The 112412-nt window shown below is 68.4% G+C and carries 105 protein-coding genes and 3 pseudogenes; 58 read left to right on the top strand and 50 right to left on the bottom strand.

Annotated features, from left to right (window positions below; genetic code table 11):
• Window positions 1–754: 754 nt before the first annotated feature.
• Window positions 755–2248 carry a mannitol dehydrogenase family protein gene (locus IFU30_RS12700; RefSeq protein ID WP_192005484.1) on the bottom strand — a complete coding sequence of 498 codons (1494 nt, stop codon included), beginning with the start codon at window positions 2246–2248 and terminating at the stop codon, window positions 755–757.
• Between the two features lie 85 nt (window positions 2249–2333).
• Window positions 2334–3026 (bottom strand): nucleoside/nucleotide kinase family protein, encoded by a 693-nt coding sequence (locus tag IFU30_RS12705; protein WP_079706978.1) that lies wholly within the window; start codon window positions 3024–3026, stop codon window positions 2334–2336.
• A gap of 221 nt (window positions 3027–3247) precedes the next feature.
• Between IFU30_RS12705 and IFU30_RS12710 the strand changes: the two genes are divergently transcribed.
• Both IFU30_RS12710 and IFU30_RS12715 read left to right on the top strand, forming a co-directional pair.
• Entirely contained in the window at window positions 3248–3976 is a 729-nt protein-coding gene (locus IFU30_RS12710; RefSeq protein ID WP_192005485.1) for an SDR family oxidoreductase, read from the top strand.
• A 36-nt stretch (window positions 3977–4012) separates the two neighbouring features.
• The gene (locus tag IFU30_RS12715; protein WP_192005487.1) at window positions 4013–4996 is read left to right on the top strand and encodes a LacI family DNA-binding transcriptional regulator; all 984 of its coding nucleotides are present in this window, start codon (window positions 4013–4015) and stop codon (window positions 4994–4996) included.
• Window positions 4997–5131: 135 nt separating this feature from the next.
• On the opposite strand, the gene IFU30_RS12720 is transcribed toward IFU30_RS12715, so the two are convergent.
• Complete coding sequence (locus IFU30_RS12720) at window positions 5132–6073, bottom strand: linear amide C-N hydrolase (protein ID WP_192005489.1); 942 nt, start codon at window positions 6071–6073, stop codon at window positions 5132–5134.
• 39 nt (window positions 6074–6112) lie between these two features.
• Entirely contained in the window at window positions 6113–6664 is a 552-nt protein-coding gene (locus tag IFU30_RS12725) for a GIY-YIG nuclease family protein (RefSeq protein WP_192005491.1), read from the bottom strand.
• A 343-nt stretch (window positions 6665–7007) separates the two neighbouring features.
• On the opposite strand from IFU30_RS12725, the gene IFU30_RS12730 reads away from it, so the two are divergent.
• The gene (locus IFU30_RS12730; RefSeq protein ID WP_124769757.1) at window positions 7008–7334 is read left to right on the top strand and encodes a GIY-YIG nuclease family protein; all 327 of its coding nucleotides are present in this window, start codon (window positions 7008–7010) and stop codon (window positions 7332–7334) included.
• A gap of 338 nt (window positions 7335–7672) precedes the next feature.
• On the opposite strand, the gene IFU30_RS12735 is transcribed toward IFU30_RS12730, so the two are convergent.
• Complete coding sequence (locus tag IFU30_RS12735; RefSeq protein WP_191941531.1) at window positions 7673–8851, bottom strand: Gfo/Idh/MocA family protein; 1179 nt, start codon at window positions 8849–8851, stop codon at window positions 7673–7675.
• On the bottom strand, window positions 8848–9690 hold the full coding sequence (locus tag IFU30_RS12740) for a class I fructose-bisphosphate aldolase (protein WP_138944854.1): 843 nt from the start codon (window positions 9688–9690) through the stop codon (window positions 8848–8850). Before IFU30_RS12740 ends, IFU30_RS12735 begins: the two co-directional genes overlap by 4 nt.
• A gap of 125 nt (window positions 9691–9815) precedes the next feature.
• On the opposite strand from IFU30_RS12740, the gene IFU30_RS12745 reads away from it, so the two are divergent.
• Both IFU30_RS12745 and IFU30_RS12750 read left to right on the top strand, forming a co-directional pair.
• Window positions 9816–10892, top strand: coding sequence for a carbohydrate kinase family protein (locus tag IFU30_RS12745; protein WP_192005493.1), 1077 nt, complete (start codon window positions 9816–9818; stop codon window positions 10890–10892).
• A 25-nt stretch (window positions 10893–10917) separates the two neighbouring features.
• Window positions 10918–11940 (top strand): LacI family DNA-binding transcriptional regulator, encoded by a 1023-nt coding sequence (locus IFU30_RS12750; protein WP_192005495.1) that lies wholly within the window; start codon window positions 10918–10920, stop codon window positions 11938–11940.
• A gap of 18 nt (window positions 11941–11958) precedes the next feature.
• Here the strand turns inward: IFU30_RS12750 and IFU30_RS12755 are convergent, their stop codons facing one another.
• From IFU30_RS12755 to IFU30_RS12765, 3 genes are all read right to left on the bottom strand, one after another.
• Window positions 11959–13728 (bottom strand): glycoside hydrolase family 3 protein, encoded by a 1770-nt coding sequence (locus IFU30_RS12755; RefSeq protein ID WP_192005496.1) that lies wholly within the window; start codon window positions 13726–13728, stop codon window positions 11959–11961.
• Between the two features lie 136 nt (window positions 13729–13864).
• Window positions 13865–14818, bottom strand: coding sequence for an alpha/beta hydrolase fold domain-containing protein (locus IFU30_RS12760; RefSeq protein ID WP_192005498.1), 954 nt, complete (start codon window positions 14816–14818; stop codon window positions 13865–13867).
• 40 nt (window positions 14819–14858) lie between these two features.
• Window positions 14859–15224 carry a MerR family transcriptional regulator gene (locus tag IFU30_RS12765; protein WP_124769763.1) on the bottom strand — a complete coding sequence of 122 codons (366 nt, stop codon included), beginning with the start codon at window positions 15222–15224 and terminating at the stop codon, window positions 14859–14861.
• Between the two features lie 121 nt (window positions 15225–15345).
• Between IFU30_RS12765 and IFU30_RS12770 the strand changes: the two genes are divergently transcribed.
• The 5 genes from IFU30_RS12770 to IFU30_RS12790 are packed head-to-tail and all read left to right on the top strand — an operon-like array spanning window position 15346 to window position 20516.
• Entirely contained in the window at window positions 15346–16542 is a 1197-nt protein-coding gene (locus IFU30_RS12770; RefSeq protein ID WP_192005499.1) for an MFS transporter, read from the top strand.
• A 50-nt stretch (window positions 16543–16592) separates the two neighbouring features.
• Window positions 16593–17447, top strand: coding sequence for a siderophore-interacting protein (locus IFU30_RS12775; RefSeq protein ID WP_192005500.1), 855 nt, complete (start codon window positions 16593–16595; stop codon window positions 17445–17447).
• Window positions 17448–17503: 56 nt separating this feature from the next.
• A complete protein-coding gene (locus IFU30_RS12780) occupies window positions 17504–18439 on the top strand; it encodes an ABC transporter substrate-binding protein (RefSeq protein WP_192005502.1) in 936 nt (311 codons plus the stop codon).
• A complete protein-coding gene (locus IFU30_RS12785; protein ID WP_342450867.1) occupies window positions 18436–19491 on the top strand; it encodes a FecCD family ABC transporter permease in 1056 nt (351 codons plus the stop codon). Before IFU30_RS12780 ends, IFU30_RS12785 begins: the two co-directional genes overlap by 4 nt.
• The gene (locus IFU30_RS12790) at window positions 19488–20516 is read left to right on the top strand and encodes an iron chelate uptake ABC transporter family permease subunit (RefSeq protein WP_192005503.1); all 1029 of its coding nucleotides are present in this window, start codon (window positions 19488–19490) and stop codon (window positions 20514–20516) included. Before IFU30_RS12785 ends, IFU30_RS12790 begins: the two co-directional genes overlap by 4 nt.
• 18 nt (window positions 20517–20534) lie before the next feature.
• On the opposite strand, the gene IFU30_RS12795 is transcribed toward IFU30_RS12790, so the two are convergent.
• From IFU30_RS12795 to IFU30_RS12810, 4 genes are all read right to left on the bottom strand, one after another.
• On the bottom strand, window positions 20535–20774 hold the full coding sequence (locus IFU30_RS12795; RefSeq protein WP_159879522.1) for a helix-turn-helix domain-containing protein: 240 nt from the start codon (window positions 20772–20774) through the stop codon (window positions 20535–20537).
• Window positions 20774–21424: a DUF2975 domain-containing protein gene (locus tag IFU30_RS12800; RefSeq protein ID WP_192005504.1), complete on the bottom strand. Its 651-nt coding sequence runs from the start codon at window positions 21422–21424 to the stop codon at window positions 20774–20776. Before IFU30_RS12800 ends, IFU30_RS12795 begins: the two co-directional genes overlap by 1 nt.
• A 100-nt stretch (window positions 21425–21524) precedes the next feature.
• Window positions 21525–21857: a biopolymer transporter Tol gene (locus tag IFU30_RS12805; RefSeq protein ID WP_192005505.1), complete on the bottom strand. Its 333-nt coding sequence runs from the start codon at window positions 21855–21857 to the stop codon at window positions 21525–21527.
• An 81-nt stretch (window positions 21858–21938) separates the two neighbouring features.
• Window positions 21939–22247: a hypothetical protein gene (locus tag IFU30_RS12810; RefSeq protein WP_079706962.1), complete on the bottom strand. Its 309-nt coding sequence runs from the start codon at window positions 22245–22247 to the stop codon at window positions 21939–21941.
• Window positions 22248–22516: 269 nt separating this feature from the next.
• Between IFU30_RS12810 and IFU30_RS12815 the strand changes: the two genes are divergently transcribed.
• Window positions 22517–23002, top strand: coding sequence for a pyridoxamine 5'-phosphate oxidase family protein (locus tag IFU30_RS12815; protein ID WP_085512309.1), 486 nt, complete (start codon window positions 22517–22519; stop codon window positions 23000–23002).
• A gap of 21 nt (window positions 23003–23023) precedes the next feature.
• Here the strand turns inward: IFU30_RS12815 and IFU30_RS12820 are convergent, their stop codons facing one another.
• On the bottom strand, window positions 23024–24436 hold the full coding sequence (locus IFU30_RS12820; protein ID WP_192005507.1) for an aminotransferase-like domain-containing protein: 1413 nt from the start codon (window positions 24434–24436) through the stop codon (window positions 23024–23026).
• On the opposite strand from IFU30_RS12820, the gene IFU30_RS12825 reads away from it, so the two are divergent.
• Together IFU30_RS12825 and IFU30_RS12830 are read left to right on the top strand one after the other, a co-directional pair.
• Window positions 24435–25349 carry a DMT family transporter gene (locus IFU30_RS12825; protein ID WP_192005508.1) on the top strand — a complete coding sequence of 305 codons (915 nt, stop codon included), beginning with the start codon at window positions 24435–24437 and terminating at the stop codon, window positions 25347–25349. The genes IFU30_RS12820 and IFU30_RS12825 overlap by 2 nt on opposite strands.
• Window positions 25350–25356: 7 nt before the next feature.
• Entirely contained in the window at window positions 25357–25974 is a 618-nt protein-coding gene (locus IFU30_RS12830; protein WP_192005509.1) for an FMN-binding negative transcriptional regulator, read from the top strand.
• Here IFU30_RS12830 and IFU30_RS12835 read toward each other — a convergent pair.
• Complete coding sequence (locus IFU30_RS12835) at window positions 25892–26917, bottom strand: DMT family transporter (protein ID WP_192005510.1); 1026 nt, start codon at window positions 26915–26917, stop codon at window positions 25892–25894. The genes IFU30_RS12830 and IFU30_RS12835 overlap by 83 nt on opposite strands.
• 32 nt (window positions 26918–26949) lie before the next feature.
• On the opposite strand from IFU30_RS12835, the gene IFU30_RS12840 reads away from it, so the two are divergent.
• On the top strand, window positions 26950–27537 hold the full coding sequence (locus tag IFU30_RS12840; RefSeq protein ID WP_192005512.1) for a TetR/AcrR family transcriptional regulator: 588 nt from the start codon (window positions 26950–26952) through the stop codon (window positions 27535–27537).
• 54 nt (window positions 27538–27591) lie between these two features.
• The gene (locus IFU30_RS12845) at window positions 27592–28401 is read left to right on the top strand and encodes an SDR family oxidoreductase (RefSeq protein WP_192005513.1); all 810 of its coding nucleotides are present in this window, start codon (window positions 27592–27594) and stop codon (window positions 28399–28401) included.
• On the opposite strand, the gene mmuM is transcribed toward IFU30_RS12845, so the two are convergent.
• Complete coding sequence (mmuM, locus tag IFU30_RS12850) at window positions 28398–29306, bottom strand: homocysteine S-methyltransferase (protein WP_192005515.1); 909 nt, start codon at window positions 29304–29306, stop codon at window positions 28398–28400. The genes IFU30_RS12845 and mmuM overlap by 4 nt on opposite strands.
• Before the next feature lie 228 nt (window positions 29307–29534).
• Here mmuM and IFU30_RS12855 point away from each other — a divergent pair, with 228 nt between their 5' ends.
• Window positions 29535–31121, top strand: a complete 1587-nt coding sequence (locus tag IFU30_RS12855; protein WP_192005516.1) for an MFS transporter — start codon at window positions 29535–29537, stop codon at window positions 31119–31121.
• On the opposite strand, the gene IFU30_RS12860 is transcribed toward IFU30_RS12855, so the two are convergent.
• The 5 genes from IFU30_RS12860 to IFU30_RS12880 all read right to left on the bottom strand — a co-directional run bounded on the left by IFU30_RS12860 (window position 31102) and on the right by IFU30_RS12880 (window position 34229).
• A complete protein-coding gene (locus IFU30_RS12860; RefSeq protein WP_192005518.1) occupies window positions 31102–31587 on the bottom strand; it encodes a Sec-independent protein translocase TatB in 486 nt (161 codons plus the stop codon). The genes IFU30_RS12855 and IFU30_RS12860 overlap by 20 nt on opposite strands.
• 15 nt (window positions 31588–31602) lie before the next feature.
• The gene (locus IFU30_RS12865) at window positions 31603–31782 is read right to left on the bottom strand and encodes a twin-arginine translocase TatA/TatE family subunit (RefSeq protein ID WP_192005519.1); all 180 of its coding nucleotides are present in this window, start codon (window positions 31780–31782) and stop codon (window positions 31603–31605) included.
• A gap of 56 nt (window positions 31783–31838) precedes the next feature.
• On the bottom strand, window positions 31839–32819 hold the full coding sequence (locus tag IFU30_RS12870) for an intradiol ring-cleavage dioxygenase (RefSeq protein WP_192005520.1): 981 nt from the start codon (window positions 32817–32819) through the stop codon (window positions 31839–31841).
• A 78-nt stretch (window positions 32820–32897) separates the two neighbouring features.
• Window positions 32898–33911, bottom strand: a complete 1014-nt coding sequence (locus tag IFU30_RS12875) for a squalene cyclase (RefSeq protein WP_192005521.1) — start codon at window positions 33909–33911, stop codon at window positions 32898–32900.
• A gap of 42 nt (window positions 33912–33953) precedes the next feature.
• A complete protein-coding gene (locus IFU30_RS12880; protein ID WP_079706952.1) occupies window positions 33954–34229 on the bottom strand; it encodes a hypothetical protein in 276 nt (91 codons plus the stop codon).
• A 139-nt stretch (window positions 34230–34368) separates the two neighbouring features.
• Between IFU30_RS12880 and IFU30_RS12885 the strand changes: the two genes are divergently transcribed.
• The 8 genes from IFU30_RS12885 (at window position 34369) to IFU30_RS12920 (ending at window position 43938) form a co-directional block, all read left to right on the top strand.
• Window positions 34369–35859: a glycoside hydrolase family 32 protein gene (locus tag IFU30_RS12885; RefSeq protein ID WP_192005523.1), complete on the top strand. Its 1491-nt coding sequence runs from the start codon at window positions 34369–34371 to the stop codon at window positions 35857–35859.
• 81 nt (window positions 35860–35940) lie between these two features.
• Window positions 35941–37302 (top strand): ABC transporter substrate-binding protein, encoded by a 1362-nt coding sequence (locus tag IFU30_RS12890; protein ID WP_249404828.1) that lies wholly within the window; start codon window positions 35941–35943, stop codon window positions 37300–37302.
• A gap of 70 nt (window positions 37303–37372) precedes the next feature.
• Window positions 37373–38254 (top strand): carbohydrate ABC transporter permease, encoded by an 882-nt coding sequence (locus IFU30_RS12895; RefSeq protein WP_056013507.1) that lies wholly within the window; start codon window positions 37373–37375, stop codon window positions 38252–38254.
• The gene (locus IFU30_RS12900; RefSeq protein WP_192005524.1) at window positions 38251–39165 is read left to right on the top strand and encodes a carbohydrate ABC transporter permease; all 915 of its coding nucleotides are present in this window, start codon (window positions 38251–38253) and stop codon (window positions 39163–39165) included. Before IFU30_RS12895 ends, IFU30_RS12900 begins: the two co-directional genes overlap by 4 nt.
• A complete protein-coding gene (locus IFU30_RS12905) occupies window positions 39162–40202 on the top strand; it encodes a LacI family DNA-binding transcriptional regulator (RefSeq protein ID WP_192005525.1) in 1041 nt (346 codons plus the stop codon). Before IFU30_RS12900 ends, IFU30_RS12905 begins: the two co-directional genes overlap by 4 nt.
• Before the next feature lie 10 nt (window positions 40203–40212).
• On the top strand, window positions 40213–41655 hold the full coding sequence (locus tag IFU30_RS12910; RefSeq protein WP_192005526.1) for a GH32 C-terminal domain-containing protein: 1443 nt from the start codon (window positions 40213–40215) through the stop codon (window positions 41653–41655).
• 82 nt (window positions 41656–41737) lie between these two features.
• Window positions 41738–43315: a glycoside hydrolase family 32 protein gene (locus IFU30_RS12915; RefSeq protein WP_192005527.1), complete on the top strand. Its 1578-nt coding sequence runs from the start codon at window positions 41738–41740 to the stop codon at window positions 43313–43315.
• Between the two features lie 35 nt (window positions 43316–43350).
• Window positions 43351–43938: a DUF1349 domain-containing protein gene (locus IFU30_RS12920; RefSeq protein WP_192005528.1), complete on the top strand. Its 588-nt coding sequence runs from the start codon at window positions 43351–43353 to the stop codon at window positions 43936–43938.
• On the opposite strand, the gene IFU30_RS12925 is transcribed toward IFU30_RS12920, so the two are convergent.
• Window positions 43892–44899 carry a helix-turn-helix transcriptional regulator gene (locus tag IFU30_RS12925; RefSeq protein WP_192005529.1) on the bottom strand — a complete coding sequence of 336 codons (1008 nt, stop codon included), beginning with the start codon at window positions 44897–44899 and terminating at the stop codon, window positions 43892–43894. The two genes, IFU30_RS12920 and IFU30_RS12925, sit on opposite strands and share 47 nt — an antisense overlap.
• A 98-nt stretch (window positions 44900–44997) precedes the next feature.
• Between IFU30_RS12925 and IFU30_RS12930 the strand changes: the two genes are divergently transcribed.
• Window positions 44998–45456, top strand: a complete 459-nt coding sequence (locus IFU30_RS12930; protein ID WP_192005530.1) for a VOC family protein — start codon at window positions 44998–45000, stop codon at window positions 45454–45456.
• 88 nt (window positions 45457–45544) lie between these two features.
• On the opposite strand, the gene IFU30_RS12935 is transcribed toward IFU30_RS12930, so the two are convergent.
• Window positions 45545–46135, bottom strand: coding sequence for a DUF805 domain-containing protein (locus tag IFU30_RS12935; RefSeq protein ID WP_192005531.1), 591 nt, complete (start codon window positions 46133–46135; stop codon window positions 45545–45547).
• 400 nt (window positions 46136–46535) lie between these two features.
• Between IFU30_RS12935 and IFU30_RS12940 the strand changes: the two genes are divergently transcribed.
• Both IFU30_RS12940 and IFU30_RS12945 read left to right on the top strand, forming a co-directional pair.
• Window positions 46536–47804 carry an HNH endonuclease signature motif containing protein gene (locus IFU30_RS12940; RefSeq protein WP_192005532.1) on the top strand — a complete coding sequence of 423 codons (1269 nt, stop codon included), beginning with the start codon at window positions 46536–46538 and terminating at the stop codon, window positions 47802–47804.
• A 500-nt stretch (window positions 47805–48304) separates the two neighbouring features.
• Window positions 48305–49648: a BNR-4 repeat-containing protein gene (locus IFU30_RS12945; protein WP_192005533.1), complete on the top strand. Its 1344-nt coding sequence runs from the start codon at window positions 48305–48307 to the stop codon at window positions 49646–49648.
• A 7-nt stretch (window positions 49649–49655) separates the two neighbouring features.
• Here IFU30_RS12945 and IFU30_RS12950 read toward each other — a convergent pair whose 3' ends face one another.
• Window positions 49656–49985, bottom strand: coding sequence for a GNAT family N-acetyltransferase (locus tag IFU30_RS12950; RefSeq protein WP_192005534.1), 330 nt, complete (start codon window positions 49983–49985; stop codon window positions 49656–49658).
• Window positions 49986–50162: 177 nt separating this feature from the next.
• Here IFU30_RS12950 and IFU30_RS12955 point away from each other — a divergent pair, with 177 nt between their 5' ends.
• Window positions 50163–51431, top strand: coding sequence for an ammonium transporter (locus IFU30_RS12955; protein WP_085512342.1), 1269 nt, complete (start codon window positions 50163–50165; stop codon window positions 51429–51431).
• Window positions 51432–51477: 46 nt separating this feature from the next.
• Entirely contained in the window at window positions 51478–52101 is a 624-nt protein-coding gene (locus IFU30_RS12960) for a hypothetical protein (protein ID WP_192005536.1), read from the top strand.
• A gap of 3 nt (window positions 52102–52104) precedes the next feature.
• On the opposite strand, the gene IFU30_RS12965 is transcribed toward IFU30_RS12960, so the two are convergent.
• Window positions 52105–52596 carry a DUF4188 domain-containing protein gene (locus tag IFU30_RS12965; protein ID WP_079706937.1) on the bottom strand — a complete coding sequence of 164 codons (492 nt, stop codon included), beginning with the start codon at window positions 52594–52596 and terminating at the stop codon, window positions 52105–52107.
• Window positions 52597–52665: 69 nt separating this feature from the next.
• Between IFU30_RS12965 and IFU30_RS12970 the strand changes: the two genes are divergently transcribed.
• The gene (locus tag IFU30_RS12970; RefSeq protein ID WP_159879573.1) at window positions 52666–53298 is read left to right on the top strand and encodes a MerR family transcriptional regulator; all 633 of its coding nucleotides are present in this window, start codon (window positions 52666–52668) and stop codon (window positions 53296–53298) included.
• 19 nt (window positions 53299–53317) lie between these two features.
• Here IFU30_RS12970 and IFU30_RS12975 read toward each other — a convergent pair whose 3' ends face one another.
• Together IFU30_RS12975 and IFU30_RS12980 are read right to left on the bottom strand one after the other, a co-directional pair.
• Complete coding sequence (locus IFU30_RS12975; RefSeq protein WP_192005537.1) at window positions 53318–54235, bottom strand: carbohydrate kinase family protein; 918 nt, start codon at window positions 54233–54235, stop codon at window positions 53318–53320.
• Between the two features lie 37 nt (window positions 54236–54272).
• The gene (locus IFU30_RS12980) at window positions 54273–55313 is read right to left on the bottom strand and encodes a LacI family DNA-binding transcriptional regulator (protein ID WP_064294696.1); all 1041 of its coding nucleotides are present in this window, start codon (window positions 55311–55313) and stop codon (window positions 54273–54275) included.
• 150 nt (window positions 55314–55463) lie between these two features.
• Here IFU30_RS12980 and IFU30_RS12985 point away from each other — a divergent pair, with 150 nt between their 5' ends.
• Genes IFU30_RS12985 through IFU30_RS13000 form a run of 4 tightly spaced genes read left to right on the top strand, consistent with a single transcriptional unit; the run spans window position 55464 to window position 60029 of the window.
• Window positions 55464–56846: an extracellular solute-binding protein gene (locus IFU30_RS12985; protein ID WP_079706933.1), complete on the top strand. Its 1383-nt coding sequence runs from the start codon at window positions 55464–55466 to the stop codon at window positions 56844–56846.
• Complete coding sequence (locus IFU30_RS12990) at window positions 56846–57796, top strand: carbohydrate ABC transporter permease (protein ID WP_082915952.1); 951 nt, start codon at window positions 56846–56848, stop codon at window positions 57794–57796. Before IFU30_RS12985 ends, IFU30_RS12990 begins: the two co-directional genes overlap by 1 nt.
• Before the next feature lie 8 nt (window positions 57797–57804).
• Window positions 57805–58638, top strand: a complete 834-nt coding sequence (locus IFU30_RS12995) for a carbohydrate ABC transporter permease (protein ID WP_192005539.1) — start codon at window positions 57805–57807, stop codon at window positions 58636–58638.
• Between the two features lie 53 nt (window positions 58639–58691).
• Window positions 58692–60029 carry a glycoside hydrolase family 32 protein gene (locus IFU30_RS13000; protein WP_192005540.1) on the top strand — a complete coding sequence of 446 codons (1338 nt, stop codon included), beginning with the start codon at window positions 58692–58694 and terminating at the stop codon, window positions 60027–60029.
• Between the two features lie 63 nt (window positions 60030–60092).
• Here the strand turns inward: IFU30_RS13000 and IFU30_RS13005 are convergent, their stop codons facing one another.
• Together IFU30_RS13005 and IFU30_RS20905 are read right to left on the bottom strand one after the other, a co-directional pair.
• Window positions 60093–60929 (bottom strand): alpha/beta fold hydrolase, encoded by an 837-nt coding sequence (locus IFU30_RS13005; RefSeq protein ID WP_192005541.1) that lies wholly within the window; start codon window positions 60927–60929, stop codon window positions 60093–60095.
• Between the two features lie 138 nt (window positions 60930–61067).
• Window positions 61068–62699, bottom strand: a complete 1632-nt coding sequence (locus tag IFU30_RS20905; protein WP_192005542.1) for a LuxR C-terminal-related transcriptional regulator — start codon at window positions 62697–62699, stop codon at window positions 61068–61070.
• A gap of 175 nt (window positions 62700–62874) precedes the next feature.
• Here IFU30_RS20905 and IFU30_RS13015 point away from each other — a divergent pair, with 175 nt between their 5' ends.
• Window positions 62875–65994: a DUF7507 domain-containing protein gene (locus IFU30_RS13015; RefSeq protein WP_192005543.1), complete on the top strand. Its 3120-nt coding sequence runs from the start codon at window positions 62875–62877 to the stop codon at window positions 65992–65994.
• A gap of 83 nt (window positions 65995–66077) precedes the next feature.
• On the top strand, window positions 66078–66638 hold the full coding sequence (locus tag IFU30_RS13020; protein ID WP_159879589.1) for a hypothetical protein: 561 nt from the start codon (window positions 66078–66080) through the stop codon (window positions 66636–66638).
• Window positions 66639–66644: 6 nt separating this feature from the next.
• Here IFU30_RS13020 and IFU30_RS13025 read toward each other — a convergent pair whose 3' ends face one another.
• Window positions 66645–67262 carry an amino acid deaminase gene (locus tag IFU30_RS13025; protein ID WP_206757118.1) on the bottom strand — a complete coding sequence of 206 codons (618 nt, stop codon included), beginning with the start codon at window positions 67260–67262 and terminating at the stop codon, window positions 66645–66647.
• A 150-nt stretch (window positions 67263–67412) separates the two neighbouring features.
• Here IFU30_RS13025 and IFU30_RS13030 point away from each other — a divergent pair, with 150 nt between their 5' ends.
• The 7 genes from IFU30_RS13030 to IFU30_RS13060 all read left to right on the top strand — a co-directional run bounded on the left by IFU30_RS13030 (window position 67413) and on the right by IFU30_RS13060 (window position 74159).
• Window positions 67413–68120 (top strand): HAD family hydrolase, encoded by a 708-nt coding sequence (locus tag IFU30_RS13030; protein ID WP_197977577.1) that lies wholly within the window; start codon window positions 67413–67415, stop codon window positions 68118–68120.
• 31 nt (window positions 68121–68151) lie between these two features.
• Entirely contained in the window at window positions 68152–69162 is a 1011-nt protein-coding gene (gene phnD / locus IFU30_RS13035; RefSeq protein WP_192005545.1) for a phosphate/phosphite/phosphonate ABC transporter substrate-binding protein, read from the top strand.
• Window positions 69163–69201: 39 nt separating this feature from the next.
• Window positions 69202–70026 carry a phosphonate ABC transporter ATP-binding protein gene (gene phnC / locus IFU30_RS13040; protein WP_192005547.1) on the top strand — a complete coding sequence of 275 codons (825 nt, stop codon included), beginning with the start codon at window positions 69202–69204 and terminating at the stop codon, window positions 70024–70026.
• Entirely contained in the window at window positions 70023–70856 is an 834-nt protein-coding gene (phnE, locus tag IFU30_RS13045; RefSeq protein ID WP_192005548.1) for a phosphonate ABC transporter, permease protein PhnE, read from the top strand. Before phnC ends, phnE (IFU30_RS13045) begins: the two co-directional genes overlap by 4 nt.
• The gene (gene phnE / locus IFU30_RS13050) at window positions 70853–71728 is read left to right on the top strand and encodes a phosphonate ABC transporter, permease protein PhnE (protein WP_192005550.1); all 876 of its coding nucleotides are present in this window, start codon (window positions 70853–70855) and stop codon (window positions 71726–71728) included. Before phnE (IFU30_RS13045) ends, phnE (IFU30_RS13050) begins: the two co-directional genes overlap by 4 nt.
• Entirely contained in the window at window positions 71709–72581 is an 873-nt protein-coding gene (locus tag IFU30_RS13055; protein WP_192005551.1) for a MurR/RpiR family transcriptional regulator, read from the top strand. Before phnE (IFU30_RS13050) ends, IFU30_RS13055 begins: the two co-directional genes overlap by 20 nt.
• Before the next feature lie 69 nt (window positions 72582–72650).
• A complete protein-coding gene (locus tag IFU30_RS13060) occupies window positions 72651–74159 on the top strand; it encodes an ABC transporter substrate-binding protein (protein ID WP_192005553.1) in 1509 nt (502 codons plus the stop codon).
• Between the two features lie 14 nt (window positions 74160–74173).
• Here IFU30_RS13060 and IFU30_RS13065 read toward each other — a convergent pair whose 3' ends face one another.
• Entirely contained in the window at window positions 74174–74803 is a 630-nt protein-coding gene (locus IFU30_RS13065; RefSeq protein ID WP_192005554.1) for an isochorismatase family protein, read from the bottom strand.
• A 94-nt stretch (window positions 74804–74897) separates the two neighbouring features.
• On the opposite strand from IFU30_RS13065, the gene IFU30_RS13070 reads away from it, so the two are divergent.
• Window positions 74898–76013, top strand: a complete 1116-nt coding sequence (locus tag IFU30_RS13070; RefSeq protein ID WP_192005556.1) for a hypothetical protein — start codon at window positions 74898–74900, stop codon at window positions 76011–76013.
• Window positions 76014–76066: 53 nt separating this feature from the next.
• Here IFU30_RS13070 and IFU30_RS13075 read toward each other — a convergent pair whose 3' ends face one another.
• Complete coding sequence (locus tag IFU30_RS13075; RefSeq protein WP_192005557.1) at window positions 76067–76585, bottom strand: hypothetical protein; 519 nt, start codon at window positions 76583–76585, stop codon at window positions 76067–76069.
• A gap of 115 nt (window positions 76586–76700) precedes the next feature.
• Between IFU30_RS13075 and IFU30_RS13080 the strand changes: the two genes are divergently transcribed.
• A complete protein-coding gene (locus tag IFU30_RS13080; protein ID WP_244175629.1) occupies window positions 76701–77255 on the top strand; it encodes a GNAT family N-acetyltransferase in 555 nt (184 codons plus the stop codon).
• A gap of 18 nt (window positions 77256–77273) precedes the next feature.
• On the opposite strand, the gene IFU30_RS13085 is transcribed toward IFU30_RS13080, so the two are convergent.
• A complete protein-coding gene (locus tag IFU30_RS13085; RefSeq protein ID WP_192005560.1) occupies window positions 77274–77948 on the bottom strand; it encodes a suppressor of fused domain protein in 675 nt (224 codons plus the stop codon).
• A gap of 158 nt (window positions 77949–78106) precedes the next feature.
• Here IFU30_RS13085 and IFU30_RS13090 point away from each other — a divergent pair, with 158 nt between their 5' ends.
• Together IFU30_RS13090 and IFU30_RS13095 are read left to right on the top strand one after the other, a co-directional pair.
• A complete protein-coding gene (locus tag IFU30_RS13090; RefSeq protein WP_192005561.1) occupies window positions 78107–79744 on the top strand; it encodes an ATP-binding protein in 1638 nt (545 codons plus the stop codon).
• Between the two features lie 185 nt (window positions 79745–79929).
• Entirely contained in the window at window positions 79930–80937 is a 1008-nt protein-coding gene (locus IFU30_RS13095) for a hypothetical protein (RefSeq protein ID WP_192005563.1), read from the top strand.
• Between the two features lie 69 nt (window positions 80938–81006).
• Here IFU30_RS13095 and IFU30_RS13100 read toward each other — a convergent pair whose 3' ends face one another.
• Both IFU30_RS13100 and IFU30_RS13105 read right to left on the bottom strand, forming a co-directional pair.
• Window positions 81007–81975 (bottom strand): aldo/keto reductase, encoded by a 969-nt coding sequence (locus IFU30_RS13100; protein WP_192005564.1) that lies wholly within the window; start codon window positions 81973–81975, stop codon window positions 81007–81009.
• A 17-nt stretch (window positions 81976–81992) separates the two neighbouring features.
• Window positions 81993–82862 (bottom strand): helix-turn-helix transcriptional regulator, encoded by an 870-nt coding sequence (locus IFU30_RS13105; protein WP_192005565.1) that lies wholly within the window; start codon window positions 82860–82862, stop codon window positions 81993–81995.
• Between the two features lie 173 nt (window positions 82863–83035).
• Between IFU30_RS13105 and IFU30_RS13110 the strand changes: the two genes are divergently transcribed.
• Window positions 83036–84460, top strand: coding sequence for an MFS transporter (locus IFU30_RS13110; protein ID WP_192005566.1), 1425 nt, complete (start codon window positions 83036–83038; stop codon window positions 84458–84460).
• A 22-nt stretch (window positions 84461–84482) separates the two neighbouring features.
• Here the strand turns inward: IFU30_RS13110 and IFU30_RS13115 are convergent, their stop codons facing one another.
• Both IFU30_RS13115 and IFU30_RS13120 read right to left on the bottom strand, forming a co-directional pair.
• Window positions 84483–84989 carry a DUF6301 family protein gene (locus IFU30_RS13115; RefSeq protein WP_192005567.1) on the bottom strand — a complete coding sequence of 169 codons (507 nt, stop codon included), beginning with the start codon at window positions 84987–84989 and terminating at the stop codon, window positions 84483–84485.
• A gap of 721 nt (window positions 84990–85710) precedes the next feature.
• Entirely contained in the window at window positions 85711–86301 is a 591-nt protein-coding gene (locus IFU30_RS13120; RefSeq protein ID WP_137243528.1) for a hypothetical protein, read from the bottom strand.
• 252 nt (window positions 86302–86553) lie between these two features.
• On the opposite strand from IFU30_RS13120, the gene IFU30_RS13125 reads away from it, so the two are divergent.
• Window positions 86554–86766: a hypothetical protein gene (locus IFU30_RS13125; protein ID WP_137243529.1), complete on the top strand. Its 213-nt coding sequence runs from the start codon at window positions 86554–86556 to the stop codon at window positions 86764–86766.
• A 290-nt stretch (window positions 86767–87056) separates the two neighbouring features.
• On the opposite strand, the gene IFU30_RS13130 is transcribed toward IFU30_RS13125, so the two are convergent.
• Window positions 87057–87716 (bottom strand): DUF6338 family protein, encoded by a 660-nt coding sequence (locus tag IFU30_RS13130; RefSeq protein WP_137243530.1) that lies wholly within the window; start codon window positions 87714–87716, stop codon window positions 87057–87059.
• Window positions 87717–87776: 60 nt separating this feature from the next.
• Here IFU30_RS13130 and IFU30_RS13135 point away from each other — a divergent pair, with 60 nt between their 5' ends.
• From IFU30_RS13135 to IFU30_RS13145, 3 genes are all read left to right on the top strand, one after another.
• Window positions 87777–88010: a hypothetical protein gene (locus IFU30_RS13135; protein WP_137243531.1), complete on the top strand. Its 234-nt coding sequence runs from the start codon at window positions 87777–87779 to the stop codon at window positions 88008–88010.
• 414 nt (window positions 88011–88424) lie between these two features.
• Entirely contained in the window at window positions 88425–89504 is a 1080-nt protein-coding gene (locus IFU30_RS13140; protein WP_137243532.1) for a ParA family protein, read from the top strand.
• A gap of 73 nt (window positions 89505–89577) precedes the next feature.
• Window positions 89578–90126 (top strand): hypothetical protein, encoded by a 549-nt coding sequence (locus IFU30_RS13145; RefSeq protein WP_192005568.1) that lies wholly within the window; start codon window positions 89578–89580, stop codon window positions 90124–90126.
• Window positions 90127–91444: 1318 nt separating this feature from the next.
• Here the strand turns inward: IFU30_RS13145 and IFU30_RS13155 are convergent.
• Entirely contained in the window at window positions 91445–98293 is a 6849-nt protein-coding gene (locus tag IFU30_RS13155; protein WP_161578619.1) for a PA14 domain-containing protein, read from the bottom strand.
• 271 nt (window positions 98294–98564) lie between these two features.
• Here IFU30_RS13155 and IFU30_RS13160 point away from each other — a divergent pair, with 271 nt between their 5' ends.
• Complete coding sequence (locus IFU30_RS13160) at window positions 98565–99152, top strand: recombinase family protein (protein ID WP_137243535.1); 588 nt, start codon at window positions 98565–98567, stop codon at window positions 99150–99152.
• Window positions 99153–99360: 208 nt separating this feature from the next.
• Window positions 99361–100131, top strand: a complete 771-nt coding sequence (locus IFU30_RS13165; RefSeq protein WP_137243536.1) for a COG4705 family protein — start codon at window positions 99361–99363, stop codon at window positions 100129–100131.
• Window positions 100132–100151: 20 nt separating this feature from the next.
• Here IFU30_RS13165 and IFU30_RS13170 read toward each other — a convergent pair whose 3' ends face one another.
• From IFU30_RS13170 to IFU30_RS13185, 4 genes are all read right to left on the bottom strand, one after another.
• Complete coding sequence (locus tag IFU30_RS13170) at window positions 100152–101564, bottom strand: sensor histidine kinase (protein WP_137243537.1); 1413 nt, start codon at window positions 101562–101564, stop codon at window positions 100152–100154.
• An 8-nt stretch (window positions 101565–101572) separates the two neighbouring features.
• On the bottom strand, window positions 101573–102253 hold the full coding sequence (locus IFU30_RS20910; RefSeq protein WP_137243538.1) for a response regulator transcription factor: 681 nt from the start codon (window positions 102251–102253) through the stop codon (window positions 101573–101575).
• A 57-nt stretch (window positions 102254–102310) separates the two neighbouring features.
• On the bottom strand, window positions 102311–103153 hold the full coding sequence (locus tag IFU30_RS13180; RefSeq protein WP_137243539.1) for a COG4705 family protein: 843 nt from the start codon (window positions 103151–103153) through the stop codon (window positions 102311–102313).
• 105 nt (window positions 103154–103258) lie between these two features.
• Window positions 103259–103900 carry a DedA family protein gene (locus IFU30_RS13185; protein ID WP_240044053.1) on the bottom strand — a complete coding sequence of 214 codons (642 nt, stop codon included), beginning with the start codon at window positions 103898–103900 and terminating at the stop codon, window positions 103259–103261.
• A gap of 195 nt (window positions 103901–104095) precedes the next feature.
• On the opposite strand from IFU30_RS13185, the gene IFU30_RS13190 reads away from it, so the two are divergent.
• Both IFU30_RS13190 and IFU30_RS13195 read left to right on the top strand, forming a co-directional pair.
• Window positions 104096–104485: a VOC family protein gene (locus IFU30_RS13190; protein ID WP_137243540.1), complete on the top strand. Its 390-nt coding sequence runs from the start codon at window positions 104096–104098 to the stop codon at window positions 104483–104485.
• A 60-nt stretch (window positions 104486–104545) separates the two neighbouring features.
• Window positions 104546–105010 (top strand): phage tail protein, encoded by a 465-nt coding sequence (locus tag IFU30_RS13195; protein WP_137243541.1) that lies wholly within the window; start codon window positions 104546–104548, stop codon window positions 105008–105010.
• Window positions 105011–105310: 300 nt separating this feature from the next.
• On the opposite strand, the pseudogene IFU30_RS21030 reads toward IFU30_RS13195, so the two are convergent.
• Window positions 105311–105394, bottom strand: a pseudogene (locus IFU30_RS21030) (hypothetical protein); the annotation flags it as partial.
• Between the two features lie 815 nt (window positions 105395–106209).
• On the opposite strand from IFU30_RS21030, the gene IFU30_RS13205 reads away from it, so the two are divergent.
• Window positions 106210–106983 (top strand): hypothetical protein, encoded by a 774-nt coding sequence (locus IFU30_RS13205; RefSeq protein ID WP_137243542.1) that lies wholly within the window; start codon window positions 106210–106212, stop codon window positions 106981–106983.
• A 409-nt stretch (window positions 106984–107392) separates the two neighbouring features.
• Here the strand turns inward: IFU30_RS13205 and IFU30_RS13210 are convergent.
• A pseudogene (locus tag IFU30_RS13210) lies at window positions 107393–108285 on the bottom strand (IS5 family transposase); the annotation flags it as partial.
• 764 nt (window positions 108286–109049) lie between these two features.
• On the opposite strand from IFU30_RS13210, the gene IFU30_RS13215 reads away from it, so the two are divergent.
• Entirely contained in the window at window positions 109050–109238 is a 189-nt protein-coding gene (locus IFU30_RS13215) for a hypothetical protein (RefSeq protein ID WP_137243543.1), read from the top strand.
• A 1038-nt stretch (window positions 109239–110276) separates the two neighbouring features.
• On the opposite strand, the pseudogene IFU30_RS13220 reads toward IFU30_RS13215, so the two are convergent.
• The 5 genes and pseudogenes from IFU30_RS13220 to IFU30_RS13240 form a co-directional block, all read right to left on the bottom strand.
• Window positions 110277–110480 (bottom strand): annotated as a pseudogene (locus IFU30_RS13220) (ATP-binding cassette domain-containing protein); the annotation flags it as partial.
• A 14-nt stretch (window positions 110481–110494) separates the two neighbouring features.
• Window positions 110495–110791: a type II toxin-antitoxin system RelE/ParE family toxin gene (locus IFU30_RS13225; RefSeq protein WP_137243544.1), complete on the bottom strand. Its 297-nt coding sequence runs from the start codon at window positions 110789–110791 to the stop codon at window positions 110495–110497.
• Window positions 110788–111021, bottom strand: a complete 234-nt coding sequence (locus IFU30_RS13230; RefSeq protein WP_137243545.1) for a type II toxin-antitoxin system ParD family antitoxin — start codon at window positions 111019–111021, stop codon at window positions 110788–110790. Before IFU30_RS13230 ends, IFU30_RS13225 begins: the two co-directional genes overlap by 4 nt.
• Window positions 111022–111108: 87 nt before the next feature.
• Window positions 111109–111288, bottom strand: coding sequence for a hypothetical protein (locus IFU30_RS13235; RefSeq protein ID WP_137243546.1), 180 nt, complete (start codon window positions 111286–111288; stop codon window positions 111109–111111).
• A 313-nt stretch (window positions 111289–111601) separates the two neighbouring features.
• Window positions 111602–112366, bottom strand: coding sequence for a CPBP family intramembrane glutamic endopeptidase (locus IFU30_RS13240; RefSeq protein ID WP_137243547.1), 765 nt, complete (start codon window positions 112364–112366; stop codon window positions 111602–111604).
• Window positions 112367–112412: the final 46 nt, after the last annotated feature.

A 112412-nucleotide genomic window follows, 5' to 3' on the forward strand; every position in this document is an offset into this window, starting at 1 on the left:
CGCCTCCACCTCGCCGCCTGAACACATGGCACCCGCGCGCCTCCGCACACGCCTGCCCTTCGACAAGCTCAAGGACCGCCACGGGAACCACCCTTCGACAAGCTCAGGGACCGAGACCGGAACACCATCGCGCCTAGCCAACCTCAGCAATCGACGCCGTACTCGACAACCCACCCACCCCGGTCCCTGAGCCTCTCGAAGGGCCCACGATCGGCCGTTGAACCTGCCCTTCGACAAGCTCAGGGACCGAGACGGGAACCACCCTGCCTCGTACACGCTCGCGACCGACGCCGTCCTCGACAACCCGGCCACCCCGGTCTCTGAGCCTGTCGAAGGGCACACGAACAGCCGTTGAACCTGCCCCTCGACAAGCTCAAGGACCGAGACGTGAACCACCATGCCTCGTACACGCTCAGCGACCGACGCCCTACTCGACAACCCGGCCACCCCGGTCCCTGAGTCTGTCGAAGGGCCCACGACGAACCGTCATACCTGCCCTTCGACAAGCTCAGGGACCGAGACGGGAACCACCATGCCTCGTACACGCTCAGCGACCGACGCCGTCCTCGACAACCCGGCCACCCCGGTCTCTGAGCCTGTCGAAGGGCACACGAACAGCCGTTGAACCTGCCCCTCGACAAGCTCAAGGACCGAGACGTGAACCACCAGCACTCGAGGACGGGAACGACGCAGCGACCGAGCGCCCCCTCAACCGGCCGAAGGGCCGTCAAGGCACCGTCCGACCGCCGCAGGGTCACCCCGCGGCGACGACCTCTTCCACCGCCACCCGCGCACCGACGGCCGCCAGCCGCGCGCGCGCCGCGATGAACGCCTCGCGCAGTCGCGCGTCAGATCCGAGGTCGCCGAACACGACCTCCAGGTCGAGGAACGCGCCGGGGCGCTCCGCCTCCTGCGCGACGGCTGCCTGCAACTCGGCCAACCGCCGGTCGACCGGGGCAAGCTCCCGCCCGTCGTCACCGACACCCTCGATGAACCGACTCCACGCTGCGAGGACGAGCGCCGAGCGCGCGATCCCGCCGCCGGTCCGCAACTGCTCACGGACCACCGGGAGCAGGAACTTCGGGATGCGCTCCGAGCCGTCGACGATCTGCCGCGCCAACGTGTCCTTGATCGCCTCACTGCCGAACCGGCGCATCAGCTCCGCACAGTACGCGTCGATGTCGATGCCCGGGACAGGCGCGAGCGTCGGCCTCGCCTCCTCGTGCATGTACCCGAGGAGGAACCGCGAGAACAGCTCGTCACGGCAGACGTCGTGCACGTACGTCTCCCCCGCCAGCAGCCCGAGGTAGCTCATCGCCTGGTGGGAAGCGTTCAACAACCGGAGCTTCATCAGCTCATACGGCTCGACGTCCTCCACGAGCTGCACGCCCACCTGCTCGTACGGCGGACGGCCGTCCGAGAAGTCGTCCTCGAGCACCCACTGCTCGAATGACTCCGAGAGCACCGGCCAGCGGTCGTCGATCCCGAACCGCTCGGAGACGAACGCGCGCTGCTCGTCCGTCGTCGCCGGCGTGATGCGGTCCACCATCGAGTTCGGGAACCGCACCTCGGCACCGATCCAGGCGGCGAGCGCCGGGTCGATGCGCTCGGCGAACGCGAGGATCGCCGTCCGGGCGACGTGCCCGTTGCCCTGGATGTTGTCGCACGACATGACCGTGAACGGAACGGCACCGGCGTCGCGTCGGGCACGGAGGGCCGCCGTGATGAACCCGAGCGGGCTCTGCGGCAGCGCCCCCGCCGGCAGCCCGTCGAGGTCCGCGAGCGTCGCACCGTCACTCGGCTCGAACGCGCCGGTCGCATCGTTCACCCCGTAGCCGCCCTCGGTGATCGTGAGGGACACGATCCGCGTCGATGGATCGCCCACCCGCGCGAGGACCGCTCCCGGGTCGTCGGGAGCGAACAGGTACTCGACGATCGACCCGACGACGCGCGCCTCGATCTCGCCGTCCGGACTCGTCGTCACGAGCGTGTAGAGCCGGTCCTGAGCGCCGAGCGCGTCCCGCATGGCGGCGTCACCGGGCAGTGTGCCGACGCCGACGAGCCCCCAGGACGCGTGCTCGTCGCCGGGGAGCCCGAGCACGCGGTCGACGAACATCGCCCCGTGCGCACGATGGAAGGCGCCGACCCCGAAGTGGACGATGCCGGGTCGGATGGCCGAGCGGTCATAGGCGGGGACGGCCACCTGCTCGTCGAGAGCGGTGAGGGTGGCGTCGGAGAGCTGGGTCATGTGGTGCCTTCTCGTCGGTGAGCGGGTTCCGGGCGGTGCAGGTCGAGGGTGGTGCGGGTCGAGCGTGCTGCGGCTGCAGGATGGATCAGGCGCCGTGGGTGGATTCGGTCTCCACCGGCGTCGACGCGTCGAGCGTGACGATGCGGGTGGCACGCTGCTTGGTGGCGTCGACCAGGCGGGCATTCGGCTCGTCGACGCCGAGCACCCAGGCTTCGGCCTCGTCGAGCGGGTGGCCGTGACCGAGGCGTCGGGCGATGAGTCGGTCGCGGCGCACCTCGTCGTCCACGTCGACGTACCAGGACTCGTCGAGATGCGCGGCGACACCCTGCCAGCCGTGATCGTCGAACAGGAGGTAGTTGCCCTCCGTGATCACGAGCGGCACCTCGGGGCGGACGAGGACGGCACTGCCGATCGACGCCTCGAGCGAGCGGTCGAACCGGGGTGCGTAGATCGGTGTGCCCGGAGACTCGGCGGTGCGTCCAGCACGCGCGAGGCGGGACAGCAGTGCGACGTAGCCGTCGACGTCGAAGGTGTCGGGCGCGCCCTTGCGGTCGCGTCGCCCGAGGCGGACGAGCTCGGCGTTGTCGAGGTGGAAGCCGTCCATCCCGACGATGACGGCCTGGTCGCCGAGCGCCGCGGCGATCGCGTCGCTCACGGTCGACTTACCCGCTCCGGGCGCACCGACGATCCCGAGGATCCGGCGGGACCCGGTGGCGGCGAGCGAACGGGCGTGATCGATGAGGCCGTCGAGGTCGGTCCCGATCGTGATGCCGCTCATCGTGATGCCTGACCTCTCCTGGGAGCCGACCGGTCGCGGACGCGCCGTCGCCCGACTCACGGTAGGTCCAGGGGATGCGTGTGTCAACACCGGATGTCACCGGTGTCATGATCTGTCGATGAAATCAATGTCACGGGTGACATGGCTGCGATTCCGCAGTTATGATGCTCCCGACCCGGTGCACCGACGCACGGGCCTCATCACATCGATCGGACCACCTCATGACTGACTTCAACGGCCGCACCATCCTCGTCACGGGAGCGAGCGGCGGCATCGGCGGCGCGACCGTCCGCCACCTCGTGGCAGCGGGCGCACAGGTGATCGCCTCCGGTCGCAACGTCGAGCACCTCGACGCCATCGCCGCCGAGACGGGCGCCGAACCACTGCCCTTCGACCTCACCTCGGAGGACAGCATCCGCGACGCGATCGAGGGACGCGACATCTGGGGCGTCGTCAACTCCGGCGGTTGGGGCGGCGAGATCGCCTCCCCGCAGGAGACCGACATCGACGTGTTCGACAAGGTCATCAGCATCAACGCACGCGGGTCGCTGCTCGTCACCAAGTACTCGTCCCGCGAGATGATCCGCCAGGAGCGCGGCGGGGCGATCGTCAATGTCTCGAGCCAGGCGAGCCTCGTCGCCCTCTCCGGCCACATCTCCTACGGCTCGTCGAAGGCCGCGCTCGACAACATCACGCGGGTCTCCGCCCTGGAACTCGGCAAGTACGGCATCCGGGTGAACGCCGTCAACCCGACGGTCGTGATGACGCCGATGTCCGCCTGGTACTGGGGCCGCCCCGACATCGAAGGTCCCTTCCTCGAGGCGATGCCGCTCGGCAAGTGGGCCACCGAGGACGACATCGCCGGCCCGATCACCTTCCTGCTGAGCGACGCCGCCGGCATGATCTCGGGCGTCTCGCTGCCGATCGACGGCGGCTACACCGCGCGCTGACCCGATCCGGCAGGACCGAACGGGAGGGACCCGAGCATGGCCACGATGCGCCAGATCGCCGCAGCCGCCGGCGTGAGCGCGAAGACGGTCTCACGGGTCTTCAACGACGACCCGCACGTCCTCCCGGCGACCCGAGAACGGGTCGAGTCGATCATGCGGGAGCTCGACTACGTGCCGAACTCCCTCGCGACGGCGTTCCGCTCAGGCCGCCCGTCGGTCATCGGGGTCGCCGTCCCCGACATCGTCGACCCGTTCTTCGCGGAGATCGCGCGTGCGGTGGAGCAGACGGCGCGCGATCACGACATGTCGACGCTCGTGACGAGCCTCGGCGACGACCCGGACCGCGAGCGCGCGGTCCTCGAGCCGATGCTCCGGCGTCAGCTGGCCGGAGTGGTGCTCGCGCCGATCGGCGACGACCAGAGCTCACTGGCCGCGTGGGCGTCGCGGACGCCGTTCGTGTTCGTCGACCGCGCGCCGGGTGGCCTCGCTGCCGACGCCTTCACGCAGGACGACTTCGGTGGGGCGTTCACGGCGACGACCCACCTCGTCGAGCACGGCCACCGCCGGATCGGTTTCGTCGGCGACGAGCTGGCACTGCCGACGACCGCCGAGCGGCTGCGCGGGTACCGGGCGGCACTCACCGAAGCCGGGCTGCCCGCCGACGAGGAGCTCATCGCCCTCGGTGCGGCGACCCGCGAAGGGGCGGCGCGTGCGCTGGCGGCGATCGACTCGCAGGCGACGGCTCTCTTCTCGTCGAACGCCGTCTGCACGATGGCGTTGCTGCCCGCACTCGCCGAGCAACCGCTCCCACTGGTCGCGTTCGGCGACTTCCCTCTGGCCGAGCTCCTGCGACCGTCGGTGTCCGTGATCACGCAGGACCCGGAGGCCCTCGGCCGACTCGCTGCGGAACGGATCATCGATCGCCTCGACCGCCCCGACGCGCGCTACCGCCGGAGCACGGTCCTCCCGGTGCACCTCGTCGAGCGCGACTCCTGTCGGGTATCGCCTGCGGTGCTCTGAGTCGCCGGCTCCGAGCCGCCCCGGCCTAGCCGTCGAATCCCCGGCCCCTGAACCATCTCGGTCCCTGAGCCTGTCGAAGGGCGCCACGCGAACGCCCCAAAGACTCGATCGGCTCGGGAACCGAAACCGGCCGGCCTAGTAGCTCAACGTCGCCGGCGCGAGCTCCGCGGTCTGGTCGCCGACGCGGCTCGGGTCGCGCGGGTCGAGGCGACGGACCTCACCGACGTCCGCGAGTTCGTCGAGCTCGATCCAGAAGATGTTCGGACTCCGTGTCGAGCCGAAGTAGTAGACCAGGTTCGTGAGGTCGGCACCGGCCCGCCACCAGGTCGGGTACACGTCGCCCGTCGAGTACGGCGCGCCGTACGGCACCGACACGTTCGCGATGAGCTGGAAGACGCCCGCGACCGCCTCGACGGTGTCCGCCGGCTCCGGCAGGTAGTGGAGGAAGTAGGAGGCGCGCACGAACCGGTCGACCGAGGTGATGTCCCCGGGAGGCGGCAGCTCGCCACCGAACGGGCGGTAGCGGTCGCGGTTGGTGATCTGCTCGTCGAGGCTCGGCGAGTTGGCCATCACGGTGAACTCGCGGCCGTGGTGGACGACGAGTCGGCCGTCGATCGGCTCGATGATCGCCGAGTCACCCGAGGCGTCCTCGAGCGCGATGTGGATGCCCATCTGCAGGCCGCGGAACATCGGGGACGTGATGCGGACGGTGTCGATGTCGGCGATCGCCTCGGCGACCGAGGCGTAGCTGTCGAGGAGGTACTGCACCCACAGCGCGTTCGAGACCGTCGGACGGCCGTCGGGCTCGGCGAACGTCACGTCCTCCGGGTCGAGGTAGAGCGCGTGTGCTCCGAGGCCCGCCGTGTTCAGGCCGTCGACGGTCCCCATCCCCCACATGCTCGTGACGACACTGCCGTACCGGGAGGTCCACCGGTGCGAGGTGGTGTCGTCCGTGCCACCTCGGTCGGTACCGCTCGGGACGAACCACAGCTCGGGTTCGTCGCTCTCCGACCAGTCCATGCAGCGGCTGACCGTCTTGGCGACCGCGTTGTCGTTCCAGAAGATTCGAGTGCACACGCGCTGAGCGTACCCCGCGCGTGATGCCCACCGGAGGGGCTATCGCCCACGCAGTGCCGCGGCCTCGCTGAGCCAGCGGCTGTAGCAGTCCCAGGGGTCGACGTCACGGGCGACCGAGGCGATGTGGGCGCGCAGTCGAGGCGACCCCGTGAACCATTCGGAGCGTTCGAGGCGCTCGCGGGCGAACTGTTCGTGACGCGCACGCTCGACGTGCCGGTCGCCGCGTTCGAGGGCGAGCAGTTCGTCATGCCAGATCGCGGCGAACCGCTGGCGAGGGTTCGTCGTGGTGCCGATCTTCACGCGGTCGCCGTGACGGAGGTAGTAGACGACGTCGATCCGCGGGCGGGCGAGGTCGTCGTCGGGCACGTCCCCCTGCCGCCACTCGCACGCGGCGCACAACCACGCGGACGGGTAGTGACGGCCGAGCCGCGAGCCGCACATGATGCACGGCGACGGCAGGGCGTCGACCACACCCCAGCGGCGCTCCGCCCAGTCGGCGGCGAGGGCCAGGTGATCCTCGCAGAGCGCGACGGGCGCGTCGACCGGTGCCGCGGCGTCGCACCCGGGTTGTACGCATCGTCTGTGGGGCATCTCCCGAGTGTCCCCCACCCCGCCGACACCGACCTCCAACCCCGGTCCCTGAGCCTGTCGAAGGGCACACGGCAAAACCCCACCCTTCGACAAGCTCAGGGACCGAACGATTGTGCCGGCAGGGACCGGCTGGGTGAGCGAACAAACGACCGACTCCAACCCCGGTCCCTGAGCCTGTCGAAGGGCACACGAACAGACCTCACCCTTCGACAAGCTCAGCGACCGAACGGGCGAAGCGGCAGGGTCGAGCGACGGTCCTCCACAACTCCCCCGTGATCCGAGAGCGTCCACCGTCGGACGTCAGCGCCGACCGACAGGATCGAGGTCCTGCGAGGCTTCCCGGATGCCCCACGTCTACATCCTCAAATGCGCCGACGGATCCTTCTACACTGGCAGCACCATCGACCTCGCTCGACGAGTCGCCGAGCACATGGACGGCCTCGGAGCGACCTACACCCGCGAGCGACTGCCCGTCACACTCGTCTGGTCAGCCGAGTACGACCGCGTGGACGACGCGTTCTTCATCGAGAAACGTCTTCAGGGGTGGAGCCGGGCGAAGAAGCAAGCAGTGATCGACGGGCGGTTCGACGACCTCCCGCGTCTCAGCTGCTCGCGGATCACCGCATGGCGCGATCCAGAACCCGGAACGGACCCGGTGGCCGGTCCCTGAGCCTGTCGAAGGGCACACGGACAGACCCCACCCTTCGACAAGCTCAGGGACCGAACGGTTGGGCTGGCAAAGGACCGGCTGAGTGAGCGGACAGGGACCGACCGTTCAGACACGACCGACTCCGACCCCGGTCCCTGAGCCTGTCGAAGGGCACACGGACAGAGCCCACCCTTCGACAAGCTCAGGGACCGAACGGTTGGGCTGGCAGGGACCGATTCGTTGCGCTGGCAGGGACAAGACAGGTGAGCGGACAGGGAGCGCCCTTCGACAAGCTCAGGGGCCGGCCCGCGCGCTCCCGGCTGGGAGACGATCGGGTGGCCTCCCAGCCGATGCGCACGTCACAGCGCGATCGCGCGACCCTCCTCATGGGAGCGGATCGCCGCTCGGTAGATGTCGTGGGTGAGCGCCGCTTCCTCGGGGCGCGCCGCCCCGAACCGGTCGCCGAGCGAGCCGTGCCGCTCGGCGAGGAACACGGCCCACATCTGGAGGATCGTGTCGGAGAACCCGGACTCGAAGTTCGGGCCGGTCACCGTCGGCCAGACCGACTGGCTGCCTGCGTCGAGCTGCTGCCACACCTGCTCCCGACCGCCACCCGGGATGTCCCGCACCGCGAACACCTCGACGAGCTTCGGGTTCTTCGTGCTGAACCGGACCCCGCCGTCGAGACCGATCGCCTCGAACTCCCACGTGTTCTTCTGCCCGGGATCGATGCGCTTCGTCTCGGTCGTGAGCGGGAAACGGACACCGTCGTGGGTCGCCCAGCTGTGCAGCACGGCGTTGTCCCAGGTGTCGCACGGCACGAGCGAACCGTCGGGGCCGGGACGCTCGGTGACGATGTTCTGCAGCACCCCGTACACGCTCTCGGGTGCCCAGCCGAGCCGCAGCGGCACGTGCCAGGTGTGCATCCCGAGGTCGTTCATCACGCCGGCCTCACCGCAGAACTGCGTCTGGCGCTTCCAGTTGATCTGCTTGCCCCGATCGATGTCGCTCGAGTGCAGGAAACTGTTGCGCGCCTCGACGATCGTGCCGAGCGCTCCGGACCGCACGTAGTCGATCGCCAGCTGCGCACCCGGGAAGAACGGCATCTCACTCGAACACCGGACGAAGCTCTCCGGGTGCTCGGCCATCGCCGCGAGGACGGACTGCGCGGCCGCCGCGTCGATCCCGAAGGGCTTCTCCGCCAGCAGGCTCTTCCCGGCCCGGATGACGTCGGTGTAGATCTGCTCGTGGAGGTCGTGACGCACGGCCACGTAGACGACGTCGACCGACGGGTCGACGAGCAGCTCGTGGTAGTCCGTGGTCTTCGTGACGACCGTGTCGATCTCGTCGAACCAGTCGAGCGCCGCCGGATTGATGTCGCAGACGGCCGTCAGTCGCGGTCGCACCGGGTGGTCGATGAGTGCCGGCCAGCGCTGGATGGCCGCGGCGATCTCGCGCCCCATGAGTCCACCGCCGATGATCGCGACGTTGACGCGCTCCGCCGTCGCCCGGTCGGCCGTCACCTGGTCGGCGCTCATGCGCGAGCCGCCTCGAGGATCGCGAGGCCGGCATCCGCATCGGCCCCGTCGTGCAGCACCGCCATGAGTGCCGCGGTGATGGCGGCCGGGTGCTCGTGCTGGATGATGTTGCGGCCGTAGACGATGCCGCTGACCCCCGCGTCGAGGACGGCGACCGTGCGCTCCAACAGGGTCCGGTCGTCGACGCGACCGCCGCCACGGACGAGGACGGGGATGTCTCCGGCGACCTGCACGACGCGTGCGTACTCGGTGATGTCGCTACTCGGATCGGCCTTGATGAGGTCGGCACCGAGTTCGACCGCCTGGCGCACGAGGGTGACGATCTTCTCGATGTCGCCGTCGACCTGGTACCCGCCGGCCGTCGTGTTGTCCTGCATGACGAGCGGTTCGATCATGAGCGGCATCCCGTACCGGGTCGCTTCGCGACGCAAGGCCATGATCGAGCGGATGTTCGCCTCGCGGACCTCGGGGTGCTCGGGGATCTGCATGAGGTTGACGCACACGGCGACGGCGTCGAGCCGGACGGCCTCCTCGATCGCGTGCGGCACGTGGTGGCTGTAGAGGATCGAGTCGAGGGGGTTGCCGTACACGTTCGCGACGTCCGTCCGCAGGACGAGCGCAGGCTTGTCCTTGCCGGGGACCTGCTGCAGGAGACGGGCCTGGCCGAGGGTCAGCTGGACGGCGTCCGGGCCCGCGGCGACGAGGGTGCGGACGACCTCGCCCATGTCCTCGATGCCGGTGATGAACGAACGCTCGCCGAAGAACCCGTGGTCGACGGCGACGTCGAGCGCGCGACCTGATCGGGCGTTGAAGAGACGATTGAGGCGGTACAGCGACATTGCGGCGGCTCCTGATCGTGACGGGGAGGGTTTCCGAATCGTCCCTCGGTGTGTCACAGTAGTGGCCTGAGACAACGTTGTCTAGCTTGCACCGGGTCACCCCCGGCGCGAAGAACGGAGGGTCCATGGGCGAGATCGTCATCGCCGGTCACATCTGCGTCGACCTGTCGCCAGGGCTGAGCGCGAACGCACGCATCGATCCGGGCGCCCTCATCGACACCGGCCCGCTCCGCATCTCCCTCGGCGGCTGCGTCGCGAACACCGGCCTGGCCCTCGCCGATCTCGGGAGCACGGTCCGCCTGCACGCGACGGTCGGCGACGACGAGCTCGGCGCGATCGTCGCCTCACGCATCGCCGCGCACGACCGACTGCACCCGGCGCTCGAGGTCACCGACCGGGCCGCGACCTCCTACAGCGTCGTCGTCGAGCCCGCCGGCCTCGACCGGACCTTCTGGCACCACACGGGCGCGAACGAGGTGTTCACCGGCGAGCACCTGGCCGTCGGCGACGCGGACCTCGTCCACCTCGGCTATCCCCCGCTGCTCCCCGGGATCGTCGCCGACGATGCGGCGCCCCTCGCGAAGCTGCTCGAACGGATCCACCGACACGGCGCGACCACCTCGATGGACCTCGCCGTCGTCGACCCCACGAGCGCCGTCGGCCATCTGGACTGGGAGGCGATCCTCCGGCGCACCCTGCCGCTGACCGACGTCGTGAGTCCGAGCGTCGACGACCTGCGTTCGGCGCTCGGCACGCTCCGCCTCCCGGCCGGAACCAGCGCATCGCCCCTGGCCCAAGCGGCGGCGTTCGCGGACCTCCTGCTCGCCTGGGGTGCCGGCGTCGTGGCGATCTCGGCCGGCGAGGACGGGCTACTCCTCCGGGCCGCCGGTGTCGACCGCCTGCGCCTGGGCGGACGGATGCTCGCACCGCTCGCCGAGGCCTGGGCCGACGTCGACCTCGTCGCGCCGCCCGTCCCCGCACCCGCGTTCGTGTCGACCAACGGCGCCGGGGACGCGTCGACCGCCGGCCTGCTGTTCGCGATGTCACGCGGTGCCGCACCGGCGGAAGCCGCCGAAGTCGCGGGCGCGAGCGCCGCTGCGACGATCGCGGGACGCCGTCCGACGGCGGCCGAGATCACCCGACTGCGACCCGGGCTCAGCAGGCTCTTCGCGGTCGCGGGGGCGGACGAGCCGATCGCGTGATCCCCCATACGCCAGGATGGTGAGCATGCGCAGCTCCCGACCCCCGACCATGAACGACGTCGCCGCGGCGGCCGGGGTGGGGCTGAAGACGGTGTCGCGGTACGTGAACGGCGCGACGAACATCAACCAGGAACTGTCGGAACGGATCGGCGCGGCGATCGAGGCCCTCGGCTACCGGCACAACCTGGCGGCCGCGAGCATCCGGCCCGGGCGGTCCAGCAAGGTCATCGGGCTGATCATCAGCGACCTGGCGAACCCCTATTACTCCGTGTTGGCACGCTCGGTGGAGCGCGTGTGCACGGAACACGGCTACCTGCTGATGTCCGCGAGCTCCGAGGAGGACGCCGACCGGCACCGACTCCTCGTCGACCGGCTCGTCGCGCAGCGCGTGGACGGCCTCGTCGTCGTGCCACCACGGCAGGCGACCACGGCCTGGGCCACGAGCACGGTCGTGCACGTCCCGATGGTGCTCGTCGACCGACCGAGCGGGCCGCTCGAGTCGGTCGAGGTGCACACGGTGCTCGCCGACAACGCGGGCGGGGCGACCCGCGCGACCGCGGCCATGCTCGCCGCGGGCGCACGACGGGTCGCGTTCCTCGGCGACTCACTCGAGCTGTACACGATGCGCGAGCGACTGGCCGGCTACCACCGGGCGCTGGCTGAGGCCGATCTCGGCGGCGCGACGGGGACGGGGCCGATCGAGCCGATCGTCTCCGACGGCGCACACTCCGTCGAGGACGCTGCGGCGGTCGTGGCGGGGTTCCTGGTGTCGGGCGAGGTCGACGCCGTGTTCGCCGCGAACAACCGGGCCGCGATCGGGGCCATGCAGGCGTTCGCGACGGCGGGCCGACGGCTGCCGCTCGTCGGGTTCGACGACTTCGAGGCGGCACCGCTCGTGACGCCGGCGGTGTCGGTGGTGGCGCAGGACGTGGCGCTCATGGGCCGGGTCGCGGCGGAGACCCTCCTGGCACTCATCGCCGGCGAGGCTGGCCCGCCCGTGACCCACACCCTGGACGTGCGCCTGGAGCTGCGCGGCTCCGAGCGCTGACGCGGCGGGGTCCTCGGCTCAGCGCCCGGGGTACGTGAGGCCGTGGCCGAAACGGAAGAGCGGGTCCTCGGTGTCGTAGGGGACGTCGGACCGACTCGCCTCGACCGCCGCCATCGAGCGCGGCAGGTCGAACGGCAGCCGGCCCTCCGGCAGCGCCCGACCGAAGACGACGTCGAGGAACGCCGCGTCACTGCCGCCGAAGCTCGCGACGAGCGCCGCGACCGCATCCGCCACCCCGGTGAGGATCGCCGGTCGGTCGAGGTGCATGTCGAGCACGGTCGGCACCGTCAGCGCGAGCGCCCGCAGCCGCTCGACCTCGTCAGCCGGGATGTCGAGCGATCCGGCGTGGAACATGGCCTCGAAGCCGCCGGGCCGCGGTTCGTACGGCGTCTGCATGCGCACGAGGGCAACGTCCGCCGAAGCCGGATCCGCGACGACCTCGCCGTACGCGCCCGCGAGCTCGGGATCGACGCCCTCCAGGTACAGCCTGGGACGCGGCGAGCGCACCGGCAGCGTCTCCTCCACGTTCGTCAGGACGGTGAACGCGCGGCGCTGTGCGGCCTCGCCGGCGGCGACGAAGTCCGCGCGCCCGACGATCCCGCTCGCGGCGCCCGCGTCCACGTACGGCTGCTCGAAGAGCCCGAGCACGAACTTCTCGCGCAGCAGTCGGCGCACCGAGGCGTCGACACGGTCCTCGGTGATGCGCCCCTGCTCGACGAGTTCGACGACGAGCTCGGGTCGGGCCTCGCCACCGAACTGGTCGCAGCCGGCCTGCAGGATGCGCTCGACCCGGGACAGCTCGTCGAGGTGCTCCAGGCCCCAGGCCCGCGCGGGCATGTCCTGCCCCATGATCGACGTGTCGGTGACGAGTCCCCAGTCGGTGCAGACGATGCCGTCGAAGCCGAGCTCCTCGCGGAGGAGCCCGGTGATGATCCCGTGGTTGAAGGCGAACGCGACCTCCTCGTGTCCGGTCCCGACGGGCATGCCGTAGTACGGCATGATCTGCGCGGCTCCGGCGGCGATCGCGGCGCGGAACGGGATGAGGTGGTAGTCGAAGTTGTCGCCGGGGTACACCTGTTCGCGCCCGTAGGCGAAGTGCGGGTCCTCCCCGTCGAGCTGGGGCCCACCACCCGGGAAGTGCTTCGTCATGGTGGAGACCGACTGCGGCCCGAGTTCGGCACCCTGGAACCCTCGGATGTAGCCGGCGACGAGTTCGGCACTGAGCTCGGCGTCCTCACCGAACGTGCCACCGATGCGCGACCAGCGCGGCTCGGTCGCGAGGTCGACCTGCGGGTGGAGCGCCAGCCGGATCCCGACGGCGAGGTACTCCTGCCGCGCGGTGTCGGCGAACGCCTCGACGAGGTCGACCGATCCGATCGCCGCGAGGCCGAGCGTCTCGGGCCACTGCGAGAAGGCGCCCGCGCGGGCCGCCGTCCCCACGTTGTCGGTGAAGTGGTTGCGCGGGTCGGTCGACAGCGTGACCGGGATGCCGAGTCGCGTGCGCGACGCGCGCTCCTGCAGGGCGTTGGTCCACTCGGCGAGCGCCGTCGTGTCGGGCGCGGTGCCGAGGACGTTGAAGTGGGACATGAGCTGCTCGCCGATCATGTGCTCGCCACTCGCGAGTCCCATGTGCGGGTTCGCCTCGTCGATGGGCCCCGGGGTGATCATCGTCTGGAAGAGCATGCCGGCCTTCTCGGCGACGGTCATCCGTCCGAGGAGGTCCTCCACCCGGTCCTCCACCGGCAGGCTCGCGTCGCGGTAGGGCAGCGCCGGTTCATGCTCGCTCATGGGTGGTCCGTTTCTCGTCAGTGAGTGGGGCGGCGTCGGGATCACCCGGGCTCGGGCGAGCCGGAAGCGAAAACCGAACTCCGTTCGGGAACGGAGCGTGACTCCAGTATGCCCCCTGACGAGGATCACGCAAGACTCAGTCGGCGTGATTCCCCGTGGCGCGCAGCCCGTCGGCCAGCCAGTCCAGCGACGGGGAGACGCCTGGCGCGACCGGATGGCGATTGAGGTGGCCATGGAGGACGCCTGGCTCGAGCCGACTGCGGACGGGAGCACCGGCGGCCTCCGACGCCGCGATGAGCAGCTCCCCCGACGGCCGGAGGTCGTCGAACTCCGAGAGCAGGACCCACAGCGGCGGGCGGTCCGGGGTCACGGGGACGATTCCCGGCAGGGCGAGCTCGGGCACGTCCTCCAGGCGACCGACGTAGTTCCCGACCATCCAGTCGATCGACTCGGTCGGGAACCGCATGAAGTCCGGGAGGACCGCCATCTCGGCCAGGACGTCCGCGGGCAGCGCTGGCACGACGGCGTGCAGGAACGGGTAGGCCAGCAGCACGGCGTCCGCACGTCGATCGCTGCGGAGTGACGCGGCGAGCGCGAGGGCCGCTCCGGCGCTGGCCCCACCGATGGCCGTCCGCGCACCGGGAACGGCCGACCGCTCGTCGTCGAGTTGCTCCCAGACCGCGAGCACGTCGTCGAGCGGCTCCGGGTATCGCGTCGTGCCGTCCGCCAGTCGATAGTCGACGGAGACGACCTCGGCACCCGCTCGCGCCGCCAGTTCGGCGCTCACGACGTGCGCCTCCGGCCAGTCGAGCGTCCCCGCCGCGAAGCCGCCGCCGTGCACCCAGAGGAGGGCGACACCACTGGGGTCGGCCGGGACGTAGCGTCGGATCGGGACCGTGCCGTGCGGACCGTCGACGACCTCGTCGGTGATCACCACGTCGCTCGGCGGGTTCCACGGCCCGTCGTCACCGTATGCGACGAGTCGTTCCTGGAACTCCTCGTCGAGGGTCCCACCGGCGGCAGCGCGATCGGCGTTCGAGAACCCGTCGAAGAGGCTCAGGCGGTCGCGGTAGTACGGATCGAGTGACATGCGCCGAGCCTACCCAGCAGACTCGGTCGACTCGGTCGACTCAGACCACGATGCCGCCGACGCGGTGGAGGTAGACGTCGATGGCGTCCCGGCTCTCCTGGATGCAGCCGAGCTTCGCATCCAGTCGCTCGCGATGCTCGAGCAACCGCTCCAGCACCTCCGCCGAGGGCGTCACCTGGTAGATCGTGTCGTCGTCCTCGAAGCAGGGCAGGACCTGGAGGATGAGCGCGGTCGGCATGCCGACGCCGATCAGCTCGCGGATGCGCTGCACCTTCGCGACGAGGTGGTCTCCGTACTCGCGGTACCCGTTCGGGCAGCGGGTCGGGCGCAGCAAGCCCTGTTCCTCGTAGTACCGGAGCAGCCGCGGCGTGCTCCCGGTGGCCGCCGCCAGTTCGCCGATGCGCATGCAAGACCCCTTCGACCGAGTTGTGTCCTCTTGGAGCAGCCGTCGGTGCCGGGCGGATATTCCCGGCGCACCCTCGTCGATTTGACCCTGCCACCAGTGGCAGGCCGGGAGACTCACCGACATGACCACCGACAGCGTGCGCACGGCACGATCCACGACCCCTCCTGCCACCCGAACCAGCTCTCCCCTCCCGACCGCGCTGCTCCTCGCCGCCGTCGGATTCGTGACGCTCCTCACCGAGGTGCTCCCGGCCGGGGTCCTCCCCGCGATGGCCGCCGACCTGGGCGTCTCGGAGTCGATCGCAGGCCAGAGCGTCGCCGTCTTCGCACTCGGTTGCATCATCGCGGCGATCCCGCTCAGCCGTGCGCTCGCGAAGCTCGACCGCCGGACGGTCGTACTGCTCAGCCTGATCGTCTCGGCGCTCGCGAACGCCGGCACGGCCGTCGCGCCCGAGCTGCTCACGCATCTCGCGACCCGGTTCGTCGCGGGGCTCGTGGCCGGCGTCGTCTGGGCGATGCTCCCGGGGTACACGCGCGGGTTCACCACCGCGGAGCGGTTCGGCTCCACACTCGGCGTCGTGCTGTCCGGTGCCACGCTCGGCTTCGCGCTCGGCGTCCCGGCTGGCGCGGTCCTCGGTGAGGAGTTCGGTTGGCGCACGGTGTTCGGGATCGTCGCCGCCACCACCGCGCTCCTCGGCGTGCTCGCGGTCGTCGTCGCTCCTCGCGTGGCAGGCAGCGCCCCCGGGCGTTCGACGCGCATGGGTGCGGCGCTCCGCATCCCTGCGGTCGTGACGATTCTCGTCGCCCTCGCTGTCTGCATCATCGGCCAGAACATCGCGTACACCTACCTCGCACCGGTCCTGTCCTCCCGCGGGACGCCCGTGCCGCTCGGGGTGCTCCTCGCAACCTTCGGTGTGGCCTCGGTCGTCGGCACGCTCGGTGCCGGACGGCTGGCGAACCTGCGCCTCGGGATGACCATCCTCACGGCCGCTCTCCTCGGGACCGTCGGCCTCGCCGTCGTGGCCTGGGATCCGCCGGTCGTCGTCCTCCTCACCGCCGCGGCAGGCTGGGGGCTCGCCTTCGGCGCCTACTCCGTGCTCTTCCAGGTGGCGATCGCCCGGGTCGCCGGGAACGCTGCGGACGCGGCACAGTCGGCGCTCGTCACGGTGTGGAACTGCTCGATCGCCACCGGCGGGGCGGTCGGCGGGATCATCCTCGGCACCTGGGGCCCGGCCCTGCTCCTCCCGGCAGCCGCCGTGCTGACCGTCGTCGCCATCCCCCTCTGCACCGTGATCGCACGCGCCGTCCGCCGCGGGTGAACGACGGAGGACCCGGCACGCCAGCGCCTGGTCCTCCTAGACTCGATGCGATGCCCGTCCCGTTCCTGCACTCGCCGAACATCCTGTTCGACACGGTCGTGGACCGCACGGAACGGCTGTCCCCCGGCTTCCTCCGCCTCACCCTCGCCGGTGCCTCGCTCGCCGACTTCGCCCCGTACGAGCGGGACCAGCGGATCAAGGTCCTGCTGCCGCCGGGAGACGACGGCGCCTACCCGGAGGGACTCCACGACGGCCTGCCGGAGCACGCGTGGCGGCGGGCCTGGCGCGCACTCCCACCGGCGGACCGTCCGGTGATGCGCAGCTACACGGCCCACCGCGTCAGGCCGGCGCAGCAGGAGGTCGACCTCGACGTGTTCATCCACGAGCCGGCGGGCCCGGCCAGTCGATGGGCGCTCGGCGCGCGGGTGGGCGACCGGCTGCTCGTCTCGGGGCCGGACATCCGTCGCGGCGACCCGACACACGGCGTCCAGTGGGCGCCCGGCACCGCGACGACCGTCCTCATCGCCGCCGACGAGACGGCCTTCCCCGCCGTCCACGGGATCCTGCGCTCCCTCGACGAGGACGTCCGCGCCCACGTCCTCCTCGAGCTCGGCGACCCCGCCGACACCGCCCTGCTCGGGCCGCTGCTCGAGCGTCACACGGTCGAGGTCCATGAACGGGCCGGGCAGGCGGGCGGTGACGCGCTCGTCGCCGGCGTCGAACAGTGGCTCCGGACACACGGGTCGTCGGCGGCGACTCTGGGCACCGGCTTCGCCGCTTGGCTGGTGACCGAGAGCACCCGGATCCCCCTCCTGCGCGCTGCGACGACCGACCACGGGATCGACCCGGAGCGCGTCCACGGGCAGGGCTACTGGAACGCTCGCCCCAGAGCCACATCCGAATGAAGGTTATGCTTGCCTTACTCGGTCGCATGCGTCGCGACCCGTTCGAAAGGTGATCCGTGCCCCTCCCCCTCGCCCATCGTCGACGTCTCGTCGCCGTCGCCGCCCTCTCCATCGCCGCCCTCGGCCTCTCCGCCTGCAGCAGCTCGAGCGCCTCGACCCCCTCGGACACCGCGACGAGCGCGACCCACGTCATGGAGCACGCCCACGGCGAGACCACCATCCCCGACGCACCCAAGTGGGTCGTCGTCCTCGAACCGGTGCAGCTCGACACGACCGTCGCGCTCGGCATCACCCCGGTGGGCGCAGCGGTGCTGAACGAGACCGCCGGCGTCCCTGCCTACCTCGGCGAGGAGGCCGCCGACATCCCCACCGTCGGGACCGTGGCGGAGCCGAACGTGCAGCTGATCGCCGCCGCGAAGCCCGACCTCATCATCGGCACCGAGTCGCGGCACTCCGCCCTGTACGACCAGTTGTCCGAGATCGCTCCGACGGTGTTCATGGCGACGCAGACCGACCCCTGGCGCGACAACGTGCAGTTCGTCGCCGAAGCACTCGGTGACCCGGACGGCGCGGACGAACTCCTCGACGCCTACGACGCACGCTGCGCGGAGATCGCCGAGGAGCACGACACCGCCGGGAAGACGGCACAGCTGATCCGCCCCCGCGACGGCGTCCTGACGCTCTACGGCCCGACCTCCTTCGCCGGCAGCACCCTCGAGTGCGCCGGGTTCACGACGCCCGAACACGCCTGGGAGGACATCTCCCTCGACCTCTCCCCCGAGCGCGTGCTCGAAGCGAAGGCCGACCAGGTCTTCGTGACGAGTGTCGATCCCGACGACACCTCGACGCTGCCCGCCTCCCTCACCGCGAACACCGACGCCTTCCCCGAGCTGCACCTCGTCGACCAGTCCTTCTGGATCACCGGCGTCGGCCCCCTCGGCGGCATGGCCGTCCTCGACGACCTCGACCGGCTGCTCTCCGACGGGTCGTGACGAAGCCGACCGCGATCCTGACCGCCCGCGACACCTCGGTGAGCGGGCGGGCGCCGCGGCGACACCGCCTGCTCATCCCACTGCTCTCGGGCGTCGCGGCGCTCGCGGTCGCCGTCCTCCTGTCACTGTTCGTCGGCGCGAACCCGATCGCACCGGATGACGTCCGTGCGGCGATCCTCGGCACGGGCTCGGACGAGGCGAACTTCGTCGTGTGGGATCAGCGGGTGCCGCGCACGGTCGCGGCGCTGGCCGTCGGTGCGGCCCTCGGCGTCGCTGGCGCGCTCATGCAGGCGTTCACCCGGAATCCGCTCGCCGACCCCGGCATCCTCGGCGTCAACGCCGGGGCAGGCTTCGCGGTCGCCGTCGGCCTGGCGTTCCTCGGTGTCCGAGCGCCGGGCGACATCGCCTGGCTCGCCTGCGGTGGGGCGCTCGTCGTCACCCTCGTCGTGTACGCGATCGGTTCCGGCGGGCGTGAGCAGTCCTCCACCGCCCGCCTCACCGTCACGGGTGTCGCGTTCGGTGCCGTACTCGCCGGGCTGACGACGGGGATCGCCATCACCCACCCCGACGCGTTCGACCGGATGCGCGGCTGGAACGCCGGCAGCCTGCTCGAACGCGACCTCGGTGTCGTCGTGCCGGTCCTCCCCTTCCTCGCCGTGGGGCTCGTCCTGGCCGCGGCGAGCGCGCGGAGCCTGAACGCGATCGCCCTCGGCCCGAACGTCGCCAGAGCACAGGGCGTCAGCGTCACGCGCAGTCGCATCCTGGTGCTCGCCGCGGTGACCCTGCTCGCCGGCGGCGCCACCGCGATCGCCGGGCCGATCGCCTTCGTCGGCCTCGTCGTGCCCCACCTCGTACGCTGGTCGGTCGGCAGTGATCAGCGCCGCATCCTCGGGGGTTCGGTCCTCGTCGGCTGCGTCCTCGTGCTGTGCTCCGACGTCGTCGGACGGATCGCGGTGCTCCCAGGTGAGATGCCCGTCGGGCTCGTGACCGCGTTCGTCGGGGCGCCCGTCCTCATCGCGCTCGCCCGACGCAGAACGGCCTCGGGACTGTGAGCACGACACGGGAACGGGAGACCGCACGTCCGATCAACGGACGCCGACCGGCACGACGGACCCTCCTCGTCTGCGCCGCCGCACTCCTGGCGATCGTCGTCGCGGGGATCGCCGGTCTCGCGCTCGGGGACTACCCGCTGACCACCGACGAGGTGATCGGCGTCCTCACCGGTCGCGTCGACGGCCTGGCGCGCACGGTCGTCCTGGATTGGCGACTGCCCCGCGTGCTTGCGGCGATCGGCTTCGGCGCAGCGCTCGGTGTCTCGGGAGCGATCTTCCAGACGCTCACCCGGAATCCGCTCGCGAGCCCCGACATCATCGGCCTCGCGAACGGCTCGTTCACCGGGATGCTCGTCGCGCTCCTCCTCCTCGGTGGCAGCTGGCCGGCGTTGATGGCCGGGTCGCTGATCGGCGGTCTGGCGGCCGCGGTCGCGATCTTCCTGCTGGCCCTCCGCCAGGGCTTGTCGGGCTTCCGCTTCATCGTCGTGGGCATCGGCGTCTCGGCCATGCTCGCCGCGTTCAACAGTTGGCTGTTGCTCCGGGCCGACCTCGACGTCGCGCTCTTCGCGGCGGCCTGGGGCGCGGGGACGCTCAACACCGCGACCGCGACCGTCGTCTGGCCGGCACTCGCGTGCCTCGTGGTGCTCTTCGCGGTCCTGCCGTTCGCCGCCCGTCCGCTCCGCCAGCTCGAACTCGGTGACGACGTGGCTGCCGCGACCGGGGTGCGCCTCACCCGTGAACGCGCCATCCTCATCGGCCTCGCGGTCGCGCTGGTGAGCGCGGTGACCGCGGTCGCCGGCCCGATCGCGTTCATCGCCCTGGCCGCTCCGCAGATCGCCCGCCGGCTGACCCGCTCGCCGGGCATCCCGCTGGTCGCGACGGGGCTCGTCGGCGGCGTCCTGCTCCTCGCATCCGACCTCGTGGCCCAGCATCTGATCCCGCTGACGGTGCCGGTCGGCGTCGTCACGGTGGTCGTCGGCGGGCTGTACCTCACGCAGTTGCTCCTCCGGGAACGCCGGCGCTGACGGTCGGTACCGGACCACTCAGCGGGCGTCGTCGAGCTCCAGCAGTTCGCCGACCGTGCAGTCGAGCACCCGGCAGATCGCCGTCAGCGTCGAGAACCGGATCGCCTTCGCTCGGTCGTTCTTCAGCACGGACAGGTTCACCACGCTCACCCCGACGAGCTCGCTGAGCCGGGCGAGGGTGAGACCACGGTCGGCGAGCAACCGGTCAAGGTTGCAGTGCACGCCGGTCGCGATGTCCTCCTCGGGCGCCGGCACCATCAGACGAGTCCCTCGGTGTCGGCGCGCAGGCGCTCACCGGCGCGGAAGGCGATCGCGAGGCCGCCGACCGCCATGGCGACGAAGAACGGGATCCAGGTGAGCGGGTAGGGGGTTCCTTCGACGGCGCCGTCGGTCGCGGCCGCGAGCGCGCCGTTGGACGCCATCGTGCCGAACCAGGTGTCCGCGATCCACCCGCAGAGGATGGCGATGGAGGCGATCGAGAGCAGCCGTGCGTTCCCGGGCGCGAAGGCATCGCCACGCAGCAGGCGGCGGAAGAAGCGGAACGCGCAGACGATGACCACGAGGTTCGCGATCGCCGGCAGGATCGCGGCGAGCAGCACGCACACGAAGGTCACCACCGGGAGGTCGGCCACGACGACCGAACCCTGGTCGATCGTGAAGGCGCCGGCTCCTGCCGCACTCGGCAGGACTGCGTCGACGGCGTCGAAGAACACGGGCACCCGGGTCCCGTCGGTGCCGAAGATATCGAGCAGCCGGAGGACGAGCGTGACGACGACGGCCCCCGCCGCGACGACGGCGGCACCGAGCACGGACACGAGGTCGTTGCGGTTGGAGCGCTGGGTCTTCGCGGCCTGCCAGGCCGCGTGGTCGAAGCCGGACGGCGTCGGGCGATCGGTGGACTCGGTCATGATCATCACATCCATATCGATTGTCGTTGGTATCGATAAACGATATGTCGAAACTGATCAGAACGCAAGAGCGGGCGGAGAGCACGTCCACCCGACCGGATCACCCGGGCGGTGACTCGTCGAGCGCATCGAGCTCCCGCAGCGCCGCCTCGGCGCGCTCGAGTCGATCGCCCTCCGACTCCTCCCACCACTTCGGGCCGCGTTCACCGAGCCCGTGCTTCGCGAGCCCGACGCGACGGCGGGCAGCAGCGACCGCATCCCCGTCACCCGCCCGCTTCCCGACACCGACACCGGAACGCCCACGACCGAGATGGGACTGCAGGGACGCGACGAGCTCCGACGGCAGAATCGGATCCGTCCGGCGCCAGCGCCTGCCGTTCACCACGAACCAGTGCTCGTCCTCCACCGGCCCGTCGTCCGATCGCGGCGTCACGGGTGCCTCCCGGAGACGACGCAGGGCCCGGCCCACCGCGAATGCGGACGAGACCGGACCCTGGAGGTCATGACGACGCGATCAGCCGTTCTTGACGGCGTCGAGCACGCCCGCCCAGCCGAAGGCGGAGATGGCGTCGGCGAAGGTCGAGTCGCCTCGTCCCTCGCCGATCTGCTTGCCCGAGGCGTCGCGGACGACGACCGTGTGGTCCTTCTCGGCCTCGGTGCCGTTGCCCTCCTCGATGAAGTCGATGTGGATCTCGCTGTCGCCGAGGGTGCCGGTGACCGTGGTCGTGGCGTCCTTCTCGGTGGTCTTCGTCGTGAGGAACGGACCGCCGCCAAGTGCCGCGAGCGCCTCGTTGATCTGGTTCGTGAGCGATGAGGTGTTCATGTGTCTCTCCCTACGGTGGTGAAGAGTCCAGGGTAGTGAGCGGACCCGGGAACGGCGGGAGCATGGCGCTCGCGCACGAGATGTGCGATGGGGCGACTGGAGTCGGCGACCGGACACGACGACCGGAGTCGCCGCAGGAGCAGAAGATCCGCCTCACGTCAACGGTCGGCACCATCCAGGTGCGGTCGGAGCCGCGAGTCGTAGGCTGCGAGCCACGCAGACCGGCACCCCGACACCGACGGGCCGGTCGACGAGACGAAGGAGACCCCATGGCCGGAGACACCGACCCCTACACGACCCTCAACAAGCTGCTCGCGGACTTCCGCTTCGCGATGCTCACCACGGTGGACCTCGACGGCAAGCTCGTCGCCCACCCGCTCACCGTGCAGGAGCGCGAGTTCGACGGCGACCTGTGGTTCATCGTCGGCAAGGACGCCTCCGCGGTGCAGCAGCTCGACGTCAACCCGAACGCCGGCGTCACGCTGAGCTCGGACAGCTCATGGGTGTCGCTCGCCGGCACCGCCGAACTCGTCGACGACCACGCCAAGCTGGAAGAGCTCTGGAACAGCGTCGTCGAGGCCTGGTTCCCGGACGGCCCCTCCGACCCGCGCGTCGGTCTGCTGAAGTTCTCGGCCGACAGCGCCGAGTACTGGGACAGCCCCGGCGGCAAGATCGCGACCGCCGTCGCGTTCGTGAAGTCGAAGGTCACCGGCGAGACCTACGACGGCGGCGACAACGCGAAGCTCGACCTGTAACGAACGGTCGCCTGGACACCGTCAGGCGCGCTCGTCCGCCAGGACACCGCCGAGGATGCGGGCCGCCTCATCGAAGCGACCCGCGTCCTCGCCGGAGTAGTTGACCCGGAGGTAGGACCCCGCGGGCTCCGCCGGGAACCACTCGGTGCCGTCGGAGACGATGAGCCCACGGCTCTCGCAGGTGCGGACCACGCGCGGCACATCGGTGCCTTCCGGGAGCCGCAGCCACAGGTTCAGTCCACCGAGCGGCAGCCGCTCGAGGTGCGCCGTCGGGGCGTGCTCGCGCAGGCTCGCGACGAGCAGGTCCCGCCGGGCCCGGAGGAGCGGTCGCAGACCACGGAGGTGCGACCGCCACCCGGGCTGGGTGACCACGTCGAGGGCTGCGGCCTGCAGGACCCCACTGATGTACATCGACTCGGCGGCCAGGTCGGCCAGGATCCGATCGTGGGCGGGCCCCCGCGCGATGACGGCGGCGACCCGCAGCGCCGGCGAGACGCTCTTGGTCAGCGACCGCAGGTAGATGACGTGTCCGTCGTCGTCGAGCGCGGCGAGCGGCCGGGCATCGACGTCGATCGCGAGGTCGTGCGCCCAGTCGTCCTCGATGAGGAACGCGCCGTGCCGCCGGACGGTCTCGAGGATCGCGACCCCCGTCTCCGGCGACCAGCGGCCGCCGGTCGGATTCGCGAAGGTCGGCTGTGCGTAGAACGCCCGCGCACCGGTGTCCTGGAACGCGCGCTCCACGACGTCCGGGTCCGGTCCGTCCGGGCCGGTCGGCACGGGGACCAGCGTCACACCCGCCTGCTCGGCCGCGAGGATCGCACCCCAGTAGCTCGGCGACTCGATGAGCATCGGCTGCCCCGGGCCGACGAGTGCCCGGAAGATCGAGCTGAGTCCGCTCTGGCTGCCGGAGATCACGATGACGTCCCGCGCGGTCGGCGGCGTGACCCCGGGCGGTGCGGCTTCCGCGAGGTCGGCTGCGAACCACGCCTGGAGATCCGGCGAGCCGGCCGCCGGTGATCGGGTCATCGCCACGTCGGTGCGGGCGGCACGCGCGAGCGCGGCGCGGACCAGCCGTTCAGGCAACAGTTCTCGGGCGGGGTATCCGGAGTGCATCGCGATCGCGGCGGGTGCGACCGACCGTTGCGCCGAGGAGAGCGCGCCAGAGCGCCACGGCAGCGCGCCGAGCGCAGCGGTCTGCCAGCCGTAGTCCACCGACCGCGCCGGACGAGCCGCCCGCACGAAGGTACCGACGCCCGGCCGACTCTCGATGAGCCCTCGGCCGGCGAGCTGGCGCATCGCGTTCTGGACGGTGACGGGGCTCGCTGCGAACTCGGCGGTCAACGCCCGGTTGGAGGGCACGCGTGCACCCGGAGGTGCCGCTGCGATCCAAGCGGTCATGGCGGCGACGATCCGCCCGGTGCTATCGTTGTCCATGAGTCCACAGAGTAGCGTTATCGTGACGCCGGCGCGAGTGTTATCCCGCACCGGGCTCGGCTGGGGCTTCCTCGGCGTCCTGGCGTTCTCCTTCACGGTCCCCGTCACGAAGGTCGCACTCGTCGGACTCTCGCCACTCTTCATCGGTTCCGGGCGCGCGGTCATCGCAGCCTTGCTCGCCGCGATCACCCTCGCCACGCTGCGAGCGCGACGACCGACCGGCGTGCAGTGGGCTCGCGTCGCGATCGTCGCCGGCGGCGTCGTCGTCGGATTCCCGCTCCTGACCTCCTTCGCACTGACCACCGCTCCCGCCGGTCACAGCGCCGTGGTGATCGGCCTCCTCCCGGCGGCGACGGCGGTCGCCGCCGTCCTCCGGGGCGGCGAGCGCCCGACGCGTCGCTTCTGGATCTTCGCGGGGTCTGGCGCGGTCGCGGCGATGCTGTTCGCCTCGGTGCAGCACGGCGGCCTCGCGCCGCTGGCCTGGTCGGACCTCCTCCTCCTCGGCGCCGTCGTCGCGGCCGCCGTCGGCTACGCGGAGGGCGGACTGCTCGCCCGGGAGCTGGGCTCCTGGCAGACGATCTCCTGGGCGCTCGTCGTGGCAGCACCGCTCATGGTCGCCCTCACAGCGCTGTCGGTCGTCCAGCAGCCACCGACCGCAGCCATCGGCAGCTGGCTGGCGTTCGGCTACCTCGGCGTCGTGAGCATGTTCCTCGGCTTCTTCGCCTGGTATCGCGGACTCGCGATCGGCCCGATCGCCCGGGTCAGCCAGATCCAACTCGTCCAGCCGGTGCTGAGCATCGTCTGGGCGGCCCTCATCCTCCGCGAGCGACTCGACTGGGCCACCGTGCTCGGCGGGCTCGCGGTCATCCTGTGCGCCGGCCTCGCTGTCCGCACCCGTCTCGACCGGAAGTGACCCCACCATGCGCCACACCCCCACGTACCTGATGACCGACGTCGACGAGGTCAAGCGCCTCATCCGCAACCACCCGTGGGCGACGTTCGTCTCGCCCGCGAGCACCGGTCTCGTCGCCTCCCACTATCCGGCGATCCTCGAGGAGGATCAGGACGAGCTGTCGATCGTCAGCCACTTCGGCCGACCGGACGAGCACTCGCACGAGCTCGGCGAGCACGAGATCCTCGTCATCATCCAGGGACCGCACGACTACGTCTCGCCGAGCTGGTACCCGGAGGGCCAGCTGATCCCGACGTGGAACCACGTCACCGCGCACCTGTACGGCACGCCGGAGGTCCTCAGCGAGGACGAGAACTACGAGATGCTCTCGCGACTCACCGACCACTTCGAGGACCACCGACCGGACGGCCGCCACCTGTCCCAGGACGAGGCCGGCACCCGGCGCGCAGCGAAGGGGACGGTCGGCCTCCGGATGCGCGTGACCCGCTTCGACGCCCGTGCGAAGCTCAGTCAGAACAAGACGCCCGAGGTGGTCGACGACATCACCGCGCACCTTGCGGAGCGGAATCCGGCACTGGCCGAGGAGATGCGCCGTCAGCAGGATCGGCGGCCGGAGGGGCACTGACCCGACGGGCCCAGACCCGACGGGCATCGACGCGACCGCGGGCGTCGCTCACGAGCACGAGGGCGACGCCCGCCGCACTGAGCAGGAACCCGCCGGCCGTCAGGAGCGTAAACGGCTCCCGGAACAGGAGCGCACCCGCGACGGCGGTCGTCGGCGCGACGAGGAACAGGAGCGTGTTGAGGACCGTGACCCCGATGCGACGCAGCAGCCACCAGTAGAGCCCGTAGGCCGACAGCGTCGGGACGAGCGCGAGGAAGAGCGTCGTGAGCCAGAAGGTCGCGTCGCCCGGCGGTACCGCCTCACCGGTCGCGAGGGCGAGCACGGCGAGGAGCACCATGGTCGCCGTCGCGTGGACGGTGAGCGTGAGGAGGACCGGGGCTCGGTGCGGCGAGCGCCGTTCCAGGATCGTCGCGGTGATGAGGCTGACCATGGCCAGTGCGGGCAGGGCGTAGGCGATCGGCGGTGCGTCCGAGGCGCCGAACTGGGACTGCACGATGAGGAACACCCCGACCGCGCCGATCCCGAGCCCCAACCATTGAGCGCCCGGGACCCGCACGTGCAGCAGCGGTCCGGCGAGCGCCGCGATGACGAGCGGCTGGACGGCGTCGATGAGCGCGGTCGTCCCGGTCGAGATGCCCACGGCGACCGAGGCGTAGACGAACACGACGTAGCCGAACTGCGCGAACAGGCCGATGACGAGCTGCGACCGCACCTGCGCCGGGGTGGCGTTCCGCCACTGCCCGCTGAGCAGTAGTACGATCGCGAGCCCCACGGCGAGCGGCACGAACCGCCAGAGGAGCACGGTGAGCACCGGTACGTCCTCGGTCCCGATCTTCGCGACGATGAACCCGGAGCTCCACGCGAGGACGAACCCGATCGCCGCGAGGGGGACGATGGCCGCGCGGATCGCACGAACCACAGGTATACCGATCTGTTTACTCATCCCCGCAGTATACAGACTGGTATAGTTTTCGCATGACGGTCGACACTCCAGAGCTCGCACCCCTCACGCCGGGCGCCCGACGCGTGCTCGACGCCGCCTCCGTACTCTTCTACGAGAACGGCATCCACGCGGTCGGCGTCGACACCATCGCGGAGGCGGCCGGGGTCACGAAGAAGACGCTCTACGACCGCTTCGGCAGCAAGGAGGCCCTCGTGCTCTCCTACCTGCAGCATCGCGACGCCCGCTGGCGCGCCTGGGTCGACGAGGTCCTCGCCCGGCACCCGGAGCCCGGGATCGACCGGGTCCTCGCGATCTTCGACGCGGCGATCGGCTGGTCGGACGACAACAGCCCCAAGGGCTGCAGCGCCGTCAACGCACGCGCGGAGATCCCCGACCACGCGACGAGCGGCCTCGTCCTTCCCGAGGTCACCCGACAGAAGCAGTGGCTCCTCGACCGCTTCGCCGAGCTCATCACCGAAGCCGGCCTGTCGGACCCCGGGGCGCGCGCCCGCGAACTCATGCTGCTGTACGAGGGCGCCATCGTGACGGTCGGGATGCGCACCTTCCGCGAACCGTTCGAGACCGCGCGTGCGATCGCACGTCGACTCCTGGCCGCCTGACCGGAGCCGGCGCCGGTCTGTCGCCGACAACCCGACATCGCGTAGGGTCTCGGGATGGACTTCACCGACGACGCCATCGCCGCCGACCACGAGAACAGCACCGACCGCATCGCCATCGTCACCGGGGTCGGACGCCGCCGCTCGATCGGCGCGGGACTCGCCACCGGTCTCGCCGCGGACGGTTGGAACCTCGTCCTCAACGCCTGGCGACCCTACGACGACCGCGTCGGCTACGAGCGGACCCCCGACGACCCCGAGTCGATCGCCGACGAGTGCCGTGCGCTCGGCGTGAGCGTCGAGCTCGTGCTCGGCGACCTCGCCGACCCGACGTTCCCGGCCGAGCTCGTCGGGCGGGCGGCGCAGCTGGGTCCCGTGTCGGGGCTCGTCATGTCGCACTGCGAGTCGGTCGACAGCTCGATCCTCACGACGGACCTCGACAGCTGGGACCGTCACTTCGCCGTGAACGCGCGCGCGACGTGGCTGCTCATCAAGGCCTTCGCCGAACAGCTCCCCGTGCAGGAGGCACCGCCCCGGGTGGCCGGTCGCATCGTCGCCCTCACGAGCGACCACACCGTCCACAACCTCCCCTACGGCGCCAGCAAGGGCGCGCTCGACCGCATCGTCACCGCAGCGGCAGTGGAGCTGGGCGACCGCGGGGTGCGGGCGAACGTCATCAACCCGGGTCCGATCGACACGGGTTGGATGACCGACGACATCCGTCGCTGGGGCACCGAGGCGACGCCCGCCGGCCGGCTCGGAACGCCGTCCGACACCGCCGACCTCGTCCGCTTCCTGTTCTCGCCGGCCGGGTCCTGGATCAACGGCCAGGTGCTCTCGAGCAACGGCGGGTTCAACGTCGGCTAGGGGCGTCGCTCCCGGCCGACCCGCGCACGGATGTCGGCGATGTCGTCCGGCATGATGCGGCAGCAGCCGCCGACGATCGTCGCCCCGGCCTCCAGCCAGGCCTCCACCTCGCCGACCCCGGCGGCTCCGCGCCAACAGCGGGCGTCGGCGTCCCAGCGCTCGCCCGAGTTCGGATAGACCACCACCGCCTTGTCCGTCACGGACCGCGCAGCGGCGATGGCCGGGAGGACCTCGTCCGGGTGCGAGCAGTTGACACCGACGGCCTGGAACTCGTCGATCCCCTCGACCAGTCGGAAGCCCTCCGCCATCGGCTCGCCCGAGCGGAGACGACCGCCCTCCACCGTGAACGACAACCATGCCGGCACGCCCGAACCACGCACCAGATCGGCGAGCGCCATCGCCTCGTCGAGCGTCGGGATGGTCTCCAGGGCGAGGAGGTCGGGGGCCGCGTCGACCAGCACTGCCAGACGCCGCTCGTGCCACTGCCGCAGCTCGGTCCGGCTGAGACCGGAGGCACCCTCGTACTCCGAGCCGTCGCCGAGCGTCGCTCCGTACGGACCGACCGACGCGGCGACGAGAAGCGGGCCGTCGGGGTCCGATTCCGACCGCGTGTCGCGCGCCGTACGCGCCACGTCGACGCTCGATCGCAGGAGCCGTTCGGTCTCGGGAGGCGCGATGCCGATGCGCTCGAACGCGTCGAACCCGACCTGGTACGACGAGGTGATCGCGATCTGCGCACCGGCGGCGAAGAACTCCCGATGAGCGTTCAGAATGGCCCGTGGCTCCTCAAGGAGCAGACGAGCGCTCCACAGCACGTCGGAGAGGTCGTGCCCGCGCGCCTCGAGCAGCGTTCCGAGACCGCCGTCGAGGGTCCAGACACCGCGCCGAACATCCACGCCGTCCATTGTGCCCGCACCACCGCGGGGAGGGTCGCCACTGGACACCTGGTATTGTCTATACCCGTCCAGAGCCGAGAGGACGCGTTCTCCCCGAGAACGACCCGCCACCCGACGTGCAGCTCCCCCGAGCTCCGTGCCAGTGCAGCATGGCGATCCTCCGGCATTTCTCGGGCACTGAGCGACTACGCGAGTGCCGAATGATTCAACACGACTGTCAGGAAACGAGTACTGCTTGTGAACTCCAGCGACAACGCGGCATCATCGTCCCCCGCATCCCCCTCCCCCAAGACCGGCCGGAAGCCGGCCCGCAAGACCAGGCGCCTCCGCGTCGACGACGTCCTCGTCGTCAAGACGTCCAAGGTCCGCACTGCCATCTCAGGCACCGTCGTCGGCAACTTCATGGAGTGGTTTGACTTCGGCATCTACGGCTACCTCGCGGTCACGATGACCGTCGTCTTCACCGAGGGACTCCCTCCTGAGGCCGGCATCCTCGTCACCCTGTTCGGCTTCGCCGTGTCGTTCCTCGTGCGTCCGCTCGGCGGGCTCGTGCTCGGACCACTCGGCGACAAGATCGGCCGGAAGAAGATCCTCTTCCTCACGATGTCGATGATGGCCGCGGCCACCGCGCTCATCGGCGTGCTGCCGACCGCCGCCCAGATCGGGCTGTGGGCCATCGCCCCGTTGTACCTCCTCAAGATGATCCAGGGCTTCTCGACCGGTGGTGAGTACGCCGGCGCGTCCACCTACGTCGCCGAGTTCTCACCGGACCGTCGCCGCGGGTTCTGGGCCTCCTGGCTCGACGTCGGGTCCTACGTCGGCTTCGCGGCCGGTGCCGGGACCGTCGCCCTCACCACGCTGATCGCGGAGGGCCTCGCCGGCCCCGACGCCATGACCGAGTTCGGTTGGCGCATCCCGTTCCTCATCGCCCTGCCGCTCGGTGCGGTGGCGGTGTGGTTCCGCCTCAAGATCCCCGAGACCCCGGCCTACGAGGTCGCCGAGACCGCCGGCGGGATCGAGTCCGAGCACGAGGACCCCATGGCCCGCCAGGGTGTCTTCGGGATCTTCCGTCACTTCTGGCGCCAGATCCTCATCGCGATGGCGATCGTCGCCGCGACGAACACCGCCGGCTACGCACTCACGAGCTACATGCCGACCTACCTCGAGAAGGACGTCGGCGTCTCCAACCTGACGGCCGCCGTCGCGACCATCCCGGTCCTGCTGATCATGTCCGCCTGTCTTCCGCTCGTCGGCCGGATGTCCGACAAGCTCGGTCGCAAGCCCGTCTACCTCATGGCCGTCGGTGCGACCCTCGCCCTCATGGTGCCGGCGTTCGCGGTCATGCAGATCGGTGAGATCTGGGCCATCTTCATCGCCCTCTTCATGGTGGCCGCCCCGGTCGCGCTGTGGGCGGGACCGTCCGCGGCCTCGCTGCCGGCGTTCTTCCCGACGGCGTCCCGCTTCGGCGCGATGGCGATCGCCTACAACCTGTCCGTCTCGCTCTTCGGCGGCACGACGCCGCTGTTCAGCGAGTTCCTCATCCAGCTCACCGGCAACACCTTCATGCCCGCGTTCTACATCATGTTCTTCGCGGCTGTGGCGGGCGTCGGCGTGCTCACGATGCGGGAGACGGCTCGTCGTCCGCTCATCGGCTCGGTGCCGACGGTCGAGACGAAGGCCGAGGCGGTGGAACTCGTCAAGGGGCAGGACGACAACCCGCTCATCGACACCCACACGATGCCACTCGACATCCTGCCGCCCGCGTCGACCAGCGGTGCCGCGGCGGACGGCCAGGACGGACGCGTCACGACGCCCGTCGGCTAGCGGGTTCGTCGACGCGTTCGTCGAGGACGACGCGTTCGGTGAGCATGATCGGGGCGGGTGCGCGGTGCGCATCCGCCCCGTCGCGTCCGACCCGCTCGAGGAGCGCGGCCTGCCAGCCGCCGCTCGCGACCGGCTTCGCCGGGGCAGACGGCACGGTCGGCTCCACCTGCACCTCCGACGTCGTCGACTGGTCGAGCTGCGCGACCGGCCCACGCTCCTCGACGAGTGCCTCCTGGATGATCCGTCGGGGATCGAACTGTCGAGGGTCGAGACGTTTCCACTCGGTCGGGTCGAACTCGGGGCCCAGTTCCTCGGCGGCTCGCGCCTTGGTCGTCGCGACGAGGTCGCGGACGGTGCGGACGAGCACCCCGAGTCGCTCGGCGTACACCGGCAACTGTTTCGGGCCGATGAGCACGGCCGCGAGGATGCCGATGACGATCAGCTTGTCCATGGTGAGTCCGAACACGATGCGCTCCGATGATCAGGCGGCAGGGGTGTCTGCGCGCGTGTCTGCGTCGGCCGACACCTCGTCCTTCAGGATGCGCGCCGACTGCCCGACGCTGCGGGCGAGGCTCGGGAGCTTCGCGGCGCCGAAGAACAGCAGGATGACGGCGAGGACGATGAGGGCGTGCCAGCCGGTGAGGTTCTGGAGGAATCCCATGACGGGTCCTTTCGGGTCGATACGGGTCAGGACAGGAGTGCGTGGAGGTGGCGCGGTCAGCGCCCGCTCGGCGGCGTTCCTCCGCCGCCAGCCCCGCCACCGCCGGACGGAGCGGCACCGGCGGTCGGCGTCGTCGTGGTGTCCACCCGGACGGTGAGCGCCACCTGGTATCCCGAGGTCGCGTCGCCCGTCACCGTCGCGAGCTGCAGGGCGCCGCCGTCGTCACCGAAGACGTTGTCGTCGTCGAGACTCACCTGGGCGAGGTTCCCACTCGAGCCGTCGTAGCCCGACAGCGCGTAGACGGTGTCGCACGCCGCCTGCGGCAGGGCGACCTGCGAGGTCGCGATGGCGTTCGCGGAGTCGGAGATGTCCGCGACCGTGGGGTACACCTCGAAGTGGATGTGCGGCCACCGGCCCGAGTAGCAGGCCGGGAAGATCGAGGTGTACGAGACGGTCCCCGAGCTGTCGGCGACCTGGACGCCGCGGAGGTAGGTCTCGTCCTCGATCCCGTCGGAGTACATCGAGTAGCCGCCCGACGCGTCGCAGTGCCAGACGTACACGGCGACGTCGGCGAACGGGGCGTCACCGTTCGCCATGTCGAGGATGGTGAGCGAGAGGGCCATGGGGACCCCGCTCGCGGTGGTCCCGGACCCGATGCTCGACCGGATGTCGCTGCGGACGATGCCGGACTCCTCGAGCACGTCGGCTCCGTTCGAGCCGTCGCCCGGGTAGGGGCCAGCGGTCTCGTCGGGGATCTCGCCCGATGGGAGGTCGCCGGTCGCCGTCGCGGTGCTCGTGCCGGAACTCGCGGCACCCGTGCTCGTGCTGCTGCTGCCGGACGCCCCGGTGGAGCAGGCGGCGAGCGCGACGGCCCCGACCCCGGCGCCCACGAGGCTCAGCACCGTGCGTCGGCTGACGAGGGTCCCGAGGTCGAACGCGACGCCCTGGTCGACGACCTCCTCGTCTGCCCGGTCGAGCAGGCGGCCCTCGTAGGCCGGGCCGTCCGGGGTGGTCTCGGGTGTCGGGATCCTGCTCATGGTGCGCCTCGCCTTCGTCTGCGATCGGTGGTCTCGATCGGTCGTGAGACGAGCATCGGCGTGCCGGCTATGGGCTTCCTATGAGCCGTCCATACGTCGTCGATGGGTCTGCTGGGCGGTTGCCGAGCCTGCATCGTCCCACCAGGCGAGGACTCGGGAACCGATGAGCGTGAGCCACTTCGACGGTTCACCCTCCGGCACGTCGGTGTCGAACCAGACGCGTCCGGGCAGGGGCCGCCCCTGAAGCCAGGTCCCGTCCGACCGGCGAGCCGCACGGACGAGTTCGACGGCGTCGGCGAGGCGCGGGTCCGGCAGCGTGCCATCAGCGAGGGCGGCGTCCCGGAAGTGGTCGAGGGCGGCGAGGGCGCTGTAGCGGTAGCGGTTCGGGAAGACCAGGTGGTCGACGAACGGGCCGACCCGCTCCCCGGTCGTCGCCCGGTTGAGGAGTCGTCGCGTCAGGAGGTACTCCTCGCCACCCTGCCGGGCCTCACGCACGCTCGAGTCACCCGTGTACGCCTCGTACGCCAGGAGACCCCGCACCGCGTTGAGGGTCGAGTGGAAGGAGGACCGCACCGAGTCGCCCTCCTCCGCCTCGCAGTTCCAGCCGCCGTCGGCGAGGCGATGCGTGGTGAACCAGGCGGCGAGCGGCGAGACGTCGACACCGAGCCAGGCGCCGGTGGCGAGCGTGAACGAGTTGATGCAGACGTCGACCTCGCCGCCCCAGTACGGGAGGTCGTCGTACTCCCAGTGACTGTTGGCAGCCAGGCGCTCGGCCGTGTCGGTCAGGGCGGCGGCGTCGACACCCCACTCGCGGAGGTCCTTGAGCGCCCAGGTGGTCCCGACCCAGGGTTGCCCGGGCTCCTCCTGCTCGGCACTGCCGAAGAAACCGGCCGGGAAGTACGCGCCGCCCGCCCACTGTCCGTCAGGGTCCTGATGCGCGAGCAGCTCGGCACCGAACCCGGTCGTCGCGACGGTGCTCCGCGTCGCCTCCCAGACCTCGGGTGGCGCACCCGCCAGGTCTCGTTCGACCTGCCACCGGAGAGCCGGATCGGCGTCGAGCAACCAGTCGAGCAGCTTCGGATCGATCGCCATGCGGGAACGCTACTCCCCGACGGCGCGCTCCGACAGAGCGGATCAGCGCGGGGTGGCCTTGAGCCCGTTGGGCGGTCCGTCGCGGTCGGAGGTGGTGCGCGGGACGTCGTATCGCACGAGGGCGTCGGCGCGTTCCAGGCTCGGCTGCACGCTCATCAACACCCGCTTGAGCGGATCGATGTCCCAGGCGATGACGAAGTAGGCGTCGGCACCGCCCCGATCCCGGCGCCGTTCGATGACCGCCTTCGGGATCACCGGATCGTTCCGCATCACGAGCCACGTGTCGTGGTCGAGGCGGATCGGACGCGGGCGGGTCATGTGTCGAACATACGTTCGAATGTCGCGTGGGGCAAGTCGACGATCGAGCTGCTTAACTTTGCTTAACCGCTTGACCACCTTCTCGGCATCCCGCTACGGTAACTGCGTAACCGATTAACCACTCACTGCAGAGGACGTCATGAACCAACGAGGGTTCCACCAGCCGAACGGCGCATGGGTCGGAGACGTCATCCCCTGGCAGGAGGACGGTGTCTTCCACCTCCTCTACCTGCACGAGTCGCGTCGTGTGCCCAAGATCGGCATGCCGTGGCATCGCGTGACCACCCGAAACCTCGTCGACTTCGACGACCTCGGCGAGGCACTGGCGTCGGGCGGACCGTCCGCGCCGGACTTCAACGTCTACACGGGCAGCGTCGTCCTGGGCCCCGACGGGGTCCACCACGTCTTCTACACGGGACAACACCCGGAGCGCCGCGGTGCCGACGGTCTGGCGCTGCAACTCGTCATGCACGCCGTCAGCACCGACGGCATGCGCACCTGGGAGCGCCGGGAGGCCGACACCTTCGGCGCCACCGCAGGGTATGAGACCGCCGACTGGCGGGATCCCTTCGTCTTCTGGGACGAGGACGCGGCCGTCTGGCGGATGCTCATCACCGCCCGACACGCACACGGACCGGAACGGCGTCGCGGCGTCATCGCGCAATGCATCTCCACGGACCTCTCGACCTGGGAACCCGTCGAGCCGTTCTGGGACCCGCGCCGCTACATCGCCGACGAGTGCCCCGAGGTCTTCCAGTGGGGCGACTGGTGGTACCTCGTGTACTCCGAGTTCAGTGAGTCGTTCACGACGCGCTACCGGATGTCGCGCACCCTGCACGGACCCTGGCTCGTCCCCGAGCACGACACGCTCGACGGACGCGCCTACTACGCGGCGAAGTCCGCCGCCCGTGACGGACGCCGGTTCTTCTTCGGCTGGATCGCCTCGCGTGAGGGAGCCCACGACGCCGGCGCCTGGCAGTGGGCCGGCACCATGTCGGTCCTCGAAGCGGAGCAGCGTGCCGACGGCACCCTCGCCTTCCATCCGCCCACCGAACTCCGCGACACCTTCGCGCCCGCCGACGAGCCGACGGACACCGTCGTCGCCCGGGGCACGGTCCTGAGCGCCCCCGACGGGTACGCCGACGCCCTGTCGGCCGTGGACGCACCGAGTTCCTTCCGACTGGTCGCCCGGTTCGACATCGCCCCCGGCACGACCGAGTGCGGCGTCCTCCTCCGAGCGAGCGACGACGGCGACGAGGGCTACGTCCTGCGCCTGGAGCCGAAGCGCGACCGCCTCGTGTTCGACCGCTGGCCTCGCTCCAGCACCGGCACGGAGCAGTGGCAGATCTCGGGCGACGTCCCGTTCGTCGTCGAACTCGAACGCCCCTGCCACCTGGCCCCCGGCTTGCACGAGCTCGAGGTGATCGTCGACGGCGACCTCTGCGTCGCGACCGTCGACGACGCGGTCGTCCTCAGCACGCGCCTCTACGACCGACCGAGCGGTCGCGTCGGCGTCTTCGTCGGTGAAGGGACCGTCACCGTCGAGGCGTGCACGCTCCTGGAACGCGACGGCGGCGACTCCGACGACGACCCCACCTCACACCGACTCCTCACCAGCACCACGTCCTGATCCCGACACCACGCTCCGCCCTGCTGCACCACCACCCGCACACCCGCACCCACCTGTGATCGATCAACGGAGATTCCGACCATGCCAACCACCGCACGCCCCCGCACCATGCGCCCCACCCGCAGCACCGCCTCCGTGGCGCTCGTCGCCGCTGCAGCGCTCGCCCTCTCCGGCTGCGCCGGCGGATCGAGCGCCACGGACCCGACCGACGTCGACCCGAAGGGCGACATCGTCCCCCGCGAGATCTCGTGGCTGCTCTCCCGCCCGGCCGACGGCGGGGTGATCACCGCCATGGAGCAGATCGCCGACGAGTACGCGAAGGACCACCCCGGCTTCTCGCTGAACCTCATCACGACGCCCGACCGCCCGTCCTACATCCAGAAGTACGAGACCCTCGCGGCCGCGAACAAGCTCCCCGAGCTCTTCGACACCGACGCGACCCCGTTCGCGCAGAAGCTCGCGAAGCAGGGCCGGATGGTCGACGTCGACCTGCTCCTCGAGGACCTCGGGCTCGCCGACTCCTACCGCGAGGCGGCGCTCAACTACCAGCGGTTCGACGACGGTTCGCTGTACATGGTGCCGTTCGAGTTCCAGCTGGAGTTCTTCTGGTACAACCGCTCCCTGCTCGAGGACGCCGGCGTCACCGTCCCGGCCACGCTCGACGACTTCCCCGCCATGTGCAAGGCGCTCCGCGCCAAGGGCGTCACCCCGATCGCACTCGACGGTCAGGACCAGTGGCCGCTCGAGCGCTACATGGCCTACTACCCGTTCCGGATGGCGGGTCCCGAGTACATCCAGGACCTGAAGGCCGGGAAGGCATCCTTCTCAGACCCGGCAGGACAGGCCGCGGCCGAATGGCTGTACGACCTCGGGCAGGCCGGCTGCTTCCAGGAGGGGTTCTCCTCGACCGGTTACGCGGACGCGCAGGCGCTCTTCACCTCGGGGAAGGCCGCGGTCTACAACATCGGCACCTGGGAACTCTCGAACCTCGCGACGGATGCGCTCGACCCCGGCGTCCGTGACGCGGTCGGCACCTTCACGCTGCCGACCATCGACGGTGCCGTCACCGCCGACAACGAGTACGTCACCCCCTCCGGCATCGGCATGGCCGTGAACGCGAAGACGTACGACCCGCTCGTCCGCGACTTCCTCGCGTTCGCCCTCGAGCGCTACCCGGAGCTCTACGCGGCGACTGGCGCGCTGTCGCCGACGACCTCCGCGCAGACCACCGTCCCAGCGAACGCGACCGAGCTGTACGCGAGCTCCGTGGCGCAGGCCGACGGCGTCGGACCGGCGATCGCGATGCCCTGGGACACCCAGCTCGACCCGGCCACGAACACCCGACTCCAGCAGGAGCTGACCCTGCTCGTGCAGGGCGACATCACGCCGGACGAGTTCATCACGACGATGGATGCGGCCCTCACGGAGAACGTCGATGACTGAACTCACCCAGAGCGCGGTGGGCGCGGCATCGGCCCGCCCACCGCGGCGGCGGAAGCCGATGTCCACCTCGATGCTGCCCCGCCGGTCGACGCTGTCGGTGCTCGTGTTCCTCGTGCCGCCGCTCGTCCTCTACGGTGTCGCGGTGCTCCTGCCGATCGTGCAGTCGCTGTTCCTCAGCCTCTTCTCGTGGGACGGCATCACGGACATGGCGTTCGTCGGACTCGACAACTACGTCAAGATGCTCACCCGGGACGACGTGTTCTGGACCTCCTTCGGCAACGCCCTCGGCTACCTCGCGATCTGTCTGGTGCTCCAGCTCGGCGGCGCGCTCCTCGTCGCCGGGCTACTCACGGCCCTCCCCCGGGCCCGCGAGCTCGTCAAGACGCTGTACCTCCTGCCTGCCGTCATCTCGACGGTCGCGATCGCCATCCTGTTCCAGCGGTTGTACGCCCTCGAGCCGGTCGGGCTGATCAACCAGCTGCTCGCGTGGGTCGGCCTCGGCGACCTCCAGACGGCCTGGCTGTCGAACGTGCAGACGGTCCTCGCGGCCGTGTCGATCCCGGAGGGCTGGCGGTTCACCGGCCTGTACATGCTCATCATCTACGCCGCCCTCATGGCCGTGCCCCGCGACCTCGAGGAGGCCGCTCGGCTGGACGGCGCCTCCTGGTGGCAGATCTTCTGGCGGATCCGCTTCCCGTACATCCGGCCGGTGTGGATCACGACGACGGTCATGGCGACGACCTTCGCCCTCCGTGGCTTCGACATCCCGTACCTGCTGACGAACGGCGGTCCCGGTCAGTCGTCCGAGCTGTTGACCACGTACATGTACAAGACGGCGTTCGTCCACACGGACTACGGCTACGCCAGCGCGATCTCCATGTTCATCGTCGTCGAGTGTCTCGTCGCCGTCGGCCTCATCTTCCTGCTGCTCCGACGGAAGGACAAGTCATGACCGCCACCCTCCCCGCCCGGCCGACCGAACACGTCGCGCCCCCGGCGGCGCCGGCACCGAAGCGGAAGCCCCGGCACACCCCGCGCGTGCGGGTGCAGCGGACGATCCTCACCGTGACCGTCGTCGCGATCGTGCTCGTCCAGGTCTACCCGCTCGTCTGGTTGCTGCTCACGAGCTTCCGGACGGCGGCGGACTTCGCCGGTGGCAACCCCTTCGCGTTACCGTCCGAGTGGACGCTCGAGAACTACGCGCGGGCGTTCTCGACCGGCAACCTCGGGCTGAACATCGTCAACAGCCTGATCGTCACCCTCGGGTCGAGTGCCCTGATCGTCATCGCCGGCATGATGGCGGCGTACGCGCTCCAGGTCCTCGGGTTCCGGTTCAGTGGGCTCGTCCGCGGCCTGTTCCTCCTCGGCATCATCGTGCCCGTGCAGATCGCGCTCGTCCCGCTGTTCATCGACTACTCGCAGGTCGGCCTGCTCGACACCCACCTGTCGATGATCATCCCGCTGGCGGCGTTCGCCCTGCCGATGGCGGTGTACCTGTTCTCCTCGTTCTACGAGTACATCCCGCGGGAGATGTACGAGGCCGCGTCGCTCGACGGGGCGGGCCCGTACCGGATCTTCGGCCAGATCACGTTCCCGCTCTCGGTCAACACGATCATCACGGTCGTGCTCGTCAACAGCATCTTCATCTGGAACGACTTCATCTTCGCGAACACCTTCGTGCTCTCGGACGGATTGAAGACCATCCCGCTCGGCCTGCAGAACTACATCGGGGCGATGGGGAACACTGATTGGACGGCGACGTTCGCCGCCGTCTGCGTCACGGTCACACCGCTGCTGCTGGTGTTCCTCGTGTTGAACAAAGCGATGATCAGCGGCCTCGAGAGCGGAGCGACCAAGGGATGAGCAGCACCGACCAGCCGAAGCCCGGCGCGGACCACCCGAAGAACACCTCGGGCATCACGATGCGCGACGTCGCGAAGGCCGCCGGCGTCTCCGTGGCGACCGTCTCGCACGTCGTCAACGACAAGCCGGGGTCGCGGATCGGCGAGGACGCGAAACGTCGGGTGCACGAGGCGGTGGCGGAGCTCGGCTACCGGCCGAACGCCCTCGCGAAGACGCTGTCCCAGGGGCACTCCCGGTTCATCGGCCTCGTCGCCGACGCGATCGCGACGACCCCGTTCGCCGGCCAGATCATCCACGGCGCCCAGGACGAGGCGTGGCGCCACGGCTACGTCCTGCTCGTCGCCAACACCGACGGCAACACGGCCGCCGAGGAGGAGGCGATCGCGATGATGCTCGAGCACCAGGTCCGCGGGATCCTCTACTCGACCTGGTTCCACCACGAGATCACCGTGCCGGAGGCGCTCCTCCAGACCGACACCGTGCTCGTCGACTGCTACGCCGCCGGCAGCGGGCTCCCGGCCGTCGTCCCCGACGAGGAGCAGGGCGGGCGGACCGCGACCGAGGCGCTGCTCGCGGCCGGTCACCGACGGATCGCGTTCGTCAACACGACGACCCCCTCACCGGCACAGACCGGCCGGCTCGCCGGGTACCGCTCGGCGTTGCAGGCGGCGGGGGTGGCCTTCGACGACGCCCTCGTGTTCCCGGCCTCACCGGAGCAGGAGGGCGGGTACGCGGCGACCGTCGAGGTCGTCGACTCGGGCGCCACCGCGGTGTTCTGCCACAACGACCGTGTAGCGATGGGCCTCTATGACGGCCTGCGCGAGCGCGGACTGCGGATCCCCGACGACATGGCCGTCATGGGGTTCGACAACCAGGACGTCATCGCCGCCCACCTCCGGCCACCGCTGTCGACGGTCGCCCTCCCCCACTACGAGCTCGGGGCGGCCGGTGTCCGTCGGCTGCTCGGTCTCGACGCCGCGCTGCCCGCCGGGCCGCAGCTCATCGCCTGCCCGGCCGTCCCGCGGCACTCCGTCTGAGGGCGCGACCGTGCACGACGAACAGCACGCCCTTCCACGGCCCGGCTTCCACCTGACGCCCGAGCGGAACTGGATGAACGACCCGAACGGCTTGGTCTTCCACCGCGGGAGGTGGCACGCGTTCTTCCAGTACAACCCGGAGGGTGGCGACTGGGGCAACATGAGCTGGGGTCACGCCTCGAGCGTCGACCTGCAGCACTGGGACGAGCATCCGGTCGCCCTGCGGTACACCGCCGAGGAGCAGGTGTACTCGGGATCCGTGGTCGCCGCGGGTCCCGACGGACGCCTCACGGCGTACTACACGAGCGTGTCCACCGACGGTCGGCAGGCGCAGTCCCGGGCGACCAGTGACGACGACGGGCTCACCTGGCAGCGGGACCCGGAGAACCCGATCCTCGACCGCGGCTCGCACGCGTTCCGCGACCCGAAGATCATCCGGTACGAGGACGCCGCAGGCTTCCGCTGGATCATGCTCACGGTGGAAGCCGTGGAGCGTCAGGTCCTCGTGTACTCCTCCACCGACCTCCGCACCTGGGAGCACGTGAGCACCGTCGGTCCGATCGGACCCACCGGCGTCGTGTGGGAGTGCCCCGACCTCATCCCGCTCGCGGTCGACGGACTCCCGGACGAGATCCGATGGGTCCTGCTCCTCAGCACCAACCCGATCGGCGACGCGCAGGACCCGGACGGGTCGTCGATGAGCTATCTCGTCGGCGACTTCGACGGCTCGGTGTTCACGCCTGAGCGGGCCGAGCTGCAGCGGCTCGACCACGGTCGGGACTTCTACGCGGCGGTCGGGTTCGACCGCGCTCCGGACGGCGAAGCGGTGATCCTCGGCTGGATGGGCAATTGGCGCTACGCCGCCGACCTCCCCGCCTCACCGTGGCGGGGCGCGATGTCGCTCCCCAGACGCCTGTCCTTGACCACGGTCGACGGCGAGCCGCGACTCGTGCAGGAGCCGCCGGCCTTCGTCCGGGAACGACTGGCCGCGATCGACCCGACGACCGTCGCCCTGTCCTCGGACGCCGTCGACCTGGCGCTCGAGGGTGACGGCGTGGTCGAGTTGCGCTGGGATCCGTCGGTCACGGGTGAGTTGCGGCTCCGACTGACGGCTGACACCGACGGAGCGGTCCTCATCGTCCACGACCCGGCGGCGGCGTCACTCGCCGTCACCCGGTCGGGCGGTGCCATGGAGACGGTGCACCCCGACTTCGCCTCCACGAGCATCGTCCCGCTCGCCGGCGACCGGCCGGCTCGGCTTCTCCTCAGCCTCGACGGCCCGCTGCTCGAGCTGTTCGTCGACGGCGGTCTCGCCACCGTCTCCGACCTCGTCCTCCTCGGGAGCGGACGACCGACGCTGACCCTCGCGAGTGAACGCGCCAGTCCTGTCTCGGTCGCCGTCGCCGTCCTCGACCGGGTGCCAGCCACCGACCAGGTGCACGCGCTCGCCTGAAAAGTCCTCCACCGCACGATCCAGCCCCATCCCCGCCACGGGTGCCTTCGGCGTGCCCGCGGCACCGACGAAAGGAACCGCAATGACGCACGACCTCTCCCGCCGAACCGTCCTCCAGGGCGCCGGCCTCGGGGCACTCGCCCTGTTCGCGAGTGCCGGCACACCCCTCGCCGCACAGGCGCAGACCACCGCACAGGCGCAGGCCTCCCTCAGATCGGTGTTCCACATGACGCCGCCGTCGGGGTGGCTCTGCGACCCGCAACGACCGGTGTTCACGAACGGCGCCTACCAGCTGTACTACCTGCACTCCGGCCAGAACAACGGCCCGGGCGGTTGGGATCACGCGACGACGACCGACAGCGTCGCCTTCACCCACCACGGGACGGTCATGCCGCTGCAGCCGGACTTCCCGGTGTGGTCGGGATCCGCCGTCGTCGACACCGCGAACACCGCCGGTTTCGGGGCGGGCGCGGTCATCGCCCTCGCGACGCAGCCCACGGACGGCGTCCGGAAGTACCAGGAGCAGTACCTCTACTGGTCGACGGACGGCGGCTTCACGTTCACGATGCTCCCCGACCCGGTGATCGTGAACACCGACGGACGTGCGGCCCAGACCACGGCGGAGATCGAGAACGCCGAGTGGTTCCGGGACCCGAAGGTGCACTGGGACGCGGCCAGGAGCGAGTGGGTCTGCGTCATCGGCCGGGCGCGCTACGCGGCCTTCTACACCTCGCCCGATCTCACCACGTGGCAGTTGCAGCACAACTTCGACTTCCCGAACCACGACCTCGGCGGCATCGAGTGCCCGGACCTGTTCCAGATGCGAGCGGGTGACGGCAGCTGGCACTGGGTCTTGGGCGCCAGCATGGACGCCTACTCGATCGGCCTGCCGATGACCTACGCCTACTGGACGGGCACCTGGGACGGGACGCGGTTCACGGCCGACGACCTCACCCCGCAGTGGTTGGACTGGGGCTGGGACTGGTATGCCGCCGTCACCTGGCCGAAGGCGGAGTCGCCCGACGACCGCCGGCTCGCGATCGCGTGGATGAACAACTGGAAGTACGCGGCCCGCGACGTCCCCACCGACGCCTCGGACGGCTACAACGGCCAGAACTCCGTCGTCCGGGAGTTGCGACTCGAGGCCCAGTCCGGTGGTCGGTACAGCCTGCTCAGCTCACCCGTGGACGCCCTGGCCGGGTATGCGACCACCACCGTCCCCCTCCCGGACCAGACGGTCACCGGGAGCGCCGTCCTGCCCTGGAGCGGCCGGGCGTACGAGATCGAGCTCGACCTCACCTGGGACACCGCGACCAACGTCGGTCTCTCCGTCGGGCGCTCGGCGGACGGCTCCCGACACACCAACATCGGGAAGGCCGGGGCCGAGCTCTACGTCGACCGCGCACCGTCCGACCTGGCCGGCTTCTCACTGCAGCCGTACACGCGAGCCGCAGCACCGATCGACGCGGCTGCACGCCCGGTCCACCTGCGGGTCTTCGTCGACACCCAGAGCGTCGAGGTCTTCGTCAACGCCGGTCACACCGTCGTTTCGCAGCAGGTGCACTTCGCCGAGGGCGACACGGGGATCTCGCTCTACACCGACGGCGGCCCGCTGACCGCCTCGGGGATCACCATCCGCGAGTTCGGCACGGCGATCTGAGGCGAGCTCCCGCATCCATACGTCAGGATGGACGGATGGATCTCCAGAGCCTTGCCGAGCACGGACGTTGGACGACGGCCCCTGCGGCGGTGACGACGGAGCCGGACGGTTCCCTGCTCGTCACCGCCGTCGAGGGCAGTGACGCCTGGCGGCACACCTCCTACGGTTTCGTCCACGACACGGAGCACGCGCTGATCGCGCCGATGCAGCGACGGGCGGCGATCGAGGTGTCGTTCGTCCTCGACGGCTCCGAGCAGTTCGATCAGGCCGGTGTGTTCCTCCGCGCCTCCGAGTCGACGTGGATCAAGGCCGGGGTCGAGGTGTCCGACGGGGTCGCCCAGCTCGGCGCGGTCGTCACGCACGGCACCTCGGACTGGTCGGTGGCGCCGGTCCCCGACTGGCTCGGACGAACGGTCACCGTGCGCGCGAGCCGCGACGGCGACGCCGTCACCGTGCGCGCCCGGGTGGACGACGAGGACTGGCGACTGGTCCGCGTCGCCCACCTCGACCCGGAGGCCGACGTCGAGGCGGGACTCTTCTGCGCGGCCCCCACGCGCGCCGGCCTCACAGTCTGGTTCACCGCGGTGCGTCTCGGACCGCCGGACGACGCGCTCCACGGCTGACCGTCTGCGCGGTCGCGGCGTTGCGCTCCGCGAGCTGCGCGAACGCGGCGGCGAGCTCGGGCGGCTCGACGACGTCGATGTCGGTGTCGAAGCGGTTGAGGGAGGCGGCGAGCGCGACCCACGACCAAGCGCCGGCGGTGTAGCGCGTGCGGTCCGGGCCGAGGGGCTCGGCGGTGCCGTCGCCCACGAACGGTCGGACCGCCTCGATCGGCAGGTGGAGCACGACGGTGCCGACACAGGGCCAGGCGTCGGTCTGCTCTGAACCCTTGAACCTCGCCGCCACGAACGCCTGCACGTCTCCACCCGGCACCTCCCGCGGACGGAACCGCGGTCCGGTCGGCGTCCTCGGCGCGATGCGGTCGGCGCGGAAGATCCGCCAGTCGTCGCGATCGAGGTCCCAGGCCACGAGGTACCAGCGTCCCTGGGAGGTGACCAGGTGGTGCGGCTCGACGCGCCGGGGCGGTTCCGGGTCGTCGTCGGATCGCCCGAACCGGAGCACCTCCCGCGCGCGGATGGCCGCGGACAGCGCGAGGAGGACCGGGACGGCCACCTGGGGCGTCGGTCCGTCGCCGGCTCGGGGCACCGAGATGACGTCGACGGCGTCCAGTCGATGCCGCAGCCGCGACGGCAGGACCTGGCTCACGGTCGCCAGTGCTCGGAGCGCGGGCTCCTCGAACCCGGATCCCGCGACGGCGGCGGTCTGGAGGGCGATGGCGAGCGCAACGATCTGCTCGTCATCGAAGAGCAGCGGCGGGAGCTCGCTCCCGGCGTCGAGATGGTACCCGCCGTCCGGCCCCATCGTGGCCTCGATGCGATACCCCATCTCCCGGAGCCGGTCGACGTCGCGGCGGATCGTGCGGTGGCTGACGTCCAGCCGGTCGGCGAGCAGGGCACCCGGCCACTCGCGCCGCGCCTGCAGGAGCGAGAGCAACTGCAGGAGTCTGGAGGTCGGTGAGGCCATGGTGCGAGCGTAGTCCGAGTGCAGGACACGATCTGTCCTAGACGCCTGGGACAGTGGTGCTCGACCGGGAGGAGCCCGGCACGAACCGAGGAGCACGCATGAGCATCACGACCACGACCCACCTCAATTTCCAGGGCGACGCCCGCGCTGCGCTGGAGTTCTACCAGTCCGTCTTCGGCGGGCGGACGACGATCGCGAGCTACAGCGACTTCGGGATGCCGAAGGACGCCCCGGGTGCCGACCTGGTCGTCTTCGGTCAGGTCGAATCCGAGGACGGCTTCCGGGTGATGGCGTACGACAGCCCCGGAGCTCCGGCGGCGTCACTGATCGGCACTGGAACGACCCGCCGCGAGCACGGGACGACCATCACCGAGCAGTCCTGCTTCGTCGCGGTGCGTGGCGAGACGCTCGCGGAGGTCGAGGTGTTCTGGAACCGACTCGTCGTCGGAGGTTCGATCGTCGAGGAGCTCGCAGCGTCCGCCTGGAGCCCCGGCTTCGGCATGGTGACGGACCGGTTCGGCGTCACGTGGGTGCTCGACGTCGCGGCGGCCGGCTGAGGCGTTCGCGCACGTCCTGCGAGACGGAGAACGGGCCGGTGCGGACAATCTCGTCCGCACCGGCCCGTTCCGGTCGTCAGGTTGCGACTCAGCGCACCGTGTCGAACCGCTGACCCTCGGGCTTCGAGGGCAGGAGGAAGAGGACGAACAGGATCAGGCCACCGATCGAGGGGATGAGCGAGAGGAAGTAGAACGGGCCGGGGAAGTTGGCGTCGTGCAGGCGGCGCCAGGCGATGGCCAGGTTCGGGACGATGGTCGCCAGTCCGATGAGGCAGAGGAGCACGAAGCCCGTCAGGATCAGCGGAGCAGCCTCGGGGATCTCGAGGATGCCGGGCTGGGTGTAGTACGTCCGTGCGCCCGGGCTGCTGTCGAACACGACGGCCTCGCGCTGCGCGGCAGCCGACGTCGCGCCGATCAGGAAGCCCGTGAAGAAGAGGATGTTCGGGATGAGCGCGACGAGGAAGACGAACAGCGTGGCCCACCAGTACTCGCTCCGCGAGGCGCGGCCCGTGAAGGTCGCGTACTTGCGGAGGTAGCGCTTGATTGCCTGCGGGAAGGTCGCCCCGTAGAGCGGAAGCGTCAGATCCTCCGGGGAGGCGGCGCCGCGGATCGGAGCGGGCGCGTACGGCTGCCCGTACGTCGGCGTCGCAAGGTATTCAGGGGTGGTGTTGGAACTCATGGTGTCTTTCGATCGAGGTACACGGTACTGAGATCCTGGCATAACACATGACCACTCACGAACAACTTGCGCGACCGACCGACTTCGGGCATGCTCCGCGGCATTTCGATGATCCCTCTGCCGACCCCTGAGTGGCCCCTCCGATGACTGAGCACTCCCCTCTGGCGCCCGAGCAACCCCCGGCCGGTCCCTGAGTCTGTCGAAGGGCAAACGAGGAACCTCCCGCTCCGGCGACCCTCTCCCGGTCCCTGAGCAACCCCCTCCGGTCCCTGAGCAACCCCCTCCGGTCCCTGAGCAACCCCCTCCGGTCCCTGAGCTTGTCGAAGGGCACACGAGGAAACTTCCACAAGCAACTCGACTCGGCATCTGGAATGTCAGTGGTCCATGATGGACTTGTTCCATGACCGAGACCACGCCAGCCGCGATCCGCGTCGGCGACGAGTACGCCGCGCAGCTGGCGGAGTTCTCGGACGAGTGGGCGGAGATCCACCGGCAACAGGCCGTCTTGGACGCACGCAAGGCGCGCCTCCTGGCCCGTTCCGCCGCCTACGCGGACGCCTTCGCGGACGCCACGGTCCCGGCCATCTTCCCGCCGGCCGAGCGTCGGGCCCTCTCCCGTCGGTCGACGTGCGCGGCCCTGGCGATGGCGACGCGGACGCCGGAGCGGACGATCCAGCGTGCGACGAACGACGCCGAGCGTCTCGTGAACGAGGCACCGGCGGTGCTGGCGTCACTCGAGGCCGGCCGCATCTCGGCCTGGCATGCGAAGGTGATCACCGATCAGCTCAGCGACGTCCCGGCCGCAGGGCGGCCTGTGTTCCTGGACCAGGTCCTTCCGGTAGCCGAGAGCGCGACCGTCTCGTACCTCCGGCAACGCGCTCGCGTCCTGCGCGAGCGCCTCCACCCCGAGTCCATCACCGCCCGAGCGGTCCGCTCCGAGGCGGACCGCCGGGTCGAGTTCGAACCCGCAGCGGACGGCATGGCATGGGTGCACCTCTTCACCACGGCACCGATCGCGCAGGGCATCATCGAGCGCGTCGAAGCGGCGGCAGCGGAGTCACGCGCAACCGGCGACACTCGCACCTGTGCTCAGCTGCAGGCGGACGCCCTCGCGGCGCTCGCGCTCACCGGCGCGACCCCGGAAGACGTCATGTCGAGCCCGGTGCTCCCGCACCCGATCGAGGTGCAGGAGCACATCAAGCCGACCGTGCAGATCACCGTCCCGGCGTTGAGCATGGCCGGCGTCAGCGACGCACCCGCCACGCTCGACGGGTACGGGCCCATCGATCCGGAGACCGCGGCCCGTATCGCGGTGAATGCGCCCAGCTTCACCCGGGTCCTCGTCCAACCGGATACCGGTGCGGTCCTCTCGGTCGGGCGGAATCAGTACCGGGTCCCGGCCGATCTGCAGCGCGCGGTGCGGCTGCGGGACGGCACCTGTCGGGCACCTGGGTGCGGGCGGCGCGCCAGGGCCTGCGATCTCGACCATTCGGTCGCGTGGGAGGACGGCGGGACAACAGATGTCGGGAACCTCGCGTGCCTCTGCCGGCATCACCACCGGATGAAGCATCTGCCCGGATGGAACCTCGACCACGGGCCCGGCGGGGTCCTCGAGTGGACGACACCCGACGGCAAACACCACCGCACGGAACCGGATCCACCGTTCTGACCCCTTCCGCTCCCTGGGCTGCGCCGCGCTGAGCTTGTCGAAGTATCGAAGGGTTCCTCGTGGGCACTTCGACAAGCTCAGTGACCGGGAAAGGTGTGCCCGAACCGTTTCGGTCCCTGAGCCTGTCGAAGGGTTCCTCGTGCGCACTTCGACAAGCTCAGTGACCGGGAGCAGTGCGCCCGGAACGACGACGCGTCCTCGTGGGCACTTCGACAAGCTCAGTGACCGGGAAAGGTGCGCCCGCAACGACGAGGAGTCCTCGTGGACACTTCGACAAGCCCAGTGACCGGAAGAGGTTCGCCGGGAACGATTCGGTCCCTGAGCCTGTCGAAGGGCAGCCGGGTCGTGACACCTCAGTGAGCGGAAGAGGCCCACCCGGGGTGCTCCCGGCACCTCCGCCGGCCAGAGGGCGCTCCGAGCCGCACCACGTCCTGGAAAGCGCTTGCCGAGCGGGCGCTCGCACCGGTAACCTCGTCCGGAACCCCACCCGGAAGGTCGCGATGCTGCGCCGAAACGACACCTCCACCACGCCGATCGTCGTCAACGACAACGCCGCCTGGTGCTGGTTCCAGGACGAGCGCGCGATCGTCGATCCACGGTCGAACCTCCTCGTCGTGGGGTCGATCGCGTCAACGGGCGGCGTCGACGGCGAGCAGCGCGGCGGCAACGTCGAGGTCACCGTCGTCGACCTCAGCACCGGCACCGCCGACGTCGTCGTCCTGCACGAACGCCTCGAGTCCGACGACCACGACGTCCCGGCCCTCTGGCGGCGGCGCGACGGGCGCTGGCTCGCGATGTACACCCGTCACAAGACCGACGACCTCACCCGCTGGCGCATCAGCGAACCACACGACCCACGCCACTGGGGGCCCGAGCACACGTTCGACTGGAGCGCCTACACGGGCGGACTCGGCGTGACCTACTCGAACCTCCACGAACTCGACGGCCGACTGTATTGCTTCGCCCGCGCCGTCAACGACGACCAGTGCGCGCTCGTGTCGGACGACGACGGCGACACCTGGAGCTACGCCGGCAAGCTGTTCACCCGGCCGAAGATCGGCTACGTCAACGGCTACACGCGCTACCTCTCCTCCCCCGGGCGGATCGACCTCATCACCACCGACCACCACCCGCGCGACTTCGACAACAGCATCTACCACGGCTTCCTCGACACCGGCGGGCTCCACCGAACCGACGGTGCCGTCGTCGACCCGCATCCGTTGCTTGGCGACGCACCATCGCAGGTCGAGCTCACCACCCTCGTCGCCGCCGGATCACGAATGCCCGACGGCGGTAGCTGGGCCGGCGACCTGCTCTCCCACTGCTGGACCGTCGACGTGCGACGAGCCCCCGACGGCACCGTGGCCGCCGTCGTCTCCGCCCGCGCCGACGACGGACCAGCGCACCCGGACGAGGCGGCCGAACGACTCCGGCCCGTCCTGGACCACCGGTTCCTGTTCGCCCGCCTGACGCCCGGCGGCTCCTGGCAGGTACATCCGCTCGCCCTCGCCGGCCCCGGCCTCCTCCCGCACGAGCAGGACTACACCGGACTCGCCGCCATCGACCCGGACGACCTCGACTCGCTCTACGTCTCGACACCGATCGATCCGCGAGACGACCAACCGCTCGCCCACCACGAGATCTTCCACGGCCGCACCGACGACGACGGGGCGACCTGGACCTGGACGCCGGTCACGGCGGACTCGGACGTCGACAACCTGCGGCCGATCGTCGCGCCCGGCGACCCCTCGACCGTCTCGCTCCTGTGGTTCCGCGGCGACATGGCGAGCTCGCAGGACTACCGGTGCGAGGCCGTCCTGCTCCGCCTGCCGCGCACCGGGTGACGACCGGTCACTCTGGCCGCACCACTTCCTCGGGCCAGGACACCTCACCACTGAAGTCCGGGTGCTTGCGGAGGTAGGCCTGGATGAAGGGGCAGTACGGCACGATCGTCAGTCCTCGCTCGACCGCATCGTCGAGCGCCGCGGCGGCGAGGACGCTGCCGAGCCCCTGCCCGCCGAAGTCCGGATCGATCTCGGTGTGGGTGAACAGGATGCGACCCGGTTCCTCGCGGTACCCGGCGATCCCGGCGACGTGCTCCCCCACGAGGATCTCGTACTCGTGACGCTCGTCGTTGCGGACGACCTGCGGGCCGTCCTCGGGTGTGCTCGATGTCGACATCGGGGCTCCCTTCCGTTCGTCCCCACTGTACGTCGAGCGATCCGTCATGTGCTGTTTACGCAGCGGCCGATTCCGCAACGTGCCGGAAACACGCGCACAGGCCATCGGAAACACGCCGGTGTCACGCTGGGCGCACCCGACGCGCTCCAGCCGCGTCCCTGCGGAGAGGCACCTCGAATGGATCAAGGAAACACAGCGTTCATCCTGATATCAGCGGCACTCGTGCTGCTCATGACACCAGGGCTCGCGTTCTTCTACGGCGGCCTGGTCAAGGCGAAGAGCGTCATCAGCATGATGATGATGAGCTTCGGCGCACTCGGCCTCATCGGCGTCCTCTGGGTGCTCTACGGCTACGCGATCGCGTTCCCCGGCTCCGAAGGCACCGTCGCCCCCTGGGCGATCGACACCGGGAACATCGGCCTGACCGCCGCCCTCGAGACGCCTGAGGGAGCGGCCTACCCGCCACTCGCCTTCGTCGCCTTCCAGGCCACCTTCGCGATCATCACCGTCGCCCTCGTCTCCGGCGCCATCGCCGACCGCGCGAAGTTCGGTTCCTGGATGATCTTCGCCGGCATCTGGGCGACCGTCGTCTACTTCCCGGTCGCGAGCTGGGTGTTCAACTTCGGCCTCGCCGACGACGGCAGCTTCGCCTACGGCGGCTGGATCACGCACGGCCTGCAGGACGTCTTCGGCGTCGGCGTCATCGACTTCGCCGGTGGCACCGCGGTCCACATCAACGCCGGTGCTGCAGCCCTCGCCCTCGCGCTCGTCCTCGGCCGCCGCGTCGGCTTCAAGAAGGGCGCCTACGTCCCCCACAACCCGCCGTTCGTCCTCCTCGGCGCCGGTCTCCTCTGGTTCGGCTGGTTCGGGTTCAACGCCGGTTCGGAACTGGCGGCCGACGGCACCGCGGCACTCGTGTTCGTCAACACCATCGCCGCCCCGGCAGCAGCCCTGCTCGCCTGGCTCGTCGTCGAGAAGATCAAGGACGGCAAGCCGACCTCCGTCGGTGCCGCGTCCGGTGCCGTCGCCGGTCTCGTCGCGATCACCCCGGCGTGCGGTTCGCTGCACCCGATCTGGGCCATCGTCCTCGGTGTCGTCGCCGGCGCGGTCTGTGCGCTCGCGATCGACCTGAAGTTCAAGCTCGGCTTCGACGACTCGCTCGACGTCGTGGGCATCCACCTCGTCGGTGGTCTCATCGGCACCCTGTACCTCGGCTTCTTCGCCAACGGCACCGGCCTCTTCATGGGTGGTGACGCTTCGCAGTTGCTCGTCCAGGCGATCGCCGCGTTCTCCGTCCTCATCTACTCCTTCGTGCTCGCCTTCATCATCGGCTTCGCGATCGAGAAGACGATCGGATTCCGTGTGAAGAACGAGGATGAGATCGCCGGTATCGACACCGTTGTCCACGGTGAAGAGGGCTACATCCTCGTCGACGACAAGGCCTGATCCACCGGCCTGAACGACCTGCCCGACCCGACCCGACGAGGACGAGATGCGCGGAGCAGCTGGACCCGAACCGGCTGCCACCCCCGCTCATCTCGTCCTCGTCGACGTCGCGTCACGACCACCGGCCGACCCGGGCCCACCGCGGCTCATCCGGTTCGCCGACCTCGTGCGGCAACCACTCGACCGTGGCCGGGGCAGCGTGCGAGACGTCTGGACGAGCACCGACGTCGACCGCCGCATCCGCTGGCGACTGCAGGTCGTCGAGCTCCGTGACGCCGCCGGGCTCATCGCCGCCCCCGACGACATGAACCACGCGATCGTCGGCTTCGCCGGCCCACAGGTCGCGGTCCGCGCGGGTGGGAACGAGCTGAACGGCCCCGGGCGCATCCTGCACCGCGACGAGGTCCTGACCGTGCGCGAATCCTCGGTGCGTCTCTCGAGACCGCGGCTGCGGGCCTCGGGGTCGAGCTCGATGATCCTGTTGAGCTACAGCACCTCGGAGGACCCGCCGACGCTGAACTTCGAGCAGCCGGAGACCGCGCACGATCCCGCCGACGGCCTGCGGATCACCCTCGCCCTGCGCGGTCCGATCCGGCGCGGCGACGGCGAGGTCCCGCAGGGTGCCGCCCTCGTCTCCGCGCCGTTCGCCGTTCCGCCGCGCTACCGCTGACCGCTAGCGCTGACCGGCGGTCCGGCCGTCGGCGAACCGCTGTCGCGCGTGCTGCTGCCGCGACCCGACGGGCACCGCCTCGGTCGCCGCGGGGAGCCCCATGGACGGCGTCGACACGTAGATGCTCTCGGCGCGGTCGACGAGGAACGTCTCGTGCCAGACGCCGACGGCCTTCGGAGCAGACCGGGCGCGCTTGTTGAACCGCGACCAGGCAGGCCGATGGGCGGAGGCCGGTGCCGACGCGTAGGCGTAGAGCTTGTCGATCGACGACCAGTACTGCACGAGGTACGGGCCGCTGGAACCGAGCAGGATGTGCGAACCGAGGAGCCCGGACTCCGGGTCGGACATGAGCTCCTGCAGCATGCGCGGCATGTCACCGAAGATCGGGAGCCATTTGTCCACCCGCCACCACTGGTTGATGGTCATTCCGATGTGGAACACGACGAGCTCCCCCTCGTGACGATGGGTGATTCGGCCGACGACGACGCGTGACATAGACTGCTCCTGTTCGATAGTGACGCTATCCAAGTTGGATAGTAGCACTATCCAGACGAGGAGGACAGCATGAGGATCTCGGAACTCGCGGCAGTGTCCGAGGTGCCGGTGGCCACCATCAAGTACTACCTGCGCGAGCAACTCCTCCCGGAAGGCGAGCGCACCTCGGCGACCCAGGCGAGCTACGGCGACGCCCACGTGTCCCGGCTCCGCGTGATCCGCGCACTGCTCACCGCCGGCGTGAGCATCGCGGAGACCCGGAACGTCGTCGCCGCGCTGGACTCGCCGCCGGCGGGTCCGTACGACCTCCTCGGCGTCGCCCACACCGCTGTCACCCCGCGCCCGAGTGGTCCGGTCGACACGACCCGCGCACTGGAGCTCTACGAACGACTCGGCGGGATCGAGGCGCAGTGCGATCCCGGACTCCTCGCCGGCCTGGCCGGAGCCCTGGACACCCTGGAACGAGCCGGCTTCACCGTGCCACCCGCAGTCCTCGACCGCTATGTCGACGCAGCGCGCAGCATCGCCGAAGCCGAGATCGACGGCATCCCGGCGGACTCACCCGAGCTCGCGGTGCAGTACATCGTGCTCGGCACCGTGCTCACCGAACCGCTGATCCTCGCCCTCCGTCGGGCAGCCCAGCAGGTGGTGTCGTCGGAGCGGTTTGCCGGGACGGAACTCCCGCCGTCCGAGTCGTCCTGACGCGCAGACGTCGTGCGCCTCAGGCGTCGAGTTCCGCCGAGGTGGGCGGGTTCGCTCCCGGGCGCGACACCGTGATGCTCGCAGCTCGTGCGGCGCGGTCGAGCAGCTGCTGCAGCACCTCGTCGGACACCTCACGAAGTCGCTCCTCGGCCCCGGGCCCCGCGATACCGGCGGTCAGCAGCCCGTCGATCAGCGCACCCATGAACGTGTCGCCGGCACCGACGGTGTCGGCCACCTGCACCCGCGGCGTCTCGATCTCGAGCACGGAACCGTCTCTGACCGCGACCGCCCCGTCACCACCCATCGTCACGACCACGAGTCCCGGCCCGGCCGCGACCCATTCTCGAGCTGCGTCGACCGGTGCCACACCGGGCAGCAGGAACGCGACGTCCTCGTCACTCGCCTTCACGACGTGGGCGCGCGCGATGCAGTCGAGGGCCGCCTGGCGGACGCGGGCCGCGTCGTCGATGAGCGATGGCCTGATGTTCGGGTCGTAGGTGATGAGCGCCGAGGGACGACGCGTCTCGACCAGCTCGCGCAGGCGGTCGGCACTCGGCTCGAGGACCGAGGCGATCGAGCCGGTGTGGACGACGGCGGCGTCCGGCGCACCCGAGGCCTCCAGATCGAGCGAGAGGTCGAACTCGTAGGTGGCCGCCCCCTCGGCGTCGAGGGTCGCCTGAGCTGTGGACGTCCGACCGGTCGGAGCCGACACGAGGGTCACCGCGGACGTGTCGAGCCAGGAGCGGATCGCCGCGCCGCGCTCGTCGTCGCCCACATGGGTCACCAGGGCCGGGGCACGGCCCAGCCTACCGAGGGTGATCCCGACGTTCGCCGGGCTGCCGCCGGGGCTCTCCGCCTGCGTCCCGTCGAGCCGCCGGACGATGTCGATGAGGGTCTCGCCGGCGATGAGGACGTCGGTCGTGGGGGCTGCGTGCATGGCATCTCTCTCTGCTGGGTGCGAGGGTCGGGTGGCGTCAACCGGCGTCGGTCGACACCGCGGCGATGAGCGAGTCGCGCTCGATGATCGGCATCGTGACCAGCTCGTGCCCGAGGGCGTGCTGACCGAGGAGCATCGAGGCTCCGAGCGCGCCGATCTCCTGGTAGGGCAGCCGCGCGGTGGTGAGGCCCGGGCGCAGGTAGCCGGCGAGGATCTCGTCGTCGAAGGAGACGACGGAGACGTCCTGCGGAATCCGACGACCCTGTTCGAGCAGCACCTGGTAGGCACCGAAGGCGACGCCGTCGTTCGCGGCGAGGATCGCCGTGACGTCCGGGTGGCGCTCGAGGAGCGTGGCCGTGGCTTCGTAGCCGGGTTCCGGCTGCCACTCGACGATGTCGACCCGAGCAGGTTCGATCCCGGCCTCCGCGAACGCTGCGGCGATGCCCGCGAAGCGGAGTGCCACCGTCGCCGTCTGTCGCGGATCGTTGATGACGTCCTGGGGCAGGTCGCCGACCACGCCGATCCGTCGGTGACCCGCGTCGACGAGCCGCTTCGCGACCGCGTACCCGGCAGCTCGTTCGTCGGGCAGGACGTTCGCATGTCCTGAGGAGGACGCTCCGTTGAGCACGACGACGGGGACACCGGTCGAGGTGGCGGGGAGGTCGATGAGGCGGGCGCCGAGGAGGCCGATGAGGATGCCGTCGACCCGGTGGTCGATCATCGTCTCGAAGGCGCGGGCGAGACCGCCCTCGATCCCCTCGGTCTCCGCGATGAGCATCGTGTGGTCATGGGCCTTCGACACCTCGAGCGCACCGCCGATGAGCCCTGAGGCGTGCCGGGTGAGCGTGACCTCGTCGGAGATGAACCCGATCGTCCTGGTCTTCCCGCGGCGCAGCACCTGGGCCGCGGGGTTCGGGCGGTAGTCGAGCTCCGCTGCGGCGGCGCGAACCCGCTCGACGGCGTCCGCGGACAGCCGGGAACCGGGGCGGTCGTTCATGATCATGCTCACCGCGGCCTTGGACATGCCCGCGCGCTCCGCGACGTCCGCGAGGGTCGTGCGGCGGCGTTGCGTGGACATGACACTCCCTCGTGCGGTTTGCTGAATCAGTTCAGCATATCGCGCGGAGCTGTGTTATGTTTCGTCTGCTGAATCCGTTCAGCACCTCCATTCACGGCTCATCGTCCGCGCCCTGCGAACGGTCGGCCCCGATTTCGCAGGAGCAACAACGTGGTTGATCTGAGTCGCAGGGCGGCACTCGCCCTGCTCGGTCTCGGTCTGGCGGGCACGGCCATCTCCTGGCCGCGCCTCACCGGCGGAGACATCCCCGGCCGAGGTGACGACGCCCTCACCGTCGCCCTCTTCGGCACCGCCCAGGACGCCGCCGCCCGGCAGTCGCTCGTGGACGGCTTCCAGAAGCTGCACCCCGACATCCCCGTCCGGATCATCGCGATCCAGGGCCAGGACTGGGGCAACTTCTTCGCCAAGATCCTCACGATGGTCGCGGCCGGCACCCCGCCGGACATCGTGTCGGTCGCCACGGAGGGCACCCAGCTGTTCGCGGAGCGACTCGCCCACCCGATCGACGAGTACGTGCAGCGCGACGCCGCCGAACTGCAGGAGTACTTCGACGACGTGAACCCCTCGCTCATCGAGTCGTTCATGTACAAGGGCAACCTGTTCCAACTGCCGGACAACTTCAACGCGGCGAACATGTACTACAACACCTCCGCGTTCGAGCGGGCCGGCCTCGAGCGTCCGCGCGACGACTGGTCGGTCGACGACTTCTTCACCGTCGGCCGCACCATGCAGGCCAGCGCCCCCGGGTCGTTCCTGCCGTACTTCTGGAACAACCGGCTGTGGGGCGGCGTCGTGCCCTGGTTGTACATCAACGACACGAGCTTCCTCACCGAGGAGAAGGCACCCGGCGGCGACTGGATGTGGTCGAAGTTCTACCCGGACGAGACCCCTCGTGGTGGTGGGTACCTGTGGGAGAACGCCGACGCGCTGAGCGACCGCACCGTCGAGAGCTTCGAGGTCCTGCAGCGCATGGTCTCCGAAGGGATCGCCGCGAACCCCGCCCAGGGCGGCGGCAACGAGCTCGTCTCGCTCTTCTCCCGCGGCTCGGTCGGCATGACGCCGGCCGGCGGGTTCTGGGTCAAGGGACTCAACGACGCCGGCCTCGGCGACGACGAGTACGACGTCACCTACTTCCCGAAGATGCGCGGACAGCGCCACCAGTTCGGAGCCGGCGGGTACGCGATGATGCAGACCTCCGAACGCAAGGACGAGGCGTGGGAGTGGATGAAGTACTGCATCTCCGTCGAGGGCATGTCGATCGCGCACAGCCAGCCCGACTCGTCGCTGCCCCGGCGCTCACTCAACGCCGAGCTGTACGGCGGTGACATCGGACCGAAGCACTGGGAGGTCTTCTACGACACCCTCGACCGGTTCCCGACGACCGGCCCGATGCCCGCACCGCCCCAACAGGCCGCCGTCGAGTCGGCCCTCATCAAGAACGTGGTCGGCACGATCACGAACGGCCCGAACGGCGTCCGCCGAGGCCTCGAGACGATGCAGCGGGACCTTGAGCTCGCGCTGAAGGGACGATGATGGCACTGCAGTCACCGACGGCGACCCGGGCACTGGTCGTCCCGCCCGAGGCCAAGACCGGACGGCGCAAGCGTGCCCCTCGCGGGAGCCGCCTGCTCGTCTGGGTGTTCCTCGCCCCCACGCTGATCGGCCTCGGACTCTTCAGCTTCGTCCCGATCATCGGGTCGTTCGTCCTCGCCTTCTTCCGGTGGGACATCATCTCGGCACCCGAGTTCGTCGGCGTCGGCAACTTCGTCGACCTCGCCGCCAACCCCACGGTGCGCGTGTCCTTCCTGAACACGGTCGGCTTCGTGGTCGTGGCGGTGACGCTCCAGCTCGCCGTCGCGCTCCTGCTCGCGATCCTCGTGCAGTCGCGGATGCCGGAATGGCTGCGTACCTTCTTCCGCTCCGCGCTGTTCTTCCCGTTGGTGCTGTCGGCCGCATCCGTGTCGCTTGTGATGTCGTACCTGTTCAACCAGGAGTTCGGCCTCGTCAACGAGTTCCTCGGGCTCTTCGGCGTCGGGAACATCGGCTGGCTGACGACCGGGTTCGGGGCGAAGATCGTCGTCCTCCTCGTCTACGTGTGGCAGAACTTCGGCTTCACCTTCCTGCTGTTCATCGGCGGACTCGCCGCGATCCCACGCGAGGTCTACGAGGCGTCGTCGCTCGACGGCGCGTACGGCTGGAGCCAGTTCCGGAACGTCACCCTGCCCCTCGTGAGCCCGACCATGCTCGTCGCGTCCGTCATGGCCATCATCAGCGCCCTGCAGATCTTCGACCAGCCGTACGTCCTCACGCGAGGTGGGCCGGGAGACGACACCCGTACCGCGGTGATGGTGATCTACGAGTCCGCGTTCCAGCAGCTCGACTTCGGTCTCGCCGCAGCGATCGGCATCGTGCTGACGCTCCTGATCATGCTCGTCACCGCCGCACAGTTCCGGCTGAGCAAGCGTTTCGTCTTCTACGGATGAGGTCCCAGATGTCCATCGCAGCAGTCACCCCCGACTCATCACGCCGCCGACTCGCCTCGGCCGGGAAGTTCCTCGTCCTCGTCATCGCCGCGTTCCTCACGCTCGCGCCCGTCGTGTGGACGCTCATCACCGCGCTCACCCCCGCGAACGTCGCCACCGGGCAGACCGAGTTCGGCCCGGGCGCCTTCATCGACGTCTTCCAGAAGATCCCGATCCTGCTCTACACGTGGAACAGCGCGCTCGTGACGCTCCTCATCGCGGCCGGGCAGATGCTCAGCGCGGCGATGGCCGGCTACGTGTTCGCGCGCTTCGAATTCGGCGGCAAGCGCATCCTGTTCGGCCTCATCCTCGCCACGATGATGGTGCCGATGCAGGTGACGATCGTCCCCGTGTTCATGCTCATCCGCGGCATGGGCCTGTCGGACACGCTCCTCGCGCTCATCATCCCGATGATCCCGACGGCGTTCGGCACGTTCCTCATGCGGCAGTACTTCATGGGGTTGCCGCCGGAGCTCGCCGAGGCGGCGCAGATCGACGGGGCGGGACCGTGGAAGATCTTCTTCCGCATCTACCTGCCGCTCGCCGCCCCGGGCCTCGCGATCGTCGGCATCCTCGCATTCAACTACCACTGGAACGAGTTCTTCCGGCCATTGATCCTGACGATCAGCGAGCAGAACTTCACCCTCCCGCTCGGGCTCGTGACCCTGCAGGGCAACCTCGGCACCGGGTCGGTCGCGACCGTCCTCGCCGGTGTCGTCCTGTCCATGATCCCGGCTGCGCTGGTCTTCGTCTTCGGCCAGAAGCCGCTGCGCGAAGGGCTCACCGCCGGCGTCAGCAAGTGACCAGCACCACCGCCCTCCCCTCGATCCGACTGATCTCGAACCGAAAGGAAGCCATGACCGGCCTCCACGCAACGCACGTCCTCGACCGCGGCTTCCCGCTGCTGCACCCGCGACCCGAGGCCGGGTGGTTGAACGATCCGAACGGCATCATGTTCGTCGACGGTCGCTGGCACGTCTTCTTCCAATACAACCCGGGGTCGGCCCGGCACGAGGACATCCACTGGGGTCACGTGAGCTCGCCGGACCTGCTCGCCTGGGAGGAGCACCCGGTGGCCCTGGCACCCCGCCCGGGCACCACCGACGGCTTCGGCTGTTGGAGCGGCGTCGGGGTCGTCGACCAGGGCCGGCCGTCCGTCGTCTACTCGGGCGCGCGTGACCGGCACGGGTTCTCGGAGGTCGTCGTCGTCCACGGCTCGGCGGATGCGCAGGACTGGACCGGCGAACGCATCGTCGCTGCCGGGCTCCCCGCCGATGAGCGCGTGACGATGGTGCGCGACCCGTTCCTCTTCGAGCTGGGTGGGCGCCGCTGGGCGATCCAGGGTGCCGGCCGCTCCGACGTCGGTGGCGCACTACTCCTCTACGGCGTCGACGACCTCGACGCCTGGACCGAGGAGGGGTATCTGCTGACGGCCGATGCGCCGGTCGTCTCCGAGCTCGCTCCGTGCGAAGGGTGGGAGTGCCCGCAGCTCGTGCGGGTCGGCGACGACTGGGTGCTGCTGGTGTCGCTGTGGCTCGACGGCCAGCCGCACCGCGGGGTGGCCTGGGTCCTCGGCTCGATGGACCTCGACGAGGCCACCGGGCGGCCCGTGTTCAGCGCCCGCCGGACCGGCATCATCGACGAGGGGTCGAGCTTCTACGCGCCGCAGGCCGTGCAGTCCGACGGCTCGGACAGACAGTCGGAGCGGGTGCTGCTCTGGGGCTGGGCGCAGGAGATCGCTCCCGATGGCGTGCGCGGCCGGACGCAGGCGGACACCGACGAGCAGGGTTGGTCGGGCATGCTGACGTTCCCGCGCGAGCTCGTGGTCCGCGGCGACGAGGTCGAGCTGATCCCGGCGCGGGAGCTGACGGGACTCCGGGCCGAGGTCGTCGACGCGGCGGAACTCCCTGATCAGGCTGAGGTGCGACTCACGGGCGCAGGCGCGGCCTCCCTCGAGCTGTCGGGTTCGGACACGCAGCTGATCTGGCACGGCGAGCTGGCCGACGGGGACGAGGTCCGGATCCTCATCGACGCGTCGATCGTCGAGATCCACCACACCGGGCACCCCGTTCGGACGTTCCGGGCGTACCCGACTGACGGCGAGCGGTACGCCGTGCGGCACGACGCGGCCGTGCGGAGCGAAACGTGGTCGCTGGCCCTCCCCACGGCAGGCGGCGTGTCGGCATCCCACTGACCCGGAAACGCGGTGACGCGCGGCACGGAATGCGCCGCGCGTCACCGCGTGCAGTCGCCGGACCTACTTCGCGAGGAACTCCAGGACGGCCTCGTTCCATTCCTCCGCGTGGCTGACGTTGACGCCGTGCGGCGCACCCTTGACGACATACAGCGTCGACGTCGGGATCGCCGCGTGCGTCCGTGCACCGGAGCCCTCGAAGGGGACGGTCGCATCGCTGTCGCCGTGGATGACGAGCGTCGGGACCGTGACGTTCGGCAAGTCGTCGCGGAAGTCGGTGTTCGCGAACGACGCCATCGCCTCGAGCGCGGCGGGCTTGAACGCCTGGTGCGCGAGCGCGAGGGCTTCCTGACGCTGCTCCTCCGTGACCTTCAGCTCGCCGTCGACCGAGAAGAAGTCGGTCGTGAACTGGTCGTAGAACGCGTCCTGGTCCGCCGTGAGACCTGCGGTCATCTTCGCGGCCTCGGAGACGGGGAGCGGACCGTCCGGGTTGCCGGGGGTCTGCAGCAGGTAGGGCGGCACTGCGGAGGCGAACACCGCACTGTGGATGCGCTCCGAACCGTGGCGGGCGAAGTACCGGGCGACCTCGCCGCCACCCATCGAGAACCCGACGAGCGTCACGTCGCGCAGGTCGAGGGCTCCGATGACGGCCTGCAGGTCGTCGGTGAGCCGGTCGTAGCCGTAACCGGTCAGCGGCTTGTCGCTGCGACCGAAGCCGCGGCGATCGTAGGTGATGACACGGTAGCCGGCGGCCTCGAAGGCCGGGACCTGTTCCTTCCACGACTCGCCCGACAGCGGCCACCCGTGGATGAGGACGACCGGGCGTCCGGTGCCGCCGGTGTCGTCGACGTGCAGCTTCGTCTCCTTCAGCAGGCCCTGGTGTGCGGTGATCTCCGACATGGCGTTCCTCTTCCGGGCCGCAGGTCGCGGCCACTCAGACCAGCTTCGGAGGGAGTGCCGCGAGCGGATGGGGGCTTGCGAACCGCGAGGCGATGTCCTATCCGATGAAGACTCCGGCGACGTGGCGACCCGGCACGTTCACCGCTCGGTCGGGAGCAGTCCCAGCCGCCGTGCGGTGGCCAGCGCGTCCTCGCGGGAGTCGACCCCGAGCTTTCGGTAGACGTTCCGGAAGTGGAACTTGACCGTGTTCGCGGACACGTACAGCGCCTGCGCGATGTCCTGCCGGGTCCGGCCCTCCGCGGAGAGCTGGAGGATCCGGCGCTCGGTGGCGGTGAGCTCCACGAGCTGCACGGTCTCCGGCGTCGGCTCGGGACTCGAGGCGAGCGTCCACTCGATCCGCGCATGGGTCTCGCTGGGCGACATCGTGCCGAGGAGGTGTCGAAGCGGCCTGCGCGGCGCGACCACGAACGGTGTGAGCATCCCGGTCCGCGCCGTCGTCGCGATCGCCTGCAGGAGATGCCGCCGACCGTCCTCGTCCGAGTCGTCGGCGAGCGCCGAGGTGATGAGCAGCTCCGTCTGCGCACCGGCGTCGATGTGCTCCTCTGCGAGCCCGGCGGTGGCGAGTTCCCGCGCGAGGGGTTTGCGGTCGGTCAGGAGCGCGAGCCGCGAGGCGACCGCCGCGGTGTGGGCGTTCCGGTCACGGCCGTCGAGGAGGACGCTGGCCTCCGTCGGACGGTCGAGGGCGAGGAGGAGTGACGCTTCCACGGCGTCGAGGAGTCGCTCCGACCCGGCATGACGCAGGCTGCGACCGGCGAACACGCGGGTGCGTTCGATGAGCTGCAGCGCCGCCCGTCGATCGCCCCAGAGGAGTGCGTGCTGCGCTTGCGCGTAGGTGATGAACGGCGCCCAGGACCGCTCGCGGTTGACCTGGAGCTCGAGCGTCGCGAGCGCCGCCTCCGCCGCCGCCCGGTCGACGCGGGCGATGGCGATCAAGGCCCGGGCGATGGCACCCGACAGTTGGACCAGCGGCACCATCCACCCGTGCGCGCCGCCCCCGTCGTCGTGGCGCTCGAGCCAGCGGTCCGCCTCCACGATCTCGCCGCGCACCGCATAGAGCAGGGCGAGCTTGCCGGAGGCGTCACCGCCGTTCCGGCCGTCCCACGACTCGTGTCGGAGCTCGTACGCCTCGCGGAGCACGAGGCTCGCCTCGTGGAGGTCACCTACGAGCAGCTTCGTGATCCCCACCTGCAACAGGGCGGTGGGGACGCGGGGCGCGAACTCGGTCGGGCGGTGCACGCGGGCCCGCCGCGCGAGCTCCTCGGTGATCCGGGCGTAGTGCAACGCGCGCTGGTGCTGGCCGTGCACGCGGTAGGCGATCATGAACGCCGTCGATGCGCTCAGGCTGATGCGCGCGAGCTCGGCGCGAGCTCGGTCCCGCAGGTCGTCGGGATCGGTCGGGAGCTGGAACCGCCCCACCGACTGGTCGAGTGCGTCGGTCTCGCCACGGATGTTGAGCCGGATCTCCCGGACGGCGAAGACGATGGGGTGGTTCGAGAGCACGCGCGCCGGGAGCGCCTGCAGCGCACGGTCGAGCGTCGCGAGGTCGAGCGCCATGAGGATCCCCCACTCGTACTCGATCACCGAGACGACCGTGTCCCAGTCCTCCTCCTGGATGGCCGTGGTGAGGAGTCGGGTGACCGGGGCGACGTCCGTGGGGTGGAGGAACCCCGCCCCGAGGGAGGGAAAGTACCTATTCCGACCGATGTGCACGGGTCAACCCTAAGTGACCGTCACTCGTCGGGGAACACCCGGGGCAGGATGCGGGGTGGTCTTTGGTCGATCCGCCCGGACCGCGTCGGGGTTGCCGCTCTACTGATCCTCGGCCCCTCAGCTGGGGCCAGGTTTTCGGCGGGCGCACCGCCGCTTCACGGGGAAGGCAACACACATGCAGCAGCACACGGGTCGAAGGAGTCACCGCGCACGGTGGCGGAACCGGTGGGGGGCACCGTCCGCCGGTCGCGCGACCATGGGGATCATCGGGGTCACCGTCCTGTCGGCGCTCTCGCTCGTCGGGGTCGGCTCGAGCGCGCAGGCGCTGCCGGGGACGCCGGGAACGCCGCAGACGGGCTCGGTCGTCTACACCGAGGACTTCGAGAACGGTGTGACGTCGCCGACGTACATCGAGGACTACGTCGGAGCCGACGGCACGCGGTACACCGCGGACGCCTCCTGGCGCGACCACACCCAGTGCAACGGCAACATCACGAGCTTCGCCTCGTCCGCGGAGCCGCAGTGCCTCGCGGCATCGGCGTCCGGTGAAGGGCGCACGCGGCAGCTCGCCTGGGCCCTCGGCGCCGGCGACACGGCCAACCACTCCGTGAGTGCCTGGACCTCGCAGCAGAACCTCACGATGAACCCGCCGAACGCGGTCGAGTTCGCGACCGTCGACCCGATCGCGCTCACGAGCGCCGGCCGGTACCTCACGACCTCGGTGGATCTCGCCGCGGTGTCCTGCAACGCGTCGCAGCAGCCCGTCCTCGAGTTCTTCCTCACCGACGACCAGGGCGGCGCCCACTCCGTCGGGGCCATCAACGGCTGTACCGCAGCCGGTTCCCGCTCCGTCACCGCACCGGCGACCGGTGCGGCCGGGGCGGAGAACGTCCGCGTCGGCACCTACGTCTCGCCGGGAGCCGTCCTGCTCCCCGGGGCGACCGTCGGCATCGTCGCCCGCAACCTGACCGGCGGCGGCACGGCCGGCAACGACCACGCCTTCGACAACATCCAGGTGCTCGACGTCTCCCCGCAGTTGGACAAGTCGTTCAGCCCGGCGAGCGTCGTCGCCGGTGAGACGTCCACGCTGACCCTCACGATCACCAACACCGACGAGCTCGCGGCGAAGAACGGCTGGTCCTTCACGGACGCGCTGCCCGCCGGCCTGACGATCGCCGACGGCGACGCCTCGACCACCTGCCCGTCGGGTGTGGTCACCGCGCCCGAGGGCGGCTCGTCGATCGACGTCACCGGGAACCTCAGCCAGGGCATGTCCTCCTGCGCCGTCACCGTCGAGGTCACCTCGCCCGTCGCCGGGACGTTCACGAACGGTCCCGACAACATCACGAGCGTGGGCCTCAACCCGCCGGCCGACGCCACGGTCGAGTTCGTGCCGCAGGCTCCCGCGATCACCGTCGTGAAGTCCGCGTCACCCGCTGCTGCGGAGTACGCCGTCGGCGACGAGATCACCTACTCCTTCCTCGTCACCAACACCGGCAACGTGCCGCTCACCGACGTCCAGGTCGACGAGGGCGCGTTCACCGGGACCGGTGACCTCTCCGACGTCGTCTGCCCGCCGGGAGCGGCGACGCTCGCCCCCGCGGCGGCCGTCACCTGCGAGGCCACCTACACGATGACGCAGGCCGACATCGATGCCGGGACCGTCTCCAATTCGGCCACCGCGACCGGGACCCCGCCGCAGGGCCAGCCACCGGTCTCACCGCCGTCCGAGGTCACCATCCCGGGCGTGGCCCAGGCCCCGGCGCTCACCGTCGCGAAGTCGGCGACGCCGACGACGGTCGCGAACGCCGGCGAGGACGTCACCTACTCGTTCCTCGTCACCAACACCGGCAACGTCACCCTCACCGACGTCTCGATCATCGAGGGCGAGTTCACCGGCACCGGCGAGCTCTCCGACGTGGTGTGCCCGGCCGCAGCCGGCTCGCTCGCTCCGGCGGCGACCGTCACCTGCGAGGCCACCTACTCGGTCACGCAGGCCGACGTCGACGCCGGCTCCGTGACCAACTCGGCGACCGCGACCGGCACCCCGCCGGCAGGCGGCACTCCCCCGGTCTCACCGCCGTCGGAGACCACGGTCGAGTTCCCCGCCGCGCCCGCCATCACCGTGGCGAAGTCCGCGACGCCGACCACGGTCACGAACGCCGGCGAGGACGTCACCTACTCGTTCCTCGTCACCAACACCGGCAACGTCACCCTCACCGACGTCCAGGTCGTCGAGGGCGACTTCACCGGCACCGGCGAGCTCTCCGACGTCGTCTGCCCGCCCGCGGCAGGTGCGCTCGCTCCCGCCGCGACCGTCACCTGCGAGGCCACCTACACGGTGACCCAGGCCGACGTCGACGCGGGATCCGTCACGAACACCGCGACCGCGACCGGCACCCCGCCGAACGGTGGCACTCCCCCGGTCTCACCGCCGTCGGAGACCACCGTCGCGTTCCCGGCGACACCCGCCATCACGATCGTGAAGTCGGCCGATGCGGTGGCCCAGGATGGCCTCGCGGTCGGCCAGGTCGTCACCTACTCCTTCCTCCTCACCAACACCGGGAACGTCACGCTGACGAACCCGACGGTGGTGGAAGGGGAGTTCTCCGGCGCCGGCGAGCTGTCCGACGTCGCCTGCCCGGCCGAAGCCGCTTCGTTGGCACCGGGCGCGACGATCACCTGCGAGGCCACCTACACGGTCGTGCAGGCAGACGTCGACGCGGGGCTGATCACGAACTCCGCGACCGCGACGGCGACGCCGCCGAGCAGTGTGAACGGTGTGCCGCCGGTCTCGCCGCCATCGGAGGTCACGATCCCGTCGCCGCCCGTCCCCGGCCTCTCGGTGGTCAAGACGGCCGATGTCGAGCGGGCCACGACTGCGGGACAGGTCATCACCTACTCGTTCCAGGTGACGAACACCGGCAACGTCACCCTTCGTGACGTCGCGGTCCAGGAAGGTGACTTCACCGGCACGGGCACGCTGTCCGCGATCACCTGCCCGACGGGCACGGCGCTCCTCGCCCCCGGGCTCCAGGTCGTCTGCACCGCGACCTACACGGTCACCCAGGCGGACCTGAACGCGGGCTCGATCCGCAACACCGCGTTCGGGACCGGCACGACGCCGGGCGGCGAGTCGTTCACCTCCGACCCGTCCACGGCGACCGTGAGCACGCCGGGTCCGGTGCTCGCCTCGACCGGAACGACCGTCGCACCACTGGTGGTCGGGGCGGCGATCCTGCTGTTGCTCGGTACCGGGCTCGTCATCCGACGCCGCCTCGTCACCGGACGCTGACCCGGAACTGACCGATCGGGCGGGTCGAGCCTTCGGGCTCGGCCCGCCCGTCGTCCTTCCACCACCACTACCCTGTTGAGGCCATGAGAACCGCGACCACCACGACCCTGCTCCGCTGCGCGGCCTTCGGCGCCGTCGGTGCCGTCATCCTGTTCCTCGTCAGCCCGCTGACGTCGACCGCCGCGGTGCTCAACCCCGTGCTCTACGCCGCGATCGCCGCCGTCACGATGGTCATGCCGATGCTCGCCAGGCGTTGGACGGGCGTCCCCGGTGCGACGGTGCTCACCGCAGCCGTCACCGGGCTCCTCGCGCTGCCCGTCACGGCCCTCGGCCCGGCGATCATCGTCGCGCTCGTCGTCCCGGCAGCCGCGATCGACCTGGTGCTCGCCCGCCGACGGCACCCCGCCCGCACGACGACCTGGCTTGCGGCCGCGGCCGGTGGCGTCGCGATCTGGGCGCTGTCCTTCGCGGTGATCTCACCCGACCTCGTCTCACCGGTGCTCGTCATCGTGCTGCTCGCGGTCCGCGTCGTGAGCTACGTCCTCGCGATGGAGCTGGCCGGTCTCGTCGCCGGGCGCCTCCGCCGATCCGGCGTGCGATCAGGGCGTCGCCGGGACGTCCGCCGAGGATCCTCCGACGCCTGATCCGCGTCAGCCTGCAGCCGCAGCATTCCACCGGAGGCGGCCGGGGTCAGCGTCCCACTCCTCCAGCAGCGCTGCACCGGAGGCGACCGGGAAGGTCGTGATCAGGCGCTCGTCGATGCCGTACACGAGCGCGACGGCGTCGGTGTCCGTCGGTTCGCCGAGCCCCAGAATCATCCGACCGGACGGGCCGTCGGCCATCCGTACCGGTCGTGCGAGCAGGTCCTGCGCGGCCGCCGTCACCCGCGACAGCAGGGACGACGCACGGGCCCATGGGACGAACTCGTCGTCAGGGAGCCCGAACGCGCGCGCGAGCGCTCCGTCCAGCCAGCGGTCGCGTTTCAACCCGTAGGGTGTCGGGACCGCCGAGAGCAGGTAGCCGTAGACGTGGAGGAGCCCGGCGTTCCCGACCGGCCAGGCCACGGCGAGGCCGGCGCGCGCATGCAGCGCCTCGAACAGCGCACGTGGGATCACGGGCCCGCCCGTGTGCTCGTCGATGACGGTCGACGCACCCCACGAGGCGAACCGGCCTGCCACCGTGTCCTCGTCGATCGCCGCACCCAACCAGGAGTGCTCCTCGAGCACGGTCGAGGGTTCGGTCTCTGCTCGTCGCGCGAGCTCCGTCATCATCACAGCACCACAGCATAGGCGGCTCGTGCGTCGGTGAATTCACCCGCCGTTCACCCGTCATGGTGATTGCGTCCACACTCGCCGTCCATGATGGACGCAGCGTCCGCAGGAGCGGCCGTGTGAACGACACGCTCAGAAGGAGCGCCTGTGGCCCCCACCATCCTCTTCGATTTCGACGGCACCCTCGCCCTCGGCGACGGGCCGATCACGGCCTTCGCCCGCGCCATCGCCGAGCGCACCGGCGACTCCGAGTTCGCGATGCGCGCCGAGGCGGCCCTCGCCGCGTTCGCGACCGGCGAGACCGACGCCCGCGACGGGTACGACGCCGTGACCCGGATCGCCCGCGAAGCCGGCGTCGGCACCGACGTCATCGGCGCGTCCTACGACGACTCCCGCGCGCTGCTCGGCTCGAGCGAAGCGGCGGTCGACTCGCCCGAGGGCTTGCCCGCATTCCTCGAGACACTGGGCACCCACGCCCGACTCGTCCTGGCCACGAACGCCCCCGGCGACGGCATCACCGCGCTCCTCCAGACCTGGGGCGTCGCCGAGGCGTTCGACGCCGTGCACTTCACCGTCGGGAAGCCGGCAGGCCTCGTCCCGCTCATCCGCGACGCACTCGCCGCCGGCCCCGTCCTCGCCGTCGGCGACATCGTCGAGAACGACCTCGCTCCCGCCGCCGAGCTGGGCGCCGACACCGCCCTCGTCGGCGCGACCTTCGAGCGCTCGACGGCCACCGCCACGATGCGTGGGCGTTCGCTCGCCGACCTGTACGACCAGATCATCGCCTGGGCCGCAGCCGCATCGCGCCACCCCGACGCCTCCCAGACCTCCACTCCCGCTCCGTCCGCCTCCTGATCACCCTCCACCCTCGAAAGGCATCCCGAACATGCGCAAGACCCTGCTCCTCACCGGCGTCGCGGCCGTCGCCGCCCTCGCCCTCGCCGGCTGCAGCCCCGCCGCCTCCTCCCCGTCGGCCACGGGCACGGCGTCCTGGCCCGACTCCATCACCATCTCGCTCGTGCCGTCCGTGGAGGGCGAGGACCTCGCCGAAGCACTCGACCCGCTCACCAGCTACCTGTCGGAGAACCTCGGCATCGAGGTCAACGGGGTCGTCGCGACCGACTACGCCGCGACCGTCGAGGCCCTCGGCAGCGACCAGGCGCAGGTCATCATCACCGACGCCGGCTCGCTCTACAACGCGACCGAGCGCTACGACGCGAACCTCGTGCTGCGCGACGTCCGCTTCGGCGCGACCTCGTACGCGTCGGTCGCCTATACGAACAACCCCGACAAGTACTGCGCCGAGGCGCCGGTCATGGTCAGCTACGCGGCGAGCGACACCCCGCTCTCGTACTGCAACGGCATCGAGCCCGGCGCCGACGCGGCGACCGGCGCAGGGCCGGCCGCGCTGAAGGCCCTCGACAAGATCTCGAAGGGCACCAAGGTCGCCCTGCAGGCCGCGACCTCCCCCGCCGGATACCAGTACCCCGTGGTCGCCATGCGTGACGCCGGCATCGACACGGACGCCGACATCACCCAGGTCCCGGTGGAGGGCAACAACAACGCGGTCCTCTCCGTCTACAACGGCGACGCCGAGGTCTCGTTCGGCTACTGGGACGCGCGCACGACCGTCCTCAAGGAGGCGCCCGACGTCGCCGACAAGGTCGTCGCGTTCGCCTACACCGAGATGATCCCCAACGGCGGCGTCGCGGTCTCGAAGTCGCTCCCGGCCGACCTCACGAAGCAGCTCACCAAGCTCATGGCGGGCTACGCGGACTCCTCCGACGCGGCGAAGAAGGTCATGTTCGACCTCGTCGGCCTCTCCGGCTGGACCGACAAGACCGCACCGGACGAGATCACCCGCTACGGCGAGATCCTCGACCAGTTCTCGAACTGACCCGCTCCAACCGATCGACCCTCTCCAGGAATCCGGTGCATGAACACTGATCAGCATCGCGCGGAGGCCCGAGCCCAGCTCGCGGCCTCCGCGTCGTGGTCCATCCGTCTCGACGACGTCTCGGTCACCTACCCGAACGGCACGAAGGCGCTCCGCAACGTCTCACTCGACATCGCCGCCGGGGAGATGGTCTCCGTCGTGGGGCTCTCCGGCTCCGGCAAGTCGACGCTCATCCGCACGATCAACGGCCTCGTGCCGGCGACGAGCGGGACCGTCGCCGTCGGGCCGCACACCGTCACCGGTCTGCGCGGCAGGCAGCTCCGTCGGCTGCGCGGGCACGTCGGCATGATCTTCCAGGGCTTCAACCTGGCCGATCGGACGAGCGTGTACCGCAACGTGCTCGTCGGCCGGTTCGCCAGCACCCCGACGTACCGGAACCTCCTCGGCCTGACCACCGCCGCCGACCGGGAGCTCGCCCTGCGCTCGCTCCAGTCGGTCGGCATGCTCGACAAGGTCTGGACCCGCGCGGCGCAACTCTCCGGCGGGCAGAAGCAGCGGGTCGCGATCGCCCGCGCCCTCACGCAGCAGCCGAGCGTCATGCTCGCCGACGAGCCCGTCGCGAGCCTCGACCCGCCGACCGCGCACACGGTGATGAACGACCTGCGCCGCGTGAACACCGAGACGGGTCTCACGGTGCTCGTGAACATCCACCTCATGGACCTCGCTCGCACCTACACGAGCCGCATGATCGGGCTCCGCGACGGCGAACTCGTCTACGACGGTTCAGCAGCCGACGCGACCGAGGCGGACTTCGAGCGCATCTACGGTCGCCCCATCCAGCCCGACGATCGGCTGGACCGATGACGGCGACCAGGACCGACGCGAAGCCGCCGTCCGGGACCGACTGGCAGCTCCCGCCCAGGCCGAGCACCCGACTGCGGACCGCGCTCATCATCGGGGCCGTGGCCGCCTTCACGATCGCCACCTGCCTCCCGGCGATCGGCGGCGTGCAGCTCGACTTCGGCGCGCTCGTCTCGCACTGGGACAACGGTTCCGGTCTGCTCCTCCAGCTCTTCCAACCCGACTTCGCCTTCCTGCCGCGCACGGTGCAACCGATGCTCGAGACGCTCCAGATGGCGCTCGTGGGTGCGGTGGCCGCGGCGTTGCTGTCCGTCCCGCTGACGCTGTGGGCGGCGGCCCCGACGAACCCGAACGGCCTGTCGCGTCGCATCCTGCGCGCGATCGTCAACGTCGTCCGCGCGGTGCCCGACCTCGTCTACGCGACCATCCTCGTCGCCATGGTCGGCGTCGGTGCGCTGCCCGGCCTCCTGACGCTCTTCCTCTTCGACCTCGGCATCATCGTCAAACTCGTCTCCGAGGCCATCGACTCCGCCGACCACCCGTACATCGAGGCCGGCACGGCCGCCGGTGGGACGCAGACGCAGATCAACCGCGTCACCGTCCTCCCGCAGGTCTGGCCGCTGTTCGCGAACCAGTGGCTGTACACCCTGGAGCTCAACGTCCGCATCTCCGCGATCCTCGGCATCGTCGGCGCCGGCGGCATCGGTCGGCTGCTCGACGAACGGCGAGCGTTCTACGCCTACGACGACGTCTCGGTGATCGTCCTCGAGATCCTCGTCGTCGTCGTGCTCATCGAGGTCGCGTCCAACCTGCTGCGGAGGCGACTCGTATGACCGCGAACGATCCGAACACGTTGCTCCCCCGCCGTCCCTCGCGACTCGTCCCGACCGTCGCGGCCGTCACCGTCGGGATCGTCGTCATCGCCGCGACCGCCGGCCTGCCGATCGACTGGCGCGACCTCGGCACCGTCCCGGCGCAGCTCGTGCACTTCGGCGGGCTCATGTTCGAGAGCCCGAACTGGGAGAAGCTGCCGCGGGCCCTCACCGAGATGTGGCGGTCGATCTCGATGGCCTGGATCGGCGCGATCCTCTGTGTCCTCGTGTCGATCCCGCTCGGCATGCTCGCCGCAGGGTCGGTCGCGCCGGCCTGGCTGCGGCTGCCGCTGCGCGGGGTGTTCGCCGTCATCCGCGCGGTCCCGGAGGTGATCATCGCCCTCATCCTGCTCACGATCACCGGGCTCACCCCGTTCACGGGCGCGCTGGCCCTCGGGATCGCCGGCATCGGCACCCAGGGGAAGTGGGTCTACGAGACGATCGAGTCCGTGCAGGAGGGTGCCTCGGAGGCCGTCCGCGCGGCCGGTGGCGGGACCGCCGAGGTGACGCGCTGGGCGCTCTGGCCCGCCGCCGCCCCGGCACTGCTGTCGCTCGCGCTCTACCGGTTCGAGATCAACATCCGCACCTCGGCGGTCCTCGGGCTCGTCGGCGCGGGCGGGATCGGCAGCATGCTGGCGAACTACACCAACTATCGCCAGTGGGATACAGTCGGGATGCTGCTGATCGTGGTGGTCGTCGTGACCATGACGATGGACGCGATCTCGGGTGCCATCCGACGCCGGATCACCCGGGGCCCCGGCATCGCCCGCACCACCCGTACCGCCCTTCCCGCCCGCACGACGAGGAGCCGCAATGTGGACAGGGTCCGCTGACGCCCCGCCGACGGCCAGGATCGCGATGCTCGCGCCGTCGCTCCAGCCGAGCGAACGCCGGGTGGCCGAGACGGTGGCCGAGGACATCGAGGCGAGCATCGAACGCACCGCCCAGGAGGTCGCCGACCTCGCCGGTGTCGGCCGCGCCACCGTCATCCGCACCGCGCAGTCGCTCGGGTACGAGGGCTACCCGCAGCTGCGGGTCGCCCTCACCCGCGAGGTCGCGCTCGGGACACCGACCGCCCGCGACGATGTCGACGACACGATGCTCGGCACCCTCCGCAGGGCCATCGACCACTTCGCCGGTCGCCTCGGCCAGACGACGTCGGCGATGACGGAGGAGACGCTCGAACGGTTCGTCCGCGTGCTCGACGAGGCACCGAGACTGCTCATCGCGGCGAACGGCCTCTCCTCACCGCTCGGTTCCGATCTGGCGATGCGGCTCATCTCCGCAGGCCGGCCGGCCGAGTACCTGCCCGACACGCTCGGGCAGCAGATCGCCGCCACCCACCTCGGCCCGGGCGCGGCGTGTCTGGTCCTGTCCGGCTCGGGCGCGAACCGGGCGTCCGTCGACGTGGCCGCGGCAGCTCGGGCGAGTGGCGCGACCGTCCTCGCGATCACCTCCTTCCCGCGCTCGGCCGTCGCCGAACTCGCCGATGTCGCGCTCGTGGTCGCTCCCATCGACGCGACCTTCCGGGACGAACTCGTGCACACCTCCCGGGCGGCCATCATGCTCGTGACGGAATCCGTGGTCGGGCTGCTCGTGGGCCGACGGGGCGATCGTGCACAGCGCGCCCAGTCCGCGACGCTCGCGGTCATCAGCGGCTCGCTGTCGGACGACGCCTCGGACTGACCCGGCTCGGGCCGAACCGCTCAGGCCGACCGGCTCGGGCCGGTGCCGGGATCCGCGAGAATGTTCCCCATGCCCCGGCACCGACTGCGTCGTCACCTCCTCACCGCCGTGATCGCGGCCACCGGTTCACTCCTCGTCCTCACCGGCTGCGCTGGCCCGGCGACGACGCCGACCGCGGACACCGACGCGACGCTCCGCGTGGGCCTCGTCCTCGAGCCGTCGGACCTGAACATCCGCACGACCTCCGGCGTCGCACTCGAACAGGTCCTCATCGACAACGTCTACCAGGGGCTGGTCTCGCGCACACCGGACAACGAGATCATCGACACCCTCGCCGAGCGCCACGAGGTCAGCGCCGACGGGCTCACCTACACCTTCGTCCTCCGCGACGGGGTGACCTTCCACGACGGCGCTCCGCTCACCGCGGCCGACGTGGTCGACTCGCTCACGCAGGTGCAGCAGAACGCGGCGTTCGTCGACCACCTCGACCTGGCGCAGCTCCAGACCGTCACGGCGGTCGACGACCGCACCGTCCGGTTGCAGCTCAGCTCCCCCGACTCCGACCTGCTGTGGGCGCTGACGGGTCGTGCGGGACTCGTCCTCCAGGCCGGGGCGGACAACGACCTGTCGACGACGGCGAACGGCACCGGCCCGTTCACGCTCACGTCGTGGAAGCAGGGCGACAGCATCACCGTCGAGCGGAACGAGGACTACTGGGGTGACGCTCCGAAGGTGAAGGAGGTCGTCTTCAGCTACATCCCCGATGCGTCCTCGGCCGTCAACGCGACCCTCGCGGGCGAGGTCGACGTGCAGATCGGTCTCGACGCGAACCTGCGGGACCAAGTCGAGCGTGCCGACGGCCTGACGATCATCGAGGGGAAGACGACCGACAAGTACACCCTCGCCTTCAACAACCAGCGCGCACCGCTCGACGACCCCCTCGTCCGGCAGGCGCTCCGCACGGCCATCGACCACGCCGCCATCGTCGAAGCGGTCGGCGGCGCCGCCGCCCTGCAGTACGGACCGATCCCGGAGCTCGACCCCGGCTACGAGGACCTCAGTGACGTCGTGAGCTACGACCCGGAAGCGGCGAAGGCGCTCCTCGCCCAGGCCGGCCAGGAAGACCTCGCACTCACGCTCACCGTCCCGAACCACTACGGCACCGCCGCCACCAACGTCCTGGTGTCGCAGTTCAAAGCCATCGGCGTCACCCTCACGGTCGACAGCGTCGAGTTCCCCACGTGGCTGAACGACGTCTACACGAACCACGACTACGACCTCAGTCTCGTGAACCACGTCGAGGCACGCGACGTCCGGCACTGGGCGGACCCGGACTACTACTTCGGCTACGACAACCCGACGGTGCAGTCGTTGGTCGCCGAGGCCAGGGCTGCGACCGACCCCGAGGTCGCGGATGAACGACTCCGCGAAGCCGCGGCGCTGGTCTCGAAGGACCACGCCGCAGACTGGCTCTACACCGGGATCTCCCTCACCGTCGTGCGCGACGGCGTCACCGGCTTCCCCACCGACTTCGTCAGCGAGCACCTCGACCTCCGGGACGTCGCCGTCACCGACTGATCGCCGGCGGGAGGCTAGTCGCGCTCGGCAGTGCGCGTGGCGGAGGACACCAGGTCGTCCTTCGGCAGCGCCGTGCCGTCCGTGAGGGCCTGCGTCCAGGTGGCCGTCGTCGCGACCGCGGCGAAGTTCGAGTCGAGCAGCGCCATGAGGGTCGTGTGCACCGTCTTCGCGTCGACGGACCCGGCCGCGTTCTCGAGGTTGATCGCACCGGTCGCGTCGGAGAGCACTTCCACCTCGATACCGAGTTCCTCGGCGCCCGCCGCGGACGCGATGACGCAGTTGTTAGTCATGTAGCCGACAAACGTGACGGTGTCGACGCCCTGCTCGCGCAGCCACGCCTCGAGGTCCGTCCCGGCGAAGACCGAACCGTACTGCTTCACGACGCCCTTCCAGGACGGCTGCATCCGCTGGGCGACCTCGGGGTGGAGCTCGAACGCACTCGTGTCCGGGTCGAAGACCGGCGCCCCGCTGCCCGATGAGTGCTGGACGACGGCGACCGGGATGCCTGCTGCCGTCGCCGCGTCGATGGCGGCCGCGATCCGCAGGATCGACTCCTCGCGCGGCGGGTACTGGATCGCGAGCGGCCCGGCGAAGTACTCCTGCTGGATGTCTATCAGGATCAGGGCGCGACGGGTCGTGGTCACAGGGGAACTCCTCGGTTCGGTGATGGCATCGGCACGACGCCGGTTCCATCCTCCCTCGGAAGCGGACGACGCGCGCCACCGATAGTCTCGGCGCATGGGGATCAGGGGTGCGGGGATGCGGTCGGTCGGGATCAGTGCGGGACTCGCCGTGATGGTGGCGCTGTCGGCGTCGGCATGCGCGTCGTCCGCGACACCGAACGCGTCGCCGACCTCCGACGCACCGAGCGCCCCGGCGTCGGCCGACCTCCTGGCGTGCAGCGACCTCGCGTCGCTCGACACCGTCGCCGGCGTCCTCGCTGCTGAACCGGCGGACGTCGTCGAGGCCGTGCAGCCGTCCGATGCCGTGGATCTGGCCGTCCTGACGGCGGCCGGCGGGCTCGCCTGCTCCTGGCGGGTGGGCGCCGGCCAGCAGATGATCGGCGATGGAGCGGGCGACTGGGCCTACCTCTCGATCGAGATCCTGCCGGGCGCTGCCGACGACTGGGCGCCGCCCTACGCCGGCGACACACCGTCCGAGGACACGAGGACGATCGCCGGTGTCGAGGCGACCACCTCGTCGGGCGAGACGGGGTGGCGCGTGTCGGCGCCCGTCGGCTCGGCCTGGGTCGAGCTGTCGATCACCGCCTCCGGACTGACCTCCACCGGCAGCCGGTTCGAAGGCACGCCGGCGGGCGAGGTCCTCGACAACCTCGCCACGGCGGCGGAGACCACCTTCACGACGACAGCCACGGCGACGGAAGCCCAGCTCGACTGGCCCGCGGTCAGGCCGCGCGAGGGTGTCGCCAGATGCGATGGCCGCCTCGGCGAAACCGGGATCGTCGCCGCACTGCAGTACGGCGACGCCACCACCACCTACACCGTCATCGATCCGCGGACGCAGCCGATCGGCGACCTGGAGGATGCGGCGAGCGCCCGAGTCGGGGCGTTCAGCTGCGAACTCTTCGCCGAGGGCTTCGGGTACACCGACATCCTGGCGGTGCAGAACGGTGCACCGATCATCGACGAGCTCGCCGCCCAGCCCGACATCGCTGGCGCGCTCCAGCCCATCACGCTCCAGGGCGCGATGGACGGCGAATCCGCGCTCGTCGCTCGTCGTTCGGACGGTCCGCGTTCGCCGCTCTACTTTTCCCTCGGCGTGTGGTTCTTCGCCGTCAGCTCCGGCGACGGAGCACAGACGGTCGCGGAGGCGATCATCGCGCAGGACCAGTAGCGGAGTGACCGACGCTCGCGACGAGCGGCACGACCGTCACGATCGGGTCGGGCTCACTCGCCGGCGGTGTCGAATCCGCAGGTCTGGATGGTCCAGGCGATGAACGCCTGATAGTTCGGGTCGGTCGCGGCGCTCTGCACGGCCTGCGACTCGGTGAACCTCGGGTCGAGCCCGACGTCGGAGACGAGGCTGTCGGCCGGGAACTCGGCGAGGATCGCGGCGGTCTCCTCAGCGGCGGTCGCGAACACCTCGGCGCCGGCTGCGACCTCGGCGCTCACGTCGTCCAGCGGCAGGAGGTCGCGGATCGTCGTGACCTGCGCCTGCACGGCCTCGAGGTCCTCGCCGACGGTGCCCGACTTCGCGGTCGCCGCCGCGCGGTTGGCCGCGCAGAACGCCGTGTAGTCGACGGGCCCGTCCGCGACGTCGGCGGTCGCAGTAGCGGTGGGGGTCGACGACGGCGCCGTGGAGTCGCGGTCCCCGCTGGACGGTGCAGAGCATCCGGCGAGGAGGCCGGCGACGAGGAGGGCGGAGCCCCAGACGAAGGCGAGTCGGCTGCGGTGCGGTGCGGTCATGAACGAGGTCCCCTTCATCGGTCTGCGAGTCGGCGCCATCCATGTTGCCGCACCCGCGCGCGGTCCGGAAGGTCCGCGGCGCGGTCCGGAGCGTGATCTCGTATCGTTGATCGACGTGAGTACCTCCCTTCCCACGACGTTCCCGCTGTCCACCGACCGACTCGTCCTCCGCCTGCACGAACCGTCGGACGTCTCCTGGTTGCTCACGGTCTACTCGCGCCCGGACGTCGCCACCTACCTCCTCGACGAGCCGTGGACGGAGGAGGTCGCACGGACGAAGAGCGCCGAGCGGCTGCAGCGCACCGGCCTGGACAGCCCGGCGCGTGCGCTCGCACTCATCGTCGAGCACGAGGGTGCGCCGGTGGGCGAGGTCCTGCTCTGGTACACCGACCATGAGCGGGGCGTCGCCGAGATCGGCTGGGTCCTCGACCCGGCGCACGGCGGCAAGGGGTTCGCGAGCGAGGCCGTCGGTGCCGTACTCGACCTCGCGTTCAGCACCCCGGGGATGCACCGCGTCGCTGCACAGCTGGACGGACGGAACACGGCGTCGGCGCGACTCGCGGAGCGGGTCGGCATGCGGCACGAGGCCCACCTCCGGCAGAACTGGTGGAGCAAGGGCGAATGGACCGACACGGTCGTCTTCGGTCTGTTGGCGAGCGACCGCGGCTGAGGCTGATGGCCTGACGACTCAGTGGCGCTCCGGGTCGATGATCAGCAGCGGGTCGTCGACCGCCAGACGCTCCAGCACCTCGTCCGTCGTCGACCGCTTCGCTTCCTCGACATCGGTGTCGGTCAGCGCGACGGCCTGCCAGAAGGCGACCCGGCCGTTCGGCGTCTCGATCGGCACGACTTTCGGGTCAAGCCTCACCGCGAGGGTCGTGAGGGTGCCGTCGGGATCGTCGGTCACGCCGTCGGCGAGCCGGATCCGGTCCCCGAGCCACAACTCCTGCGGCCCACTGCGCACATACTGCGCGAGGACGATCAGCGCGCGGTACGGCCACTGGGGCGGCGTCTCGTCGGCCGGAGACCGGCGCACGCGCATCGTGAGCTCGTACCCGAAACCGCTGGTCGTCGGATCGTCGGAGTCCTTGCCCCACAGCTCGGTGAGCCCGTAGGTGACGTAGAACCAGTGGTCGGGGCCCGGCAGCGCCGAACACCCCTGCAGAGCGGACCCGAAGTGCAGTCCAGGCGAGTAGGCGACATGGAACTCGCGGGCACCCGGATAGTGCTGCGACACCGCCTGCGTGACGGCGTCCCATCCCCGCTCGTCGAGGTCGTCGAGGTCGGCAGCCTTGGCGGGCTCCGGCTCGCTCGCGGCGGGTGACATCGGTGGCTGCTGGGATTTGCGTCGGAAGAAGCCCATGCGACGAGTGTAGGCATCGGTCGCTCGGACGCGGCCACGGAGGCGGACGCGTCCAGCACATAGGCCGTCGGATGAGGGCGGATCAAGGGAGCCGCCATCGATCACGGCGGCGATACAGTGAACTGGCCCGACACCGGGCGGGACACCTGGGAGGCCCGATGCCACGCTGGATCGAAGGCACGGAGCACCACCCCCGGTTCGGCCTCTTGAGCCGGAGTCAGGGTCCGCTGGCGCTGGGCGTGGGGATCGTCACGGCGATCGTCGGCACCACCAGTCCGGCCGTCCTCCGGGTCACCGAGCTCCAACTGGCTTGGGCCGTCATGGGACTCGCGCTCGTCGCGACACTCGTGCTTCCGTGGGAGCGGATCGCGCGCCCGTGGGCGCTCACCCTCGTCAGCGCCGACCTCGCCGTCGTGGGACTCGTGAACCATGCGGTGTCCCCCGTCCTCGGCGCATCGATCGTGCTACTCGCCTTCCCGGTGCTCTGGCTGTCCTACAGCTTCGGGCGCCTCGGCGTCGTCCTCGCTCTCGTGGGGAGCGTGCTCGTCATCTGGCTGCCCAGCCTGCTGTACGGCGAGGCTCCCGAGAGCGCGCGGGACCGGAGCGAACTCGTCGCGCTCACCCTCCTGCTGGTGCTGGTCATCCTCGCCGTCGGCCTGCAGTCGCAGCGGTTCGAACGAGCCCAGGCAAGCGTGCGGGCCGAGGGCGAGGCGAAGGTCGAAGCTTTGGAGCGGCAGAACAGGCTGGCCGTGATGCTCCGCACCGTCGCCGACGAGGTGAACGTCGGGCTGGTCTTCTTCGACGAGCACGGAGACCAGATCCTCAACAACCGGCTCGCTGTGGAACTCGCGGCGCTGGCCGGCTACGACGCGTCGACCGGGGGCGCCCGTTTCATCTGGGCGGCGGACGGCGTCACCCCGCTGGCGACGGAGGACCAACCGGTCGTGCGGGTTCTCGATGGACAGGACGTCCGCGACTTCTTCTACTGGGTGGGGCCTCCCGGCAAGCAACGAGCCCTCGTCGCGAACGGCCGACCGGTCAGTGGCGCGGACGGCGAACCGAACGGAGCGCTCCTGGTCGGACAGGACGTGACCGAGCTCACCGAAGCCGTCCGGATGCGCACCGAGTCGCTCACGAGCCTCAGCCACGAACTCCGGACACCGCTCACGAGCATCCTCGGGTACCTCGACATGCTCGAGGACGACGCGGACGTCGCGCCCCGGGTGCAGGCCCAGCTCACCGTCATCCGCCGGAGCGCCGATCATCTCGGGCGTCTGGCTGAACAGTTCCTCGAAGCGAGTGCACCCCACCTGGAGATCACCGACGAACCCGTCGACCTCAGCGCCATCGTCCTGGAGGCGGCCGACGAGCGACGACGACTCGGCCTGCCCGACGGCGTGGAGCTGCGCACGGCTGTCGTGCCGACGCCGCAGCTCGTCGGCGATCGAGCACGCCTCCGCGAGTTGCTCTCGATCATGCTCGACAACGCGGTGACCTACACCCGTGCCGGCGAGATCTTCCTGAGCGTGCGCTCGGACGGCGTGGATGCGATCATCCGCGTCACCGACACGGGCATCGGCATCCCGACGGACGAACTCACCCGGGTCTTCGAACGGTTCCACCGAGCCGGGAACGTGCGCGAGGAGACGATCCGCGGCTCGGGCCTCGGACTCACCATCGCCAGATCCATCGCGCAGGCACACCGCGGCACGATCGAGGCGTTCGCCACCGGAGACCCCGGGACGACCTTCATCGTCCGCTTGCCGCTGGCCCGTCGGAAGCGCACGGTCGGCTGACGACACCGACGAGGCGATCGGCACGGCGGCGCAGTGCGCGTCGACGAACCGTCGGAGGCCATCGACCGTTCCCGGGGCTGTCCTGACGTGACCGTGCGAGCGATACCCATCGAGCCTCGACGGCGAAGGGCGTGAGAGGACTAGAGTGCTGGCGAAACGGGTAGGCGCGACGATGCGGAGGACCGATGAATTCCGAGACCTTCGTCCTGCTCGCCGTATCCGTGCTGGTTGCCGGGTCGTGTGCGCTGTTGTTCGTCGTCGACAGCCGTCAGTCGCTGTCCGGAAGGTACATCAACCTCTGGCTCACCGCCTCCATGCTCGCCGTCCTGTGCACCGCTTCCTACCTCGCCGCGACGGGGCTGGGGCATCCACCCTTGGTCGTGGCGGTGGGGAACGGCGCGATGGTCGGGGCTGTCGGGTTCGTCTGGCTGGGCTGCCAGGCGTTCAACGGCCGACGGATCCAGTTCTGGCTGGTCGTCACGGTCGTGCTGATCGTCATGATCCTGACGTTCTTGCCCGAGTCCCGAGGTCCGAACTGGGCGGGGGTCGTCCCGAAACTCCTGAGCCTGAGCCTCTTCGCCGTGCTGACCGCAGTCGAATCGCGGAGGGGTCTCTTCGGGTCGTTCCGGGTGAGTTGGGCGATGACCATCGTGCACGCACTTCACGCGTCATACAGCGGTGCGCGCGCCGTCGTCTTCGGTCTCCAGGGCCCCCGTGGCGATGTGTTCGAGCGGTACTTCAACACCGAGATCACAACGGTGATCAACCTGGTGTTCGTCGTCGTCACCACGTTGGTCCTGGTGTTCCTGCGAATCGAAGAGCTCTCCAGCCGGCGGGCGAGCGGAGGACCCGGTTGCTTCACGACGGTCCGTCGGCTCTGGGCGCTCCATCGTGACCACCCGGGTTCTGTGGTCCACTCCATCGAGATCGTCGATCTCACCGTGGTCAAAGACGCCTACGGCGTGGCGCACGCGAACGACCTCGTCAGCCGGCTGATCGACAGTGTCGTCCAGTCGAGTCCGGGTGCCCAGGCCGTTGCCAGCACCCGCCGAGGCACCGTCCTGCTCCTGCTGCCTGACGAGCACGGCAGCGTGGAGGCGAAGGTCGACGCCGCGATCGAGGACGCCTACTGGAAGCAGTCGGTTGCGCTTGTCGACGGATACGCGAGCACCCTGCGGATCACGACGCTCTGAGCGGCACCGCAGCAGTCGACCGGACGGGGACCGGTCAGTGTCGGCACCGGCGCCCGGGCCGAGCGATGCTCACCACCAGAAGGGCGCTTGCGTCACATAGGGGGATTCGAGCCTCGCGACCTCGTCGTCCGTCAACTGCACGTCCAGCGCGGCGGCGGCATCCGTGAGGTGGGCCGGTTTGGTGGCACCGATGATGGGAGCTGCGACCGTCGGGTTCCGCAGGACCCAGGCCAGTGCGACCTGCGCCATCGGGATTCCTCGCTCGACGGCGATCGCCTCGACGGCGTCGATGATCGGGCCGTCGGCGTCTGTGTCGAACGCCTTCGCCACCTCGTCGATGTTCGAGCGATCCGTGGCTGCGCCGCGCGGCCGGGCGAGTCGTCCTTTGCCGTTCGGCGAGTACGGCGTGAGACCGACGCCGGTGTCCGCGCACATCGGGATCATCTCCCGTTCCTCTTCGCGTTTCAGCAGGTTGTACTGGTTCTCCATCGCGACGAAGGACGTCAGCCCGTTGACCGCTGCGGCCGTTTGCAGCTTCGCAAACTGCCAGGCGTACATGGAGGAGGCGCCGAGGTAGCGCACCTTCCCCGCGCGGACGATGTCGTCGAGCGCTCGCATCGTCTCCTCGACCGGCGTCTCCTCATCGAAACGGTGGACGTAGTACACGTCGATGTGGTCGGTCCCGAGTCGTCGCAACGACGCGTCGACCTGTTCGAGGATGGCCATTCGGGAGAGTCCCGAACCCCCGGGCCCGTCATGCATCCTCCCCGAGACCTTCGTCGCGAGGACGATGTCCTCACGGCGACTGAACCGCTTGATCGCGCGTCCGACGTACTCCTCGCCGCTGCCCTGCTGGTAGACGTTCGCAGTTTCCCAGAACGTGATCCCCAGCTCGACCGCCTGCCGGAAGAACGGCGCGGACGCCGCTTCGTCCAGGGTCCAACGGTGGAGTCCGCGGTTCGGATCGCCGTAGGTCATGCAACCGAGTGCGAGGCGACTGACGCGGAGTCCGGTCGCTCCGAGGCGGGTGTACTCCATGCTTGGTGCTCCTTGCTTCAGTGGTGGGGCGAGGGGTGTTCGAAGGTGGCCGCCCAGCTGGCGAGGAGCTTGAGTGACTCCTCGCTCGGCGAGCCGGGTTCGGCACTGTAGATCAGGAAGCTCAGGCCGGGCTGGTCCATCGGCTCCATCGCCTCGTAGATCATGCGGAGCTCGCCGACGACCGGGTGATGGAACACCTTCTCGCCGGACGTGTGATGGCGGACGTTGTGCGCGCCCCAACGGACGCGGAACTCCTCGCTGCGCGTGGACAGCTCACCCACCAGGTCCTGCAGGGCCCGATCGTGCGGGTTGCGCCCCGCCTCGGTGCGGAGGATGGCGACGTTGATGTCGGCCGAGGTCGACCAGCTCGGATAGAACGCCTCCGCGAGGTCGCGGTGCAGGAACACGAACCGAGCCAGGTTCACCGGGCGCTCCGGGAGCGCGTAGAGGTCGGCGTACAGCGCGCGGAAGAGCGCGTTCTCGGCGAGGACGTCCATCCGACCGTTCCGGACGAACGCCGGGCCTGCGGTGATGGAGTCGAGGGCGAGTTGCATACCGGGCCGCACGCCGGCCGGCGCAGACCGTCGGCGGGCCCGGATCGGCGATTCGTTCGCCGCACGAGCGAGGTCCATGAGGTGGGAGCGCTCCGCGTCGTCCAACCGCAGTGCGGTGCCGATCGCGTCGAGGACCGCCTCCGACACCCCCGAGAGGTTCCCGCGCTCGAGACGCGAGTAATACTCGACGCTCACTCCGGCGAGCATCGCGACCTCGGTGCGACGCAGCCCAGGCACGCGTCGATTCGTTCCGCCAGGCAGCTCCACCTGCTCTGGCGTGAGTCGGTCCCGACGGGTCGTCAGGAACTCGCGCACCTCGTCTCGATTGTCCATGCCGACAACGATATGACGCGGCCTCCGGCGCTGGGGTGTTCCCGCAGGACACCCATCCTCGACCTCGTGGAAGCCGTCCGGGCAGGCGCGCAGCGTCGCACGTGCTCGCGCCGCCGTGAGACGTGCCCTGGCGGAGTATCCCTGCTTCGTCGCCGGTGGTGTGTGATCGAGGGATGCAGATCGACCACGGGAACGCGGCAGCACACCGCGTGTCATCACCGGCCCCGGACGACGACCTCGCCGACCGTGGAGGCCGGAAGCCGCGACAACGCCTGACGCTGCTGCTGGCTGCGCTCGGGTTCTTCCTGATCACCCTCGACATCCTCATCGTCACCATCGCGCTCACCAGCGTCGCGCGAGACCTCGGTGGAACGACGGCATCGCTGCAGTGGGTGATCGACGCCTACACGGTGCTGTTCGCGGCCCTCCTGCTCCTCGCCGGCAACCTCTCGGAGCGGTTCGGCGCGAAACGGGCGTTCGGCGTCGGCATCACCGTCTTCCTTGTCACGTCGATCGCGTGTGCGGTGGCCCCGTCGATCGGTGTCCTCATCGCCGCTCGAGCCCTGCAGGGCGCCGGTGCGGCGTTGATGCTGCCGGCGTCCATGGCGCTCATCCGTGAGGCGTTCCCCGGTGGGCGCGAGCGCGCTCGCGCGCTGGGCATCTGGGCGGTCGGCGGCGCGGTCGCCACCGCGCTCGGGCCGGTCCTCGGCGGCGCGTTGACGACCATCGACTGGCGGCTGGTGTTCGGGATCAACCTGCCCGTCTGCATCATGATGCTCCTGCTGCTCAGGACGGTCGCATCATCCCCGTCACGGCCCGAGCCGTTCGACTGGGCCGGACAGTTCGTCTGGCTCATCGCGTCGACGGCGCTGGTGTTCGGACTCATCGAGGGCGGGTCGGACGGGTTCGCCAGTCCCGTCGTGGTCGCCAGCCTCGGCGTCGCGCTGGTCGGCATCGTCGGGTTCCTCGTCATCCAGGCCAGGAGCGCGCACCCGATGATGCCTTTGGACCTGTTCCGATCGAGCGGTATGCGCCTCGCCCTCGCCGTCGGATTCGCGTTCATGGTGAGCAACTTCGGGACGGTGTTCGTCCTGAGTCTGTTCCTGCAGCAGCAGCTCGGACTGCCGCCGCTGCTCGCGGGCCTGGTGTTCCTCCCGTCGGCCCTCTTCGCCGTCGTCGGCAACATCGTCAGTGGCACCGTCGCCAACCGGTTCGGGGTGCGCGTCCCGATCGTGGCGGGGTTGCTCCTCATGGTGGTCGGGCTCGTCGGCACCGTCGCCACTGCGCACCTGGGGTCGCCGATCTGGGTGGGTGTCTTCGCGTGCTTCACCGCCGCGGGAGGTTCCGTGGCGATGCCCCCGGTGACCTCCGTGGTCCTCGCGAGCGTCCCGGCATCGCGCGCCGGCACCGCGAGTGCGGTCTTCAACACCTTCCGTCAACTCGGCGGTGCGGTCGCCATCGCAGTCTTCGGGGCGCTCCTCACCGGCTCGACGGGATTCATCGCCGGGCTGCAACTCAGCCTCGTCATCGCCGCGGCGCTCATCCTCCTCACCGCGATCGCGAGCGTGTTCATCAGGCCGGCGGACGGGTCGTCATGACGCCGCAGTCGACCAGACGGGATCAGTCAGGGCCGTCACCGGCGCCCGGCGTGCGGCCGGGGTCGATGCCCAGCCGCTCCTCGCCCCGCTCCACGTCGGCGAACCGCTGGTCCTTGACGACGAGCAGCACCTTCTTGGGCACCGTCTTCAGCCAGATCCTGCCGCCGTTCGCCAGTTCCCAGTACGGGTCTCCGCCCTGGGATCCGGCGGGCTGACCAAGGTGCCCGCTCAGCGACGACTGCAGCTCCTGAGCGGCACTCCGCAGCGCGCCGGGGTCGTCGCTCTTGTCGGAGACCGCGATCACGACCTGGGAGATCGCTTCATCTGCGACGAGCGAACGAACGGTCGGCAGGTTCACGTGATACCCGGAACGGTGCTGCACACCGCTCGACGTCTCCAGTTTGAGCTGCCACCCGAGACGCTCCGCGAGCGCCGTGAAGTCGTCGCGACCCAGCGGCCACGACACCGACGTGAAGGCCTCGCAGACGGCATCGATCTGTGCGTCCGTGGTTCTGGCGAGTGCACCCATCCGGTCATCCTACGGCTGTCTCCGCACAGGATTCGGCGGCGGACGAGGAGCCTCCCGAAAACCAGAACAGCCGCTGACCTGGATGTTCCAGGGCAACGGCCGGGTGATGCTGGTGGAGCCGCCCAAGGGAATCGAACCCTTGACCTTCTCATTACGAGTGAGGGCGATGGGGTCCGTGGCGATCCGCGGTGGTCCTCTGATCAGGGAATTTCCACGCCACGGTTCGTTGAAGTTTGCCACACCGGTCCCGCGTTGCTGTCATCTGTACTTCGCGAATGAGAACGCCGTCGCCACCCTGCTCCCCTGCGCTCGTCGGGTGGAACATTGCCCCCTGCCGTCATCAATCCGGCTCCCGGGCGAAACCCACCCTCTGCGGTTTCGAGCAGCTCGGGTTTCGACAACGAGTTCTGCGCACCCGACACAAGCGGAATCTCGCCACATCGCCGGACCGACTGGCGGGTGGTCAGAAACGATCGTTTCCGGCGGCCGCCTGTTTCCCGACAATTTGGCTCGATGTTGACGGATAGTCAGCACAAACGGGTGGCCCAAGCAGATGCACTTGGGGGCCTGTCGAGTATGAGCCGGGCGACGCTCTACTGAAACTAGACCACCATCGCCAGTAGCACCCGGTTCCCTAACTTCTCGGGCAGCTCGACACGCGGAATCCGGAGACACCCGCGCGCAGTCCATTGACACCGCAACCAGCTCGTCCTCGGAGCGCCTATTCTTCGTCGGAATCGAATCCAAGGTCACGCCAACGTCGGAACGGGGGCCATTCCGGCTCATGAGGTGTGACAGCTCTCCAGGCTTGAATGACGCCCGCGGTCACAAGACTGATCTCATCCGCCAACCGATGGACGTCCTGAACCGTCATTGGTTGGTCTTCGAGACTTCGCCTCTGGCGATCCCGCGAGACCCAGAAGATTCGACCGACGTTCGAGTCCCCCCACAGTCGGGGCAGCGGCTTCTCGGCGTATCGAGCCTTGCTCCAGGTGCCGTGGATGACCCTGTTTCGTGCGTTGCGCAATTCGCTTGCCCGACCGAGATACCCGCGTAAGGCTTCATGAAAGTCAGCGGAGTACCGGTCCTTCTGAGGATCTGCTGTCTCATCGAGAAGGACGCGGCACATCTGGATGAGCCACTCAGTGCTCTGTCCGGCCACGAACACCCAGGTTTCGACATTGCCAGTCAGGTGTTCGGCTAGCTCGCTTAGCATTGCATCGAGAAGAGCACTGGCGTGAGCGACCCGCCCTATGGCCCCGTAGAGCTCATCGGGAAGTGTCGAGTTCCATACGATCGCATCCGGTTCCATGAAGGGAGGGTAGCGGGATCCATCGCCGCCATGCGCGCTGGTCACTCCTACTGTCGCCTACGTGCCCCCTCACCGCAGGCGACAGGCGCTCGAATGGGTGAGGAACGACAGTGTGCAGCCGCCACCGCCACCAGCAAGGTCCTCAGCAGCTCGCGATCGTCCGCGGCTGCGAAGACGGTCACCGATAGCGCTCTTGCACAGAAGGACAAGAGCAAAGAGCAAGAAACTAAGCCGGCCGTCTACGCTGCGGGTATGAGCACCGAAGAACGCTTCGACGAGATCTACGTCGGCGGAGTCCACCTGTCCGACGTCATCAAGGGCGATGTGCCTGACGTCCAGCAGCAGCTGATGAACGCGATCGCGAACGGCGAGGAGTGGGTGAACATCAGCGTCGGCCCCGACGTGCGGTACGTGGTGCGCATCACCCCGAGCACAGACATCGTCGTCCGCTACCGCGACATCTGAGGCCCGGTCGCAAAGGCAGTGACCGCGAACCCGACGCAACGTGGCTCAACCAGAGTTTACGAGCGAGCGCGGCCCCGTGTGACTAGCGCCGGCGACCAGAACCGACCTAATTCTTGGGAGAAGATACTCCGGAAGGGCCAGCCGGAGGCTTGCCGGAAGAAGGCGTGGGCGATCCAGCACCGCTACCTGTAACAGATCGAGGGCGCGCTCCCTCATTCGCACGATGCGGCCGGCTACCCTTCGAAACGGGATCTGAGCCTTGCTTGTCATTCTTGGGCATCGTTTGTTCCTCACTCCTCAGCGTCGTGCAGCCATTCAACTAGATAGGCGTCGGTAACAGCCACCCACACGCCCGCCCCACTCGGAACCGGGCCCTCGAATTCCCCCCGCTTACTCATGACATATTGCTTCTCTATGAAGATGTCTCGTGGCTCGGGGTAGGTACTGAAATACGAGTCGTTGCCGAACCGGCCGCCGACCCACGTCTCGTCATCCAGACGGACCCGCACCCAGGTCGCGTCCGTCGTCGTCGTGGCCAAGTCCCATGCGGTAGGAGTGCCCTCGTAGCGCGAGTCTGTCAGTCTCGCGCGCAAACTCCGAGCCGCCCTGTGAAGAGGTCTGAGTATCTTTCCGTCGCCGTAAATCACCCACGATGAGATCGCGGGTATGACAATTCCCATTGCGATGAACAGCCAGGCAGCACCTGCGACATCGCCAGGAGTGATGGTTGCCTCAGACTGCAGACGCTGCAGGACGGAAGGTCCGAGAATCGCCGTGTAGATGGAGTCAAAGATCACGCTGACGACGAACGCGAAAAAGAGACGACCGCCCACGGTTCGGTCAACGTCTCGGAACCCTCGAAACTGCGACCGAACGAGGATGAAGATGACACCAGGAACAATCAAAGCCAGGTAGGAGAGGATGCCGAAGCCGTCTGTAGGCAAGGTCATTAGCTGCCACCTTTTCTGTCGTTCATTCCGACAGGATAACGATCAACGCAGGGCCAGAACATGGCCAATGGCACCGCCGTAGAAGGCTGCAAGCTCGACGTCCGCGCAGTGCAGTTCAACGCCCTCGCGCTCATCGGCCTGTTGTCATCCGTCGCCCCGGACGGAACACGAATCGGTCAGATTCAGTGCCGCAGCGGAGAGAGCTGGCCGCACCTGACCGAAATCGAGGACTTCTTCAACCACGTCCACATTGACTTCGCCTACACCGGTCAACCACTCAACATCACCAGCTGAGCGGAGACACCAGACGACTGAACCTTGCTCGAGCTGCGGCTTTTCGGCGCCAGTGTCCGCTGCGGCAACCCACCGGGGGTGTTCCTGCTGATGACGTCGCCTCTGGTGTGCTCCATGCACGTGTTCCGCAACCGACCGCCGACAGTCCGATCAATCGGGTGACTCTTGGCGTTATAGACGGCGCGGTGGTTACGAAGGAGCAGCTCAAGTGCCAAATCGCGCCCGCCAACAGCTCCCCGTGCTCCCCGATCGGTAGGGACAGCAAGCGAGCACCTTCTCTGGATGCTCGAGCAGCTCCACGCAGGCCACGGCAGCCTGGCACTCCTGGTCGGTGAGCAATGCAGGGCGCAGGCGCATCAATGGTAGGGACGTCCCTGCTGGCCGTTTCTGCTGCCGACTGACATAGTCAAGATTGTGACCGTAGCCAAAAAAGTAGTCCTGTTCAATCACAAGGGCGGCGTCAGCAAGACCACGACGACTTTCAACCTGGGTTGGAAGCTTGCCGAACAAGGTAAGACCGTCGTGATGGTAGATGCTGACCCCCAGTGCAACTTGACGGGGATGGTCTTGGGGTACAAGCAGGCTTCTGAGCTGGAGGACTTCTACCGCCTGCAGGGTGCGTCTGCAGCCACCATCCGCTCAGGACTCATGCCGGCCTTCGAAGCACTCCCGAAGTCAATCGATCCCGTCGATCTGGTGCCGATTGAAGCCCGGCCTGGTCTACATCTGCTCGCAGGCGATCTGAGACTGTCGGAATACGAAAACACCCTGGGGATCGCGCAGGAACTGAGTAGCGCCATACAAGCGCTCAAAAACTTGCCCGGGAGCTTGAACTACCTGATCGACGTAACAGCCGAGACAGTGGATGCTGACGTGGTCCTGATTGATGTGAGCCCCGGGCTGGGGCCCGTGAATCAGAACTTGGTTTCGACTGCCGATTACGCCATTATTCCGTCTGCTCCCGACTTCTTCTCAGTAATGGCTGTTGACTCACTCTCTCGTGTCCTCCCCAAGTGGATCAACTGGGCGCGCGACGCTGCTTCCCTGCCAGTGCTGCAGGAGGCCTCATACCCCTTCCCGGCACCGAACCTTCGGATCCTAGGCACTATCATCCAGAAGTTCCGCCCCAGAGCGGGCCAGCCTGCTGCGTCCTTCCAGGCCTGGATAGACGAGCTGAACGAAGCAGTCGAGACCAAGCTCGTCCCCCCGCTGGAGAGGGAGGGGCTCCTGCTGCCGTGGGAGATGTACGAGCAGTTCGACGTCAGTCGGAACCTCTCGCTCGCGCAGATTGCGGAGTTCAACAGCCTCATCGCGAAGTCTCAGGAGTCGCTGACACCTATCTACGCGCTTTCAACAGAACAGCTCGGTGGAAAGGGCGCTGTTCGCGAGAACTGGGAGGATTCCAGGGACAGCTTCAATGAACAGTTTGAGGCACTCGCGACTCGGATAACGGGACTGATGCAGCTCGACGACAGCGCCGACAGTGCCGGCTAGCGAGCTGGCGGCCTTCGAGACGAACCTACAACGCGCGCTTGATCTGTCGGCAACCGCTGGATCGCTCCGCAACATGGTCACACCGGCAGTCGACTTGTCTGACCTCTACCGCGCTGCCTACATGCAGGGTGTCAGCGCATTCGACCACTTCATTCATGAGGAGGTTCGCGTCAGAATGCTGGAGTGGCACGGCCGTCCACAATCGACTTGGCCAGCCGGATTCGCGACCTTCAAAATTCCCATCTCGAGCACCCACCAGGCTGGCCGGTCCGTGCCTGACGCTGCCGTACGATTCGAAGCGGAGATCCGCTCCCAGCACGGCCATTTGTCCTTCCAACACCCCGACAAGGTCGCCGCGGCTTGCCGACTAGTGAGCAACACAGAGATCTGGCAAACGATCGCCACGGATCTCGGAACCAAGAAGCAGGGCAAACTTTCGCCAAGTCAGGTGGCGAAAAAGGACTGGGGCCTGATCATCGACCGCCGGAATCTCATCGTTCATGAGGCGGATCTAGATCCGACGCCCCCGCGCAGTCGACGGTATCCAATCGATAAAGAAATGACTGACGAAGCTCTCCAGAAGATCGGCCTAGTGACCCGTCTCATCGCAGCTTCTCTTTGACATTCCCTCTCGTAGTGCTCGCGGCGGCGTTGATCCATCTCGCCGGTCTGTGGCCTCGGTGGCCTGGTAGCCGTGGTGACGTCTTCTACCTATTCCTCATCCTGGTGGAGGCTGCGGCCGCGATGCTCATCCTGGTGTTCGTTCTCCAGACGAGAAAACGGTCGGCTCAAGGGTTTCCCCGCCTGTGGACAACTCGCCTGACATCTAGCCGATAATATACCTTATTTCATTAGGCCTGTTGAGTTCGTCGCAGCTTAGGCATTCATGTCGATCACACTGACGTTGCGTCGACGTCATGGACACCTCGCTTGCGAACAATGGCTGGGTGCGCGTTGTGGAGCCACCTGGCGCCCTGAGAAGAACGTGATCGAGTGCTAGAGCGCTGCCCAGCAGTACATGTGTTCGCCGCGATCACGAGCGGTTTAAGCAAGGGTGCGCCACTCGTGGAGCATTGACAGCAGCTGAACAGCGTCACCGTTACCCCAAAATTCTGCGGTCACGTCCTGTTCTCCGCCGATGTCGTTTGTCGCTGCGCGAAAGAGCTCGCCGGCTGCCGAGATCCGTGCCGCACCGACAGCCGCCTCGGTTTCCAGGGTTGTCACATTTTGGGACACGTTCGTGGCGTAGGACGTCGCCACCTGGGCGAGCTCGGCGCAATCCTCTCCCGCAACGACGCTCGGGCTCGCGCACCCGGCCGCGAGAGCGAACACGAGGCCGCCAAGGCTGAGGGTGCCGAGGACGAGATGTGGGCGCGGACCGCCGCAACAGATCAGAGCTCGAGCGCGGTCAGGAGGTGCTCGAAACGAGAACACATGAGCGAACATAGTCAATCTGACCTTCGACCGCGGTCCGTAAATCAGGTTCGAGGCTGCCCAATAGGACGACGATCAAGTCGTCCCCACTCTGCCCCTCTGAAGTGAACGGCTTGACCACGAACGTGCCTCGATGAGATTGAGTTAGCATCAGCGCTTCACTATCATCCCGTGGGATTTGACTTCGAGTGAGACCCCAGAACCTTGTGCGGCGAACATAGAGGCCATACCGAGCTAGAAAAAGAAGAACGGCAATGACCTGCCCGACAGTTTCTCTCAGCGTTTCGCCAGACCACTCTGATTGAAATTCCTCTACATACAGACTCGCTAGATCATCGCCGACAGCCCACAGAACTCCCGCGCGAACATCCCATGCGCCATCGTTTGGTTTCATTTTTAGAATTAAAGAGTCAAACTCTTCTTCAATAGAGTACGACAGCCCAAAGCACGACTCCGCCCAGGAGCCTATCTGCTCTAGAGCATGCCAAACTGACGCATATGAGAATTCATTTTCCATTTTGATAGAAAGATTTTAGCCGCCCACGGAACAAATCGAAATGGGGATCTTTGGGAGTGCGGACCCTGAACTGCAGCCAAGTCCCAGGGGCATAAGAGTTGTTATTCGCACTCCACCCAGCGGCATATCTTGTTCCTTTCTTGTTGAAAATGCCAGGCCTTGCTCCGCCCGTACGAGTACTTCCGAACAGAGTACTCTTCGGTCCAAGGAATGGCACGCGAGCCATTGCGGGGCCAATAATCTTGTCCGTGACAACTCTCCGGACGGCGGAGTTCCCGAATGCCGTGCTGGCGCTGCGAACTGCCGTGCTGGCGCTGCCAACTACCTTGCTAGCAGCAGAGCTGACCTTAACCGCAGCTGAAGCGACTCTCGCCACCGTGAGAACAACGCGTGCCGCTGCCACGGCGACGTTGAGTCCAGGAACGAACATTAGCGCGATGGAAGCAACGTCCGCGACCAGCCACCAGTCGATCTCGAATTGTCCGTTTAGGTCGAATCGGTTGATCGGGTCTGTCGGATAGACGTAAGCGTTGTCGACGCCTCCCTCGACCGGGTCTACAGAGAGGAACCGTCCGAGCGCAGCAACGTACTGTCGGGCACCCATCTCGATCGTTGCAATCGAACCAAGTCGTTCTGACAGTTTCTGGTGTTTCCCGACCCATCCGTAGTCTGCCTCGCCTCCGATTGCCCCTGGTCCGACGTCATTTGAGACATTCGTGCCGATCGCTCGAGTGACCGGGTCGACTGTTTGCCCGAATGGGTCGTACCGGTACAGGTCGAGTACTTCGCCGTCACCGTTCGCGTTGACAAGGACGTCGCCGTGAATGTTTGGGTACAGCCAGTTCTGGGGACCACCCATCGGCTGCTGCACAATGACGTTCCCTGGAAGGCTTGTCGTAGTGAGCGTCAGGTTGTTCGCGCCGTCGAGAATGAGGTCAGGGGTATCTCCGGCTCCGGTGAAGGACAACCGTTGGATCCGGTCTGGCTCGTTGGGGAGACTGACCGTCCGCGCGACGATGCGGTCAAGCGCGTCTCTGAGGTAAGTCACCTTTCCGAACCCTGCGATTTCGGTTGACAGGTGGCGGCCTGCTGAGTCGTAGACGAGCGCTTGCGGTCCGAGAGTGGTCGTATTGCCCTGAGCGTCATAGGCGATTTCGCCAACACCGAGACCATCCGATACCGGGTCTGCTCCGGCGGCGGGAGAGCTGACAGTGCTTCCCATCAGTCTGTCGGCCCCGTCGTAGCAATAGGCGGTGACTGAAGTGGCTGTCGGGCGCACATCCGTCATGGTGGTCCGGTTGCCGTTGAGCCCCGCGCCCGCTGACGATCCGCCCGCGCATCCTGACGTGGTGCCGAAGCCATAGGAGAGTTGATGTCCGGGGATGGTCGCGTTGATGAGCCTGGCTGCGGTATCGAAACCGTAGGTTGAGATCTCCTTCGTCGAACCCGCCGTCATGGTGTTCTGAACAGTTCGCCCGGACTGAGATCTGACGACCTCGTCTGTGACGTTCGGTTGGTTCGGGAAGGACCAGCGCAAACTCGACGTGGCACCCAGCGCGTCCTGGCCAATGGCCAGCGAGGACCCGTTCCCGAATCCACTCGACGGGTAGTCGACCGCGATCAGCGCGCCTCGCAAGGAAACATCAGCAAGTGCGGCGTGTCCGTAAGTCACCTCGGCAGCCAAAAGCCCCTCGACTGTCACCGTCGTGGTGCGCCCTTCCTCGTCGTAGCCGAAGGTCGTCGAGGCTGCCGTTCCACCAGGTGGTGTCGTCGTCAATGCAGTGAGTTGACCGAGAATGTCGTACTGCGCAGTCGCGACAGTGCCCCAGACATCTACGTACTGGGTGACGTTCCCACTGAGATCTGTCGTGGTCGTCACACGACCACTCGCGTCCTGCGTCCAGGTCGTCAGAGGACTGGCAGTCGCGGAGCCGTCTGCGGTATATGCGGACGTTACGGTTCGTGCTGGGCTCGTCGCATTCGCGGGGTAGTCGAGAGTTGCGGTGCGGCCTCTGGCGTCGAATGTTGTGCAGGTCCAAGCAGTATCACCGGTGCGTTTGCTGCCGACGCCGCGCCCGAAGAGGTCGTACACGTACTGCGTCGTGAGCTTCGAGTTCGTGCTGTTGGTCGCTTCGGCTGTGCTCTTGAGGAAACCGTATTGGGGCGTCGATGCGGGTAGACCGCAAACACTCCCTCCGTGGGCCTGTTGGAGCGTCTCGGTGTTTCCGTAGTAAGCGGAAGTGCTGCCGCCAACAGCGGCTGTCATGCCCGCTGCAGTGGCCGCCGGCAGCCGTTGGCTCGTACGACGGAGGTAGCTGGTGGGAGCTTCGTGCTCGTAGGAGGTCGTGAGGTTCAAACCGCCCGGGTCTACGGTCGATGAATCGATGAGCCCCAGCCAGGGCGAGGAGCTCTGGAACTTGGTCGTCGTGGATGGCGCCGCAGCTCCGGGCACTGAGGCTGGAGCCTGATCGATGGTCGAGGTCGTGGTGAGGATTCCGTAGTCCGGCTTGAGTTGTGCGCCGGGGATGTGTGCGCGCGGTTCTCCTGGTGGTGTCCAGAAGAGCTCGAGGCTGGCCGGACCGGTGTCCTCGAAGTATTCGACGCGGATTCGAGCGGTCTGTCCCGCGATAACGTTGACGATTCCTTCTGCTGACCAACGCACCGCATGACTCGACCAGTCCTCAGTAACGAGGACGTCGTCGATATAGACCCGTGTTCCGTCGTCGGCGTAGGTCTGGAGCTTGTACTGGCCTGCCTTCGGGAAGGTGACGGTGCCGGTGAGGCGCATGGAGACACCATCGACGGCGGCACCAGTGGGGCTCCTCTGCTCCCAGTCTTTCGCGATGCTCCCGCCAGCTCCAAGGATCCCGAGTGTCATCGCAGTGGGTACGCCCGTGAGCGAACGGTTCGGGAAGAGCACTGCCGCGAGACTGACGAGGCCTTCGTCATATCGTTTGATGGTGTGTGGTGTGGTTGTGGCGCAGTCGGCCGACGGCGTGCGGTCGGAGAGGAAGCATCCGGCAGGTGCGGGACCGAAGGTGTCCGTTAGACGGTCCTGCCCGTCATAGAGGTTCGTGGTCGTTTTGCCCTGAGGACTCGTTGTCGAAAGGACCTGGTCTTTTTCGTTCCAGAGGGTGGTCGTTGTCAGTCCCGTGGCGCTGATGTTGTTGGTTTGTCGCCATGAGCTGTCGTATTGGACAGTCCGCGCATGCCCTGGCGCTGGTGCCGCGGTCGGCGGGGTGAAGCCGGCTCGGTCGATGTGGCTCTGTCCTGCCTCATACGAGTAGCTGGTCCAGGGTCGATTTGCCTCTGTGAGGCCGTCGGGCGCCGCCTGGGTGACAACGGAGGCTCTCCCGGCAGCGTCGTAGGTGATGGTGGTGCGGGCTGCTGGTGGGCTGATGATTCCGTTGGCTGTAGCCCAGTCGTTCTCGAGTGCATCGCGGATCGCTGCAACGCGGCGGTTGGAGTCGTATCCAAACGTGACTGTTTCGTTGCCGGGATCGAGGATCGCGGCAAGCCGCCCGCTGCTGTCATAGAGCAAGCGAGTCGTGTCGTTCGTCCCTGCGACGTGTCCCGGGTAGATGATGCGGCAAAGCATCCCGGCCGGGACCGCTGTGTATCCGGCTGGGACCGGGCATGCGGAGCCGGTGACATCAGAGTCGGTTGGAGCGAGCCCAACCGATGCTGCGCTGTCGCCCGAATACGCGAATCGGACTTCGCGCGAGTAGGTCTTGGGGTTCGAGCCGGCGTTCTCGGAGATCCGGTCGGAGATCCGATCGACTTGACCGGTTCCAGTTCGGTAGCTCGTCACCGTGGACGCAGGCTTCTTCATGTCGGCCGGGCTGGTCGACGAGGAGACCTTACCGTCTGCGCCGAACGTGTACACCACGCCACCCTCTTCGGTGAATGACACGGAGTTGTTGAGGTTGAGCGCCATGACGCCGTACTCCCCCACCGGGGGTTCGTACCCACCGTTGGAGGTCTTCGTGTACGCGTGCGTACCACCGGTCACATCTGTGAGAGTGATCGAGCCTTCTTGCACTCGCACACTGGCGTAGTCGCCGGAACCGCTTGAGAGCACTGTCGACGAACCCCAGCCGTCAGGGAGCACCTCGACCGTCTTCGTGAACCACGATGCCGGCACCGGGAAGGGTGTCCCAGTTGTCCCGAGCTTGGCCCACAGCTCAACCTGGGCGGTACCGGTGTTGTCGAAGTACTCCATCCGGAAAGGCACCGGCGCTGCAGTCAGTGTCTTCGCGGAACCCCATACAGTCGCGCCGGCCGAGTGGGTGTCGGTGTACTTGTCGATAACTTTCGTATCACCAACCCAGGTGGCGACACCGTTATCGTGCATCGCTCCGAATGTGTAGGAACCGGCCTCGGAAGGCGTGATGAAGCCAGTCCAGCGGGCGAGGAATCGGTCCACGGGAACAGCGGGGCCCGGGGATCCTGCGTCCCATCGGAACGAGACTTGCGGATCAGTTCTTACGAGCACGGGCTCCCGGCCAGCAAACGTCCACGACTGTGTCGCGCCCGGTTCAGGGTTGGCGTCGAAGTACTCGCCCTTCAGGCCCCGGTTGGAGGACTTCTGCGAGTTGTAGGTGAATGCCATACCGATCGGTCCGCCAAGCGTGTTGACGGTGGGCGAGGTGAAGCTCATGTTCACGTTGCCGTTGGCCAGGTTCACTGTGACAGGACCTGCCGTGTCGGTGGGCGATGGGCCCGGATCTCCGACGCGCTGGTTCACGGTGAATCGTCCGACCCACGAGGTGACGGATTCTGAGTACTGGTCTTTCGTGAGGACCGTCCATGAGTAGGCGGTACCGTCCTGCAGGTACCCGGCTGGTGCTGTCCAGGTCAGACCCGTCTGCCATCCGGAGCTCACGACTGCGCCGGTCTTCGCGTCGGTGCCGGAGGCAACTCGGAACCAATATTGCAGCGGACGGTTCTGCGGGTTGGCGGGCGCCGCAACAGCGAATGTGGGCGATGTCGTGACGACAACAGAGCGATCCGCGGGCGATGCGGTCGACAGAGAGGTCCCAGGGGTGTCGTTGGTAGTGAAGGACCAGATGGGCGAGCTTTTGCTGTTGTTCACTCCCCAGACACCGTTGTACTCATCGGCGACGAACCCACGCCAGTAATACCGGGTACCGGGTTGTAGTTTTGGCGACGGCATCTTCGCTGTATCGGCGGTGATCCAGCCAGTCTCCCAAAGTGGGCTGACGTCTGGGTTCGGGTTCAAGCTCACACGGAAGTAGTAGCGGAGCGAGGTACCAGCGGCGGGCGTGCCCGTAATCTTGAACGTCGGCGTCAAGGTCGTGTTGGTTGCAGCGTTACCAGGAGAGGGCGCGACGATGGAGCCGAACGCCGCGTACTCCTTCCACCAAACGAACATGGATGCATCCACATGTTTGTAGGTGAACGTGTTGCTCTCATCGCCAACGAACATGAGGTACGAACCAGATACGCGGTCGTTGACCCATTGCGCCACGCGGCTGCTGAGACGATCGTCCTGTGCCCAACCTGCACTGTCGGTGACGTGGAAGCCACCGAGGTGTTCACCAGCAGCTGTGTAGTTGAATGCTGTGGCGTGATAGATGTTGTTCTGGCGAGCAGTTACGGTGCTGTCATCGCTGATTGATGTTGCGTAGATCTCCGCCCGCAGGACTTGCTTGCCGAAGAACTGCTCGTAGTTGAAATGCGCGATCGTGCGCCAGATACCGTTGGTGTTCGTATTGCCCATCTGGATGCCGTAGTTGACATTGGTCTGACCGTTTGTCTTGTACGACCTTGTGTCGTTCTGCGGCACCCAGGTGTCGGGGTCAACCATGACCGGATAGACCCGCTTCAGATCGTTTAGCCATGCGCCACTGGCTTCAAGTGTGATCCACCAGGCGTTCTCGCGCTGGTCGAGCTGCACGTCCAGCGCCGTCTGATTGTCCGCCTGCTTTCCACCGGCGCCAGCCGAATCCCACATCGTCGGAGGCTGCATGACGAAATCGACGTTATCCTCGGCGTCAAGGAACTCAACACCGCCAAGCGCATCCATACGGAGCGAACCATCGGTATCGACCTTCCAGGTCCACGACGTCCGACCATCCACCCCTGGCTTCTGCGACAGCCGGAAGAGCTCCTTCACGCCAGAGTTCTCCACCTCGTACACGAGGTCTGTGTTCGGGAACACGTCCTGGTACTCGAGCTGATTCTTCGTCTCGGACCACGGGGCCGCATCGCGCACGAGTTTGCTGGCAGCCGCGTCCACCAGAGTGAAACCAACATCTGAACCATTGCGAGAAATCTGCAGGAGGTTCTCGTCGCTTGCGGTCTCGGCAAAGACTGGATTCAGAGGGTGCTGATCAACTTCACCACCGCCGACACCGAACCAGGACAACAAGCCCGTTGTCGTCACGTCCGTGTTGATCGGCTTCCACTCACCGTTCACGTCCACGCTGACTGGCTCGCGCGCCATCTCCGTCACCCGCCGCCCATCACCAGCGTCATACGTCAGCGAGAACTCATCGCGATCGACCACATCGGCGGTCTCTGCGTCGAAGTCGTCCGTCTGCAGAGTCTCGGAGTCCACCTCAGCCTGTCCGCCCGCAGGCGCTGGGACGTCGGCCACCTCGGCATCAGGCTCACCGGAAAAGTCGGCTTCCGGTGGCGCCTCCCCCAGCTGCGCCTCGGGTTCCTCGGAGTCCTCCGGCGGAGCGATGACTGCGGTCGGATCGTCAGACTCATCGGCCGCCGCCGACGTGTACTGGACGAACGACCCAAGGAGCACGAACGTGACGATCATGCTGAGGGCAGCGAAAAACAGCGGGCGGAATCGAAGCGCCACGGGCATCCTTCAGGTAGGGAAACCTCGTAACGTACGAAGCTGAAAAAAACCTAGTAGATACACCGGCTTTGTCACAAGAAAAAATTCACACCGACCAAGCACTGTCTTGAGAACCTACAGGTTTACAAGACACGTGGTGCGTCGACGTCCGTGCCGAACTCAGGTCCGGAAAGCTGCAGGTTTCACCGGCGGGCGCCCGTCTCGGAAACTCGTCTCACAGAGCGGTGTGTCTCATTGAGGGTCGCGTGGGTTTCTGAGACATGCTGGTGCCATGAGGCAGATCGGGTACACCAGAGTCAGCACCGCTGGCCAGGACGCACAGCTGCAGCTCGACGCGCTCCTCGCCGCCGGCGTCCAGAAACGCGACGTGTTCGCAGACGTGACCTCTGGCAGCAAGACCGCGATTGAACGTCCCGGCATGACGAAGCTGCTCGAGTACGCCGAGGCCGGCGACACCGTGATCGTGTGGCGCATCGACCGGCTCGGGCGCTCCCTCATCGACGTCCTCAACACCGTCGAGCTCCTGCGGGGCCGCGGGATCCACGTGCGATCCCTCTCCGATGGGATCGATCCCGCGACGTCGACCGGCCGGCTGATGCTCCATATGCTCGCCACCCTGGCCGAGTACGAGCGCGAGCTCATCGTCGAACGCGTCAACGCCGGCATCGCCGCAGCACGCGAATCCGGCACCCGCTTCGGGCGCCCACCCGTGAACCCCGACATCATCGCCGAGAAGCTCGCCATCGTTGCCGAAGCCCGCGATCGCGGCCGCACAGCAGCAGAAGCCGCCGCACTCGTCGGCTGGAGCAGAGCAACGCTCTATCGACACCAGACCGGCGCTACGGCACGAACACACTGACGGTCCGGGGCAGGACGCCCGCGGCAACCTGAAACGCTTCCCAGATCGGAGCCGGTCGTCATGGTGCCGGCGGACCTCATCGTGGCTGGGGCTGGTTGCTCGCCTGGCTTGCCGACACCGAGCGGGATGGCGCTGGCTGAGAGTGCTCTCAGAGCTCCGCGCTCGCTTTCCGTGTCATCTCTCCGGACGCCAGTGCAGGCTGCACTTCATGACTGTTCCACCTGGGCCCGCGTTGTCCGTCGCGTCGAAGGTGCCCGAGGTCACGGCGGTCTTTTGGGTGCTGAAGCTCCTGACCACGGGGTTGGGTGAGACTGCGTCCGACTGGATGGTCGTGCACCTCGATCCGGTACCGGTCGTCCTGGGCACCGCGGTGGTGTTCGGCGTATGCCTGACAATCCAGCTGCGGGCGCCGCGGTATTCGGTGTGGCGGTACTGGTTGTTGGTGGGCATGATCGGGGTGTTCGGGACGATGGTCGCCGATGTCGCGCACATCGTCGTCGGGGTGCCGTACATCGTCTCGACGGCGGCGTTCGCCGTGGCACTCGCCGTGGTGCTGGGCGTGTGGTGGCGATTCGAGGGCACGTTGTCGATCCACTCGATCACGAGTCGCCGGCGGGAGGTGTTCTACTGGGCGACGGTGTGCGCGACCTTTGCGCTCGGCACTGCCGTCGGTGACCTCGCCGCTCACGACCTCGGTCTCGGCTACGGCGGGTCCGCCATCCTCTTCGGCGTACTGTTCCTGCTACCGGGTCTGGCATACCGGTTCTTGGGTTGGTCGGCGGTCGCGATGTTCTGGGCGTCGTATATCGTCACGAGACCGCTCGGCGCGTCGATTGCGGACGGGCTCGCGGTGGTGCCGTCGCGAGGCGGGCTGGGTTTCGGAACGGGTCCGGTGACGCTGGTCGCTCTCGCCCTCGCGATTGGACTCGTCGCCGTGTTGGCGCGACGTGACGCTCGGAACCTGATGCCCGCCGGATGAGTATCAGGCTGCGCATCGGGTCAGCTGTCAGGCGATGGCGCCGCCTGAACGGCAGGCAGGCCGATGCGGATCGTGAGCCCGTCGCCCGGCCGGTTGTCCAGCTCGATGGTGCCGTCGGCGTTCCGAACGAGCGCGGCGACGATCGCGAGTCCGAGACCGGTTCCCTGGCCGCCGGTTCGGGAGGCATCCTGGCGGGTGAAGCGGTCGAGCGCGAACGGCTCGAACGCCGGATCCATCCCGCCGCCGGTGTCGGTCACGACGAGCCATGCGACCGCTTCTTGAACGGTCAGTCGAACGTCGATCACCCCGCCGTCACCGACGGCGCGCAGTGCATTGTTCAGCAGATTGTCCACGATGCGTCCGAACGACTCGGCGCCGATCGGGAAGCCACCACTGTCATCTGTCCCGTCGCCGGACGCCAGGAGTTCCGGCCCGTCGTACAGAATCGAGATCGCCGTGTCCTGTGCGCGGAACCGAGCACGGTCGGTCGCGTCATCGGCTTCACGACCGAGGGCTCCGATCGAGCTCCGAACACCGTCGTGGGCAGCTTCAATCGCCGAAAGTTCCAGCAGGGAGGTCACGAGGGCCGCCAGGCGGGTGACGTTTCGTCTGGCACCGTCGACGTCTCGCACCATCTGTTCCACCGAAGACGCCTCAGCGACCGCGACCTGCAGTTGGGCGTTCAGCAACGCGATCGGCGTGCGGAGCTCGTGGCTGGCGTCAGAGACGAATTGCCGTTCCCGGCGGGCGGAGTCGCGCAGCCGCTCGATGAGCTCATTCAACGTGCGGGCGAGGTCCGAGATCTCGTCGCGAGCCTCGCCGACCGCGAGGAGATCCGAGGACGACCCAGCGCTGAGGGCATCAGCACTCCGGCGAAGGCGACGGACTGGGCCGAGGGACAGACTCGTGAGCGCCCAGGCGGTCCCGGCAGCACCGACGGCGATCACCGCGAGGCCCGTGAACAGCAGCGTTCGCATCTGCGCGAGCACGGTCGTCTCCTCCTGCGCGTCTCGGGCGGCCACCACAACCCAGTCCCCACCTGCGACTGCGACCGTCGTCGACAAGACGATGAAGGACGCATCTCCCACCCGGACGTCGTGCGCCTGCCCGGATCCGCCCACATCCGGCAGCTTGTCGGCCAGCGAAGCCGGCAGTGTGTTGATGGGCGTCGAACCGTCGGGAGCTAGGACGGCGACGAGTTGTGACGGCCCTGGCGCGTCGAAGGAGTCGTCCGGTTCCGTCTGCAGGGCGACGACGTAGGGGGCGCTGTCGCTTGAGAGGACCGAGCTGGTGCCGTCACGGACGATGCGTTCGATCTGCGCGTTCAGGACGATGCCCGCGGCGACTGCGATGAGGATCGCGATGAGGAGACTGCCCCCGGCGATCCTCATCCGGATGCCGAGACGGTCGATCAGCCTGCGGGTCGTCGCCACGGGGACCCTCACGAACCCTTCGAGGCGACGAGCCGGAAGCCGACGCCGCGGGTGGTCACGATGCGCACGCCCGCCCCGCTCTGCTCGAGCTTCCGCCGCAAGTAGCTCACGTACTGGTCGACGATGTTCGGGTCGATGTGCGCACTCGTCTCCCAGACCTCCGCGAGGATGTCCGCGCGGGTCACGGTGTCATCGACACGAAGCGCGAGGACACGGAGCACGTCGAACTCCGTGCGGCTCAGCGGGATCTCCCGATCGCCCAGCCGGGCGCGATGGCGTGCGAGATCGACCGTCAGGTCGCCGAGCAGGATACGGGCGGGTGCGTGCAGCGCGTCGCGGCGGCGGACGGCTCTGATGCGCGCGGACAGTTCGGCCAGGTCGAACGGTTTGACCATGTAATCGTCAGCACCGGCGTCGAGCCCCCGCACCCGATCGTCGACGGCGTGCCGAGCGGTCAGGAGGATGATCGCGATCGTGGGATCCAGCTCTTTCAACCGGCGGCTGAGCTCGAACCCCGACATCCCCGGAAGCATCACGTCGACGACCGCGAGCTCGAACCCCGTGTCCGTCGCGAGTCCGATGGCGTCGATACCGTCGTGTGACTCGACGACCTCGTGGCCGTCGGACGCCAGCCCGCGAGCAAGCAGTTCCGTCATCTCGTGCTCATCGTCGACGACGAGGATCCTCACGACCTGCCCCCTCCCGCCTGTTGCCGGCGATGCCCGCCCGGCCCCCGTTTCCACATCCTAGGACGCAGCGTGTCGCCGGGCGCCGGCTACCGCTGAGACGACCGACGGATCGGACGCCACAAGCTGTCGACGCTGACGCGCGAGCTGCACTGTCATGAAGACGACGAGGGCGATGATGACGATGCCGAACACCGCGCTCGTGGCGGTCGTCCCGAGCCCCAGCCCGCCGTCCGCGACCGGTTGGGAGGCGAGATCGCCGAGTGAAGCACCGAGCGGGCGGGTGAGGACGTAGGCGATCCAGAAACACACCACGGCGTTGGCATGGAAGACGACATACGCGATGGCGACGGCCGCGATGACCGCGGCGAACAGGACCGCGGCGAGCACGTAGCCGAGGCCGAGCGCCTCCGACAGGAAGTCTCCCGCCGCAGTACCGAGCGCGAAAGTGAACAGGATCGCCAACCAGTAGAACGCCTCGCGCCGGCGGGTCACGATGGAGTGGATCGACAGGGTCCGCTCGCGCCGGAACCACACCGTGAAGGTCGCCCCGAGCAGGACGGCGAAGCCGAGCGTCGAAGCCCACAGCGGCACCCCCACGACGTCGGTGAGGTTGTCGGTGATGAGGGTGCCGACGACGCTGATCAACACGACGGTGATCCAGTAGACCGTCGGCACGTAGCGGCGCGTCCGGAACTGGACGGCGAGGGCGATGAGGAACAGTGCGCCCGTCACGATCGACGTCGCCGTCAGTCCGAAGCCGAGCGTGTCGTTGAAGTAGTCGGCCGCGGTCTCGCCGACGGTAGTGGAGAACACTTTGATCACCCAGAAGGCCAAGGTGATCTGGGGGACCTTGCTGAGCAGCAAGTCACTGACGCGAGTGGATTCGAGTGTCGAGGTCATGCCTCAACGCTCCCGCTCCACCCTGCAGCCGGCCTGACGTTGACGACCCGCATTCGTGAGGGTGCTCACAGAATGCGCGGCGCCCGCGCGTCCCGGACGGCCGGTTCAGCGGTCCGTGCGTCCCGCGCGACGACTCCGGATCACGCTGACGATGATCGACAGAATGGAGATGACAACGATGCCGCCGAGGATCAGGTCGATGTATTGCGACACGAAGTCCGCCACGCCGGGGATCTGTCCAAGGAAGAACCCAGCGAGAATCAGCAGGGTCGGCCAGGCGATGCCGCCGACAATGTTGAAGAGCAGGAACCGCGGATAGTGCATCCGGGCCGTGCCGGCGGCGACCGGTGCGACGGTGCGGACCACGGGGACGAACCTCGCGATCGTCACCGTCGCCGAACCGTATCGGTCGAAAAATCCGTTCGTGCGCTCGAGGGTGGCCCGACTGATGAGTCCCGCGGCCTTCCGCTCGAAGACCCGAGGGCCGAGCCGCCTCCCGATGAGGTACCCGAGCTGATCCCCTGCGACCGCCGACACGGCGACCGCGAGAATGACGACTGCGACGGGCACGTCGATCACGCCGGAGAACGTCAGCACCCCCGTGAAGAAGAGCAGGGTGTCGCCGGGAAGCACGAACCCGATCAGCAGTCCCGTCTCGACGAAGATGATCAGACACACGACGGCAAGCGCCCACCCGCCACTGCTCTGGATGATGGACTGAGGGTCGAAGAGACCGGTGTGGATCATCTCCCGAGCCTCGCACGCCAAGCGGCGCTGCGCCCTCGAACGCGGACTGACGCCCTGAGAGTTCTGACAGAACCGACGCCAACGCGCCCCCACCAGACCTGCCGGTGACACACCCGCTTGTCGAAACACGTGCCGGCCGAGCACACTGGAGCACGACGGGCATTCGAACCCGTGATCGTCGCGAAGGAGTGCCCGGTGCAGTGGAGTCTCGAAGTCGTTCCCGTCAGCGTCGCCGACGTCGATCAGGCGAAGGACTTCTACGCCCAGCAGGTCGGATTCCACTTGGACCTCGACGTCCGAATCAGTGACGAGCTCCGCATCGTGCAACTCACACCGCCCGGCTCAGGTAGCAGCATCCAACTCAAGACCGGTGAGACCCGGCTGGAGGGCTTGCAGCTCGTCGTCGACGACATCGATCAGGCACGCGCCGAGTTGGCCGACCGCGGTGTCGACGTGAGTCCAGTGACACACTTCGAAGACGGCGTCCGCCTCGAGGGCCGAGGTGGCGACTGGAACTCATTCGTCTTCTTCGCCGACCCCGGCGGGAACGCCTGGGTGATCCAGGAACGCCCCCAAACCAGCTGACGGCCACCGCGTGTGCATTTCGCCCTACAGTCGGATGGGTCGGTAACCGAGGAGGAACCAATGTCGTACGTCGTCGATTTCGTCACGGTGTCGGAGGTCGGGCTCGAGTCGTCGCCGGTGGCTGCGGCACTGGCCGGACTGCGGGCCAACGAGGCCCGCTACTTCAAGAACAAGTACGACCACGTCTTCACCGTCAGCCCCGCGAGCCAAGTGCCGGAGATCATCGAACGAGTGCACCGCATCTTGCAGGACGAGCGCAGCCTGACGATCGAATCCAGACCGCTCGAAGCCACCAGGTTCGAGGTGGAGGGCATCGACATGTCCTATGTGTTTTACGAGTCCGGACTCTCCATCAACGTCATGTACACGATCGAGGACGGTGGGAAACGCGCCGTCGGGTTCAAGCTCTCCGACGGTATGGACGTGCCTGCCGAACTCGAGTCGAGGTTCAAGTTCGCCCGCCAGAAGTCGAAACTCGCCGGCACCATCCGCGGCACGTATTTCGTGATCAAGAGCGTGTACTGAGGATCGACCCGCGGCGGTTGAACCCTCACCGGTTGTTCGCGCGTCAGTGCCGCAGTCATGGCTACGCTGGCGACAATGACCATGATGACGGCCTGCCGCAGGTGCGAACGATGCTAACGGGCAGCGACCAAACGCATTCGGAGCGGAGCCGTACGCGGCCCGGAACCGATCGATTTCGTTGCTCGCCTTCGATTGTCCAGACGTCGATGTGGCAGACGGTGAGGGTGCGGCCGGCGGCACGACATCGGCCACAGCTTCGAGGTACTGCCCTGCAGCAGGTGCGAGCAGGTTGATCTTGTACTCAACGGTCAGCACTTCCGAGCCCTGGTCCATCAGCGTGAGGGCAGCGTAACCTCCGGCGCTGTCCGCGATCGCGCTCGTCACACCGGCGTGGACGTAGCCGTGCTCTCATTTCTGGTCGACATCGGACCGCATCAACCTGTGGATAACTCACCGGGAATATGCCCGATAATATTAATTATGTCAGTTTGCTTGTTATAAGGCGGCAAGTCTGGACACTCTTTCACTGTCCCGTACCCGCGCTCATGAGCTCAGAGAGGCTCGTGGATCCTTGCGTCGATCTCGTGCGCCTCGGCCTCAGCGGCGAGCTCCTTCACCGCTACTTCCGATTAGACCGCCCGCTTGCGCTCCGGCGCCCCCAGGTGCAGCACCGGTGGCAGGTGCTTCAGCTCCACTGGCCTGGCCGGCACCTTCCCGAGAAACACTCGGCGCAACCGCCGCGGTCGCATCCCTGCCAACATGGCGATGTCTCGGGCTAGCCAGCCTCCCTACTCAGTTGATGCGTAAATCCGCGTATCCATCTCCAAAAAGTCCACACACCCACGAAACCGTCACACCAATGATGGGTCACCTCCCTCGGGCGCGACTTCCGACGTCGGTAACAGGTCGCGAAGCCATGTGCATTGCCGTCGCTCAGGTCAGTCTCATCGTCGCACCCGTCGACGCCGAACCGGACCGCGTTACCAAACCTCAGCCCCAGGGTGGCGGCCACTCCCCGACCTACCGAGCGCCCCCGTGGCCCATGCGCCCCCGCGACCGCACGGCGGCGGTATGACGTCCCGGAACAGCCCGTGTGGACTCACTTCCTCGAGCCGAGATCACACGACCTGCGACCCAGATCCAGCACCCGAACAGCTTCTGGCCTTGTCCCTCCACGGCGTTCAAGATACATTCGCGGAATGGATCCCATCGACTGCCTCCCCCCGACTGGATCGGATGCAGGCATCTGGCCACTCATCGCCGTGCTGCTGGTCGGTGTCGGTCTCGGGCTGCTCCTGATAATGCGCGGCCGACGCAGAACGACTACTCTCGTGCTCATTCTGGCGCTGGTCGGAGGCGGTGCTGCATTCATCACGCTCGATGCGAGTCCAGCCCAAGCGGACAGCTGCATCCCCACTACGGCACCGACCATGACGCCCACAACCACGCCCCCAACGACCGTTCCGACTCCACCAGCCGTCACGGCAGACTTCGCCGTCGCATTCGACCCCTTCACACTCCCTCCTCGCGGAGGCGGCGAGGAAGTCCTCACCGACTACACCGAATCGGTCCCCGTCACCCTCACGAACGTCACGACAGGGACAGCGGCGGCCCCCGTGTCGATTACCGTCACTGGCACTCCCGGCACCTATTGGACAGTAACGGGCGTTCTCAATAGCGACGGCACCGGACCGGCAACCGGCATCACCGTGGCCGCCGCCGGCCCAGGAACAGCCACGCTGACCGTCGACCCGGCCCCCGCTGCCTCTACAGCGATCTCCTTCCAACTCCAACTCACCTACGATGTCACCACCTGGGACTCCAACTTCCAGACTCAACCGGACGACTCGGAAGTCCGCCTCGCCCGACCGGAAAGTACGATCACCCTCCAACTCACCGGGCAATCCCCTGGAGGCGGGCACACAGCGACCGCAAACCTTCCCGGCTACGTGAACGTCGTCCCTGCGCCCTGAGACGTGTCTCCCATAGGCTGCGTGGGGCGGTTCTGATGGGAAGATTCGTGCTGTGCGATGTGCGTTGACTGCCGATCATGAGATTCCAGATCGGGCCCCCTGGTGATTGTTCCCGGCGACGCCGTTTAAATCGGAGACCGGGACACGGAACGACCCGCTTTCGTGTTCGTGACAGCAGCCCAGGGCACGGGATGGATTCCCACGCGTCACCTCGATATCGACGGCGCGGGCGGTACCGCTCGTGCCGGATACAACACCACCGCGCTACCGGCCAGGCTAGGAGAAGACGTCGACATCCTCGTGGATAACTCAAAAAGCGGCTGGCCCTGGTGCAGGAACGCTGACGGACGTGAAGGATGGATTCCTCACCGCGTGCTCGCCGTTGCGTGATCAATCGCCATGCACCTGGCCAGGTCAGGACGGCGCAGAGGGTAATCCCAGCACGGTAGGTGATCGCGAGTTTGTCGAACCGTGTGGCGATACCGCGTCATTGCTTGGCGAACCGCTCGACGGCGTTGCGACCCTTGTAGAGCTCGGCATCGAGGCCGGGTGGTACCCCGCCCGTGCTGCCTCGCCGATTGCGGGCGGCAGCTTGGTCGCGTTTGTCGTGGATCACGGCCTGGATCCCGCGATGGCGCAGTCAATGGCGGATTACGCCGGTCGCGTAGGCGCGGTCAGCGAGTAAGGCATCCAGGCGGGTGCGTGGCCGTCCACGACCAAGTCGGGGAACGTGGATCGCTGCCAGCAACGCGCCCAGCACACCACCGGCACTGCGCTGCCCGCCGGCGACGATCGCGAGCGGTCGGCCATGTCCGTCGACGGCCTGATGGATCTTCGTGGTCAGCCTGCCGCGGGAGCGGCCGATGCCATGACCAGGCGGTTCAACCTCGCGCCAGGGCAGATCCCTCTGATTCGATCCCACCCCCTGTGTCTTGCTCGGGGCGAGTCGTGTTCGTCGCATGCTCGGGCGCACGCGCGATCGTCTCGTCGATCGACACCGCCCAGCCGATCTCCCCGGCGGCATCGGCCTTAGCGGGGAACCGTGTCGGCACGCGATTCCAGGTGCCATCGCCAGCATACCGGCGACGTCTCTTCCACACCGTCTGCCATGCGCCGAACCGATCGTGCGGCCGATCACGCCACGGGACACCGGTCCGGAACCGCTAGACGATACCCTCCACGGCCCGCCGATTTTCACCGAAAGGGTGACCACGCAGCCCCGTGGTCGAGGGCAAAAAGCGGCTCGATCCTGGCCCACTGATCGTCTGCGAACACTCGATACCGCGAACCCGCCGACCTCACCCCCTCAGGCTGCTGTGAACCTCACGATCCATCTTGGAGAGATGCCCTCGACACCCGCCCTTCGTGGGCGTAGCAACCAGCTCGAGCAGGACGCTTCCGCCCACATGCCGGCCACCGCGTCTCGAAGACGGCCACGTGTGCGAACGGCCGGCCCACGACATCGCTACGCGCAAACCCGCCCTCAAACAGGCCACTCCCCCACGCATACCGCAAGGCCCACCCGCACCCATCGACGTCGGGCTGCGACGGTCCCCGCGAGTGCGATCGTCGATCCGGACGGCAGCAGATCGGTCAGGAACACGGAAACCTCGGACCCGAAACACTCGACCAGCCGGTCCGGATGCACGCTTCCCGCAACATCCATACCCAGCAGCCGCACCCGTTCCTCCACTCCCCGGTCAGCTGCACGACGAAAGTGTCCCCGTCGACGACCCGAACCACCTCAGCCGGGACGCCATCCGAGTGACGCACACGCGCAGTGGGACCGGCTCATGAACGCAAAACCATGTCGCTTGCCGTGCCCCCACCCATGCGGTTCGGCTAGACGCCGGGTTCAGTTGCCGCCGCCTCCCATTTCTGCCCAATCCACCACCAGCGGCCCCCGCAACAGGGCTGTCCGGACATACCCTCACCGCGACACCCATCACACCGACCACCGAGAGGAACGCCAACGACCGCACGCCACCCGCGCCCAACCGGCGCGCTCTGCACCGCAGCAGCAACAAAAGAACCGCCCCGCCAACCACACCGAAGGGAACCACCCTATGAGCACCAGCACGCCAGCCAACGCGACCCCCCGCTCGTTCGCCTGGATGGAGGCGCTGCGTGACCGCTACCTGGCCGCGTGTACCACCCATCCCGTCGTCGGACCCCTGGACCAGGCGCAACAGCTCGAACGCGACAACGCCGACTACTGGACCCACCGTCTCACGCAGAGGAACCCTAAAGCATGAGCCGCGGCCTGGACACACCTGGCCGGTGAAGGTCCCCGACATCGGCACCCGGCCCGACCTCACCCACGAACCTCCGCAGCTCTGAACGGCCCCGTCGGCCGGCCCCCACCATCACAAGAGGAACACCACCATGAACTCCGACCTACCACCTCGCTCCGAGCAGCGACACCCCATCCAGCTCGACACCCCCATCCGCCGCATACAACCGCCGGCAGTCACCCCACAACCCGGTGACGACCCATACCAGGACTACCTGGCCTGGCTCGACACCACCGGAAACCCCTCCTTCATCGACCGCACCCAACCGCTCCCCGAACACACGCAAAGGAACCACTCATGACCCGCCCGAACCTCCCAGACGACCCCACAGACCCGGCCCCCACACCGAACTCTGTGGCGACCGTTCCGGTCTCCGCCAGGCCCCAATCCCGGTGGGCAGCCGTTCTGGCTTGGATGCGCCGACACACCCTCGGCAAGATCCTCGCTGTTGTCGTGGCCGCCGCCGTGCTCATCACAGCGGTGGTCATCACGAACGCCGAGGTCGGAGGAACATACGACAGTGCCCTGACCTCAGCACGAGGCGCGGTGAAAGCGCTCGGGCAGGCTGAGATCCACAACAACGCCCAGAAGATCGCCCTCGACGCGGAGCTCACCAGGACACAAGACACCAGCGCCGCCGTCGCGACGATCGTCGCCGGCGCCTCCGCCTACTTCGACACCAGTGCTGCTGCTGACCTCGAGCAAGCCCGACTGGCCCTCGACGCGGCCGTGACCGCGGTGAAAACCCCACCAGCTGAGGGACAACCGGCCGCATCAACCACCCTAGAACCGGCGTCCGTGGACCGGATTTTGCCGAAGGACCCAACCCTGCAGCAGCTCACCGCGTTCCGCAAAGCCCTCGTCAGCGCCACCCTGACCGTTGAGGCGGACACTGACCGGAAGGACACCGCGATCGACACCCTTGTCCAGGCCCGCGAGGACCTCCGGGGCCCGCTGCGGAACCTCGCGAACACGGTCGTGACCGTGAACGCACCAGCCGTCGAGGTTGTTCAATGGCTCGTCCAACAGCACATAGTTCGTGTCTTGTGCGAGCGCCATCGCAACGTAGGCTCGCTGTCGCTGCCCACCAGAGAGTTCGTCCAGGTACCGGTTCTGGAGCGGCACGAGGGTAAGGAATTCCATCGCTGCGCGGATTGCCGCCTCGTCGGGGGAGTTCAACCATCCGCGTGATTTTGTGAATCTGCGTCGGTCGTCATTCACAGATGGTGGGCTGGGTCCATCCGCTGGTGGAGAACGCGGATGACGTCCACGCCGCCGACCTCGTCGTTCACACGGTAGAACACGACATGACTGACGACACTGTAGCTCGAATACCCCGAGCGGACCTCGTCACGCCCACGGCCACGTCGAGGGTCGTCTGCGATGCGTTCGATCGCGGCTCGGAGCTCACCGATGTAGGTCTCGGCCTGCTGGGCGTCCCAGCGCTCGGCGGTGTAGTCCCAGATCAAGGAGAGGTCGAGCTGTGCGGCCGGAGTGAGCCTGTAGCCGGTCATGCCTTCTTTGCTGCGACGAAGGTATCGAAGTCGAAGGGCTGAGCTTCTCCACTGGCTTCGCCGTCCGACAGTGCGGAGCGCAGAGCAGCCAGGTGGGTCTCCTGGTCCTCGAGCAGACGCAGACCGGCACGGACAACGTCACTCGCCGAGCGATACCGACCGGAGGACACCTCCCGGGAGAGCAGGCTCGTGAAATGGTCATCCAGGCTGATCGAAGTGTTCTGGGCCATGCAGCAATAGTACCAAGAATTGGTATTCATGGGAAGGCTGTTCGCTGGTCGCTCCACTCGACCGGAAGACCGCCCTCAGCGCCCGAGCTACACCACCATTCTCGCGAGAACGATATTGCGGTCACCGACGGGCATGACGGGCCGGCCCACCAGCCGGTGCACGCGGCGAGCGATGCAATCGGTCGGTTCGAATGCGGCCACGAGCGTGAATTGCCCATAAATGGTGTCGCGACGAGTACGCACGCCCTCGAGCATGAGCTCCACCATTCCCAACGCCGTCCGCCTGCGACGGGGCATCCCGCACCGAGCAGGTGGTCTACAGCTATGACGCTGACGCCGGATACGCACTCGATGGTGCGCACTGCGCTGTCGCGGATCGAGGGGCCGGGCCCTCCTAGGAATAACACTGACCGCCGGGATGCCTTCACGACGGTCAGCTCCACCCACCCTACTCGCCAGACGCTGACCGCTCATCCCGCCGACTGATGTGGGCCACGTGTTCGCCGCCGGGACCGCGGTCGAAGGACGATCCGCCTGCTTGATGAACGAGGCGCCCCGTCTGCAAGTAGACGGAGCTGCGCTACTGGGCGCCGAGCAGGTGCACAATGACCACAGCGAGCGGTCCGCCGAGGACGAAGTTGTTCACACCGTGCATGAGCAGCACGACCCAGATGTTCCGAATCCAGAGATAGATCAGGTTCATGAGCAGACCGGCGCCCGCGAAACTGAGCGTGAGGAGCCAGTCTCCACCGAAGTTGTTGACATGGATAGCACCGAACACGAGCGCGTTCCCGACCACAAGGGACACCGCGAGGAAGCGCCTGTGCCACACCGGGAACTTGAGCAGGAGCGTGTGCCGGAACGTGAAGTCTTCGATGAGAGCCGTAACCACTGGCGAACATGATGCGAAAAGCAAGACGAGGAACGAGACTGTCTCAGCTGGTTCCGGCTGAGCCGGCGTGATGTCGCTAGCACTGTGCCCCAGAGACCGCAGGAGCGTGCCGAGGATGGTCGTGACGACCTGCAGGGCCATGAAGCCGAGAATGACCAGGCCAGTCGCGCGCCATTTCACTCGCGCGAACGCACGCCAGTGGCGCGCGAGGAGCTCACGATTCGCAATGACGAGCACCGAGAACAACACGATCCGCAGCGTGGTGTCTGAGATGACTTGTACGGCCAGGTCATTGGTGAGGGCGGACGTCGACCAGGCCAGAAGGAAGACAGTCGGGATGGCCGCGAGTGCGATCCAGTCTCGCCCGTGCCAGGTGAACGTCCGCGGATACTCCTCCGCTCGGATAGCTCGCAGAAACGTTGACTTCGTTGCGCCGTCGTCGTATCTCATCATGGTCCTTCCTTCAGCTGGTCTGTCAGCGGAACACGTGCACGCCGAA

It is taken from the genome of Plantibacter sp. CFBP 8798, from assembly GCF_014841195.1.
GTDB classification, from domain to species: Bacteria; Actinomycetota; Actinomycetes; order Actinomycetales; family Microbacteriaceae; genus Plantibacter; species Plantibacter auratus.

What these genes read in the sequence shown, in the direction of transcription:
- IFU30_RS12700 (WP_192005484.1), bottom strand. Translation starts at nt 2,248, where the DNA reads ATGACCCAGCTCTCCGACGCCACCCTCACCGCTCTCGACGAGCAGGTG.
- IFU30_RS12705 (WP_079706978.1), bottom strand. Translation starts at nt 3,026, where the DNA reads ATGAGCGGCATCACGATCGGGACCGACCTCGACGGCCTCATCGATCAC.
- IFU30_RS12710 (WP_192005485.1), top strand. Translation starts at nt 3,248, where the DNA reads ATGACTGACTTCAACGGCCGCACCATCCTCGTCACGGGAGCGAGCGGC.
- IFU30_RS12715 (WP_192005487.1), top strand. Translation starts at nt 4,013, where the DNA reads ATGGCCACGATGCGCCAGATCGCCGCAGCCGCCGGCGTGAGCGCGAAG.
- IFU30_RS12725 (WP_192005491.1), bottom strand. Translation starts at nt 6,664, where the DNA reads ATGCCCCACAGACGATGCGTACAACCCGGGTGCGACGCCGCGGCACCG.
- IFU30_RS12730 (WP_124769757.1), top strand. Translation starts at nt 7,008, where the DNA reads ATGCCCCACGTCTACATCCTCAAATGCGCCGACGGATCCTTCTACACT.
- IFU30_RS12735 (WP_191941531.1), bottom strand. Translation starts at nt 8,851, where the DNA reads ATGAGCGCCGACCAGGTGACGGCCGACCGGGCGACGGCGGAGCGCGTC.
- IFU30_RS12740 (WP_138944854.1), bottom strand. Translation starts at nt 9,690, where the DNA reads ATGTCGCTGTACCGCCTCAATCGTCTCTTCAACGCCCGATCAGGTCGC.
- IFU30_RS12745 (WP_192005493.1), top strand. Translation starts at nt 9,816, where the DNA reads ATGGGCGAGATCGTCATCGCCGGTCACATCTGCGTCGACCTGTCGCCA.
- IFU30_RS12750 (WP_192005495.1), top strand. Translation starts at nt 10,918, where the DNA reads ATGCGCAGCTCCCGACCCCCGACCATGAACGACGTCGCCGCGGCGGCC.
- IFU30_RS12755 (WP_192005496.1), bottom strand. Translation starts at nt 13,728, where the DNA reads ATGAGCGAGCATGAACCGGCGCTGCCCTACCGCGACGCGAGCCTGCCG.
- IFU30_RS12760 (WP_192005498.1), bottom strand. Translation starts at nt 14,818, where the DNA reads ATGTCACTCGATCCGTACTACCGCGACCGCCTGAGCCTCTTCGACGGG.
- IFU30_RS12765 (WP_124769763.1), bottom strand. Translation starts at nt 15,224, where the DNA reads ATGCGCATCGGCGAACTGGCGGCGGCCACCGGGAGCACGCCGCGGCTG.
- IFU30_RS12770 (WP_192005499.1), top strand. Translation starts at nt 15,346, where the DNA reads ATGACCACCGACAGCGTGCGCACGGCACGATCCACGACCCCTCCTGCC.
- IFU30_RS12775 (WP_192005500.1), top strand. Translation starts at nt 16,593, where the DNA reads ATGCCCGTCCCGTTCCTGCACTCGCCGAACATCCTGTTCGACACGGTC.
- IFU30_RS12795 (WP_159879522.1), bottom strand. Translation starts at nt 20,774, where the DNA reads ATGGTGCCGGCGCCCGAGGAGGACATCGCGACCGGCGTGCACTGCAAC.
- IFU30_RS12800 (WP_192005504.1), bottom strand. Translation starts at nt 21,424, where the DNA reads ATGACCGAGTCCACCGATCGCCCGACGCCGTCCGGCTTCGACCACGCG.
- IFU30_RS12810 (WP_079706962.1), bottom strand. Translation starts at nt 22,247, where the DNA reads ATGAACACCTCATCGCTCACGAACCAGATCAACGAGGCGCTCGCGGCA.
- IFU30_RS12815 (WP_085512309.1), top strand. Translation starts at nt 22,517, where the DNA reads ATGGCCGGAGACACCGACCCCTACACGACCCTCAACAAGCTGCTCGCG.
- IFU30_RS12825 (WP_192005508.1), top strand. Translation starts at nt 24,435, where the DNA reads ATGAGTCCACAGAGTAGCGTTATCGTGACGCCGGCGCGAGTGTTATCC.
- IFU30_RS12820 (WP_192005507.1), bottom strand. Translation starts at nt 24,436, where the DNA reads ATGGACAACGATAGCACCGGGCGGATCGTCGCCGCCATGACCGCTTGG.
- IFU30_RS12830 (WP_192005509.1), top strand. Translation starts at nt 25,357, where the DNA reads ATGCGCCACACCCCCACGTACCTGATGACCGACGTCGACGAGGTCAAG.
- IFU30_RS12835 (WP_192005510.1), bottom strand. Translation starts at nt 26,917, where the DNA reads ATGAGTAAACAGATCGGTATACCTGTGGTTCGTGCGATCCGCGCGGCC.
- IFU30_RS12840 (WP_192005512.1), top strand. Translation starts at nt 26,950, where the DNA reads ATGACGGTCGACACTCCAGAGCTCGCACCCCTCACGCCGGGCGCCCGA.
- IFU30_RS12845 (WP_192005513.1), top strand. Translation starts at nt 27,592, where the DNA reads ATGGACTTCACCGACGACGCCATCGCCGCCGACCACGAGAACAGCACC.
- mmuM (WP_192005515.1), bottom strand. Translation starts at nt 29,306, where the DNA reads ATGGACGGCGTGGATGTTCGGCGCGGTGTCTGGACCCTCGACGGCGGT.
- IFU30_RS12865 (WP_192005519.1), bottom strand. Translation starts at nt 31,782, where the DNA reads ATGGGATTCCTCCAGAACCTCACCGGCTGGCACGCCCTCATCGTCCTC.
- IFU30_RS12870 (WP_192005520.1), bottom strand. Translation starts at nt 32,819, where the DNA reads ATGAGCAGGATCCCGACACCCGAGACCACCCCGGACGGCCCGGCCTAC.
- IFU30_RS12875 (WP_192005521.1), bottom strand. Translation starts at nt 33,911, where the DNA reads ATGGCGATCGATCCGAAGCTGCTCGACTGGTTGCTCGACGCCGATCCG.
- IFU30_RS12880 (WP_079706952.1), bottom strand. Translation starts at nt 34,229, where the DNA reads ATGACCCGCCCGCGTCCGATCCGCCTCGACCACGACACGTGGCTCGTG.
- IFU30_RS12885 (WP_192005523.1), top strand. Translation starts at nt 34,369, where the DNA reads ATGAACCAACGAGGGTTCCACCAGCCGAACGGCGCATGGGTCGGAGAC.
- IFU30_RS12890 (WP_249404828.1), top strand. Translation starts at nt 35,941, where the DNA reads ATGCCAACCACCGCACGCCCCCGCACCATGCGCCCCACCCGCAGCACC.
- IFU30_RS12895 (WP_056013507.1), top strand. Translation starts at nt 37,373, where the DNA reads ATGCTGCCCCGCCGGTCGACGCTGTCGGTGCTCGTGTTCCTCGTGCCG.
- IFU30_RS12900 (WP_192005524.1), top strand. Translation starts at nt 38,251, where the DNA reads ATGACCGCCACCCTCCCCGCCCGGCCGACCGAACACGTCGCGCCCCCG.
- IFU30_RS12905 (WP_192005525.1), top strand. Translation starts at nt 39,162, where the DNA reads ATGAGCAGCACCGACCAGCCGAAGCCCGGCGCGGACCACCCGAAGAAC.
- IFU30_RS12915 (WP_192005527.1), top strand. Translation starts at nt 41,738, where the DNA reads ATGACGCACGACCTCTCCCGCCGAACCGTCCTCCAGGGCGCCGGCCTC.
- IFU30_RS12920 (WP_192005528.1), top strand. Translation starts at nt 43,351, where the DNA reads ATGGATCTCCAGAGCCTTGCCGAGCACGGACGTTGGACGACGGCCCCT.
- IFU30_RS12925 (WP_192005529.1), bottom strand. Translation starts at nt 44,899, where the DNA reads ATGGCCTCACCGACCTCCAGACTCCTGCAGTTGCTCTCGCTCCTGCAG.
- IFU30_RS12930 (WP_192005530.1), top strand. Translation starts at nt 44,998, where the DNA reads ATGAGCATCACGACCACGACCCACCTCAATTTCCAGGGCGACGCCCGC.
- IFU30_RS12935 (WP_192005531.1), bottom strand. Translation starts at nt 46,135, where the DNA reads ATGAGTTCCAACACCACCCCTGAATACCTTGCGACGCCGACGTACGGG.
- IFU30_RS12940 (WP_192005532.1), top strand. Translation starts at nt 46,536, where the DNA reads ATGACCGAGACCACGCCAGCCGCGATCCGCGTCGGCGACGAGTACGCC.
- IFU30_RS12945 (WP_192005533.1), top strand. Translation starts at nt 48,305, where the DNA reads ATGCTGCGCCGAAACGACACCTCCACCACGCCGATCGTCGTCAACGAC.
- IFU30_RS12950 (WP_192005534.1), bottom strand. Translation starts at nt 49,985, where the DNA reads ATGTCGACATCGAGCACACCCGAGGACGGCCCGCAGGTCGTCCGCAAC.
- IFU30_RS12955 (WP_085512342.1), top strand. Translation starts at nt 50,163, where the DNA reads ATGGATCAAGGAAACACAGCGTTCATCCTGATATCAGCGGCACTCGTG.
- IFU30_RS12960 (WP_192005536.1), top strand. Translation starts at nt 51,478, where the DNA reads ATGCGCGGAGCAGCTGGACCCGAACCGGCTGCCACCCCCGCTCATCTC.
- IFU30_RS12965 (WP_079706937.1), bottom strand. Translation starts at nt 52,596, where the DNA reads ATGTCACGCGTCGTCGTCGGCCGAATCACCCATCGTCACGAGGGGGAG.
- IFU30_RS12970 (WP_159879573.1), top strand. Translation starts at nt 52,666, where the DNA reads ATGAGGATCTCGGAACTCGCGGCAGTGTCCGAGGTGCCGGTGGCCACC.
- IFU30_RS12975 (WP_192005537.1), bottom strand. Translation starts at nt 54,235, where the DNA reads ATGCACGCAGCCCCCACGACCGACGTCCTCATCGCCGGCGAGACCCTC.
- IFU30_RS12980 (WP_064294696.1), bottom strand. Translation starts at nt 55,313, where the DNA reads ATGTCCACGCAACGCCGCCGCACGACCCTCGCGGACGTCGCGGAGCGC.
- IFU30_RS12990 (WP_082915952.1), top strand. Translation starts at nt 56,846, where the DNA reads ATGGCACTGCAGTCACCGACGGCGACCCGGGCACTGGTCGTCCCGCCC.
- IFU30_RS12995 (WP_192005539.1), top strand. Translation starts at nt 57,805, where the DNA reads ATGTCCATCGCAGCAGTCACCCCCGACTCATCACGCCGCCGACTCGCC.
- IFU30_RS13000 (WP_192005540.1), top strand. Translation starts at nt 58,692, where the DNA reads ATGACCGGCCTCCACGCAACGCACGTCCTCGACCGCGGCTTCCCGCTG.
- IFU30_RS13005 (WP_192005541.1), bottom strand. Translation starts at nt 60,929, where the DNA reads ATGTCGGAGATCACCGCACACCAGGGCCTGCTGAAGGAGACGAAGCTG.
- IFU30_RS13015 (WP_192005543.1), top strand. Translation starts at nt 62,875, where the DNA reads ATGCAGCAGCACACGGGTCGAAGGAGTCACCGCGCACGGTGGCGGAAC.
- IFU30_RS13020 (WP_159879589.1), top strand. Translation starts at nt 66,078, where the DNA reads ATGAGAACCGCGACCACCACGACCCTGCTCCGCTGCGCGGCCTTCGGC.
- IFU30_RS13025 (WP_206757118.1), bottom strand. Translation starts at nt 67,262, where the DNA reads ATGACGGAGCTCGCGCGACGAGCAGAGACCGAACCCTCGACCGTGCTC.
- phnD (WP_192005545.1), top strand. Translation starts at nt 68,152, where the DNA reads ATGCGCAAGACCCTGCTCCTCACCGGCGTCGCGGCCGTCGCCGCCCTC.
- phnC (WP_192005547.1), top strand. Translation starts at nt 69,202, where the DNA reads ATGAACACTGATCAGCATCGCGCGGAGGCCCGAGCCCAGCTCGCGGCC.
- phnE (WP_192005548.1), top strand. Translation starts at nt 70,023, where the DNA reads ATGACGGCGACCAGGACCGACGCGAAGCCGCCGTCCGGGACCGACTGG.
- phnE (WP_192005550.1), top strand. Translation starts at nt 70,853, where the DNA reads ATGACCGCGAACGATCCGAACACGTTGCTCCCCCGCCGTCCCTCGCGA.
- IFU30_RS13055 (WP_192005551.1), top strand. Translation starts at nt 71,709, where the DNA reads ATGTGGACAGGGTCCGCTGACGCCCCGCCGACGGCCAGGATCGCGATG.
- IFU30_RS13060 (WP_192005553.1), top strand. Translation starts at nt 72,651, where the DNA reads ATGCCCCGGCACCGACTGCGTCGTCACCTCCTCACCGCCGTGATCGCG.
- IFU30_RS13070 (WP_192005556.1), top strand. Translation starts at nt 74,898, where the DNA reads ATGGGGATCAGGGGTGCGGGGATGCGGTCGGTCGGGATCAGTGCGGGA.
- IFU30_RS13075 (WP_192005557.1), bottom strand. Translation starts at nt 76,585, where the DNA reads ATGACCGCACCGCACCGCAGCCGACTCGCCTTCGTCTGGGGCTCCGCC.
- IFU30_RS13085 (WP_192005560.1), bottom strand. Translation starts at nt 77,948, where the DNA reads ATGGGCTTCTTCCGACGCAAATCCCAGCAGCCACCGATGTCACCCGCC.
- IFU30_RS13090 (WP_192005561.1), top strand. Translation starts at nt 78,107, where the DNA reads ATGCCACGCTGGATCGAAGGCACGGAGCACCACCCCCGGTTCGGCCTC.
- IFU30_RS13095 (WP_192005563.1), top strand. Translation starts at nt 79,930, where the DNA reads ATGAATTCCGAGACCTTCGTCCTGCTCGCCGTATCCGTGCTGGTTGCC.
- IFU30_RS13100 (WP_192005564.1), bottom strand. Translation starts at nt 81,975, where the DNA reads ATGGAGTACACCCGCCTCGGAGCGACCGGACTCCGCGTCAGTCGCCTC.
- IFU30_RS13105 (WP_192005565.1), bottom strand. Translation starts at nt 82,862, where the DNA reads ATGGACAATCGAGACGAGGTGCGCGAGTTCCTGACGACCCGTCGGGAC.
- IFU30_RS13110 (WP_192005566.1), top strand. Translation starts at nt 83,036, where the DNA reads ATGCAGATCGACCACGGGAACGCGGCAGCACACCGCGTGTCATCACCG.
- IFU30_RS13115 (WP_192005567.1), bottom strand. Translation starts at nt 84,989, where the DNA reads ATGGGTGCACTCGCCAGAACCACGGACGCACAGATCGATGCCGTCTGC.
- IFU30_RS13120 (WP_137243528.1), bottom strand. Translation starts at nt 86,301, where the DNA reads ATGGAACCGGATGCGATCGTATGGAACTCGACACTTCCCGATGAGCTC.
- IFU30_RS13125 (WP_137243529.1), top strand. Translation starts at nt 86,554, where the DNA reads ATGAGCACCGAAGAACGCTTCGACGAGATCTACGTCGGCGGAGTCCAC.
- IFU30_RS13130 (WP_137243530.1), bottom strand. Translation starts at nt 87,716, where the DNA reads ATGACCTTGCCTACAGACGGCTTCGGCATCCTCTCCTACCTGGCTTTG.
- IFU30_RS13135 (WP_137243531.1), top strand. Translation starts at nt 87,777, where the DNA reads ATGGCCAATGGCACCGCCGTAGAAGGCTGCAAGCTCGACGTCCGCGCA.
- IFU30_RS13145 (WP_192005568.1), top strand. Translation starts at nt 89,578, where the DNA reads ATGGTCACACCGGCAGTCGACTTGTCTGACCTCTACCGCGCTGCCTAC.
- IFU30_RS13160 (WP_137243535.1), top strand. Translation starts at nt 98,565, where the DNA reads ATGAGGCAGATCGGGTACACCAGAGTCAGCACCGCTGGCCAGGACGCA.
- IFU30_RS13165 (WP_137243536.1), top strand. Translation starts at nt 99,361, where the DNA reads ATGACTGTTCCACCTGGGCCCGCGTTGTCCGTCGCGTCGAAGGTGCCC.
- IFU30_RS13180 (WP_137243539.1), bottom strand. Translation starts at nt 103,153, where the DNA reads ATGACCTCGACACTCGAATCCACTCGCGTCAGTGACTTGCTGCTCAGC.
- IFU30_RS13185 (WP_240044053.1), bottom strand. Translation starts at nt 103,900, where the DNA reads ATGATCCACACCGGTCTCTTCGACCCTCAGTCCATCATCCAGAGCAGT.
- IFU30_RS13195 (WP_137243541.1), top strand. Translation starts at nt 104,546, where the DNA reads ATGTCGTACGTCGTCGATTTCGTCACGGTGTCGGAGGTCGGGCTCGAG.
- IFU30_RS13205 (WP_137243542.1), top strand. Translation starts at nt 106,210, where the DNA reads ATGGATCCCATCGACTGCCTCCCCCCGACTGGATCGGATGCAGGCATC.
- IFU30_RS13215 (WP_137243543.1), top strand. Translation starts at nt 109,050, where the DNA reads ATGAGCACCAGCACGCCAGCCAACGCGACCCCCCGCTCGTTCGCCTGG.
- IFU30_RS13225 (WP_137243544.1), bottom strand. Translation starts at nt 110,791, where the DNA reads ATGACCGGCTACAGGCTCACTCCGGCCGCACAGCTCGACCTCTCCTTG.
- IFU30_RS13230 (WP_137243545.1), bottom strand. Translation starts at nt 111,021, where the DNA reads ATGGCCCAGAACACTTCGATCAGCCTGGATGACCATTTCACGAGCCTG.
- IFU30_RS13235 (WP_137243546.1), bottom strand. Translation starts at nt 111,288, where the DNA reads ATGGTGGAGCTCATGCTCGAGGGCGTGCGTACTCGTCGCGACACCATT.
- IFU30_RS13240 (WP_137243547.1), bottom strand. Translation starts at nt 112,366, where the DNA reads ATGATGAGATACGACGACGGCGCAACGAAGTCAACGTTTCTGCGAGCT.